112 protein-coding genes, 1 tRNA gene, 2 pseudogenes, 2 riboswitches and 3 other annotated features (2 of these 120 only partly in view) are annotated in these 115,343 nt (G+C 41.6%); of the genes and pseudogenes, 14 read left to right on the forward strand and 101 right to left on the reverse strand.

Going from position 1 to position 115,343, the window contains the following annotated elements; translation table 11 throughout:
• A protein-coding gene (locus MHB38_RS12880; protein WP_017358120.1) for a DUF421 domain-containing protein crosses the window boundary here: on the reverse strand, positions 1–139 show its 5' portion. 524 nt of this gene lie to the left of the window's left edge; the window shows 139 of its 663 coding nt (coding positions 1–139); the start codon lies at positions 137–139; the stop codon falls past the left edge of the window.
• 165 nt (positions 140–304) lie between these two features.
• On the opposite strand from MHB38_RS12880, the gene MHB38_RS12885 reads away from it, so the two are divergent.
• Positions 305–682 carry a TIGR04086 family membrane protein gene (locus MHB38_RS12885; RefSeq protein WP_007501492.1) on the forward strand — a complete coding sequence of 126 codons (378 nt, stop codon included), beginning with the start codon at positions 305–307 and terminating at the stop codon, positions 680–682.
• Positions 683–731: 49 nt separating this feature from the next.
• Here the strand turns inward: MHB38_RS12885 and yajC are convergent, their stop codons facing one another.
• The 7 genes from yajC to MHB38_RS12920 form a co-directional block, all read right to left on the reverse strand.
• On the reverse strand, positions 732–998 hold the full coding sequence (gene yajC, locus MHB38_RS12890) for a preprotein translocase subunit YajC (protein WP_003216659.1): 267 nt from the start codon (positions 996–998) through the stop codon (positions 732–734).
• Positions 999–1,045: 47 nt separating this feature from the next.
• Positions 1,046–2,191, reverse strand: a complete 1,146-nt coding sequence (gene tgt / locus MHB38_RS12895) for a tRNA guanosine(34) transglycosylase Tgt (RefSeq protein WP_008342748.1) — start codon at positions 2,189–2,191, stop codon at positions 1,046–1,048.
• A gap of 31 nt (positions 2,192–2,222) precedes the next feature.
• The gene (gene queA, locus MHB38_RS12900; RefSeq protein ID WP_007501498.1) at positions 2,223–3,251 is read right to left on the reverse strand and encodes a tRNA preQ1(34) S-adenosylmethionine ribosyltransferase-isomerase QueA; all 1,029 of its coding nucleotides are present in this window, start codon (positions 3,249–3,251) and stop codon (positions 2,223–2,225) included.
• Positions 3,252–3,285: 34 nt separating this feature from the next.
• The gene (locus MHB38_RS12905; RefSeq protein ID WP_008342752.1) at positions 3,286–3,486 is read right to left on the reverse strand and encodes a DUF2905 domain-containing protein; all 201 of its coding nucleotides are present in this window, start codon (positions 3,484–3,486) and stop codon (positions 3,286–3,288) included.
• Positions 3,479–4,483 (reverse strand): Holliday junction branch migration DNA helicase RuvB, encoded by a 1,005-nt coding sequence (ruvB, locus tag MHB38_RS12910; protein WP_007501501.1) that lies wholly within the window; start codon positions 4,481–4,483, stop codon positions 3,479–3,481. The genes MHB38_RS12905 and ruvB overlap by 8 nt, the downstream gene beginning before the upstream one ends.
• A gap of 11 nt (positions 4,484–4,494) precedes the next feature.
• Positions 4,495–5,100, reverse strand: coding sequence for a Holliday junction branch migration protein RuvA (gene ruvA / locus MHB38_RS12915; RefSeq protein ID WP_017358123.1), 606 nt, complete (start codon positions 5,098–5,100; stop codon positions 4,495–4,497).
• A 147-nt stretch (positions 5,101–5,247) separates the two neighbouring features.
• Positions 5,248–5,748, reverse strand: coding sequence for an intercompartmental signaling factor BofC (locus MHB38_RS12920; RefSeq protein WP_269430751.1), 501 nt, complete (start codon positions 5,746–5,748; stop codon positions 5,248–5,250).
• A 238-nt stretch (positions 5,749–5,986) separates the two neighbouring features.
• On the opposite strand from MHB38_RS12920, the gene MHB38_RS12925 reads away from it, so the two are divergent.
• Positions 5,987–6,631, forward strand: a complete 645-nt coding sequence (locus MHB38_RS12925) for a serine/threonine protein kinase (protein ID WP_048001811.1) — start codon at positions 5,987–5,989, stop codon at positions 6,629–6,631.
• 32 nt (positions 6,632–6,663) lie between these two features.
• Here MHB38_RS12925 and MHB38_RS12930 read toward each other — a convergent pair whose 3' ends face one another.
• Complete coding sequence (locus MHB38_RS12930) at positions 6,664–6,846, reverse strand: hypothetical protein (protein WP_008342761.1); 183 nt, start codon at positions 6,844–6,846, stop codon at positions 6,664–6,666.
• A gap of 192 nt (positions 6,847–7,038) precedes the next feature.
• On the opposite strand from MHB38_RS12930, the gene MHB38_RS12935 reads away from it, so the two are divergent.
• Positions 7,039–7,188, forward strand: a complete 150-nt coding sequence (locus tag MHB38_RS12935; RefSeq protein ID WP_164704278.1) for a hypothetical protein — start codon at positions 7,039–7,041, stop codon at positions 7,186–7,188.
• A 30-nt stretch (positions 7,189–7,218) separates the two neighbouring features.
• Here MHB38_RS12935 and thiC read toward each other — a convergent pair whose 3' ends face one another.
• Positions 7,219–8,979, reverse strand: coding sequence for a phosphomethylpyrimidine synthase ThiC (gene thiC, locus MHB38_RS12940; RefSeq protein ID WP_046527136.1), 1,761 nt, complete (start codon positions 8,977–8,979; stop codon positions 7,219–7,221).
• 126 nt (positions 8,980–9,105) lie between these two features.
• A riboswitch (TPP riboswitch) is annotated at positions 9,106–9,215 on the reverse strand.
• A 238-nt stretch (positions 9,216–9,453) separates the two neighbouring features.
• Here thiC and MHB38_RS12945 point away from each other — a divergent pair.
• Entirely contained in the window at positions 9,454–10,086 is a 633-nt protein-coding gene (locus MHB38_RS12945; protein WP_008342767.1) for a LysE family transporter, read from the forward strand.
• A gap of 46 nt (positions 10,087–10,132) precedes the next feature.
• On the opposite strand, the gene MHB38_RS12950 is transcribed toward MHB38_RS12945, so the two are convergent.
• From MHB38_RS12950 to nadB, 5 genes are all read right to left on the reverse strand, one after another.
• Complete coding sequence (locus MHB38_RS12950; RefSeq protein WP_008342769.1) at positions 10,133–10,753, reverse strand: YhcN/YlaJ family sporulation lipoprotein; 621 nt, start codon at positions 10,751–10,753, stop codon at positions 10,133–10,135.
• 133 nt (positions 10,754–10,886) lie between these two features.
• Positions 10,887–12,077 carry a SafA/ExsA family spore coat assembly protein gene (safA, locus tag MHB38_RS12955; protein ID WP_025207715.1) on the reverse strand — a complete coding sequence of 397 codons (1,191 nt, stop codon included), beginning with the start codon at positions 12,075–12,077 and terminating at the stop codon, positions 10,887–10,889.
• A 131-nt stretch (positions 12,078–12,208) separates the two neighbouring features.
• A complete protein-coding gene (gene nadA, locus MHB38_RS12960; protein ID WP_046527122.1) occupies positions 12,209–13,318 on the reverse strand; it encodes a quinolinate synthase NadA in 1,110 nt (369 codons plus the stop codon).
• Positions 13,305–14,168: a carboxylating nicotinate-nucleotide diphosphorylase gene (gene nadC, locus MHB38_RS12965; RefSeq protein ID WP_017358129.1), complete on the reverse strand. Its 864-nt coding sequence runs from the start codon at positions 14,166–14,168 to the stop codon at positions 13,305–13,307. Before nadC ends, nadA begins: the two co-directional genes overlap by 14 nt.
• Entirely contained in the window at positions 14,150–15,721 is a 1,572-nt protein-coding gene (gene nadB, locus MHB38_RS12970; protein WP_202734311.1) for an L-aspartate oxidase, read from the reverse strand. Before nadB ends, nadC begins: the two co-directional genes overlap by 19 nt.
• Before the next feature lie 92 nt (positions 15,722–15,813).
• Between nadB and MHB38_RS12975 the strand changes: the two genes are divergently transcribed.
• Both MHB38_RS12975 and MHB38_RS12980 read left to right on the forward strand, forming a co-directional pair.
• The gene (locus tag MHB38_RS12975; protein WP_273542934.1) at positions 15,814–16,962 is read left to right on the forward strand and encodes an IscS subfamily cysteine desulfurase; all 1,149 of its coding nucleotides are present in this window, start codon (positions 15,814–15,816) and stop codon (positions 16,960–16,962) included.
• A gap of 3 nt (positions 16,963–16,965) precedes the next feature.
• Positions 16,966–17,505: a transcription repressor NadR gene (locus tag MHB38_RS12980; protein WP_017358132.1), complete on the forward strand. Its 540-nt coding sequence runs from the start codon at positions 16,966–16,968 to the stop codon at positions 17,503–17,505.
• Between the two features lie 24 nt (positions 17,506–17,529).
• On the opposite strand, the gene pheA is transcribed toward MHB38_RS12980, so the two are convergent.
• The 20 genes from pheA to MHB38_RS13080 all read right to left on the reverse strand — a co-directional run bounded on the left by pheA (position 17,530) and on the right by MHB38_RS13080 (position 35,592).
• Positions 17,530–18,408 carry a prephenate dehydratase gene (pheA, locus tag MHB38_RS12985; RefSeq protein ID WP_081114275.1) on the reverse strand — a complete coding sequence of 293 codons (879 nt, stop codon included), beginning with the start codon at positions 18,406–18,408 and terminating at the stop codon, positions 17,530–17,532.
• A gap of 18 nt (positions 18,409–18,426) precedes the next feature.
• Positions 18,427–18,870: an ACT domain-containing protein gene (locus tag MHB38_RS12990; RefSeq protein ID WP_008342790.1), complete on the reverse strand. Its 444-nt coding sequence runs from the start codon at positions 18,868–18,870 to the stop codon at positions 18,427–18,429.
• Between the two features lie 55 nt (positions 18,871–18,925).
• On the reverse strand, positions 18,926–20,212 hold the full coding sequence (gene obgE / locus MHB38_RS12995; RefSeq protein WP_007501521.1) for a GTPase ObgE: 1,287 nt from the start codon (positions 20,210–20,212) through the stop codon (positions 18,926–18,928).
• Positions 20,213–20,233: 21 nt separating this feature from the next.
• On the reverse strand, positions 20,234–20,827 hold the full coding sequence (locus MHB38_RS13000; RefSeq protein ID WP_008342792.1) for a sporulation initiation phosphotransferase B: 594 nt from the start codon (positions 20,825–20,827) through the stop codon (positions 20,234–20,236).
• 256 nt (positions 20,828–21,083) lie between these two features.
• On the reverse strand, positions 21,084–21,368 hold the full coding sequence (rpmA, locus tag MHB38_RS13005; RefSeq protein WP_003216586.1) for a 50S ribosomal protein L27: 285 nt from the start codon (positions 21,366–21,368) through the stop codon (positions 21,084–21,086).
• A 12-nt stretch (positions 21,369–21,380) separates the two neighbouring features.
• On the reverse strand, positions 21,381–21,719 hold the full coding sequence (locus tag MHB38_RS13010; protein WP_007501524.1) for a ribosomal-processing cysteine protease Prp: 339 nt from the start codon (positions 21,717–21,719) through the stop codon (positions 21,381–21,383).
• Positions 21,720–21,733: 14 nt separating this feature from the next.
• Positions 21,734–22,042 (reverse strand): 50S ribosomal protein L21, encoded by a 309-nt coding sequence (gene rplU / locus MHB38_RS13015; RefSeq protein ID WP_003216781.1) that lies wholly within the window; start codon positions 22,040–22,042, stop codon positions 21,734–21,736.
• 12 nt (positions 22,043–22,054) lie between these two features.
• Positions 22,055–22,128: a sequence feature (ribosomal protein L21 leader region), on the reverse strand.
• A gap of 66 nt (positions 22,129–22,194) precedes the next feature.
• Positions 22,195–23,064 carry a M50 family metallopeptidase gene (locus MHB38_RS13020; protein WP_048001817.1) on the reverse strand — a complete coding sequence of 290 codons (870 nt, stop codon included), beginning with the start codon at positions 23,062–23,064 and terminating at the stop codon, positions 22,195–22,197.
• The gene (locus MHB38_RS13025; RefSeq protein ID WP_008342800.1) at positions 23,057–23,848 is read right to left on the reverse strand and encodes a M23 family metallopeptidase; all 792 of its coding nucleotides are present in this window, start codon (positions 23,846–23,848) and stop codon (positions 23,057–23,059) included. Before MHB38_RS13025 ends, MHB38_RS13020 begins: the two co-directional genes overlap by 8 nt.
• A gap of 109 nt (positions 23,849–23,957) precedes the next feature.
• Positions 23,958–24,761 carry a septum site-determining protein MinD gene (gene minD / locus MHB38_RS13030; RefSeq protein WP_017358134.1) on the reverse strand — a complete coding sequence of 268 codons (804 nt, stop codon included), beginning with the start codon at positions 24,759–24,761 and terminating at the stop codon, positions 23,958–23,960.
• 2 nt (positions 24,762–24,763) lie between these two features.
• Positions 24,764–25,447 (reverse strand): septum site-determining protein MinC, encoded by a 684-nt coding sequence (gene minC / locus MHB38_RS13035; protein ID WP_007501533.1) that lies wholly within the window; start codon positions 25,445–25,447, stop codon positions 24,764–24,766.
• A 54-nt stretch (positions 25,448–25,501) separates the two neighbouring features.
• Positions 25,502–26,020 (reverse strand): rod shape-determining protein MreD, encoded by a 519-nt coding sequence (gene mreD / locus MHB38_RS13040; RefSeq protein WP_048002775.1) that lies wholly within the window; start codon positions 26,018–26,020, stop codon positions 25,502–25,504.
• A complete protein-coding gene (gene mreC, locus MHB38_RS13045; RefSeq protein WP_007501536.1) occupies positions 26,017–26,916 on the reverse strand; it encodes a rod shape-determining protein MreC in 900 nt (299 codons plus the stop codon). Before mreC ends, mreD begins: the two co-directional genes overlap by 4 nt.
• A 27-nt stretch (positions 26,917–26,943) precedes the next feature.
• Positions 26,944–27,963 (reverse strand): rod shape-determining protein, encoded by a 1,020-nt coding sequence (locus MHB38_RS13050; RefSeq protein ID WP_007501538.1) that lies wholly within the window; start codon positions 27,961–27,963, stop codon positions 26,944–26,946.
• Between the two features lie 90 nt (positions 27,964–28,053).
• Complete coding sequence (gene radC / locus MHB38_RS13055) at positions 28,054–28,728, reverse strand: RadC family protein (RefSeq protein ID WP_026050121.1); 675 nt, start codon at positions 28,726–28,728, stop codon at positions 28,054–28,056.
• 48 nt (positions 28,729–28,776) lie between these two features.
• Positions 28,777–29,346 carry a Maf family protein gene (locus MHB38_RS13060; protein ID WP_007501543.1) on the reverse strand — a complete coding sequence of 190 codons (570 nt, stop codon included), beginning with the start codon at positions 29,344–29,346 and terminating at the stop codon, positions 28,777–28,779.
• Between the two features lie 177 nt (positions 29,347–29,523).
• Positions 29,524–30,717 (reverse strand): SPOR domain-containing protein, encoded by a 1,194-nt coding sequence (locus MHB38_RS13065; RefSeq protein WP_019743432.1) that lies wholly within the window; start codon positions 30,715–30,717, stop codon positions 29,524–29,526.
• A gap of 14 nt (positions 30,718–30,731) precedes the next feature.
• On the reverse strand, positions 30,732–31,475 hold the full coding sequence (locus tag MHB38_RS13070; RefSeq protein WP_341003605.1) for a prepilin peptidase: 744 nt from the start codon (positions 31,473–31,475) through the stop codon (positions 30,732–30,734).
• Between the two features lie 104 nt (positions 31,476–31,579).
• Positions 31,580–32,884: a bifunctional folylpolyglutamate synthase/dihydrofolate synthase gene (locus MHB38_RS13075; RefSeq protein WP_019743434.1), complete on the reverse strand. Its 1,305-nt coding sequence runs from the start codon at positions 32,882–32,884 to the stop codon at positions 31,580–31,582.
• A 65-nt stretch (positions 32,885–32,949) separates the two neighbouring features.
• Positions 32,950–35,592, reverse strand: a complete 2,643-nt coding sequence (locus tag MHB38_RS13080) for a valine--tRNA ligase (RefSeq protein WP_008342812.1) — start codon at positions 35,590–35,592, stop codon at positions 32,950–32,952.
• 58 nt (positions 35,593–35,650) lie between these two features.
• Positions 35,651–35,880, reverse strand: a binding site (T-box leader).
• Positions 35,881–36,049: 169 nt separating this feature from the next.
• On the opposite strand from MHB38_RS13080, the gene MHB38_RS13085 reads away from it, so the two are divergent.
• Entirely contained in the window at positions 36,050–36,238 is a 189-nt protein-coding gene (locus MHB38_RS13085; RefSeq protein ID WP_003216497.1) for a hypothetical protein, read from the forward strand.
• Between the two features lie 82 nt (positions 36,239–36,320).
• Here the strand turns inward: MHB38_RS13085 and ysxE are convergent, their stop codons facing one another.
• The 8 genes and pseudogenes from ysxE to hemA form a co-directional block, all read right to left on the reverse strand.
• Positions 36,321–37,352: a spore coat protein YsxE gene (ysxE, locus tag MHB38_RS13090; RefSeq protein WP_039964078.1), complete on the reverse strand. Its 1,032-nt coding sequence runs from the start codon at positions 37,350–37,352 to the stop codon at positions 36,321–36,323.
• An 802-nt stretch (positions 37,353–38,154) separates the two neighbouring features.
• Positions 38,155–38,634: pseudogene (locus MHB38_RS19570) on the reverse strand (LysM peptidoglycan-binding domain-containing protein); the annotation flags it as partial.
• Between the two features lie 331 nt (positions 38,635–38,965).
• Positions 38,966–40,258 carry a glutamate-1-semialdehyde 2,1-aminomutase gene (gene hemL / locus MHB38_RS13100; RefSeq protein WP_202734310.1) on the reverse strand — a complete coding sequence of 431 codons (1,293 nt, stop codon included), beginning with the start codon at positions 40,256–40,258 and terminating at the stop codon, positions 38,966–38,968.
• Between the two features lie 27 nt (positions 40,259–40,285).
• Positions 40,286–41,257, reverse strand: a complete 972-nt coding sequence (gene hemB, locus MHB38_RS13105) for a porphobilinogen synthase (RefSeq protein WP_202734309.1) — start codon at positions 41,255–41,257, stop codon at positions 40,286–40,288.
• Entirely contained in the window at positions 41,254–42,045 is a 792-nt protein-coding gene (locus MHB38_RS13110; protein ID WP_007501556.1) for a uroporphyrinogen-III synthase, read from the reverse strand. The genes hemB and MHB38_RS13110 overlap by 4 nt, the downstream gene beginning before the upstream one ends.
• Entirely contained in the window at positions 42,042–42,977 is a 936-nt protein-coding gene (hemC, locus tag MHB38_RS13115; protein ID WP_025207728.1) for a hydroxymethylbilane synthase, read from the reverse strand. The genes MHB38_RS13110 and hemC overlap by 4 nt, the downstream gene beginning before the upstream one ends.
• 37 nt (positions 42,978–43,014) lie before the next feature.
• A complete protein-coding gene (locus MHB38_RS13120) occupies positions 43,015–43,845 on the reverse strand; it encodes a cytochrome c biogenesis protein (RefSeq protein WP_008342830.1) in 831 nt (276 codons plus the stop codon).
• Between the two features lie 7 nt (positions 43,846–43,852).
• The gene (gene hemA / locus MHB38_RS13125; RefSeq protein WP_048003357.1) at positions 43,853–45,220 is read right to left on the reverse strand and encodes a glutamyl-tRNA reductase; all 1,368 of its coding nucleotides are present in this window, start codon (positions 45,218–45,220) and stop codon (positions 43,853–43,855) included.
• Positions 45,221–45,460: 240 nt separating this feature from the next.
• Here hemA and MHB38_RS13130 point away from each other — a divergent pair, with 240 nt between their 5' ends.
• Positions 45,461–45,946, forward strand: a complete 486-nt coding sequence (locus MHB38_RS13130; protein WP_341003614.1) for a hypothetical protein — start codon at positions 45,461–45,463, stop codon at positions 45,944–45,946.
• A 225-nt stretch (positions 45,947–46,171) separates the two neighbouring features.
• On the opposite strand, the gene MHB38_RS13135 is transcribed toward MHB38_RS13130, so the two are convergent.
• From MHB38_RS13135 to ilvE, 17 genes are all read right to left on the reverse strand, one after another.
• Positions 46,172–46,567 (reverse strand): hypothetical protein, encoded by a 396-nt coding sequence (locus tag MHB38_RS13135; RefSeq protein ID WP_041506780.1) that lies wholly within the window; start codon positions 46,565–46,567, stop codon positions 46,172–46,174.
• The gene (locus MHB38_RS13140; RefSeq protein ID WP_341003617.1) at positions 46,568–47,716 is read right to left on the reverse strand and encodes an MFS transporter; all 1,149 of its coding nucleotides are present in this window, start codon (positions 47,714–47,716) and stop codon (positions 46,568–46,570) included.
• A 70-nt stretch (positions 47,717–47,786) separates the two neighbouring features.
• Positions 47,787–47,927, reverse strand: a complete 141-nt coding sequence (locus MHB38_RS13145) for a hypothetical protein (protein ID WP_017367733.1) — start codon at positions 47,925–47,927, stop codon at positions 47,787–47,789.
• Between the two features lie 238 nt (positions 47,928–48,165).
• Entirely contained in the window at positions 48,166–48,753 is a 588-nt protein-coding gene (gene yihA, locus MHB38_RS13150; RefSeq protein ID WP_007501562.1) for a ribosome biogenesis GTP-binding protein YihA/YsxC, read from the reverse strand.
• Positions 48,750–51,074, reverse strand: a complete 2,325-nt coding sequence (gene lon, locus MHB38_RS13155) for an endopeptidase La (protein WP_007501564.1) — start codon at positions 51,072–51,074, stop codon at positions 48,750–48,752. Before lon ends, yihA begins: the two co-directional genes overlap by 4 nt.
• Positions 51,075–51,245: 171 nt before the next feature.
• Positions 51,246–52,907: an ATP-dependent protease LonB gene (gene lonB, locus MHB38_RS13160; RefSeq protein ID WP_056705882.1), complete on the reverse strand. Its 1,662-nt coding sequence runs from the start codon at positions 52,905–52,907 to the stop codon at positions 51,246–51,248.
• A 139-nt stretch (positions 52,908–53,046) separates the two neighbouring features.
• The gene (gene clpX / locus MHB38_RS13165; protein WP_017358145.1) at positions 53,047–54,312 is read right to left on the reverse strand and encodes an ATP-dependent protease ATP-binding subunit ClpX; all 1,266 of its coding nucleotides are present in this window, start codon (positions 54,310–54,312) and stop codon (positions 53,047–53,049) included.
• Between the two features lie 251 nt (positions 54,313–54,563).
• Positions 54,564–55,838: a trigger factor gene (gene tig / locus MHB38_RS13170; RefSeq protein ID WP_035701776.1), complete on the reverse strand. Its 1,275-nt coding sequence runs from the start codon at positions 55,836–55,838 to the stop codon at positions 54,564–54,566.
• Positions 55,839–56,078: 240 nt separating this feature from the next.
• Complete coding sequence (gene ddcA / locus MHB38_RS13175; protein ID WP_008342841.1) at positions 56,079–57,086, reverse strand: DNA damage checkpoint antagonist DdcA; 1,008 nt, start codon at positions 57,084–57,086, stop codon at positions 56,079–56,081.
• 123 nt (positions 57,087–57,209) lie between these two features.
• Positions 57,210–57,809, reverse strand: a complete 600-nt coding sequence (leuD, locus tag MHB38_RS13180) for a 3-isopropylmalate dehydratase small subunit (RefSeq protein WP_341003625.1) — start codon at positions 57,807–57,809, stop codon at positions 57,210–57,212.
• Positions 57,810–57,824: 15 nt separating this feature from the next.
• Entirely contained in the window at positions 57,825–59,240 is a 1,416-nt protein-coding gene (leuC, locus tag MHB38_RS13185) for a 3-isopropylmalate dehydratase large subunit (protein WP_041090960.1), read from the reverse strand.
• A gap of 42 nt (positions 59,241–59,282) precedes the next feature.
• Positions 59,283–60,380, reverse strand: coding sequence for a 3-isopropylmalate dehydrogenase (gene leuB / locus MHB38_RS13190; RefSeq protein ID WP_017358147.1), 1,098 nt, complete (start codon positions 60,378–60,380; stop codon positions 59,283–59,285).
• 18 nt (positions 60,381–60,398) lie between these two features.
• Positions 60,399–61,952 (reverse strand): 2-isopropylmalate synthase, encoded by a 1,554-nt coding sequence (locus MHB38_RS13195; RefSeq protein WP_008342850.1) that lies wholly within the window; start codon positions 61,950–61,952, stop codon positions 60,399–60,401.
• Positions 61,939–62,967: a ketol-acid reductoisomerase gene (ilvC, locus tag MHB38_RS13200; RefSeq protein ID WP_007501581.1), complete on the reverse strand. Its 1,029-nt coding sequence runs from the start codon at positions 62,965–62,967 to the stop codon at positions 61,939–61,941. Before ilvC ends, MHB38_RS13195 begins: the two co-directional genes overlap by 14 nt.
• An 18-nt stretch (positions 62,968–62,985) precedes the next feature.
• A complete protein-coding gene (gene ilvN / locus MHB38_RS13205; protein WP_007501584.1) occupies positions 62,986–63,504 on the reverse strand; it encodes an acetolactate synthase small subunit in 519 nt (172 codons plus the stop codon).
• Entirely contained in the window at positions 63,501–65,225 is a 1,725-nt protein-coding gene (gene ilvB / locus MHB38_RS13210; protein WP_008342854.1) for an acetolactate synthase large subunit, read from the reverse strand. The genes ilvN and ilvB overlap by 4 nt, the downstream gene beginning before the upstream one ends.
• Positions 65,226–65,347: 122 nt before the next feature.
• Positions 65,348–65,595, reverse strand: a binding site (T-box leader).
• A gap of 8 nt (positions 65,596–65,603) precedes the next feature.
• The gene (gene ilvE, locus MHB38_RS13215; protein ID WP_008342856.1) at positions 65,604–66,518 is read right to left on the reverse strand and encodes a branched-chain-amino-acid transaminase; all 915 of its coding nucleotides are present in this window, start codon (positions 66,516–66,518) and stop codon (positions 65,604–65,606) included.
• A 433-nt stretch (positions 66,519–66,951) separates the two neighbouring features.
• Here ilvE and MHB38_RS13220 point away from each other — a divergent pair, with 433 nt between their 5' ends.
• Positions 66,952–67,995, forward strand: coding sequence for a lactonase family protein (locus MHB38_RS13220; RefSeq protein ID WP_008342861.1), 1,044 nt, complete (start codon positions 66,952–66,954; stop codon positions 67,993–67,995).
• Positions 67,996–68,190: 195 nt separating this feature from the next.
• Here the strand turns inward: MHB38_RS13220 and MHB38_RS13225 are convergent, their stop codons facing one another.
• From MHB38_RS13225 to MHB38_RS13265, 9 genes and pseudogenes are all read right to left on the reverse strand, one after another.
• Positions 68,191–68,610 (reverse strand): YkvA family protein, encoded by a 420-nt coding sequence (locus tag MHB38_RS13225; RefSeq protein WP_008342863.1) that lies wholly within the window; start codon positions 68,608–68,610, stop codon positions 68,191–68,193.
• Positions 68,611–68,705: 95 nt separating this feature from the next.
• The gene (dltD, locus tag MHB38_RS13230) at positions 68,706–69,872 is read right to left on the reverse strand and encodes a D-alanyl-lipoteichoic acid biosynthesis protein DltD (RefSeq protein WP_017358151.1); all 1,167 of its coding nucleotides are present in this window, start codon (positions 69,870–69,872) and stop codon (positions 68,706–68,708) included.
• The gene (dltC, locus tag MHB38_RS13235; RefSeq protein WP_017367737.1) at positions 69,872–70,108 is read right to left on the reverse strand and encodes a D-alanine--poly(phosphoribitol) ligase subunit 2; all 237 of its coding nucleotides are present in this window, start codon (positions 70,106–70,108) and stop codon (positions 69,872–69,874) included. Before dltC ends, dltD begins: the two co-directional genes overlap by 1 nt.
• A 21-nt stretch (positions 70,109–70,129) precedes the next feature.
• Positions 70,130–71,314, reverse strand: a complete 1,185-nt coding sequence (gene dltB, locus MHB38_RS13240; protein ID WP_019744116.1) for a D-alanyl-lipoteichoic acid biosynthesis protein DltB — start codon at positions 71,312–71,314, stop codon at positions 70,130–70,132.
• Positions 71,311–72,816 carry a D-alanine--poly(phosphoribitol) ligase subunit DltA gene (gene dltA, locus MHB38_RS13245; protein ID WP_202734307.1) on the reverse strand — a complete coding sequence of 502 codons (1,506 nt, stop codon included), beginning with the start codon at positions 72,814–72,816 and terminating at the stop codon, positions 71,311–71,313. Before dltA ends, dltB begins: the two co-directional genes overlap by 4 nt.
• 14 nt (positions 72,817–72,830) lie before the next feature.
• Entirely contained in the window at positions 72,831–72,980 is a 150-nt protein-coding gene (locus MHB38_RS13250) for a teichoic acid D-Ala incorporation-associated protein DltX (RefSeq protein ID WP_024427820.1), read from the reverse strand.
• 254 nt (positions 72,981–73,234) lie between these two features.
• Positions 73,235–74,494, reverse strand: a complete 1,260-nt coding sequence (locus MHB38_RS13255) for a Kelch repeat-containing protein (RefSeq protein ID WP_116307241.1) — start codon at positions 74,492–74,494, stop codon at positions 73,235–73,237.
• 246 nt (positions 74,495–74,740) lie between these two features.
• Positions 74,741–75,199, reverse strand: a pseudogene (locus tag MHB38_RS13260) (DUF4241 domain-containing protein); the annotation flags it as partial.
• Positions 75,200–75,888: 689 nt separating this feature from the next.
• Entirely contained in the window at positions 75,889–76,893 is a 1,005-nt protein-coding gene (locus tag MHB38_RS13265) for a DNA cytosine methyltransferase (RefSeq protein WP_202734720.1), read from the reverse strand.
• Positions 76,894–77,080: 187 nt separating this feature from the next.
• Here MHB38_RS13265 and MHB38_RS13270 point away from each other — a divergent pair, with 187 nt between their 5' ends.
• Both MHB38_RS13270 and MHB38_RS13275 read left to right on the forward strand, forming a co-directional pair.
• Positions 77,081–77,296 (forward strand): helix-turn-helix domain-containing protein, encoded by a 216-nt coding sequence (locus MHB38_RS13270; protein ID WP_135226641.1) that lies wholly within the window; start codon positions 77,081–77,083, stop codon positions 77,294–77,296.
• A gap of 16 nt (positions 77,297–77,312) precedes the next feature.
• Complete coding sequence (locus tag MHB38_RS13275) at positions 77,313–78,551, forward strand: NgoFVII family restriction endonuclease (protein WP_135226640.1); 1,239 nt, start codon at positions 77,313–77,315, stop codon at positions 78,549–78,551.
• 737 nt (positions 78,552–79,288) lie between these two features.
• Here the strand turns inward: MHB38_RS13275 and MHB38_RS13280 are convergent.
• The 10 genes from MHB38_RS13280 to MHB38_RS13325 all read right to left on the reverse strand — a co-directional run bounded on the left by MHB38_RS13280 (position 79,289) and on the right by MHB38_RS13325 (position 86,857).
• Positions 79,289–79,362 (reverse strand) — tRNA-Arg (locus MHB38_RS13280).
• Positions 79,363–79,482: 120 nt separating this feature from the next.
• Entirely contained in the window at positions 79,483–80,007 is a 525-nt protein-coding gene (locus MHB38_RS13285) for a YfcE family phosphodiesterase (protein ID WP_008345914.1), read from the reverse strand.
• A 14-nt stretch (positions 80,008–80,021) separates the two neighbouring features.
• On the reverse strand, positions 80,022–80,624 hold the full coding sequence (locus tag MHB38_RS13290) for an XTP/dITP diphosphatase (RefSeq protein WP_202734306.1): 603 nt from the start codon (positions 80,622–80,624) through the stop codon (positions 80,022–80,024).
• 10 nt (positions 80,625–80,634) lie between these two features.
• Complete coding sequence (rph, locus tag MHB38_RS13295) at positions 80,635–81,363, reverse strand: ribonuclease PH (RefSeq protein ID WP_060781252.1); 729 nt, start codon at positions 81,361–81,363, stop codon at positions 80,635–80,637.
• A gap of 151 nt (positions 81,364–81,514) precedes the next feature.
• Positions 81,515–82,576, reverse strand: a complete 1,062-nt coding sequence (locus MHB38_RS13300; RefSeq protein ID WP_341003652.1) for a GerMN domain-containing protein — start codon at positions 82,574–82,576, stop codon at positions 81,515–81,517.
• Between the two features lie 101 nt (positions 82,577–82,677).
• Complete coding sequence (gene racE / locus MHB38_RS13305) at positions 82,678–83,496, reverse strand: glutamate racemase (RefSeq protein ID WP_273542933.1); 819 nt, start codon at positions 83,494–83,496, stop codon at positions 82,678–82,680.
• A gap of 7 nt (positions 83,497–83,503) precedes the next feature.
• Complete coding sequence (locus MHB38_RS13310) at positions 83,504–83,944, reverse strand: MarR family winged helix-turn-helix transcriptional regulator (protein ID WP_007501606.1); 441 nt, start codon at positions 83,942–83,944, stop codon at positions 83,504–83,506.
• A 149-nt stretch (positions 83,945–84,093) separates the two neighbouring features.
• Positions 84,094–84,318 carry a spore germination transcription factor GerE gene (gerE, locus tag MHB38_RS13315; protein WP_003184172.1) on the reverse strand — a complete coding sequence of 75 codons (225 nt, stop codon included), beginning with the start codon at positions 84,316–84,318 and terminating at the stop codon, positions 84,094–84,096.
• A gap of 206 nt (positions 84,319–84,524) precedes the next feature.
• A complete protein-coding gene (locus MHB38_RS13320) occupies positions 84,525–85,841 on the reverse strand; it encodes a CitMHS family transporter (protein ID WP_017358236.1) in 1,317 nt (438 codons plus the stop codon).
• Between the two features lie 155 nt (positions 85,842–85,996).
• Positions 85,997–86,857: a LysR family transcriptional regulator gene (locus MHB38_RS13325; protein WP_007501609.1), complete on the reverse strand. Its 861-nt coding sequence runs from the start codon at positions 86,855–86,857 to the stop codon at positions 85,997–85,999.
• Between the two features lie 135 nt (positions 86,858–86,992).
• Between MHB38_RS13325 and MHB38_RS13330 the strand changes: the two genes are divergently transcribed.
• Positions 86,993–88,123: a 2-methylaconitate cis-trans isomerase PrpF family protein gene (locus MHB38_RS13330; RefSeq protein ID WP_060832540.1), complete on the forward strand. Its 1,131-nt coding sequence runs from the start codon at positions 86,993–86,995 to the stop codon at positions 88,121–88,123.
• Between the two features lie 142 nt (positions 88,124–88,265).
• Here the strand turns inward: MHB38_RS13330 and MHB38_RS13335 are convergent, their stop codons facing one another.
• The 5 genes from MHB38_RS13335 to MHB38_RS13355 all read right to left on the reverse strand — a co-directional run bounded on the left by MHB38_RS13335 (position 88,266) and on the right by MHB38_RS13355 (position 92,808).
• Positions 88,266–88,982 (reverse strand): biotin--[acetyl-CoA-carboxylase] ligase, encoded by a 717-nt coding sequence (locus MHB38_RS13335; RefSeq protein WP_202734305.1) that lies wholly within the window; start codon positions 88,980–88,982, stop codon positions 88,266–88,268.
• Positions 88,983–89,053: 71 nt separating this feature from the next.
• The gene (locus MHB38_RS13340; RefSeq protein WP_007501614.1) at positions 89,054–89,512 is read right to left on the reverse strand and encodes an acyl-CoA thioesterase; all 459 of its coding nucleotides are present in this window, start codon (positions 89,510–89,512) and stop codon (positions 89,054–89,056) included.
• Positions 89,513–89,635: 123 nt separating this feature from the next.
• The gene (sdhB, locus tag MHB38_RS13345) at positions 89,636–90,400 is read right to left on the reverse strand and encodes a succinate dehydrogenase iron-sulfur subunit (RefSeq protein ID WP_017358239.1); all 765 of its coding nucleotides are present in this window, start codon (positions 90,398–90,400) and stop codon (positions 89,636–89,638) included.
• A gap of 1 nt (position 90,401) precedes the next feature.
• Positions 90,402–92,162: a succinate dehydrogenase flavoprotein subunit gene (sdhA, locus tag MHB38_RS13350; RefSeq protein ID WP_008345971.1), complete on the reverse strand. Its 1,761-nt coding sequence runs from the start codon at positions 92,160–92,162 to the stop codon at positions 90,402–90,404.
• Positions 92,163–92,199: 37 nt separating this feature from the next.
• Positions 92,200–92,808, reverse strand: a complete 609-nt coding sequence (locus MHB38_RS13355; protein WP_007501622.1) for a succinate dehydrogenase cytochrome b558 subunit — start codon at positions 92,806–92,808, stop codon at positions 92,200–92,202.
• 283 nt (positions 92,809–93,091) lie between these two features.
• Here MHB38_RS13355 and MHB38_RS13360 point away from each other — a divergent pair, with 283 nt between their 5' ends.
• Entirely contained in the window at positions 93,092–93,535 is a 444-nt protein-coding gene (locus MHB38_RS13360; protein WP_202734304.1) for a YslB family protein, read from the forward strand.
• Between the two features lie 168 nt (positions 93,536–93,703).
• Here the strand turns inward: MHB38_RS13360 and MHB38_RS13365 are convergent, their stop codons facing one another.
• The 15 genes from MHB38_RS13365 to zapA form a co-directional block, all read right to left on the reverse strand.
• The gene (locus MHB38_RS13365) at positions 93,704–94,939 is read right to left on the reverse strand and encodes an aspartate kinase (protein ID WP_202734303.1); all 1,236 of its coding nucleotides are present in this window, start codon (positions 94,937–94,939) and stop codon (positions 93,704–93,706) included.
• Between the two features lie 131 nt (positions 94,940–95,070).
• A riboswitch (Lysine riboswitch) is annotated at positions 95,071–95,248 on the reverse strand.
• 61 nt (positions 95,249–95,309) lie between these two features.
• Complete coding sequence (gene uvrC / locus MHB38_RS13370) at positions 95,310–97,082, reverse strand: excinuclease ABC subunit UvrC (RefSeq protein ID WP_202734302.1); 1,773 nt, start codon at positions 97,080–97,082, stop codon at positions 95,310–95,312.
• Positions 97,083–97,222: 140 nt separating this feature from the next.
• Positions 97,223–97,537, reverse strand: coding sequence for a thioredoxin (trxA, locus tag MHB38_RS13375; protein ID WP_007501629.1), 315 nt, complete (start codon positions 97,535–97,537; stop codon positions 97,223–97,225).
• Positions 97,538–97,783: 246 nt separating this feature from the next.
• The gene (locus tag MHB38_RS13380) at positions 97,784–99,262 is read right to left on the reverse strand and encodes an alpha-N-arabinofuranosidase (protein WP_341003662.1); all 1,479 of its coding nucleotides are present in this window, start codon (positions 99,260–99,262) and stop codon (positions 97,784–97,786) included.
• 75 nt (positions 99,263–99,337) lie between these two features.
• Positions 99,338–100,315 carry an electron transfer flavoprotein subunit alpha/FixB family protein gene (locus MHB38_RS13385; RefSeq protein ID WP_007501631.1) on the reverse strand — a complete coding sequence of 326 codons (978 nt, stop codon included), beginning with the start codon at positions 100,313–100,315 and terminating at the stop codon, positions 99,338–99,340.
• 44 nt (positions 100,316–100,359) lie between these two features.
• On the reverse strand, positions 100,360–101,133 hold the full coding sequence (locus MHB38_RS13390; protein ID WP_007501632.1) for an electron transfer flavoprotein subunit beta/FixA family protein: 774 nt from the start codon (positions 101,131–101,133) through the stop codon (positions 100,360–100,362).
• Between the two features lie 31 nt (positions 101,134–101,164).
• Positions 101,165–101,944, reverse strand: coding sequence for an enoyl-CoA hydratase (locus MHB38_RS13395; protein WP_008345984.1), 780 nt, complete (start codon positions 101,942–101,944; stop codon positions 101,165–101,167).
• Positions 101,945–101,969: 25 nt separating this feature from the next.
• Positions 101,970–102,554, reverse strand: a complete 585-nt coding sequence (locus tag MHB38_RS13400) for a TetR/AcrR family transcriptional regulator (protein WP_017358246.1) — start codon at positions 102,552–102,554, stop codon at positions 101,970–101,972.
• A gap of 174 nt (positions 102,555–102,728) precedes the next feature.
• Positions 102,729–104,438 carry an AMP-binding protein gene (locus MHB38_RS13405; RefSeq protein WP_144739826.1) on the reverse strand — a complete coding sequence of 570 codons (1,710 nt, stop codon included), beginning with the start codon at positions 104,436–104,438 and terminating at the stop codon, positions 102,729–102,731.
• A gap of 100 nt (positions 104,439–104,538) precedes the next feature.
• Positions 104,539–104,994 (reverse strand): Imm63 family immunity protein, encoded by a 456-nt coding sequence (locus MHB38_RS13410; RefSeq protein ID WP_017358248.1) that lies wholly within the window; start codon positions 104,992–104,994, stop codon positions 104,539–104,541.
• A 162-nt stretch (positions 104,995–105,156) separates the two neighbouring features.
• Entirely contained in the window at positions 105,157–105,561 is a 405-nt protein-coding gene (locus tag MHB38_RS13415) for a DUF350 domain-containing protein (protein WP_007501637.1), read from the reverse strand.
• A gap of 14 nt (positions 105,562–105,575) precedes the next feature.
• A complete protein-coding gene (locus tag MHB38_RS13420; protein ID WP_046527238.1) occupies positions 105,576–107,933 on the reverse strand; it encodes an endonuclease MutS2 in 2,358 nt (785 codons plus the stop codon).
• A gap of 21 nt (positions 107,934–107,954) precedes the next feature.
• The gene (gene polX / locus MHB38_RS13425; protein ID WP_046527236.1) at positions 107,955–109,667 is read right to left on the reverse strand and encodes a DNA polymerase/3'-5' exonuclease PolX; all 1,713 of its coding nucleotides are present in this window, start codon (positions 109,665–109,667) and stop codon (positions 107,955–107,957) included.
• Between the two features lie 114 nt (positions 109,668–109,781).
• Positions 109,782–110,315: a CvpA family protein gene (locus tag MHB38_RS13430; protein WP_008345997.1), complete on the reverse strand. Its 534-nt coding sequence runs from the start codon at positions 110,313–110,315 to the stop codon at positions 109,782–109,784.
• Positions 110,316–110,322: 7 nt separating this feature from the next.
• A complete protein-coding gene (gene zapA, locus MHB38_RS13435; RefSeq protein ID WP_008345998.1) occupies positions 110,323–110,580 on the reverse strand; it encodes a cell division protein ZapA in 258 nt (85 codons plus the stop codon).
• 134 nt (positions 110,581–110,714) lie between these two features.
• Here zapA and rnhC point away from each other — a divergent pair, with 134 nt between their 5' ends.
• On the forward strand, positions 110,715–111,638 hold the full coding sequence (gene rnhC / locus MHB38_RS13440) for a ribonuclease HIII (protein WP_202734296.1): 924 nt from the start codon (positions 110,715–110,717) through the stop codon (positions 111,636–111,638).
• Positions 111,639–111,883: 245 nt separating this feature from the next.
• Here rnhC and pheT read toward each other — a convergent pair whose 3' ends face one another.
• Both pheT and pheS read right to left on the reverse strand, forming a co-directional pair.
• Positions 111,884–114,298 carry a phenylalanine--tRNA ligase subunit beta gene (gene pheT, locus MHB38_RS13445; protein ID WP_046527307.1) on the reverse strand — a complete coding sequence of 805 codons (2,415 nt, stop codon included), beginning with the start codon at positions 114,296–114,298 and terminating at the stop codon, positions 111,884–111,886.
• A 15-nt stretch (positions 114,299–114,313) separates the two neighbouring features.
• Positions 114,314–115,343 carry the 3' portion of a phenylalanine--tRNA ligase subunit alpha gene (gene pheS / locus MHB38_RS13450; RefSeq protein ID WP_008346004.1) on the reverse strand. It continues 5 nt past the right edge of the window, so the window shows 1,030 of its 1,035 coding nt (coding positions 6–1,035); the start codon falls outside the window, past its right edge; it ends in the stop codon at positions 114,314–114,316.

Raw genomic sequence — 115,343 nt, forward strand, 5'->3', positions numbered from 1 at the left:
TTTCAGCGATCATCATAAAAATAACAAGATCTAAAATACTCAGTTCCCCAATCTCCCTTTTGCCCATTAAACGAAAGATAAACCAAATGAGAAAATATAAAATGATCGTTCTCATGGAGATAATTAAGATGTCCTGCATATGATGTAACCCCTCCTTCTCCACCATAGCTTGTGTCAAAACACTTTATTTATGTAGAAAAGAAAGCCTCGGTTTTTATCACGAGAAACATGTCTATTTTTTCTTCTCCGTGAATACATTTTAGTAAAAGACAAGCTTCGGTCAATTGGAGAGGAGACGAATCACATGCAGGAAACGAAACAAATAGGAAAAGGCATTTTATCTGGCTTAATTGCTATTTTTGTCGTGATGATTGTTACAAGCTTACTTGTATCACTGATGCTTACCTTCACAAGTATGCAGGAATCATCGTTTAAATGGATGATCATGATCTTGTCCTTTGCGGCACTTTTTCTAGGAGGAATGATTTCTGGAGGGAAAGCAAAGGAACGGGGCTGGCTCATTGGCGCCATGACCTCTTTTATCTTTTCACTCACTGTTTTTTTATTTCAATATTTAGGGTTTGGAGAAACCTTTTCACCAGAACAATTCATCTATCATGCAGCCTTTTTGGGAATTTGTATGCTAGGGGGAATGATTGGCGTTAATCTTCGGGGTAAATAAAAAAAGAGCGAATGATATCGCTCTTTTTTTATCGCTATGTATTGGAGGATTAACCTTTGTCAGCTAATTCTCTAATAGCACGTCGGTCGAAAGTTAAACGGTTGTTTTCGCTTGTTTTGATGACCACTTTTGATTCATCAATGTAGTCGATTTCACCGTGTAAACCACCGATTGTGACGATTTTATCGCCTTTTGATAAAGATTGCTGCATCTGACGCACAGCTTTTTGTTGCTTTTGCTGTGGACGGATTAACAAGAAGTAAAGCACAGCAAACATGACAACAATCATAATGATTGAACCCATACCACCATCCATTCTATCTCACCCCTTTCTAAAGCATTGTAAAGCCTTTCGTTTATGCGTTAAAAGTTTTTCGCATTCGGTTTGTTAAAACCATAACGCTCAAAAAACTCTTCTCTAAAATCACCTAAACGATCCTCACGGATAGCTTCTCTCACTTGCTCCATTAATTTTAACAGAAAATGAAGATTATGATAAGTTGTTAATCGAATTCCGAACGTCTCATTTGTACGGATTAAATGTCTAATATAAGCACGTGTGTAATTTTTACATGTGTAGCAGTCACAGTTTTCATCGATTGGTCTGAAATCACGCTCATATTTAGCATTTTTCACAACAAGACGTCCTTCGCTTGTCATGAGCGTACCGTTTCTGGCAATTCGCGTCGGCAGTACACAGTCAAACATATCGACACCGCGAATCGCGCCGTCAATTAATGAATCTGGTGAGCCAACACCCATTAAGTATCTTGGCTTGTCATCCGGTAAAAATGGCGTTGTGAACTCCAGCACACGGTTCATCACATCTTTAGGTTCACCAACAGATAAACCTCCAATGGCGTAGCCTGGGAAATCAAGTGAAACAAGATCTTTTGCACTTTGTTTACGAAGCTCTTCGTACTCTCCGCCCTGTACAATGCCAAACAGTCCTTGATCCTCTGGACGCTGGTGCGCTGTTAAGCAGCGCTCTGCCCATCTGCTTGTCCGCTCTACAGAACGTTTCATATAATCGTACTCTGCTGGATACGGAGGACATTCATCAAATGCCATCATAATATCTGAGCCGAGCGCATTTTGAATCTCCATCGCTTTTTCAGGAGAAAGGAACAACTTATCTCCATTTAAGTGATTACGGAAGTGAACGCCTTCTTCTTCAATTTTTCTAAATTCACTTAAAGAAAACACTTGGAAACCGCCTGAATCTGTTAGAATCGCTCGATCCCAGTTCATAAATTTGTGCAGGCCGCCTGCTTCTTTGACAATGTCATGCCCCGGGCGCAGCCATAAATGATACGTATTGCTTAAAATGATGCCTGCTTCCATTGCTTTTAACTCTTCAGGCGCCATTGTTTTGACTGTAGCCAGTGTACCAACTGGCATAAATACAGGTGTTTCAAAGGAGCCGTGCGGTGTATGAACGCGTCCAAGACGTGCACCTGTTTGTTTGCATGATTTAATGAACTCATAACGTATCGGTAATTGCGACAAAAATGAGCCCTCCTGTCTTTGTTGTATAATGTTATTGAATCAGCATGGCATCGCCAAAACTGAAGAATCGATATTCCTCTTTTACAGCCTCATTGTACGCTTTTAGGACGTGTTCTCGTCCAGCTAATGCACTGACAAGCATAATTAAAGACGATTTTGGCAGGTGGAAATTCGTGATCATGCCATCAATTGCCTTAAATGTATAGCCTGGATAAATAAAAATCGACGTCCATCCGCTTGACGCTTTGAATTCACCATCATAAGCACTTGCAATGGTTTCAAGCGTTCTTGTCGAAGTTGTTCCGACTGAAATAATTCGCCCGCCTTCTTTGCGCACTCGATTAAGCTCTTCTGCCGTTTCTTCATTCATTTCGTAAAACTCTGCGTGCATTTCATGTTCTTCAATGCGTTCAGCACTGACCGGTCGAAATGTACCAAGCCCAACATGGAGCGTAATAAATGCAATATGCACTCCTTTTGCTTTAAGAGCATCTAGCAGTTCATTTGTAAAGTGAAGACCGGCAGTAGGCGCAGCAGCGGAACCAACCTCTTTGGAATAGACGGTTTGATAACGCTCACGATCGTCAAGCTGCTCTTTAATGTACGGAGGCAGCGGCATTTCACCTAAGGATTCAAGTACTTCATAAAAAATGCCTGTATACTGAAACTCAACTTTTCTTCCGCCATGTTCCAGTTCTTCTGTACATACCGCTTTTAATCGTCCATCACCAAATGTAATGACTGTTCCGTTTTTCACACGTTTTGCTGGTTTCACGAGCGTTTCCCATTTGTCTCCTTCTTCTTGTTTCAAAAGAAGCAGCTCCACTTTAGCACCCGTATCCTCTTTCGTTCCAAACAGACGTGCAGGCAATACACGTGTATTGTTTAAAACGAGACAATCACCCTTTTGAAAGTAATCTGTGATTTGCGAGAATGTATCATGTGTGATGTCACCTGTTTGTTTATTTAAGACCATCAGTCTTGATGCATCTCGTTTTTCAAGCGGCACTTGTGCAATCAATCTTTCTGGTAAATCAAAATCAAATAGTTCTAACTTCATTTCCTTCACCTATTCTGTAGTTAACTAGTTAACGTTATTTCATCCGTCCGAAGACATTGAGTAAAATGGTTAGGACGATGCTAATGACAATGCATGTAATCACAGGAAAAAAGAACGTTACGTTCCCTTTTTTCACGAAAATATCGCCTGGAAGTTTCCCAACCAATTGAAACACTAAACCTGCGGCAAAAAGGACACCACCTAAAATCATCAACATTTTAGGGAATTCAGTCACGAATCGGAACCTCCATATGAAAATGTTCATACGCTTCTCTTGTGACGACCCGCCCTCTTGGTGTTCTTTGCAAAAAACCAATTTGCAGTAAATACGGTTCGTACACATCTTCAATCGTATGTGATTCTTCTCCAATTGTCGCTGAGATCGTATCAAGTCCAACAGGACCGCCTCTAAATTTTTCAATCATACTTAAAAGCAGTTTATGATCGATATGATCAAGTCCGAGTCTGTCAACTTGCAGACGCTCAAGAGCATCTTCTGCAATGTCTTGTGTGATCGCATGATTTCCAAGCACCTGCGCAAAATCTCTTACTCTTCTGAGCAGACGATTGGCGACCCTCGGTGTGCCTCTAGATCTTCTTGCAATCTCTTCAGCTGAACGAATGTCGATCCCAATCTCAAACAGCTCGGCTGTTCTTGCTACAATGTGAGCCAAATCTCTTTGCTCATAGTATTCCAATCTTGCATGAACCCCAAACCTATCACGAAGCGGCGCTGTTAAAAGCCCAACACGGGTTGTAGCACCTACAAGCGTAAATGGCGGTAAATCAAGCCGCACAGAGCGTGCTGTATCTCCTTTTCCAATCACGATATCTAGACAAAAGTCCTCCATCGCTGGATATAGCACTTCCTCTATTGAACGCTGCAAGCGATGAATTTCATCAATAAACAGAACATCGCCAGGTTCAAGAGATGTTAAGATCGCCGCCAAATCGCCAGGGCGTTCAATCGCTGGTCCAGACGTTGTACGCAGCTGAACATTCATTTCATTGGCAATGATCGACGCAAGCGTTGTTTTCCCAAGTCCCGGCGGCCCATATAAAAGAACGTGATCCAGCGTTTCCTGCCTCATTCGGGCAGCTTCAATAAATACGCTGAGATTATCCTTTACTTTCTGCTGGCCAATATATTGACTAAGCGTCTGTGGACGCAGACTTTGCTCAATGGCTGATTCATGGTTGTCTGCTTCAGTTGAGACGAGCCGTTCATCCATGAGACATCACCCTATTTCAACATTTTTTGTAAAGCTTTTTTCACATATTGATCGGTTGTAAGATTCTTCTCTTCTTTTAATAAAGGAAGAACCTTTTTGATTTCACGATCACCATACCCAAGGACACTTAAGGCTTCAACCGCTTCATCTAAAGCGCTTTGCTGCGTTTCAATCTGGATATGATCCTCGTGGTTAAATAAGTTTCCTATCATTTCAGGCACCACATCTGCGAGCTTCCCTTTCAGATCTAGAATGATCTGTCGTGCTGTTTTTTTGCCAACACCCGGGAATTTAATGAGAAAAGCTTCATCCTCTCGTTCGATCGCTGAAATGACAGCGCCAGGGTCACCGGAAGCAAGAATCGCAAGCGCACCCTTCGGTCCAATCCCTGTGACATTTAACAGTTTTGTGAACAACGCTTTTTCTTCTCGTGTTTGGAATCCATATAACGAAAAAGCGTCTTCCTTTATGTAATGATACGTATAAATCGTTTCTTGTTTTGTTACTCGATAGATAAACGGATTTGGGGTATAGACTTGATATCCCACTCCGCCGTTTTCAATGACAACATATTGCGGGCACACATAATCAATGGTCCCTTTTACAAACTCTATCACCGTTTTCACCTCTTTGACTGTTCTCCATTGTAACATAAATCGAAGAGAAAACCGTAATAAAAGTTAACATACGTTCGCTCAGCCTTTTTTCATCGTCAACCCATGAAAAAGAGCTTGCGGTCTTCACACCAGCAAGCTGTCATACGATTAAAACGATTGTTCATTTCGGTAAGGTTTCATGACTTCAAGCACATGCTCAAATTCATCTTTTGTTCGAAACGGAATGCCTTGTGCAAGCTGCTGCTCTACATGACTTTCCAAGCGGGACGTATCAATTTGAAAAAAGAGATGAATAGGCTCCGCCCACCCGTCAGGCCTTCCATGAAACGTAGAAATCACGCCGTCTTCTGATAATCCGATATATCCATTTGCTTTACTTAAAGGCGATATATCGTCAATTTGCTTTCTAAAAAGGGCAAAATCCTCTCGCTGTTCTACCAATGTCCAGCCCTTATACTGGGCCCAAAATGTGTCTTTGTCTTCTAATGATGCCCGCTGTCTTTCAATACTCACATCGCCGTCTAGATAGACCTTTTCAAGCTGAACGTTGATGGTTTTTGACTCTTTTTGCAAGTGTTCTGCTGCTTCCATATCAACAGCGAAAAAGAGTACACTTGTCATGATAAGTCCTGTAACGAAATATTTCATCTTCACTTTCACTATTTACACCTCTTTAGAACATAAGATCGATGCATGACATATGTAGTTTGACCCATTTTGCTAAACATTAACCAAATCGATGTCTTGACACATATTGAGCGTCTTTCGTTGTATCCTTCGTGCGTAAATGTTATGTTTTATACAATCCATTGCTCTACCGAATCACATGGTTTTTTCATCATTCGTTTTTCAGCCGCATAAACTGAAACCAAAGAAGGTGAAGTCAATGTCAGATGTCAAAAGATTAGCCGAATCGATTCAGTATCAAGAAGAAAAGCGTTTTAATAAGCTCGTCTTTAAACCGGCTGAGCTTGAGCTGTGCGGCAAAGGAAGAAGTGCCTATGTATTTTCATACAAAAAAGACGGCAAAAAAATGGCGTTAAAAGTCTTTTTTCCTTCTTATCGAAACATCGCCCGCAAAGAGGCTGCAATTTATGAAAAACTTTCCGGCTCCTCCTATTATCCTGAAATTTACGAGTCTGGAGATCAATATATTTTAATGGAATATATTAAAGGTTATACTTTCTATGAATGCCTGACAAAAGGAATTCCGATCAAAAAACAAATGATTGAACAAGTAGATGATGCGCTAGAAGAAGCACGCGCGAAAGGTTTAAATCCTTCTGATATTCATCTGCGAAATTTAATTTTAACAAAGGATGGCCGCGTCAGGGTCATTGACGTCGCCCGCTTCACGCAAACGAAAACATGTCATCAATGGGATGATTTAAAAGCTGCATACACCTATTATCAAAAACCTTTTTTCCCTAAAAAAGCGCCGCGTCTATGGCTTGAAGTGATTGCCTATTTGTATAAGAAAAACTGGCTGTCTCGAAGTCAGCTGAACAATCGAAATGATTTTACTGCATAATGAAAGCCGCTCTTTTCGAGCGGCTTTCTGTTTTATTCTGTTTCTACATGGATACTATTCACATTTAATAGGTTAATGATTTCATTATTCAGCTTAAACCAATGATTGGCTTCCTCAATTTTTTTATACACATCATAGGTAGCTGGACGTTTCAGCTCGAAATCGAGCACTTCCCCATTGTTCATATGAAATGTTACCTTAAATACTTTCATCATAAGATCACCTTCCACTCTGTCTTGTTCACTAACCGAATCGGTCAGCTCTTTTCATTCATTCTCTATTCAATCCGTTTCCCCTGCTTCTTTCCTTCTAAACACAAGAAGTTTAAATTTTGTTTAAATTCGCACAACATATCTATCTAGATACGCTTCAAAAGAAGTATATTGAATGAAAAGGAGGCTGTCTTTATGAAACAAAAGAAAAAACGAATATCTCCAGAGAGACAAACAGTTCTATTTCATTTAACAGATGCCTTCATCCCAAGTGTTGAAACGATGGCGATTGCAGTAAGAGCATTTTTGCACCTCGTAAGAAAAGCCATTTCAGCCGTTTTATAAAACCCCGCACTAGAGGAGTGCGAGGTTTTTTTAGGATTGATAGATTTGGCTGCCTTGATTGATAAACTCTTTTGCCTTCTTCTCCATCTCTCTTTTCACTTCTTCTGATTGGTTGCGGATGTCATGGGATATTTTCATACTGCAAAACTTTGGTCCACACATGGAACAAAAATGAGCAGTTTTAGCACCTTCAGCAGGCAATGTTTCATCATGGAATGCCAGCGCTCGTTCTGGGTCAAGTGACAGGTGAAATTGATCCCGCCATCTGAATTCAAATCTCGCTTTTGATAAGGCATCATCACGCTTTTGAGCAGCAGGATGTCCTTTTGCTACATCAGCTGCATGTGCAGCAATTTTATAAGCGATGACGCCTTCTCTTACATCTTCTTTGTTCGGCAGACCTAAATGCTCTTTTGGTGTCACATAGCACAGCATGGCTGTTCCGTACCAGCCGATCATCGCCGCACCGATCGCAGATGTAATATGATCATATCCCGGTGCAATATCTGTTGTTAGAGGACCTAACGTATAAAAAGGTGCCTCTTTGCATATCTCCATCTGCTTATCGACATTCTCTTTGATTTTATCCATTGGAACATGACCAGGTCCTTCAATCATGACCTGTACATCATGTTTCCAAGCGATCTCTGTCAATTCCCCTAACGTTTCCAGCTCTGCAAACTGCGCTTCGTCATTTGCGTCCGCAATGGATCCAGGTCTGAGCCCGTCCCCAAGCGAAAAGGCAATGTCATACGTTTTCATGATTTCACAAATTTCTTCAAAATGGGTATACAGAAAGTTCTCTTGATGATGAGCGAGACACCATCTTGCCATAATGGCTCCGCCTCTTGAAACAATTCCTGTGACACGGTCGACTGTGAGCGGAATATACCTTAACAGGACGCCCGCATGAATGGTGAAGTAGTCAACCCCTTGCTCTGCCTGTTCAATTAATGTGTCTCGGTATACTTCCCACGTCAAATTTTCTGCGATTCCATTCACTTTTTCAAGTGCCTGATAAATTGGGACCGTTCCTACTGGGACTGGGCAATTGCGGATAATCCATTCTCTCGTTGTATGAATGTCCTTTCCTGTAGACAGGTCCATCATCGTATCTGCCCCCCATCTAATTGCCCATGTCATCTTCTCCACCTCTTCTTCAATGGACGACGTCACAGCTGAATTGCCAATATTCGCATTAATTTTCACGTGAAAATTCTTTCCGATGATCATCGGCTCACTTTCAGGATGGTTGATATTCGCTGGAATGACCGCTCTTCCACTAGCCACTTCCTCTCTAACAAACTCAGGACTTAGCTGTTCTCTCAAAGCGATAAACTCCATTTCAGGCGTAATGATCCCCTTTTTTGCATAATGCATTTGCGTCACACAAGCACCTTGTTTCCCGCGGAGCGGTATATGATGAAAATCTGTCTGGGCAGCTTGAAAGGATTCTTTCCCGTTCAAGCGATATCCATTATCTTCTGGCTTTACTTGACGCCCTTCATAGCTTTCAGTATCTTCTCTTTCTTTAATCCATACTGATCTCAGGCGCTTTAATCCCTTTGTGACATCAATATGAGCCTCCTCATCTGTATACGGTCCACTTGTATCGTACACACGAATCGGTTCATTTTCGATATCACCTGCTTGTGTCACTGTATTTGTGAGCACGATTTCTCTTTTTGGCACCAAAATGTCAGGTCTCGAGCCTTGTTCATATACCTTTCGACTGCCTTCAAAGTTTGATAATAAAGATTGCGTTGATGGAACATTTGTCTTTTCATTCATTTGCTGTTCTCTCCTTCTTTTCGTGTGACCGGTCAGGATGGAATCAGCACCAGCAAAAAACCAGATTCTATGTAAAGAACCTGGTTTCGTCGTCAGAAAAAAACATGTATGCCATTCATATGGCACATGTATCATCTTCAACTTCCCCACGCTGGTACGAGCCAGATCAGGTCCAAAGGGTTAAGAAGCTTGTCTTCTCTCTCAGCCCGCATTTCCGGGCACCCCTAGTCACTTATATTGATTTCCACAACAGTGTAGCATAGCTGAGAAATGAAAAAAAGAAGTTTCAGGAAAATAGTTCCTTTCCCCTACAATGAATACACGATCTTCACGATATACATCTTTCTATACACGATCTATCTCTCTCATTTCGATTAAATCAGAAATAATCATTGATCCTTTTCTCCTAGTATGTATAATTAATCTAAACGGAGAATTTTTATACAAACATGAATCAAAGGAAGTTCTAGTCGATTGCAAACATTTCTTACATTTATCGTCGTTGGATTCTCAATTGCTCTACCTGTTGGAGCGATCACGGTTGAAATGACAAAGCAGGGATTAAAAAACGGATTCTTTCATGGATTAACTGTAGGCGCTGGTGGTATGACCATCGATATATTGCTCATCTTGGCTTTATATGCTGGATTTGCTCAATTTTTATCTTTGCCCTTTATCCAAATTCCGCTCTGGCTGATCGGTGCCATCTTTTTAATGATTCTTGCCTACGATTCGATTAAAAATGCGGATCAAGACATCCATTTAGCAGGAGAAAAAGTGAATAAATCATTCGCTAAAACATACCGAAATGGGCTGCTCGTCGCGGTATCACCTGGAAACCTTGTGTTCTGGGTATCTGTGTTTGGTGCTGTACTGGCAGATGCTTATACGAATACAAATTCATCTGAATTTATATTGGCTGCTGCGGGTATTTTGGCAGGGATTCTTCTTCATGACATCGGTCTTCTCACGATTGTTTCCCTAACAAGAAAAGTGATGAATCGAACAATGATTAAGTGGACTTCCATTATTGCCGGTATTTTATTACTTGGATTTGGCTGTTATTTCTTTTATGAATTTTATATCGGGATCAAAGTTTATTTTTAAAGAAAGGCTAAAGTTCGTTATGAACTTTAGCCTTTTTTATTCCAGCCTATCGGGTCATGCCTGTCTGACCTGTTTCAAATTGCGTTTTTCTCATATCTCTGAAGCGTGTAAATGCGCCTTCGTCTTTAATGACTTGGACAGCTCTTCCATCTGCATAACGAGTCGCTGCTTCTTCTACTTGTGATACACCCTCTGATGTCAAGCGCCCATCTGTTTTAAGAGCAATATACACATTTTCATCCGTCACCATGACTTGTGAGTCTGTCACATGGTTCATTTTGTTCACTCGGTTGGCAATTTTTCTTGAACGCTGGATGTTCTCTTGTTTATCGTAGCCAGAGAACGACATTTGGTTATGATAGTTCATATCTCCATGACTGTAGCGTCCATCTCCACCAGTAAGCGGCATTCTCACTTGATCCTGTGTAGGGCGTGAACGATCATCAACATTCGTTGTATTTCTTCCATTCATTCCCTCCATAAGCTCAGAAACCGGTCCTTGATGATCTTGATTGTTGTCTGTTGCCTGTTGATTGGAGTGGTATCCAACTGGCTGGCCAGATTGATTATGACGTGTATCTACACCCGCATTGTTATTTGTACCACATGCCGTTAATCCAATAGGTAGAAGCACTAAGGCGATTGTTTTTTGCCATTTTTGTCTCAAACGAAAAACCCCCTGTACAAATTGAATCTCATGAGCGCAAAACAGGCTCTGTATTAGCATGTACAGTTGAGGACAAAAACAAGCTGTCAGTTATAAACAAAAAAAGGAACGATTGAGATCGTCCCTTGTGTCATTAATCTTCTTCGTCTTCTTCTGGTCTTGCAAAGACAGATGGGTTTTGATAAGGCTGCTGCATATAAGGCTGAGCTGGATAAGCACCCATTTGACCATATGGAACAGGGTTTGGATAATGTCCAGGCCATGGTTGATGATGCTTCATACCATCATCGCATCCGCAGTCTTCCTTGCCATATGCTTCATTTGGAGCGTTTGGATAAAAGCCTTGATTGGCATTCGCATTCGCTCCTGCATTTGGATGCATATGGTGGTGCCAGTGATGCCCGTCGTTTGCATGATGCTCGTGATTTTCACCGTAATAAGCTGGTGCTTGATACGCAGGGTAATACGGCTGAGCCGCCGGATAAGGGTACGGCATCATGTGATGGTGATAATACGGCTGTACCGGATAACAAAGTCCTGATCCCGGCAAAATAGGAGAAGCGGGTACCATTTGCTGCGGATATGGATACATTGCTGGCATGTAATGACCATAACCATAATAAGGATCATATGATTCTTGATGATGGTGGTGATGCTCTTTATTTTCAGCCATGCCCCCTACTGCTGCCCCTCCAACATTCGGCATTTGCGGGAAATTAGGAAGGTTTGGGTAATTACTATGTTCCATATCTTTTCCCTCCTCTTTTTGATGTGGGATATGAATGAATGGATCATATCCCTTTGCCACTTCATCTTTGAAATGATCCTTATTTTCATGATGAAAATGGTCCTTGTGATCTTTATGATCCTTTTTCTCATGAACATGATCTTTCTTTTCATGAACGTGATCTTTTTTCTCATGATGTTCTTTTTTGGGAGGAGGCGTGAATGGCTGGTAGAGATTCGTCTGATAATAGTTTACATCAACTTGTGGAAAAACTGGCTGTTCAATCTTTGGTACTGGTGGCACATAAGGTACCGGTTCATTCGGCTTTTCCTTCGGCTTCGTATCTTGAACTTGCACGACATCCTTTGGCTTTTCTTTTACATACGGGTGTTCTTTTGCTTTTGGCATTTCTTTTGCTTTGTGATGATCGGTTTTTACAGGAACACCACTAGATGGAATTTTGATTTTCATTCCTGGCATAATCAAATCTGGATTACTGAGCTGCGAATTTAATTTTTTCAATTCTTGAAAGTCGACTCCGTACTTCTTTGAAATTTTCCAAAGGGAGTCTCCTTTTTGCACAATATGAATTTTCAACGTTTTCCCCTCCTATGCAAAACGTGAACGTAGCGGTTATGTCAGAAGTACAATATGTTTCAACATAAATTTATGCCTATTTACAAGCCAATATGATAAAAACTTGTTTTCTGATAGGAGGGGACACTTCATTATTTAATGGTGAGCATCTTATTTAAAGCGAGCAATGCCTCTTTTGTCGTCTCTTCATTCACTTGAATCAAACCGACCGGCTCCCCTTTTTCAATGCTTTCAAGTGACCATAGTAGATGAGGCAGATCAATACGGTTCATTGTCAAACATGGACACATATCTGGATTGAGGGATTCGATTTGTTTGTCAGGGTGCTGGTCAATGATGCGTTTCACTAAATTCATTTCTGTTCCAATGGCCCACTTACTTCCTGCTGGTGCCTGCTTGATCGTATCAATAATAAATTTCGTTGAACCAGCTAGATCAGAAGCCTTTACGACTTCATGCGTACACTCTGGATGAACAAGAATCTGTATGTCACGGTCACGTTTTCTCGTTTGTTCAATATTCTCAATGGTAAATTTCTCATGAACAGAGCAATGACCTTTCCATAAAATCATTTTGATTCGATGAAGCGGTTGGTCGGTGATGAGCTTTTCTTCTATTTGATCCCAGACAGCCATTTCCTCTAGCGGAATCCCTAAATCATAGGCCGTGTTACGCCCTAAATGCTGATCAGGTAGAAAAAGAATCCGCTCTTTTTGGGTCAGCGCCCACTCCAATACTTTTTTAGCGTTTGAAGATGTGACAGTCGATCCGCCATGCTTGCCGACAAATGCTTTAATATCAGCCGTTGAGTTTACATAAGTCAGCGGAAGGATCGTATCTCCAAACAGCTCAGTGAGCTGATCCCACGCCCTGTCTGTTTGTTTCATATTCGCCATATCTGCCATTGAACAACCTGCTCTCATATCTGGCAAAAAGACGTGCTGATTCTTTTTTGATAGCATATCGGCCGTTTCTGCCATAAAATGAACCCCGCAAAATACAATGTATTCTGCTTCGTGATTGTCAGCAGCAATTTGTGCAAGCTGCAATGAATCACCTGTCACATCAGCAAATTGGATGACTTCATCTTTTTGATAATGATGACCCGGTATAAAAAGCTTTGATCCAAAGGCGCGTTTAATCTCTAATACTTTCTCTTTCATTTCATCATAAGTGCGCTGTTTATATTCATCTGGCATCATGGCTGTATGCTGTGCTGCTAACACATCAAGCATGGACATGAGTCGTTCCCCCTTTATGGCTGAATTCCATATTCATACTAAAATCGAATGATGGAGCAGAATGTGTGAGGAATCCAAGTGAAATAAGGTCTACACCTGTCCCCCGGTAGTTAGCCACATTCTCTAACGTGATGCCGCCTGATGCCTCTGTCAATATGGTTTCAGGGGTCATTTGTTTAAAGCGCTTCACTTCGTCTGGAGAGCAGTTGTCAAACATGATGACATCTGCTTTGGCTTCAATGGCTTCCATCAGCTGTGCTTCTGATTCAATTTCCACTTCAATTTTCACCATATGACCGGCGTATGCTCTTGCTTTCTCCACAGCTTCCCTGATAGAACCACAAGCCGCAATATGATTATCTTTAATCATCACCCCATCGGATAAGCCGAAACGATGATTCTTTCCGCCTCCGACTTTTACTGCGTACTTCTCCAGCATGCGCAATCCGGGTGTCGTCTTTCTCGTATCACATATCGTAATAGATGGATCAGCTAATCGCTCTACTGCTTCATGCGTTAGTGTAGCAATCCCTGTCATTCTTTGCAGGATATTCAACACCACCCGCTCCCCTTTCAGCAAGTCGTTGACGGGGCCAGTTATTTGTGCCAGTACAGCCCCTTCATGAATCCAATCACCTTCCTGGAAAAACAGCTCAGTTTGAACTTGTTCATTCAGCAGTTTGTATCCCATATCAATGACTTGTGTCCCGGCCAATACGCCTGATTGTTTCGCCATGATGTAAGCTGTTCCTTTCTTGTCTCCAAAGATGGCATCAGCGGATACATCTCCAAACCCAATATCTTCTTTTAAAAAATGAGTGAGCATTTGCTTTAACTGTAAACGTTCCATTTGGCACCAATCCTTTCATTTTTTACGGTATAAATATGGCCCTGTTCATGTACAATCTGTTTTGCTCGCCACGAAGCATCGTGCCGATTTGGATAATCGACGCGATAATGACCGCCCCTGCTTTCTGTTCGGAGTAATGCGGATTTGACAAGGCATATGGCTAAAGCCCATTGATTCGTTATTTCGATCTGTTCATTTGTGATATTCTTCACATTGATTTGCTGAAAAGAGACTTGTTCTAAATGATCGAGCAAAGTCTGTAAGCCTTTCTCATCTCTCACAATTGCGGCATATGCTGTCATCCATTTTCTGAGCTGAGCCAGTGACACCGTTGGGACAGACCATACTTCTTGAATGGAAGGAGCAAGGTTTTTATCTTGCCGGGCTTGCAACCGCTCAATATACCGTGCTGCGTTGTTTCCTAAAACGAGACCTTCTAAGAGCGAATTACTTGCCAGTCGATTGGCGCCGTGTAAACCTGTACAAGCTGCTTCACCAATGGCAAAAAGTGATGGAACTGTTGTTTCTCCATGTTCATTCACCTTAATTCCACCCATTAAAAAGTGCATACCGGGTGAAACTGGCAGCCTTCCGCTTGCCATATCAACTCCCGCACGCTGACACATCGAAGCAATCGCAGGAAAACGTGCAGAAAAATGCGGAATGTCACGGATGTTCAGATAAATGGAATGACCGAGTTGCTGCTCATGGAAAATAGTCCTTGCCACCACATCTCTAGGCGCTAAATCGCTCTGCGGGTGGATTCCTTTCATGATCCGTCTGCCTGATTCATCTTCTAAATAGGCGCCCTCTCCCCTGACTGCCTCTGATACGAGACCGATCGCTTTACCTGAAGTGGTCAAAAGGGTCGGATGGAATTGCACAAATTCGAGATCTACTAGCTGTGCCCCTGCGCGATAGGCCATCATCAGACCATCTCCTGTCACAGACGGATCATTTGTGTTTGTTTCATATAAGGATCCACAGCCGCCAGTGGATAATACAACTGCATCCGCGGTCATTGTATGTACATGACCTTTCTCGTCTTTCCACACAACACCGGTACATATCCCTTCATGAACTAATAGATCCATGACATGATGGTTTTCGTATACATGAATGTGTGAGCCGAGCTTCCCTTTCAAAAACTGCACGAGGGTTTTTCCCGTTTGATCTCCTCCTGCATGCAGAATACGATGGGTCGTATGGGCTCCCTCTTTACCTAACTGCGGGATTCCCGTTTCATCTCGATCAAATGGGCAGCCCTCTTCTACGAGCTTCTTTACAAGATCTTTTCCATGACGGACGATCTCCTGTACAGTTTTGTCATCATTGTGACCACACCCCGCAGCTAAAGTGTCTTGCACATGCTGATCGACAGAATCATGTACGGAAAAGGCTGCAGCGATTCCCCCTTGTGCAAGCATGGAATTACTAGAGGAAAATTGTTTTTTTGTCATCATGATGACTTGGCAGTTCTCTGAGATCGTATTCACAAATGAAAGAGCCGCAATGCCCGACCCCACCACAATGACTTTTTTGATAGATGACACAATCGCCCCTCCTGTCATTTACACCTGTCTTGACACATATCATTACATAACACTACAATAAATACAAGAAAAAATTTTCACACAGGAGATGGATGGATTTGATTTATTTAGATTATGCAGCTTCTACACCTGTTTCTGAGGAATCACTGCATGTATTTCAGCAGTTGAGCAAAGAATGTTACGGAAATGCGAGCAGCCTGCATGATGCAGGAGGAAGAGCAAATGAAATCTTGGCTTACAGCAGACAATCACTTGCAGCGATTCTTGGAGGCGAACCTGATGGTATTTACTTTACAAGTGGCGGAACTGAATCCAATATCCTTGCGATTCAATCGATCATAAATGGGCTACCTCCACATAAACAGCATGTCATTACCACAACAGTAGAGCACCCTTCCGTTCATCATGCGGTCAATGCCTTGCAGCGTCTCGGTGTGAAGGTGACGTTCATAGAACCGAATCAAGAAGGAATCATCACAAAGGAGATTCTCAAACAGGCTCTATTGCCTGAAACCGGACTAGTATCCATCCAGCATGCCAACTCAGAAACTGGGATTATTCAGCCATTAGCTGAATTAGCAACGCTCTTAAAAGAAAGAGATATTCTTTTTCATACAGATGCAGTGCAGACATTCGGAAAAATGCATGTGTCGATTAAAGAACTTGGGGTTGATGCCCTCTCCATTTCGAGTCATAAAGTGTATGCACCTAAGGGCGCCGGTGCTGTCTATATGGGGGCACATGTCCCTTGGAAGCCTATATATCAAGATACTGTACAGGAAAATGGTCTACGCCCAGGGACAGTGAACGTTCCATGCATCGGTGCTTTTGTTGCCGCGAGCGAGCAAATCATGTTGAAAATAGATCAACAGCAGCAGCTGGATATTCAGCTTCGTGATTATTTTCTTCAGCAGCTAAAAAAACGGAAGCTGCCTGTCCGCATGCTGCAAGAAAGTGACCAGCGCCGCATGCTGTCTCATATTATTGGTTGTTTTTTTGAAGAGTTTGAAGGACAATATGTAATGTTAGCTTGTAACCGGCATGGGATTTGTATATCCACAGGAAGTGCGTGCGCTTCTGGTTATCACCACCCTTCCCCTGCTGTGAAGGCATTACATGTATCAGATCGTGATGCCCTTCAATTCATTCGACTATCATTTGGACGAGGATCATCAAAGGATGACATCGATCAGCTTTTGCATACATTTGAAAGCTTGCAAAAGGAGAAGAAAGGAGCATAAAACGTGGAACAAGAGAGAAAACTCATTGGCGAAGAAAGAAGAAACGCCATTTTAAAGTGGCTACAAGAGACTGATACACCACTCACCGGAAGTTTTTTAGCTAAAAAAGCCGCTGTCTCACGACAAGTCATTGTACAAGATATTTCATTACTAAAAGCAAAAAACGAACCCATTATTGCTACAAGCCAAGGCTATGTGTATATGGCACAGCATACACCGGAAACTGAAATTGAACAGATTATCGCTTGCAAGCACGATCCTCATCGTACAGAAGAGGAGCTGACACTGATTGTAGACTACGGTGTAACGGTGAAAGACGTGATCATTGAGCACCCTGTCTACGGGGAGCTGACGGCCTCTATTCGAGTGAGTACGCGCAAACAAGTGGCTGACTTCGTTCATCATATTTCTAATACGGGCGCCTCCTACTTATCAGAGCTGACAGACGGCGTACACTTACATACCCTTACTTCATACAGCCAAAAGCAGCTTGACCAAGCCATTCAAGCGCTTGATGACGCTGGATTTCTCATTAAAGACTAAAAAAATAGTGTCCCCAAGAGGACACTATTTTTCATTCGTTAATTCATATGTTTGATAGCTGCCGAGTAATTTCACTTCACAGCCAATCGCTTCTAATTCTTGAATGGCGCCAGGGACAAGTACATCATCCATCTCTTTTTCGATATCAATGATAAATAAATAGTGTCCAAGGCCTGTTTTTGTCGGACGCGATTCAATTTTGGACAAATTGAGATTCCGCCATGAAAAAGCTGATAACACGCGGTGCAATGCACCTGACTGATCATCCTTTGGCAGGCTGACAACAATGGTCGTTTTTGGCTTTGAAGAAAAACCTGAATTCATTGGGAACGATGCCTTCGCCTCTTTATGTAAAATGACAAAACGTGTATGATTGTGCGGATAATCATGAATGTCTTTTTTCGCAATCGTCAATCCGTACGTTTTTGCGGCGATTTCATTCGCAATCGCACCAACAGCTTCATCTGGATGCTCACTGATGTATTTCGCTGCATAGCCTGTTGATTCCACTGGCCGATGGAGGATATTAGGAAACTGTCTCTTCAAAAATTGATGACACTGCGCAATGGCGTGCGGATGTGACTGAATCACATCTAATGTCTCCCAGCTCTCCGCTCTCGATGGATGGACAAGCAGGTGCTGGCGAATTGGTGCTGTCATTTCGCCCACAATGGACAAAGCGTCCTCATGAATTAAATAATCAATCGTTAAGTTCACAGATCCTTCGAGTGCATTTTCAAGTGGAACGACCGCCAAATCTACTTCTCCCTTTGACACGGCATCCATACATTGCGGAATGGTTGCATAAGCCCGCTGCTCTGCATCTTTTGGAAAACAAGAACAGACAGCCAAATGAGTAAATGTGGCCTCTGGTCCAAAGTAACCTACCGTTAATTGCTTCATCTGCTATGATCTCTCCTTTTACGCCCCAGAACCTAGAATTTCAACTTTTTCGACAAATTCAAGTTTTCTTAATTGATTCATGACTGTATTAATATCATCTGCCATGCCGGCCGTACTGATCGACAGGGTAACATTCGCTCTTCCTTGCAGCGGAATCGTTTGGTGAATGGATAACACATTACAACCAGAGTCAGCCACAATTTGCAGTAGCCTAGACAGAGCCCCAGACCGATCCTCCAGGTGGAAAAACAATGTGATGATCTGCTCTTTGACCATCGTATAAAATGGAAAAACAGCATCTCGATATTTATAAAAAGCACTGCGGCTTAAATCCGCTTTTTGAACAGCATCGGCAACTGAATCCGCTTTTTTGCGATCGAGAAGCTTTTTGACTTCAAGCGTTTTTCGCATCGCATCCGGAAGTACATCCTCTCTTACTAAATAGAACGTTTCTTCTTTCACCTGTTTTCTCCCCTTTTAAAAACGGGAGAGCCCATGAACTGGACCCTCCTTTTGATCAATCGATAAATTCAAATTCAAATTCAAGCAGACGAATGATGTCTCCATCTTTTGCACCACGTTCACGCAGGGCATCATCAACGCCCATTCCGCGCAGCTGTCTAGAGAATCGTTTCACTGACTCGTCTCTTGAGAAATCTGTCATTTTAAACAGTCGCTCAAGTGCTTTACCAGTTAAGACAAACGTACCATCAGGATCTCTTGAGATCTCAAATGCTGCTTCTCCTTCATCAAACTTGTACATCACACGGTTATCAGAGAGCTCTTCTTCATTGTAGAGCGGGAATTCCGGTGTTGTTTCAAGCTGATTGGCGATTTCAAATAAGAGCTCACGAAGCCCTTCTCTTGTGATCGCACTAATTGGGAACACTTTATAGTCATCTGTTAATTTTTCTTTAAATGCCGCTAGATTGTCAGCTGCATCCGGCATGTCCATTTTGTTCGCTACAATGATTTGCGGACGCTCTGTCAATCTCATATTGTATTGCTCAAGCTCTTCGTTAATCGTCACGTAATCTTCGTATGGGTCACGTCCTTCAAGTCCAGACATATCAATGACATGGACAATGACACGTGTACGTTCAATGTGGCGTAAAAATTGATGACCTAAGCCAACACCTTCGTGCGCTCCTTCGATCAGTCCTGGCAGATCCGCCATGACAAAGCTTCGGTTATCGTCTGTTTCAACAACTCCGAGGTTTGGCACAAGCGTTGTAAAATGATAATCCGCAATTTTTGGTTTCGCAGAAGAGACAATCGAAAGCAGTGTTGACTTCCCGACACTTGGGAAACCAACAAGTCCAACATCTGCAAGTACTTTTAATTCTAAGATGACGTCACGTTCTTTACCTGGCTCACCGTTTTCAGACAGCTGTGGTGCAGGGTTTGCTGGTGTTGCGAAGCGTGAATTTCCACGTCCGCCACGTCCACCTTTGGCAATCACAGCCCGCTGTCCATGCTCTGTCAAGTCAGCTAGTACTTGTTCCGTCTCAGCATCTGTCACAACTGTACCCGGCGGAACTTTAACAATCATTTCTTCCGCATTTCGGCCATGCTGGTTTTTACTCATTCCATGCTCACCGCGGTCCGCCTTGAAATGACGCTTATAACGAAAGTCCATTAACGTTCTGAGTCCTTCGTCTACTTCAAATACTACATCTGCACCATTTCCGCCGTCGCCGCCTGCTGGCCCGCCTTTTGGCACATATTTTTCACGACGGAACGCCACCATACCGTTTCCGCCGTCACCGCCTTTAACATACACTTTAACCTGATCTACAAACATAACTTCCTCCGTTTCTCTGCATCACATATCTCGTTCTTGCCTCAAACAAAGCTCAATCATGGACTCATGATTCGTCACATGAAATTGCGTTATACTCATACATGGATAGTTTGCGTCATGAAACGCATTTAACGCATCCAAACTTGTTAATTTTCCTTTGAAATCAAAATATAAGATCACATCATTCTCTTCATGATCCGTTTGGAAAGTGACCGTTAAATGATTTTCAGTTTTTTGGCAAACTGATTGATCGAATATCGAAAACAACTCCCGTGATACCGTTAGCAGCTGCGATTCATATGCTGATAAGTCTCGGGTTTCACCAAGCACTTCATATTCTAGGGTGATAAAATGCGACTCCCAATTAAAGGTTAGAAAGTAATAGGCCAATTGGGGAATTTTTAAATTTGAGAGTTTGGATTCATGCTGTGCTTCAATGACCATTTCTTCTATTATTTCGAACACTCGGTCATATTTTTCTAATGTCAAGTTGCCTTTGATTAACTGCAATTTATTCATCCAGTCGTGTCTTGAACGACTAAGCAGATAGATCAATTCATTTGTTAATGCAACGTGAGTTAATTTTTCATTTTCTTTACTTGGTATCTCTTCCATTATCGCACTCCCAATCGTTTGGTCTCTCTTTTAGGAGTCTTATCATCAATATGTCTCCCTGAATTATAACAGAGAAGACAGCATAGAAAAACACTAGTTATGTGAGGAAAGGTTGTTTTTTCTGATCGTATAGGAGAAAATGAGGCAAAGTCAGCAAACGTTCTTTGATATTTATGGAGTGCATCTTCTTTTATCATCTTCGGTACTGCTTGTAAAAGTGAAAAAAACTCCAGTCAATGACCGGAGTTTTTAGCAATTATTGTGCCGCAGGATATACGCTCACTTTTTTACGGTCACGACCGAAACGTTCGAATTTAACTGTTCCGTCGATTTTAGCGAAAAGAGTGTCGTCGCCTCCGCGTCCAACGTTTTCACCTGGATAGATTTTCGTTCCACGTTGACGATAAAGGATAGAACCACCAGTTACGAATTGACCATCAGCACGTTTAGCGCCTAAACGTTTAGACTCAGAGTCACGTCCGTTCTTTGTAGAACCTACCCCTTTTTTAGATGCGAAAAATTGAAGATCTAATCTAAGCATGAAGTTCACCTCCTATTTTTTTGTAGATATTCTCACATAATCGTGATAATCTCGTTCAATTGTTTCTAAGGAAACGACCATGCCTTCTAAAAGCAACTGGGCTTTTTCAAAGGTGACTGGATCTGTATCAGCTGGCAGTTCAAAAGAGAAATACCCGCCTTCATCTCCAATATCAAGCAGTGGATCCATTCCTGTCAGTGCAATAATTGAATTGACTGACCCGAAAACAACAGCAGATACACCTGCACAAACGAGATCCTGACCTTTTTCAGCAAACTCGGCATGTCCAGTCATCTGAAAAGACGTAATGCTTTCATCTGCTGGCGACCGAGTAATGGTTGCTTTGATCATATCACTCACACGCCTTAAGCGTTGATTTTTTCGATAACAACTTTAGTGTAAGGTTGACGATGACCTTGTTTCTTGTGGTTGTTTTTCTTCGGTTTGTACTTGAACACAGTAATTTTCTTACCGCGACCTTGTTTTTCAACTTTAGCCGTTACTGTTGCTCCAGCAACTGAAGGGTTACCCACTTTGACAGTGTCTCCGCCGACAAACAATACGTTTTCGAAAGTAACTGTTTCACCTGCTTCAGCAGCTAGTTTTTCAACATAAACAGTTTGACCTTCTTCAACTTTTACTTGTTTACCACCAGTTTCGATAATTGCGTACATCTCTGCACCTCCTAATAAACTCAGACTCGCCGAATACAGGGGGCCAATAGGCACTTTACACCTGCTCCGCGCGGTTGTAGCACGGGTGCTACATATCCATAACATTAAAAAATATATCAAATTAGACGCTGAATGTCAATGTATTTTCACCATTAGTACGGCAAAAGAAGATCTTCCATGGAAGAGGTGGTTCTTCGATCTGAAAAATAAGCATGGAGCAATTCATTTTCATCGAGCTGGCTCATTTTCACACCATTCCGTTCGATAATAATGGGATGCTTACAGCCCCTTTGGAATCGCGCCATCACTTCATATATTTTCTCCTCAGCACTGGCTCTCAGCGGAATGAGTTTCTCTACCTTTTGCTCTTTTTTACCGTAATAACGTTCTAGTAAAAAACGTACCCTAATATAATGCCGCTGCCGGTGCTCCATCACAAGCGAGTAGGCTAAAAAAGTGAGCAGGATCCAGCCGTTGAATTGCAGCGGAGCAAAACAGAGTAACCCTGCTGTCAAAAGACCGAAAAAAATGAGAGATCCTTTTATTGCAAGGGCATGTGCCTGTTGGAAAGGGTAAAAAACAGATAAGAGCAAAAAGAATAATTTCCCGCCATCAAGCGGCCAAATGGGCAAAAGGTTCACTAGAAAAATTGCTACATTATAAAAAGTAAACATCGTAAAGACGTCATATGAGATAAGTGAGGCTTCCATGAGAAGCCAGGCGACGAGCTGGAGCGGGACATGCTGAAGCGGTCCGCATAAAATGACCGCCAGCTCTTCTTTTAGCGGACGGTTCCCGTGCTCTTCTACTTCTACCGCCCCGCCAAATGGCAGTAAAAAAATCCGCCGAATCCGCCAGTGATAATAACAAGCAGCCGCTGCATGTCCAAGCTCATGGACACAGACGATGATGAGCAGACAAAGCAGCGGCTTAATTTGACCTGATAGCAAGGCAAATGCCATGACTATCCAAAGGAGCGGGTGAACATGGACCTTTGTCAGCATGAGCAGCCATCTATTCAAAGGTCATCACCTGAATGGGATCAATAAACTGTTCATTTTGCTTAATGGCAAAGTAATATGTCCCCTTGCCTTGTTCATCAAGCGCAATTTGACCAATTTTTTCCCCTTTATCGACAAAATCGTATAAAGCCACATCAGCTTCTTTTAGTTGGCCGTACCAGCTGTAGCTGTTATCTGCATGCTGCACCACGACTGTGAGCCCCGTATCACTTTTCTTTTTCACTTCTACGACATAGCCTTCTTTCATACTATCAATGGCTTCAGCAGATGTTTCAACTTTCACTCCGGCACCATTTTGCGTAAAGGATTCCTGCACTTTTCCAGAGGCAGGGACAGCCAGCTCTTGATTGGCTTGTACGTCCTTTTGTCCTTCTTTTTTATCGGTTAAAAAGGCAAGTGGGTTTCCGACAGTTTTCTCAAACCACCGGTTGGCGGCAGCAAATTGAAAATCTTGTTCAAAGGTTTGACTGATCATCGGCTTCAGCTGCTGAAAAGGCCCCGCCTGCCCTTTAAATGAAATAGCGGCAATCAGTACAAGAGAGGCAGAAAGTAAACATTTAAGCACAAATGTATTTGAATGAAATAACGGATGGCGAAATTTTTTCGTTTGGTGAGACGTTGACTCGTAGGAAGCCGAGCCAGAATGCTTTTCTTCTTCTGTTAACATGACCCATGGCGGAATATCATCTTTCTTCTTGAAAGCTGCCTTCTTAGGGGCAGCAGCTGGCTGCTTCATTTTGCGGCGCTGCGCTATTTTCTTTCGATACTCGTCCACTCTTTTCATAAGATCACCCTTTACATACAAACAGTTTGTACATTTTATGTGGCGACCTCATATGATATGCAACAAAAAGACCGATTCTCATCGAATCGGTCTCATCTCACGTGAATCATTATGCTCTTACACCGAAAAATGCTTTCAGCTTTGCAAACATCCCTTTGTTTTCTTCTTCAAAGGATTGAAGAGGAACAGATTCACCTAGTACGCGGCGAGCAATATTGCGATACGCAATGGAAACTTTATTTTTAGCATCCATGACAATCGGTTCACCATTGTTTGAAGCCTTAATGACATCATCATCATCGGCTACAATGCCGAGAAGATCAATTGATAAATGATGAACAACTTCATCCACATCCATCGAATCGCCATTTTTCGCCATGTGTGTACGAATGCGGTTCACAATCAAACGAGGCGGTTCAATATCCTCTTGTTCCAGCAAGCCGATAATTCGGTCTGCATCTCTCACAGCTGAGATTTCAGGTGTCGTGACCACAATCGCTTTGTCAGCACCTGATACAGCATTTTTAAAGCCTTGCTCAATTCCAGCAGGGCAATCAATGACAACATAATCAAAGTCTTGTTTCAATGATTGAATTAATTCTTTGATCTGCTCCGGCTCTACCGCCGTTTTATCGCTTGTTTGAGCAGCAGGTAAAAGATACAACAGATCCTCGAACCGCTTATCCTTCACAAGCGCTTGGTGAATCTTGCATCTTCCTTCTACTACATCGACTAGATCATAAATAATGCGGTTTTCAAGCCCCATCACGACATCTAAATTCCGAAGGCCGATGTCGGTATCAACTAGACACACTTTTTTCCCTTGAATTGCTAGTGCTGTGCCTAAGTTTGCAGATGTTGTTGTTTTGCCAACGCCGCCTTTTCCTGAGGTAATCACAATAGCCTCGCCCAATTTCACATTCCTCCCTCAAGCCTTGTCAGATTAGGTCTTATATGAGCCAATTGCTGCAGGCGTTCAATGATCATATTGCCATCTATATCTAAATAAGCACATTCCATTTCATTTCCATCTTCTTTTTGATCCGGTGCACGGTTAAACACCTGTGCGATGCGAAGCTGGGTTGGAATCATATGAGATGCTGCAATCACAGCTTGCTTGTTTCCATTACATCCAGCATGCGCTACACCTTTTAACGCACCGAGCACAAAAATATTCCCCCCTGCACGAATGGTTCCGCCAGGGTTGACATCTCCTATTAATAAGAGATCCCCTTCGACATAAAGCACCTGTCCAGAGCGTACAATTTTTGCTACAGAAGTAATCTCAGCCTCTGCTTTTAAACGTCTCGCCTCTTCAGTTGACATGACGTCACTTTCAATAGAGTGAATGACAAGATGTTCATTTTCAGACACCGCTTCAGTTAAACGCGCCTCTTGATCCTCTGTTAAATATCGAAAACCAAGTTTAATATGCACATTGACTTTATGTCCTTCTCTTCCGTCTGTATATTGCTCAAGTAAAAGAACCTCTCGCAAGCCAGAAAGAAGGTCTTCAAACGAACAGTCATCATTTAACTGTAATGTTAATCCGTTTTTTGTACCTTTTATTGTCACATACTGCTGTTTTTGAGTTTTCAAGATGCTCACCTCAACAACATACTCATTTCGCCGTAATTGGACAAACTCCTGCTTTTATTCGTCGATCAGTCCTTGTTTCACATTGATGAAAAAGAGCCTAAGCGGCACAACAAGTATGAGAGACGCAGCAGTATTTAAAAGAATCGTTGGAATAAAGCGTTCGATGACATACGTATTAAAAGGCATAATATTTGGTTGAATCGTCGCTTGAACACCGTACACATAAAACTCCATCACTGCAACAGCAATCACCGACAGAAAGACAACGACTAACATATTCGTTTGGAGGACTTTGAAGGCTTTTGCTAACAAATAGCAGAGCGCACCAAAGCCAAACATATGAACACCAAGAATACCTGTATACGAAATATCATATAAAAGTCCAAAGACAAATCCATAAATCACACCATATTTTTGATTCACAAAAGCTGTCATAAATACAAGTGCGAGTAAGATGAAATGAGGTGCTAAAATTTGATTGTCTGAAACAAATGGGAGCTTCACTAAATCGACAAAAATACTGTCAAATACGAAAATAAACAACATGACGAAAGCAAGAAGGACACGTTTCACGAGCCTTCCTCCTTCGTTAATTGAGATGCATCTGCCGTACTTGTGCTGCGATTCACAACAATCACACGGTCTAAATTATTGAGTTCAGCAGCTGGTTCTACATAAATAATTTTTGTCAGTCCGTAATGGTCCGGCTCAATTTCACTTACCTTCCCAATCGTCAAGCCCTGCGGGAATACGCCCCCCGCTCCAGATGTTTCAACAAGATCTCCTTTTTTGACATCCCCATCAGCATCGGATTTTAAAATGTTCATTGTCAGCATTTTTTTCTTGCTGTCATAACCGTTAATAATTCCATTGAGTTCTTCTTTGCCCTTTTTCGCAAAAATTTTCGTTGAAATTCTATTATTTTGATCTGTAGAGCTTAGCAACCTTACAGTCGACGTAAAATTGTTGAGCTTATCACTTTCAATTTTCCCAATTAACGCACCGCTCTCATTGGTGACCGCCATATCTTTTTCAACGCCTTGTTTTTTTCCTTTATCAATCATGACAAAACTATCCCAAAGGGACGGGTTTCTCGCAATGACTGTTGAAAGAATGGGCGTGTAGTCACGAATAGAGTTCACATACCCGAGCTGCTTGCGAAGCTTTTTGTTCTCATCTTCTAGTTCTTGAAGTTTCGCCTCATATTGGGTTTGTCCATCAAGTTTTTTTCGAAGACGCTCGTTTTCATCATATGTGTTCTTTAAATCTTGTACGTTCCCATAAATACCGGCAATAAATTGTGATGGTTTATGAAAGACACCTTGAAAAAAGCCTGTCGTATCCCCCACTAATTTTTCCGGCCATGAAGCACCTCTGCCGCTTTTCACTGAAAAACCAATCATGGCCACCAGTACGATGACACAGACAAGGAGCAACATTAATCTTTTATTCATAAAAAACTGCGGCATGTCTTACACCTCTTTATTTACGCCCAATTATCGATTATCTTTAGATTTTCCTTTGAACAAGTGAATATGTTCTAGTGCTTTCCCTGTTCCGATCGCCACACAGTCAAGCGGATCTTCAGCAATAATGACCGGCATTTTTGTTTCATCACTAATGACTTTGTCAAGATTACGTAGCAATGCACCGCCGCCTGTTAATACAATTCCACGGTCCATAATATCTGCTGCCAGCTCAGGTGGCGTTTTTTCAAGTGTCATTTTGACCGCATCGACAATTGTTTCCACCGTATCGCGAAGCGCTTTTGCAATTTCTTCTGCCGTAATAGAGATCGTTTTTGGCAGACCTGTTAAAAGGTCACGGCCGCGAATGTCCATCTCATCATGTACGTCAGGCTGCGCAGAACCGATTTCCATTTTAATCGCTTCTGACGTGCGATCACCAATCATAAGATTATACGTTTTACGAATGTAGCTGCTGATCGCATCATCCATTTCGTCTCCTGCAACACGGATCGATTGAGATGTCACAATACCGCCAAGTGAAATAATGGCTACTTCTGTTGTACCGCCGCCAATATCTACAACCATGCTTCCAGTTGGCTCCCATACAGGAAGGTTAGCACCGATTGCCGCAGCAAATGGCTCTTCAATAGGGTATGCGTCACGAGCACCAGCTTGTCTTGTTGCATCAATGACTGCACGCTCTTCTACTGCTGTAATACCAGATGGTACACACACCATCACGTACGGTTTACGAGCAAAAAGCCCTTTACCTTTTAATGCTTGATTAATGTAATATTTCATCATTGTTGCTGTCGTCTCGTAGTCTGCAATGACTCCGTCTTTCATTGGGCGCAGTGCCACAACATTACCAGGTGTACGACCGATCATGTTTCTAGCGTCATTTCCAACCGCCACTATAGACTTCGTATCAGTTTCCAAAGCTACGACCGAAGGTTCTCTCACAACAATGCCTTTTCCTTTAATAAAAACAAGCGTATTCGCTGTTCCAAGATCTATTCCAAGGTCTTTTGTACCAATTCCAAACATATGTATGTATCTTCCTTTCTTAAACCAAAATTCCCTTTAGGGAAAAACTCATAAACTCTATTATATCGTAAAACATTGAAAAAAAAAGTGTTACAAATACCCTTTTTCCTTCAAACTCACAAATTTTTGATCACCGATCACTAGATGATCAAGCAGCTGTATTCCAATCAGCTTCCCACATTCAAAAAGTCGCTGTGTGACTTCAATATCTTCCCTGCTGGGCGTCGGATCTCCAGATGGATGGTTGTGCACACATATAAATGAAGCGGCCGAACGTTTAAAGGCCTCTTTAAAAATTTCGCGCGGGTGAACAATCGACGAATTTAGACTTCCGATAAACACAGTATGTTTATGAAGAACTTGATTTTTGGTATTGAGATAAAGACAAACGAAATTCTCCTGCGTCAAAAATCTCATATCTTCCATCACAAAATTCGCACCATCTTCCGGCGTGCGGATCACATAACGATTGTCCGTCGTTTGATGGTGTAATCTAGTGCCGAGTTCTAAAGCAGCTAAAAGAGAGATCGCCTTCGCTTTTCCAACTCCTCGAATCTTTGACAGTTCTTCAATCGAAGCTTCCTTCACAGAACGAAGACCACCAAATGTTTGTAAAAGTCTTGCGGACACTTGAAGAACTGATTCCTTTTTTGTGCCTGTTCTCAAAAGAATCGCGACAAGTTCATGGTTTGATAAGCTGCTTGGACCATATTTGACAAATCGTTCGCGCGGCTTTTCATCATGAGGAAAATGCTTCAGCAGCATAGGGAAATGATTCAAGATCTACACTCCTTTTTTGATTCCTTCCCGTCATCAAAAAGGGGTGATACCAAATGTTTCAAGCACTCTGACTGTTTTAGCAATAGGGAGTCCTACAACGGAAAAATAATCACCGTCTATTTTTTGTACAAACAGGGCACCTTTTCCTTGAATGCCGTAGCTTCCAGCTTTATCAAGAGGCTCACCTGTTTCAATATAGCGGTCTATTTCATCTTGTGTAAGCGGCCAAAATGTCACGTCTGTCTGTTCATAAAATGTTTCTTTTCTATTCTCTGATTGAATCGTGACACCAGTCAAGACTTGATGTGTCTTACCTGACAATAATTGAAGCATTGAGGCTGCATCTTCCTTGTCTTTTGGCTTTCCAAGACATTTGCCATCAATTGCAACAATTGTATCTGCACCAATGATCACAGCTTTGGGATGTATTTTTTGAATATCATTTGCTTTTTGTTCTGCCAACCATTGGACGTTCTCAGCAGGAGAAAGGTTTCGATTTATTTCTTCTTTTAAATCACTTGCTTGAATGTCATAAGAAAACCCTGCTAAATCAAGCAATTCTTTTCTTCTAGGTGATTGAGATGCGAGTATTAACTGGTTCATGTTTGTTCATCCTTTCAGGGTTTAGCCTAAGAAGTAAGATACCCATTCACCCTATCAAATGAATATCTTACCGACAATTGACGAAAATGCCATTTTCATGTTCCTACATCATTATGTTGGAAGCAAAAGAAAAAAACTAGTCATTTTTTGACTAGTTTGGCTGTTAAAAACATGATTTTACGTATTTAGTTGATCTAATAGCGCTTGCTGAGATTTCCAGCCATTTTCAGCAGATGGGTCATTTAAAAGCTGAACAGCTTTCAGCAAACTGCTTTTAGCTGGTGCGTCGGTTGTTTTGGCATTTTCGAGTTCAGAAATCAGCTGAGTGACTTCTTTTTGATCCACATCATCTCCTGCAATCATCTTAGAGGATAAGACAGATGCCTTCTCTATTAAACCTGTCAGCTCATCCGGCACTTGAAACGAGAGCTCTTTTCCTCCCCATGCTTCAAAGTGCTGATCGATCAATTTTTTCCCAACGGCACTTGTCATGCCTTGTTCTGTGGCAAGTCCGGCAATCACATAATATCCATCATCCATTGATACCTTTTTACCTGCATATCCTGCCTCTTTTAAACTGTCCACTAAGTCATCTGCTCCTTTTTCAGAAGAAAACTTTCCAGCCTGCACCACAAAGGTTGAAAAATGACCTGATGCACTTTTTTCACCTTCATTGTCCTTTGACGTATCTGCAAGATCAGCCGGTGGTGCATCTCCCCCAGCTTTCGCCGAAGGCCCGCTTCCAGATGCTGAGACGCTGATATGATCGCCTCCTGATGGATTGGCAGATCCATCTTTACTTAAACTTAGTGCAAATACACCGAGGCCTGTCCCTAGAACGACTGCAAACACAATCGTTGTCATCACTCGTTTGAAGGGACCGCGGTTTTTACTGAACTTCTGGTCAAAAGAACCTTTTTTCTTTTGATAAGGTGTGACGACCTTTGGATCCGAATGGTAAATGTGATCAGCTGCATCGTCCCATTGAAAATCTTCTTCTTTCGGTTTGGACGGTTCTTCCTCGGAAGCGGCTGTCTCCTGTTCCGACTGCCTCTTTTCCTCCCAGTTCGAAAACGTCACTTGATCCCCTTGCTGTTTTTGAGGTTGATGATCTTCTTCATGCAGCATTTCTTCCTTGCCATTAATATTGACCTTTAACCCTTGTTTTTTTGCCTGCCTTTTTTTCACTGTCATTCCCCGCTTTCTGACATTGTTTGTAAGAAAGACCTTTCTGTCCAATGAAATAGCGCGAATGTAACCCGTCCTTCTTTCTGTTTCACACTTTAACATAGCCAATAAAAAAAAGAACAAGACTTTTGTCGGCAGGTTCAAAAAGTGTTCGCCAATTTTCTCATCCAAAAAAATGACCAATTGGGCTTAACAAATCACCACAAAAAAAGATAAAGCCAGAAAGAACAAGCGATGGCAGGAACAAAAGGAAAGGGTTCATTTGCCTTGTAAGAAAACACCTTTGCGTAAACCATTCCCGTGACAGACGAAAGAAAAAGAATGATCAGAAATGGCTTAAATCCGAAGCAAAATGCAAGCACACCAAATAGTTTGACATCCGCTCCCCCCATACTATTTGGCTTGAATTGTTCTAAACTATAAAACAAAAGAAGACAAATAAGAAGAGATGCCACTCCTTCCCACCAAATAAAAAGCGGTTCTTGCGTGCGGTATATGACGAAAAGAGGAAAAAAGAAGAGAAAGAGCTCGTTGGGTACTCTCATATAAAAAAGATCGCTCACGACAGCAATCACGAATAAACTACATAGACTCACAAGAAAAAGGCCCTCAAAAGAGAAACCAGCATGTCTATAAACGAGTAAAAAAAGGCCGCCTGTCAACAGCTCAACCAGTGGATAAAGCAAAGAGAGCCTGGTTCCACAATGCTTACATGACCCTTTCAATACAGCATAAGAAACAAGCGGGAGCATGTCGTGAAAAGAAAGCGGCTCTTTACAAGCTCCGCAGTGTGAACGAGGAAAAAGAATAGACCGCTTCATTGGAAGCCTCTCACCAACTAGATGAAAAAATGATCCCATGACCATGCCTGTGAAAAACATAAAAAAATCGATCATATTAGGTGACTCCTTCCGGAAATAGAATAGACCGGATTGTACCATAGCGATTCACCTTTGATCACCTTGCGAAAACGTGATTTTCCCCCTCTCCTACATATCAAAAGAAAAAAGACGCACATTGCATAGAAGCAATTTGCGTCTTTTCCTTACTGTAAAATACGACTTCGTACATCTGAGATAAAATAAAGCGAACCTGTCACCAGAATCATTGCTGCAGGGTCAGCGCTTTTTTTCTGAATGAATTCAAGCACTGTACGAGGGTCTTCATCAAACGATTTTGCTTTTAAATGGCTGCAAGCATAAAGCTTTTCCGCTGATTCAGCTCTTGGAAAGTCAAAGGAAACAAAATGAATCGATGAACTAATCCTTTCAAGCTTTTCGATCATTTGTTTGTAAGGTTTATCTTTTAACGCACTAAAACAAACATGAACCTGTTTACTGGAAAAATGAGCTTGTACAGTTTCGATTAAACGGTCCATTCCTTCTTCGTTATGAGCACCATCTAAATAAACAAGAGGCTCATCTTGGATCTTTTCAAATCTTCCAGCCCACACCGCTTGCCGAATTCCTTCATACACTTGCTCATCTAGCACATGGATATATCCTTCTTGCTCCAGCCATTCGATCAGTAGAACGGCAAGGGAGGCGTTCTGCCTTTGATGCGTTCCGATTAACCCTGTCTCTAGCTGCGAGTACTCCCTTTTTGGGGTAGTGAATGTGAAGCGTTCACCTGTTTCAGTCGGCCGCTGGTCCTTAAAGGTACAAGTATCATGTAACGAGATAAACGGCGCATTTTTTTCTTCTGCTTTGTGTTGAATCACAGTAAGAGCTTCCGCTTGATGAACGGCCGTGATCATCGGAATCCCAGCTTTAATAATGCCCGCTTTTTCTGCTGCAATCTGATCAAGTGTGTCGCCTAAAATGGCCATATGATCGTGACCAATCGACGTAATTGCTGTTAAGATGGGCGCTGCCACATTTGTAGAATCAAGTCTTCCGCCAAGCCCTGTTTCCAAGAGGACAAAGTCTACTTGGTGCACATGGGCAAAATAAGCAAACGCACATGCTGTAATGATCTCAAACTCTGTTGCTGCACCAAGTTCTGTATCATCTAATTCATCAACTAAAGGCTTGATGTCGTTCACCAAACTCAGCCACTCTTCGTCCAAAATCGGCTCCCCATTTACACTAATTCGTTCATTGAACGTTAAAATAAATGGAGAGGTGAAGGTTCCAACTGAATAGCCCGCTGACTGTAAAATGGACCGAGTAAATGCAATCGTTGATCCTTTTCCATTTGTTCCAGCCACATGCACCGCTTTTATTTTTTGTTCAGGATGGTCTAGTCTGTCCATCAGCCATTTCATTCGTTCAAGTCCCGGTTTGACACCGAAAGCGAGTCTGCTATGAATCCATTCAATGGCTTCATGATAGGTTGTAAACAATGTCATCTCTCATTTCATACGGAATTTTCAAAAAAGACGACTCCATTCCGTTAGGAGCCGTCTTTTCAACATTATGCTTTCAGCTCTTCAATACGTTTTTGAACAGCTTCGCGTTTTGCGACATAATCACGTTCTTTCGCACGCTCTTCTTCTACGACGCTTTCAGGCGCTTTTTTCATAAAGCCTTCATTCCCAAGTTTTTTCTGTACGCGCTCAACTTCTTTTGTCAGCTTATCAAGCTCTTTTTGCAGACGGGCAATTTCTTCGTCTAAATTGATTAAACCTTCAAGCGGAAGAATGAGCTCTGCTCCAGAAATAACTGCTGTCATCGCTTTATCACTAGCAGGAACATCGGTGCCAATTTCAAGCACACTTGGATTCGTAAAGCGTTCAATATATGAACGGTTCTTCTCTAAACGTTCCTGTACATCAGATGTGGATGCTTTGATATATAGCTCGACTTGTTTGCTCATTGGTGTGTTGACTTCACTGCGAATGTTACGAACAGAACGAATCAGTTCAACAAGCAGTTTCATATCAGCAGAAGCTTGTTCGTTGGAAAGCTCCGGCTTCACTTCAGGCCATGCCGCTACAGTAATGGACTCACCTTCATGAGGTAGATGCTGCCAGATTTCTTCTGTTAAGAACGGCATAAACGGATGAAGAAGTCTCATCGTTTGATCTAATACATACGCAAGGATCGAACGAGTCGTTTTCTTCGCTGCTTCATCTTCTCCATAAAGCGGAAGTTTCGCCATTTCAATGTACCAATCACAGAAATCATCCCAAATGAAGTTGTATAAATGTCTGCCCACTTCACCGAATTCATACTTGTCAGCAAGCTGTGTGACACTTTCAATCGTTTCATTTAAGCGTGTTAAAATCCATTGATCAGCAACTGATTTTTCTCCTGTTAAATCAAGCTCATCGTACGTTAAACCATCCATATTCATGAGAGCAAAACGGGATGCGTTCCAAATTTTGTTCGCAAAGTTCCAAGTGGATTCAACCTTTTCAAAGCTAAAACGTAAATCTTGACCTGGAGAGCTTCCAGTCGCTAAGAAATATCTCAATGAATCCGCTCCGTACTTGTCGATGACCTCCATTGGATCAATTCCGTTGCCAAGTGACTTACTCATTTTACGCCCTTGTTCATCGCGAATAAGACCGTGAATGAGGACATCTTTAAATGGTTTTTCTCCTGTGAATTCAAGACCTTGGAAGATCATACGGGATACCCAGAAGAAGATGATGTCATAGCCTGTTACAAGCAGATTGGTTGGGTAGTAGCGCTTGAAGTCTTCACTTTCTGCATCTGGCCAGCCCATTGTAGAGAAAGGCCAAAGCGCTGAACTAAACCATGTATCAAGTACATCGTTATCTTGCTCCCAGTTTTCAATATCTTCTGGCGCATCAAGTCCCACGTATACTTCCTTCGTTTCTTTATGATACCAAGCCGGGATGCGGTGTCCCCACCATAGCTGACGAGAAATACACCAGTCACGGATATTTTCCATCCAGTGTAAATACGTCTTTTCAAATCGGTCTGGAACAAATTGAACTTGCTCATCACCTTTTTGCAGATTGATGGCTTCATCTGCGAGCGGCTGCATTTTCACAAACCATTGTGTTGATAAATATGGCTCCACTACAGCGCCACTGCGCTCACTGTGACCAACTGAATGCATGTGGTCCTCAATTTTGAACAAAATGCCTTCTTCTTGAAGATCTTTCACAAGCTGTTTACGACATTCGAAGCGGTCCATTCCTTTGTATTGAAGTGCGTTTCCATTCATTGTGCCATCTTCATTCATCACAAGAATGCGCTCTAGGTTATGACGGTTTCCAAGCTCGAAGTCATTCGGGTCATGAGCCGGCGTTATTTTTACAGCTCCTGATCCAAATTCCATATCGACATAGTCATCCCCGACGATTGGAATCTCTCGGCCTGTAATTGGTAAAACAACTGTTTTCCCAATCAAATGCTGATAGCGTTCATCTTCAGGATGTACAGCGACTGCCGTATCTCCCAGCATCGTTTCAGGTCTTGTTGTCGCAATTTCAATCGAACCGGATCCATCTGCAAGCGGATATCTCAAGTGATAAAACGCACCTTGCACATCCTTGTAGATGACTTCAATATCAGAAAGGGCCGTTTTTGTTGCTGGGTCCCAGTTAATGATGTATTCTCCGCGATAGATCAATCCTTTTTCATACAATTGAACAAACACTTGGCGGACTGCTTTATTCAAGCCTTCATCTAATGTGAAACGCTCACGCGAATAGTCTAGACCTAGACCCATTTTCGCCCACTGGCTGCGAATAAAATCGGCATACTCTTCTTTCCACTTCCACGTTTCTTCTACAAATTTTTCACGCCCGAGATCATAGCGGCTCACGCCTTCTTCGCGAAGCTTCGCCTCTACCTTGGCTTGTGTTGCAATACCCGCATGGTCCATTCCTGGCAGCCATAAAACATCATAGCCCTGCATCCGTTTCATACGAGTCACGATGTCTTGAAGGGTTGAATCCCAAGCATGCCCTAAGTGTAATTTTCCTGTCACGTTTGGTGGAGGAATGACGACTGTATATGGATCTTTCGTTTTGTCATTTTGTGCTTCGAAGAATTTCCCTTCAAGCCAGTACGTATAGCGGTCTTTTTCAATCGCATTTGGATCGTACTTTGTTGGCATTTCTTGATTATTTGTTTCCATTTGTGTTACCTCCACATTTTTTCGGCTGATGAAACATAAAAAAGCCTTCTCATCCTTATAAAAGGACGAAAAAGCTTTTTCGCGGTACCACCTTTTTTCACGAAACACTTAGACGTGTCCCGTACTCTCTAAAGGATAACGGGGATCTCCCGAATTTCTCTACTACATGTTTCAAGAAATTAAGCTCACAGGCGACCTTCCAAACAAGTGCATCCTAGAAAACCTTTCAGCTATTGGTTTCCCTCTCTTTAGGGTCTTGCTCGTACTCTTCCTGATCCACGCTTACGATATATCACGTTCATCAGCTTATACTCATCTTTTATTAATATTACTAAATGCCTTTTGTTTTCGTCAATCATCTTTTCCGCTTTTCTTCTTCTTTATACAAATTGGGCAGGCACCCTTTGCCTCTTTGCCCATATGATAATAACAAAATAAAGAAGGAGGGCGTTTTATTTTGAAAAAGATCAATCCTTACACACTCCCCCCATGGCTTAGACAAATTCGGGCAGTTGCCTCCCAAGTCGTTCTCCCGATTGCCATATTTCAAGGCTTTCGCACGATCATTTTTCCCACAACATTTGACGTCCTCATCTTAGGAATTCTTATATTTCTCGCCTGTGCCTTTCACCTTGATTGGTTTTAAGGGAGCTGAAAGCTGCAGGCTCACTCTTATGTATAGGTCATCCCTCGTTAGACATTTCATAGCGCAACAGCAAACAACCTCGTCACTCTTCTGATGACGAGGCATTTTGTTCTTCTTCAAGGCGTCTAGCCTGCTCAATTTCGTGTATTTTCATGACGGTCGGCTCAGAATTTTTCATTTGCCAATACGCCCTTAACAGCTCCTGACAACTTTCCATCTCATCCTGTCCGCCTGCTTCATAGGCTTTCACCGTATCAAACAAACCCTGCGGATAAGCGAGGTAGCTCAAGAACAAATGAATCTCTTCCTCACGAAGTTTATTTCCCTTTTGATACGTATAAAACAAAGATGTGCATTCAGGACAAGGAGTAGGGTAGGTTTTGAATGTGCGATAGTAAAAGGTCAAAAGGTCATATATGGGGGCAGCCTTTTTGGACCGCTCAAAATTGGTGAAATGTCCTGTACCTACATCATTGTACAAAAAGTGATGGATTGACAATTGCCCATGGTTTAACACAATACGTGTCGTCTCTTGGTCTTTCATTTCCTCATGCCAATCCTCTAAACGTTCAAGTGCAAATTCACTTGCAGACATCGCTTCTGAAAAATACATAGCAGCAGCCAGCTCAAATGGCGACATATACCATGTTTGTTCTGCCCGCTCGATAAATCGTTCATACATGTCTTTCTCTGTTTCCCATTTGCTTTTCATTTGGGTGTAGTGAGCCTCTATTTCCTGCTCAGTAATGTCCATCATGACTTCTGTTCGTTTATGAAGTCTTGCAATCTCTTGAAATAAATATTCATGTTTATCGTCCTGCTCTTCTCTCTTTTCATTGGTCAGCCATGGCATGAGGTAATACGTGTACTGGCTTTCTCGATGATTAGAGAAAAAGGAACCGCTCTTCGTGCGATAAATCGGCACAAAGGAGCGATAGCCTTTTGATTCTAGTTCAAGCATTTGCTCTGTAAATTGCATTTGTCGATGGGGTTTTACTCGCTTTAGTGCAAATACGCCCTGCTTTGTATACACTCTAACGACAGCTGGACTGACAGGTTCGATATATTCAGCCTCAAGCCCATATTCGTATAGGACAGATTGGATTTCATCCACGTTCTCTCACCACATTTTCTCGGTCCATCATCTCATACTATGCATTGCTTTTTTGATATTCAGGAATATAAAGAATCTGCCCTTCTTCAAGCTCTGCATCCACCGACAATGAATTCGTTCGAAGGAGCTGCTGCACATTCAACTGATATCGCTCACAAATACGATCGACCGTATCTTCTTGCTGAACTATACATATTTTCATGCGAGAAAAATCTTCCTCCTCCTGCTTAGCGAACAGCTTCGTTAAATAAAGAGAATTCTCACTGCCAGACGCTTCTCTCTGGTCATGTTCAAACTCCTCAGCTTCTTGAGCTGATTCATACACCTTTGGTGCTTCACGTTCATATAATCGTTCGAACTGATAGCTGTCATCCCGCTCTTCCTGCGTCTGTTCCATCTGATGAGCAGGTGATTCAAAGGCTGGATAAGCTGGCGGCTCTTCTTCTTCCTTGCTCTCTGCTTCAGGGTCTTTCCTCACTTCCACCTCAAAGAACGTATCATCCCGCTCCTCTTCTTCTAACAGTTTAGGCGGGTCAAAGAATGGCGGCTCTTGTACTTGAGCTTCTGGGAAGGAACGATACCCAAGCGCCACGGCTTCTTCTTCCTCATATTCCTCCTCTTCTTCTGCTTCTTCCACCATCACCGTCTCGATGTTTATTTCATCCTCTTCTTGTTCAGTTCGCGCTTCATGTTGCAAAACGGCCTGCTGTTCTGCATTTTCTTCATGCTCTTCACGTGGCAGCATTTCTTGCTCTTCATATTCAGACTGCGCCTGATATTCATAAGTGACATCGCCATATTCCTCTTCAGCACGATGGACAAATTCATATGGCTCTTCTACAAGCGGTTCAGGCGTTCCTTCATCTAACAGACCTTCAATGGCCAAATCAGCCTGAATCGTGAGCAAACGGCTTTCTGTCAGCTGGTAATCAAATGCATCAATAAACACAAATACATCATTTAAATGACTAATTTTGTTCTTGGGGATCGTGATATCCACCGGAAATTGATGCAGCAGCTCAGCCGTTCCGTCCTCTCTTACCTTCACCTCATCAGCCTGCCTGTATGATGCATAGGAACTGGATTCACCCATTAGCTCCTCTTGATTTATGTTGTATTCTCCTGTTAGCTCGAGTGAACCTCTAATGGAAACATAATCATTCACTTCTTGAACGAGAATGTCAGGATCGAGAGAAATTGACAGCAACTCACTGACTTCCTGTCCGTTTTTGAAATAAATGGACTCTTCTACCGAAAACTGTAATCGATTGTTTTGAGACAAGTCGGTGTCCTCCTTTCATCTAATCCTTCAAAATAAAATTAGATGTCAATACAGGTGTATGAAAGAGGCGGTGAAAATATGATTGGTTTTATGCAAAGCAAAAAGCCGATATGTCTCCATATCGGCTCAGCGTGTAGACAAACCCTCGCATTCGGTGTCAGTCCTGCGCGCTGGTGCTCACGAATGTCAAATTCGCTCCGCTCCGGTGCTCGTCCTTCCTAGACTGCAAAGGTTTTCTTTCACGCTGAAAAGAAGACAAAGGGCTAAAATAAAGTTCATTTTAACCCTTTGTCAACGATCTAAGCCGATATGTCTCCATATCGGCTTTTGGTTACTGAGCTAATTTTTGAAATACCTTTTCAACTGTCTCAATTGTATACTCGATGTCTTCATCCGTATGAGCAGTTGAGAGGAACAGCCCTTCGAATTGTGAAGGTGGAAGGAAGATGCCGTGATCAGCCATTTCCTTGTAGAATTCAGCGAATAAAGCGAGGTCAGCTGTTTTCGCTGTATCGTAATTGACGACTTGTTCGTTTGTAAAGAAGAATCCAATCATGGAACCTGCACGGTTAAATGTTAGTGGAATCCCATGTGCTTTCGCCGCTTTTGAAATGCCTTCTTCCAAACGATCTCCTTTGCGTCTAAACTCTTCATAAGACTCAGGTGTCAGCTGTTTTAATGTTTCAAGACCTGCTGTCATCGCAAGCGGGTTACCGGATAACGTTCCTGCTTGATATATCGGGCCGCTTGGCGCAATTTGTCTCATAATGTCCGCTCTACCGCCATAAGCACCAACTGGCAGGCCGCCTCCGATGACTTTACCAAGACATGTCAGATCAGGCGTAATGCCAAAATAGCCTTGGGCACAATGATAATCCACACGGAAGCCTGTCATGACCTCATCAAAAATGAGTAAAGAGCCATATTGCTCAGTGATGTCTCTCAATCCTTGCAAGAAACCTTCTTGCGGAGGGACAACCCCCATATTTCCTGCAACTGGTTCTACAATGACACCTGCAATGTCGTCTCCAAATTCTTCAAAAGCGACTTTGATGCTTTCTAAATCATTGTATGGAACGGTGATCGTATTGCTTGCTGTACCTTCAGGGACACCAGGGCTATCCGGAAGTCCAAGCGTTGCCACACCCGAACCAGCTTTAATGAGCAAAGAATCACCGTGGCCATGATAACAGCCTTCAAATTTCACAATTTTGTTTCTGCCTGTAAAACCACGTGCTAGACGAAGCGCACTCATCGTCGCCTCTGTTCCAGAGCTGACCATACGAATGACCTCAATAGAAGGAACTCGTTCTGATACAAGCTTAGCTAATTCATTTTCAACTAAAGTAGAAGCACCGAAGCTTGTACCATGTTCAGCTACTCGCTGAATGCTTTTAACCACACGGTCATTCGTATGCCCTAAAATAAGCGGTCCCCACGATAAGACATAATCAATATATTCATTTCCGTCAATATCGTATATTTTTGCGCCTTTGCCTCGTTCCATAAAAATCGGGTCTGTATTGACTGATTTAAATGCGCGCACAGGGCTGTTCACACCACCCGGCATTAACTGCTGCGCTTCTTTAAATGCTTGCTTTGACTTTTCATAGCTACGTCCCATTTCAATGTCCTCCTGTCTATCCGTTCTTTATTCTGAGAGCCATTTCGCTGCATCTTTTGCATGATACGTAATGATTAATTCTGCGCCTGCACGTTTCATGCTAGTCAGCATTTCAAGAACAAGCTCTTTTTCAGAAATCCAGCCATTTTGAGCTGCTGCTTTCACCATTGCATACTCTCCGCTCACATTGTACGCAACAACAGGAAGTGTAAATTCATTTTTCACATCACGCATGATATCTAAGTATGAAAGTGACGGCTTCACGATCAGAAAGTCAGCGCCTTCTTCTACATCAGACTGCGCTTCTCTCAGTGCTTCTAAGCGGTTTGCAGGGTCCATTTGATACGTTTTACGATCTCCAAACTGCGGTGTGCTATGCGCCGCATCACGAAACGGACCGTAAAAAGCACTTGCATATTTCACAGCATATGACATGACAGGCACATGAACAAAGCCGGCCTCATCAAGCGCATCACGAATTGCGATAACAAAGCCATCCATCATGTTTGATGGAGCAATGATATCTGCACCTGCACGAGCCTGACTGACAGCGGTTTTCGCTAAGAGCTGAAGAGATTCATCATTTAAAACTTCTCCATCTTCAACGATTCCACAATGTCCGTGATCTGTATATTGGCATAAGCAAGTATCAGCAATGACCACAAGCTCAGGGAAATGCTTTTTGATTTCAAGCGTTGCTCTTTGAACAATCCCATGATCGTGATAAGCTTCACTGCCTACATGGTCTTTATGGTCTGGTACCCCAAAAACAATGATAGATTTAATCCCAAGGTCAACAAGCTCTTGGACTTCTTCTTTCACAAGATCAACTGAAATGTGATAGACACCCGGCATTGAAGGGACTTCTTTCCGGACATTCTCTCCCTCTACAAAAAAGATGGGATAAATGAAATCAGAGGGTCTTAAAAATGTTTCTCTCACCAATTCTCTCATTCCTGCGCTTGTACGCAATCTGCGGTGTCTGTTAAATTTCATCATTGGTTCAACTTCCTTTCAGATAAACGGCACATCAAATCAAGCATCCCGTCTATCGTATAAGTATCTGGGGTTTCAGAAGAAATCCCGTATTGAAGCAGCGCCTCTTGTGTAAGAGGACCGATGCTCACAAAACATGTGTCTGATGCAGCTAATCTATCGATATCAGCCTCCATGGCGTGCATAAAAGAATGAACAGTGGAGGAGCTTGTAAATGTAATAAAATCAAATGATTGCTCCATCATTGCCGACTTGAGTGCGATAATTCCGTCCTCATCCTTCACTGTTTCATATATAATCCACTCTTTTACGTCAATGCCAAGCGGAACGAGGGTATTCTTCACCACATCTCGTGACAAGTGGCCTTTTGCTACAAAGACACATTCTTCTGGGTGTACATGATCAATTAAAGCATCTGCCAGTTCTTCTGCTATAAATCGCTCTGGAACCACATCCACTTTTAGGCCGTGCTGCATCAGATAGGCAGATGTTTTTTCACCTACAGCCGCCACTTTCAAGTGGGATAAGCTTTGATGTAATTGATGCTTCTCTATATAACTGAGAAAAAAAGACGCACCATTTACACTTGTAAACACAAGCCAATGGCTTGCTTCTAAATCTTCTAAAAATGCCTTCGCTTTTTCTTTTGTCAGCGTTGGTTCAAACCTGATAAGAGAGGTTAAAACAGCATGGCCGTTCAGCGCTTCAATTTTCTGCTGAAACGCACCCGCTTGACGTTCATTTCGAGTGACAAGCACCGTCTGTCCGTAAAGCGATTTGGCTATCGTCATTGGGAAGACAGATCCTTTTTCACCTTGTCGATCAAATCTTTTGCTCCCTTATCCGCCATTTGCTTCGCACATGCTGTTCCGATTGCCTCAGGGTCAGTACCTGTTACGGTTTCTCGAATAATCGTATGGCCGTCCGCAGATGCCACAAGACCTGTCAATTCAATTTCATCACGCTCATTCATCGTTGCGTAACCAGCGATCGGCACTTGACAGCTTCCATCCATTTGCTTAAGGAAGGCTCTTTCAGCAAGGACCGTTTTCTTTGTATACTCATTTGTGAATTGAGCTAACAGCTGCAAGAGCTCTTCGTCATCTCCCCGACATTCTATCGACAATGCGCCCTGCCCCACAGCAGGAAGGCAAGTATCAGGAGATAAAAATTCCGACACGACTTCTTGACTCCAGCCCATTCTAGACAATCCGGCAGCCGCTAGAATAATCGCATCATACTCTTCATTTTTCAGTTTTTCGAGTCTCGTATCAATGTTTCCACGGATCCATTTAATCTCAAGATCTGGTCTCTTCTGAAGAAGCTGGGCACTGCGCCGTAAGCTGCTCGTTCCCACAACCGCTCCCTTTGGTAGTTCATGAAGACGGAGATGATCCTTTGAAATCAACGCATCCCGCACATCTTCACGCTCAGGAATACAGCCGATGACTAAACCTTCTGGAAGAGAAGCCGGCATATCTTTCATGCTGTGTACTGCCATATCGATATCATGGTTCAGCATTGCCTGTTCAATCTCTTTAACAAACAGACCTTTTCCGCCAACCTTTGATAAGGTCACATCTAAAATTTGATCACCCTTTGTCACAATCTCTTTAATTTCAAAAGAATAAGAAGGGTTTAGTTCAGACAACTTTTGAATGACCCATTTTGTTTGTGTAATCGCAAGTTTGCTTCGTCTAGAACCTACTTTAATTGTACGCATTACGTCTTCCTCCCGACAATGCCCTTAAGACTCATCATTATTGAAACCAATGAAAGGTTGATAAGCTACCAAGCAGAAAATAATTGATCATCAGCACAAGAAATGAAGCGACATTCCATCGCGCCACGATTTTGCCCTGCATATTTCTCACCAGTCTAATGTATAAGTAAAAGCCGTATAAAAACAGCATAATAAACGAACCGAGCACCTTTGCATCTGTCCAGTACAACGTATCATACGAGATATATGCCCATATAATGCCAAGAATTAAACTAAGCAAGAGCATCGGCACGCCAATAATATTTAAGACATACGCCATGTGATCAAGCTTTGATAAGTCTTCAATTCTCAAAAGCCATTTTCCCCACTTTTTCTTTTTCAGCAAACGATATTGAAATAGATAGAGGAGTGAAAAAGCAAATGAAAGTGAAAAAGCGCCGTATGATAAAATGGCCATCGTAATATGAATGACGAGCAGCTCACTCGTCAGCTTTCCCGTCAGTTCGGCAGAATGAAGATCGGATGGTGTAAAGGTGTGAATCGCCATCATGGAAAAACCAATCACATTTGTAAAAAACACAATAAATTCAACACGTAATACTTTTGTCAAAACAAGTGACAATGTCACAAGCACCCACGTATAAAAATATAACCCCTCTGCTACATTCAACACAGGGAATCGGTCTGTTTCCATCATAATATAAAACATGTAGACTGTTTGCAGCAGCCAGACAATAGAAAGCAACCAGAAAGCCATTTTTCCAGCCTTCCGGTTGTGTTGAAGAAAATCTATGAAATAGAACAAGACACTGAGTGCATAGATCAAGATCGTCGCTTCGCCTAGTCTCGCTACAATGGATTCCATCATCGCCTAATCACTCACTGGCAACTGTAGCAAGGCCTTGTGCCATATTTGATTTGAACAGTTGAAATGCCCCTTGCTCCACCTGCATCGGCTCTGCCTTTTGCTCTTCATCTTCAACCTGTAAATCAAAGATTTCTTTAAAGAGTAAAAGCTTTTCCTCTGCATTCGGCTCCCCGGCAATTTCTTTGGCCTTTAAGATAGGATCTTTCAGCATTTGATTGATGATGCTTTTCGTATGTTTATTTAACAGCTTCATTTCACGATTTGTGAGGTTTGGAAGCTTTCGTTCGATGCTTTGCATCGTATCCGCTTGAATCGAGAGTGCTTTTTCTCTTAAAGCAGAAATCACAGGAACCACTCCGAGCGTATTAAGCCATTGTTTAAATTCCACAATTTCAGCTTCGATGAGAAGCTCCACCTCTTCAGCTACTGCACGGCGCTCTTTCAGGTTAGCTGCCACAATGCCCTCAAGGTCATCAATGTCATACAAAAAAGCACCTTCTACTTCAGAAATAGCTGGATCTAAATCACGCGGTACTGCAATATCCACCATGAATAGAGGTCTGCCTTTTCTATGTTTGTTCGCTTTTTCGACCATTTCTTTTGTAATCACAAATTGTTTAGCCCCAGTAGAGCTAATTAAAATATCCGCTTCAGATAATGTCTTTTCTAATTGATTCAAGCTCTTAGGCTCTCCTGAAAAACGGCCTGCCAGTTCTTTGGCCTTTTCGAACGTTCGATTGATGACTGTTACCTGGCCAATCCCTTGACCTTGAAGGTTTTGAGCCGCCAGCTCGCCCATTTTACCCGCACCAAGAATAAGGACATGCTTATCAGAAAGACGTCCAAAGATTTTTTTGGCAAGTTCCACTGCCGCATAGCTGACAGATACAGCATTAGACGCAATATCTGTTTCCGCATGAGAGCGCTTCGCAACTGTTACCGCCTGCTTAAATAAATAATTGAAAACGGTACCAATGGTCTTCTCCTCTTGAGCAACTTTAAAGCTTGAGCGCACTTGACCGAGTATTTGTGTTTCACCAATGACCATAGAATCAAGTCCACAGGCAACCCGGAATAAATGCTCAACCGCTCCATCATTTTCATAAAACTTCAAATATGGAGAGACATCTTCTTTTTCTAAACCGAACCAATCTGCTAAAAATCTTTTTATATAAAACCGACCAGTATGAAGCTGATCTACAACTGCGTAGATCTCTGTTCGATTACATGTTGAGATGACGATATTCTCTAGAATGCTTTTTTCTTCTTTAAGCTTGGACATCGCTGTTCCGAGCTCGCTCGGTTCAAAGCTCAGCTGTTCCCGTATCTCAACAGGGGCTGTTTTATAATCTAAACCCACAACAAGAATATGCATAACTTCAGCTTGCACCCCCAACGCCCTGTCTAATTTATAATAATTACAATATAGAATTTATTATTTATAATGATTATAACATATATTCATTTTTAACTGGATAAAAATTGTGAACAGATTTCAAAAATGTTGTGATATAGTAGAAAAATGTTCGACATCGAATGCCATATCATCACTTCAAGCAATTTACCAGATTTGGCGCGTGCGGACAAATGATCTGCTTATAAGAAGGTGACATCTTTGAAGAAGAAATCTATTTTGCTGCCGCTCACTTTGCTGGCTGTAGCGCTATATGCCATTCTCTCAGGAGATCAATTTGACATTTGGAAAGATCAGGAGAAATGGTATACACTTGTACTGCTTTTTGGCCTTGCTTTCTTATATCAAGGAAAGAAGGAACAGGAAACCTCTCATGTGTTTATCGGTATGCTCATGACAGGCCTTGCGCTACACTTTATCCTTCAGCCGAAATTAGAACACTGGCCAGATACATTTACGATGATTGTGTTCATCATCGGCCTCGCACTTTTGATGAAATCATCACAGAAAAAGGAATATCGAATAGAAAGTGTTGTTCTCATTGCACTCGGTCTATTCCTTTATTTCTTTCAACAAATTACGAAGCAACTTAGCACACTTGCGATCCCTACTTCCGGTTTTGAATTGTACTGGCCATATGTATTGATTGCTGTCAGTCTCCTCTTATTATTTTTAAAAAGGAAATAACTTATACAATATAATTGTTTGATAAGCCATCAATTGGATGTTTTATAATACACATCTTACGAGAAGAATAAGATCCAGTTTAACTGATATAGACGACAATAACCGCCTTATCTGCAGTTGCTTGTGTAGCAACATTTTGCGGGTAAGGCGGTTTTGTTTTTCTCCCCTTATGTCAAGTATCATTAAATTGATATCAGTGTCACTGTCAAGCAATTATTATCATTTTTATGGTTTCGTCTCAAGTTCATTTTCATCAGGTAATCTAAATCCAAATTCTTTTTCCCATAAATCATTTCCGCTATCAAACATTTCATTTAGTATATCCACTTCATCAGCTTGATTCCCAAATCCAGCATCATGAGCTAAAATAACGCCGAAATACGACATACAATCGTAATAATAGTTTTGTGGTAACAGCATATGTAAATGCCAAACCTCATCAATTTCAGTATTTGGGGCAAAAGAACAATCGGGATATTTTTTGATCAGGAACCAAAATTTTTTGTATTGATCTACTAATCGAGTGACATTTTCTTTATCCATTCCTTCAAAATAGTAACCAAACTTCAAACATGCTTCTACTAAGTCCACCGAAAAGTCAGGATAACTCACTTTATCCATTCATTGAATTCCCCTTTTTAAAATATTTTTTAGGATCAAAAATCGAATGATTCCTATACAAAGACATAATGGAATGATGTAAGCAATATTGAAAAATTTCGAACTTTCCAACATGAATGTAATCACTGTAATGATTAATATCGTTCCTAGCTGATTCAATGTATTCATACCTGCAAGTGCCATACTTCTATAGTGAGGATCAAAAAAAACTAAAAAAGATGCTTTGATTAAGCTCATAAACAACGGGTTAATGAGTGTCAAAATAAAAAAACCAATTAAAAACAGTGAACTATTGGGCGCTAAAATCATTAGAATTAACCCAAACGTGAGATATATCGTTATAAGATAGACTTTCGAATGTATTTTTTGTATATCCATTCTTCGGATCAATAAATTTCCTAGTAAAACCGATACTCCGCCAATTAGCCAAAATAATGATACAGTAAGATCACTTGCTGAAAACGTTTCTTTCAGAATAATAAACGAATAATTCATTACTACAGGTAAAAACATCCCATCAATAAACATGATGAACAAATAACTCTTTGGTATTTTTTTAAATATTTCAACATTCGTGAAAGATATACTTTCGATTTTCAACTGGGCAACAATTGGATACAAATACTCATAAACCAACAAACCAATAAAAAAGAGCAGAAAAACAAGATACATTTCTGATCCAAAGAATATAAACAAAATTGGCCCACTAAAGAAACCAATTGTTTTAGCTGAGAGTAAAAACATATTACGATATGCAATATCTTTATGGGGTTGATTGGATAAAAACATGTTAAATCCCGATTCTAAAATAAACGATAAGCCATTTATAAAAAATTGAAAAGCAAGCATTAAAAAAAACATTAGATTAAATAATTGATTGTTTAAAGCAAAAAACGAAGCAAGGGTTAGGATAGACAATGTGGTGACGAAAAATTTTGCCGTGTATCTAGATAAAACTTTAAATAAATAGTTGCTCACAATATTACTTAAAATAAACGAAAAGCCACCAATCAGATACATACTGCCTGCATAAAAATATGAACCAGTCATCTCAAAGAAATAAAGAGGCAATCCAGTCCAAACTAGTGCCCCTATGAAAACAATCATAGTATCCAAATAAACTAATGTACTCACTCTACTAATATTCATGTACACTATTCCTTATTTAAGTGTTAAGAAACAGAGATTCTAAAAAACCTCTGTTTCTCATCATACTCTCTTACTTTTTCTTTAATTCCTTTTGCATTTCTTTCATTTCATTTAGCGAGTAATTATAGCATGTTCTCGCTTTCAGTTTTGATTGTTTTTCCTTCATTTCATTTAGTGAGTAATTGTAACAAGTTCTTGCTTTTAATTTCATTATTACCACTCCTATCTGAAATATTTTCAATATCATATTACTGCACTTGATTTTATTTGTAAATATGGAATTTAATTATAATTTAGCATCTATTTAAATAAACTTTCGGCATTCAATAATTTCTAGAAACAGAACGAATTTAAACTTAATCGCTTTCCTTCAAGTTCTACGTTTTTCTCAGCATATGAAAAAAAGTTGTAAGAAAACAAACGTTTTCTTACAACTTTTTATTATCTTCTTAACTGTTAATCTTCGCAAGGATCGCATTCCAGGCTTCATCTTTTCCCTTTTTTGTTTCAGAAGAGAAAAGGATTAGTTCATCTGAAGGGTCAATGTCGAGTGTCTGTTTGACGACTTTCGCATGCTTTTCCCATTTGCCTTTTGGAATTTTATCGGCCTTTGTCGCAATAATGATCACAGGAACTCCATAATATTTAAGAAATTCATACATGTTCACATCATCTGCGGATGGCTTATGACGCAGATCCACAATTTGAACGACTGCTTTTAACTCTTCACGCATTGTAATATACGTTTCGATCATTCTCCCCCATGCTTCGCGCTCTGTTTTTGATACTTTCGCAAAGCCATAACCTGGGACGTCCACAAAATGGAGCATATCATTAATAATGTAAAAATTAAGCGTCTGGGTCTTTCCTGGTTTAGAAGACGTACGCGCTAAATTTTTCCGATTAATCAATGAGTTAATGAACGAGGACTTTCCAACATTTGATCGTCCAGCAAGTGCGATCTCAGGCAGTCCCCCGCTCGGGTACTGCTCTGGTTTCACCGCACTAATGACGATATCTGATTTTGTTACTTTCATCTTCCCTCTCCTACTAACGCTTTCTCAAGCACCTCATCTAAATGTGAAACCGGAATAAAAGTTAATCCTTCTCTCACACTTTCAGGAATATCATCAATATCCTTCTCATTGTCCTTTGGAAGAATAATCGTTTTCAGTCCTGCACGATGTGCGCCTAATGCTTTTTCTTTTAATCCGCCAATCGGAAGCACTCTTCCTCTTAACGTAATTTCTCCTGTCATGCCAACCTCTTTTGAAACAGGACGTCCTGTGAGTGCTGATACAAGAGCCGTCGCAATGGTAATACCAGCTGATGGCCCGTCCTTTGGAACCGCACCCTCTGGAACATGGATATGAATATCGTGCTTTTCATTAAATTGAGGATCAATGTTCAGTTCATCTGCTTTTGAACGGATATAACTGAATGCCGCCTGCGCAGATTCTCTCATGACATCACCGAGCTTACCTGTTAGCAAAAGCTTGCCTTTACCAGGCGAGAGTGAGACCTCGATGGACAAGGTGTCTCCGCCAACTGTGGTATATGCAAGGCCTGTGACAACGCCGACCTGATCGGTCGTTTCCGCCTGACCATAACGGTAAAGTCTTTTTCCGAGGAATTCAGATAAGTTCTTTTCCGTCACTGTGATGCGTTTGCGGTCTTCAGCCACAATTGCTCTTGCCGCTTTTCGGCAAATCGCCGCTAGCTGACGCTCTAACCCGCGGACTCCTGCTTCTCTCGTGTAATAGCGAATCATATCGTAAATCGCTGCTTCACGAAGCTGCAAGTTCCCTTTCTTTAATCCGTGCTCCTTTAGCTGCTTCGGCAGAAGGTGATCTTTCACAATTTCTGCTTTTTCAACTTCCGTATACCCTGCAATCGTGATAATCTCCATTCTATCACGAAGTGGACCCGGAATGGTTGCTAAATTGTTGGCAGTTGCGATAAATAAGACTTGAGACAAATCAAATGTCTCTTCAATATAATGATCGCTAAAATTATGATTTTGCTCTGGATCTAACACTTCAAGCATCGCAGAAGACGGATCTCCCCTAAAGTCAGAAGACATTTTATCAATTTCATCTAAAAGAAAGACCGGATTCATTGTGCCCGCCTTGCTCATCCCGCGAATGATACGGCCCGGCATCGCACCTACATAGGTTCTTCGATGACCACGGATCTCAGATTCATCACGTACACCGCCAAGAGAGATACGGATAAACTTTCGATCAAGTGATTTAGCAATGGATTTTGCAAGTGACGTCTTCCCTACCCCAGGAGGTCCTGCCAAGCAAAGAATCGGTCCCTTTAATGAATTTGTTAGTTTTTGAACAGCAAGATATTCGAGTACCCGCTCTTTTACTTTTTCAAGCCCGTGGTGCTCGTCATCTAAAATTTCGCTTGCAAGCTTTAAATCTAGACGATCTTCTGTATAAGTGCCCCACGGCAGATTGATCAGCCAATCAATATAATTGCGAATGACAGAACTCTCAGCAGAGCTTGAAGGGATTTTTTCATAACGGTTCAGTTCTTTTAAAGCCGTTTCACGAACGGAATCTGGCATGCCGGACTCTTCAATTTTAGCCATAAGCGTACTGACTTCGCCTGTTTTCCCCTCTTTGTCCCCAAGCTCTTTTTGAATAGCTTTCATTTGTTCGCGCAAATAATATTCTTTTTGCGTTCGCTCCATTGAACGTTTGACACGCTGGCCAATTTTCTTTTCAATCTCTAGCACTTCTTTTTCATTGTGAATGAGACTGATGACCCGATTCAACCGTTTTTTGACATCGACTGTTTCCAGCACTTCTTGCTTGTCTTTTAATTTCAAAGGAAGGTGGGAAGCGACGATATCCGCCATTCTTCCAGGTTCTTCAATATCCGTTACCGTTGCATATGTTTCAGCTGAGATTTTTTTTGAAATTTTTATGTACTGATCAAAGTGATCTAACAAAGTGCGCATGAGTGCTTCTGCTTCTGCGTCCTTTAATTCTTCTTCTGTCAACTCTTTAATATCGACTGACGTATAGTCTTCTAGCTCCATGTAGGATTCGATCTGCGCTCGATTTAAGCCTTCGACGAGCACACGGATCGTTCCATTTGGCAGCTTCAGCATTTGTTTAATTTTTGTGTAGGTGCCGACTTTGAAAATTTCCTCTTCACCTGGTTCATCTATTGAAATTTCCCGCTGTGTTGCTAGAAAAATCATATGATCGTTCATCATGGCCTGTTCTAATGCTTGAACAGACTTTTCGCGCCCAACGTCCAAATGCAAGACCATTGTTGGATAAACAAGCAAGCCTCGCAGTGGAAGGAGCGGAACATTCTTTTTGATTTCATCTGCCATGTTGATAGACACCTCCGTCACTAGTATGAATCATTATAATATACCTGTTTCAGTCTTGTACAATGTAAAAGACTTGAGAAATGATGATCTTACCGTAGTATACCCTTTCTTTTTATCTTGAAAAAGAAAAAAAGATCTATTTCACTAAAAAATCCCCATATGAGATGGGGATTAAACAGATTTCCTTTTCATTTCTTCTTCTAGTCCATCTTTCTTCTCATCTGGCGGATTGACCAAACACTGATCCAGCACTTCTTGGAAGTGCTTCACAGGCACAATTGTCACCCCTTCAATCTCTTTTAAGATCGACTGCTGATTGTCATAAGGGATGATCACTGTTTTGACACCCGCTTGTTTGGCTGCCTTGATTTTTGGTATGACACCGCCAATCGGCTTCACCTGACCTTGTAATCCAATCTCACCGGTCATCGCCGTTAAATGATTAATCGGGATTTGATGAATGGCTGAGAAAATGGCTGTGGCCATCGCAATTCCAGCAGATGGCCCATCAATCGGGGCACCAGCCGGAAAATTAATGTGGATATCATATTCATTTGTTCGTATGCCTAAGTTTCGAAGCACGGTTAAGACATTTTCAACTGAGCCCTTCGCCATACTTTTCCGTCTGATCGATTTAGACTGATTGCCGATGCTTTCTTCTTCCGCAATACCTGTAATATTGATACTGCCTTTTTCAAGCGCTTTACAAATGTTCACTTCAATTTCAAGCAGAGCCCCGCTGTTCGGTCCATACACGGCAAGACCATTTACTACTCCTACCTTTGGCTTTTCCGGTACTTTTTGTTCATATCTTGGTGTCAGCTGGCTTGAATGAATGACCCATTCTACATCGGCGATCGTAATATCTTTTCGGTTTTCAGTGACAGCCATACCTGCGGCGATCTGTACCATGTTGACCGCTTCACGTCCATTTTTCACATAAGATGTTAACAGGTTCAGTCCTTCGTCACTTAATTCCTTCTGTATTTTCTCGACTGCTTTAGCTGCAACAATTTTCAGCTCATGCTGATCCAAATCCTTGAAGAAAATCTCCAAACATCTTGATCGAATAGCCGGCGGAATTTCGTCCGGTGTTCTTGTTGTAGCGCCAATCAGTCGAAAATCAGCGGGCAACCCATTTTGAAAAATATCATGGATGTGATTCGGGATTTGCGTATTTTCTTCACTGTAATAAGCACTGTCTAAAAACACTTTTCGATCTTCTAGCACTTTGAGCATTTTGTTCATTTGAATCGGATGCAGTTCTCCAATTTCATCGATAAAGAGAACGCCCCCATGAGCATGTGTGACGGCTCCTTGTTTCGGCTGCGGAATGCCGGCCTGTCCCATGGCCCCTGCTCCTTGATAAATGGGATCATGTACAGAACCAATCAAGGGGTCTGCGATGCCTCGTTCATCAAATCTTGCCGTTGTGGCATCAAGCTCAACAAATACTGCATCTTTTTTAAATGGTGAATCAGCGTGACGCTTCGCCTCTTCCATCACTAGACGGGCAGCAGCTGTTTTTCCAACACCAGGCGGCCCGTAGACGATGACATGTTGCGGGTTCGGTCCACACAGGGCAGCTTTAAGTGCACGTATACCATCTTCCTGCCCTACAATATCTTGAAACCCCTTTGGCCGGACTCTCTCTGATAAAGGTTCACTCAGTTTAATGGATCGCATCTTTCTGAGTGCTTCCATTTCTTTTTTTGATTCTTTATCGATCGTCACCTTTTGTGTGCGCTGATTTTTCAGTAAGTTCCAAAAGTACAACCCGATGACGATACCAAAGAACAGTTGTATGAATAATACGATTCCTGTCCAGCTCAATCGGTGCTCCCTCCTTCATCTATCGTTATGTATTGGTTTCTGTCTGCTAGTATTTCCTAGAGCTGGACGGAATAAACACAACTTCCACGATAAATAAAAAACTCCTGAATCAAAAGATTCAGGAGTCATTCAAATGGGCTTATGCCGATGTTTTTGTATCTTTATTCACGACTGTACCGTCTTTTAAGACAAGACGTGGCGGCTCACCATCAGCAACCGTTTCACCAGTAATGACACATTTCTCAATATCATCACGAGATGGAAGATCAAACATCACATCAAGCATGATGCCTTCAATGATGGAGCGAAGACCACGTGCTCCTGTTTTACGCTCAATTGCTTTTTTCGCAATTTCGCTAAGAGCATCTTCTTCAAACTCAAGCTCAACATCATCAAGCTCAAGCATTTTTGTATATTGCTTAACGAGCGCATTTTTAGGCTTCGTCAAGATTTCTACAAGTGCTTTTTCATCTAACGGCTCTAGGCTTGCAATAACCGGAAGACGACCGATGAATTCTGGGATTAAACCGAAGCGAAGTAAGTCTTCTGGCAGAACTTTTGATAGAAGGACTTCTTTTTCAAGATCTTCAATTTTATTTTCCGCACCGAATCCAATCACTTTTTGACCTAGGCGGCGTTTGATAATTTGCTCAATGCCGTCAAAGGCTCCACCACAAATGAAGAGGATATTTGTTGTATCAATTTGAATGAATTCTTGATGAGGATGTTTACGTCCACCTTGAGGCGGTACACTAGCGACTGTTCCTTCAAGAATTTTCAAAAGGGCTTGCTGTACACCTTCCCCAGATACATCACGAGTGATAGAAGGGTTTTCTGATTTTCTTGCTACTTTATCGATCTCATCGATGTAGATAATGCCTTTTTCAGCTTTTTCTACATCATAATCTGCTGCTTGGATCAGCTTTAGTAAAATATTCTCTACGTCTTCCCCAACGTAACCTGCTTCTGTTAAAGACGTCGCATCTGCAATCGCAAATGGAACATTTAAAATACGTGCAAGCGTTTGAGCAAGTAATGTTTTACCGCTTCCTGTAGGTCCAATCATAGAAATGTTACTTTTCGAAAGCTCAACATCATCAATCTTACTGTTGGAATTAATCCGCTTGTAATGGTTATAAACCGCTACAGCTAAGGATTTCTTCGCATTCTCTTGTCCGATGACATATTCATCAAGAATTTCCCGGATTTCATGAGGTTTCGGAACATCCTTGAATTCAACTTCTTCCTCAGTACCGAGCTCTTCTTCAACTATTTCCGTGCAAAGCTCGATACATTCATCACATATATATACGCCAGGTCCTGCGACCAGTTTACGCACTTGATCTTGCGTTTTTCCGCAAAACGAGCATTTTAATTGACCTTTTTCCTCGTTGAATTTAAACATTCTTTCACCCCTTATTCTTCTTCACTTGCCTGTAGCTAACAGTCAGCTACCCTTCTGGGTCCAGTATGTATGCATTTTACCATACTTTCCTAAAAGACGGTAATGATGTGTTTGTAACACTGCACATTGAGATATGTATGACAGAAAGATGCGACTTACACTATCGTTTCCAAAAGAAGCGATGATAAGTCAAAAATTGTACAAAACAAGGCACGAGTCACTCGCGCCCTGTTTTATTATTATGCACCATATTAACGGTTTTCTACAAGAAAATCAATTGCTTTACGAACTTTTAAATCTTCTTTCATTGCTTCAGTAGAACCGATCGCTTGTTTGATATTTTCAACTGGCATGTTGTATGCTTCAGCCATTTTTGAAAGTTCTTCTTCCACTTCTTCATCAGACACTTGTAGGTCTTCTGCAGCAGCAATTGCTTCAAGAGTAAGATTAGATTTTACGCGTTTAGCAGCATCTTCTTTCATTTGCTCTTTTAGCGCCTCTTCATCTTGTCCAGAGAACTGGAAGTAAAGCTCAAGGTTCATCCCTTGCATTTGAAGACGTTGTTCGAATTCTTTCATCATGCGGTCTAGCTCAGTGTCAACCATCGCTTGAGGAACGTCAACTTCCGCATTTTCAGAAGCTTTTGCTACTAGCTCTTCACGAAGTTTGCCTTCTGCTTCGTTTTCTTTTGCTTCTTCAAGACGTTTCTTCGTTTTTTCAGTTAATTCAGCAATCGTTTCAACTTCTTCATCAACATCTTTAGCGAACTCATCGTCAAGTGCTGGAAGTTCTTTTGCTTTGATTTCATGAATTTTTACTTTGAATACAGCTGGTTTACCTGCAAGGTCTTCAGCATGATATTCTTCTGGGAATGTCACTTCAACGTCTTTTTCTGCACCTGCTTCAAGACCAACCAATTGCTCTTCGAAACCAGGGATGAATGAACCAGAACCTACTTCAAGAGAGTAGTTCTCAGCTTTTCCGCCTTCGAATGCTTCTCCATCAACGAATCCTTCGAAATCTAGAACAACTGTATCGCCGTTTTCGATTGCGCCTTCTTCTTTGACAACAAGCTCAGCTTGACGGTTTTGCATAGCTTTTAACTCTTCTTGGACATCTTCATCAGATACAGATGTGTCGTCTTTTTCTACGTTAAGACCTTTGTAGTCACCAAGTTTTACTTCTGGCTTCACTGTTACTTTTGCAGTGAAGATTAAGCTTTCGCCTTTTTCGATTTTCTCAACATCGATTTCAGGGCGGTCAACCGGCTCGATACCAGCTTCGTCGATTGCTTTCGGATATTCAACTGGAAGAAGAATATCTAGTGCATCTTGATAAAGAGATTCTACTCCAAAACGCTGCTCGAAAAGACCACGTGGTACTTTCCCTTTACGGAATCCAGGGATTGATACTTGCTTAACTACTTTCTTAAATGCATCATCAAGTGCTTTGTTAAATGTTTCAGCGTCAACTTCTACTGTTAAGACACCTTCGTTACCTTCTTGTTTTTCCCATTTTACTGACATGTGTGTTTCCCTCCAAAAATCTATTCAGATTGTGCGTTGTTACATTCTAAAGCATCATAAAGACTTCGTCCAATCAAAAACCACGCACTCCGCTAAAGAAGCGGTCTTATGTATACAACATTTGACTTGATTATACATAACGTCTTTCAACCGTTGGAATCTTACAACCGCACGATATATGCACAAATACAACCATTATATTATAACATAACAAGTCCGTCTTTCAACTAAATCGACAAATTACAAATAAGAAATTTCTTCAATATCTTTCAGCATTGTACAAGCTTCTCTCAGCTCTCGTTCGTTAAAATCATACAATAAATGCAATTCTTCGAGGTCAATCTCGATTCCATGCATTTCATAGCCGACTTTATGAAGTGCCGCAGCCCAAAGATTCGGATCCGTATATTTAGGAAGAAATGGATATAGCACAAATAAGTGCCGGCGCCATAACTCTTCAACCCCTTGGTAAAGGGTTGGGTTCTCATTGCCGAGTGTGTCATCAAGCTTTCGAAGGACTTGCTGAAGCAGTGGCATTTGCTCTGGCTTGACAGCCTCAGAAGGAACAAGCGTTAATGAATCACCGAACTTCGTCACATGAACCGGCTTTGCCACATCATGATCTGACAGAAGTTGCAGGATCAATGATTTGACCAAAGGGTTTCCATCAGGCTTTTGTAGGATCGTATTTAATAGACCCATATGCGGCGTGATGTTTCGGTCTTTCAGCGAATGGATGAACTGCACCTGCTCTTCTGGCCGCTCGAGCATTTCATCTATATTGATTTCTCCGCTGCCTTCCTCGTCTTCGTCTAAAATCTCTTCTGGTGATTCAATCATCTTTCTGCTAAATTCAAGCAGCTTATAAAAATGCTCCGCACTTTCTGCTGGAAGGTGATTTTCTTCAAGGACAGCCTCAATTGTTTGTTTGACTTCCTCGTACTCTTTCAGCTGAATTAAGATGGTCATATATACTTGAAGCACAGTGAAATAGTGTCCATATCCTTCATGTAGCATCTTTTCACAGACTCGCTTTGCATCCTGCAGCTCACCAAGCTCTAGAAAACAAATCGCCATACCGAGATGAATATCGGATTCTTCATCGTCATCATACGATTTCGCTTCTGAAAATAAGTGAAGCGCCTCTTGATACTGTTTATCTTTTAATGCTGCCATTCCTTTTTCAATCAGTCTTTCTTTCAGACCAGGAAACAAAATGACATTATCTTTCTTCTTGTCATGTTTCATGCTTACGTTCCTTTCGGGCGCATATTTTTTATCAGTTTACCAACGAAGGTTAGTAAACACAAGTAACGAGAGGTTTTCATGCAAAAAAGAAGCCGTCACACCACGGGGACGGCTTCTCGTTGTTTATGCATGCAGCCAGCTGCTACGTTTTTCTTCAAATGCTTGAATCTCATCTTCTAGTAACAATGTTAATGAAATCTCATCATAGCCATTCAGGAGCATTTCTCTCCAGTGTGGATCTACATCGAAAGGAGTAACATTCCCTTCATGGTCTTGAATCTGTTGTTTTTCCAGATCAACTGTCATTTCATATCCTTTGTTTTCATATGATGCAGCAAACGTTTTCCACACATCATAATCAAGGCGGATCGGAAGCATCCCGTTTTTAAAACAGTTTTGATGAAAAATATCGGCGAAAGATGGGGCAATGACAATTTTGAAGCCATAATCATCAAGTGCCCAAGGCGCATGTTCCCTTGATGATCCGCAGCCAAAGTTTTCGCCTGCGATCAAAATAGAGGCTCCTTCATAAATCGGCTGATTGAGTTCAAAATCTGGATTCGGACTGCCATCTGCTAAATATCGCCAGTCAAAAAAGGCAAATCGGCCATATCCTGTTCGTTCGATTCTTTTCAAAAACTGTTTCGGAATGATTTGATCTGTATCTACATTTATACGGTTAAGCACAGCGGCTTTTCCTTTATGAGTGACTAAAGGCTCCATCTATGACACAACTCCTTACACGACTGTTTTCTCTTGATTAAACTTCCTGACATCGACAAATCGGCCATGTATGGCAGCCATTGCAGCCATTGCCGGGCTGACAAGATGCGTTCTTGCACCCTTCCCTTGGCGTCCCTCAAAGTTACGGTTTGATGTAGATGCACAGCGTTCACCTTCTGGCACCACATCGTTATTCATGCTGAGGCACATACTACAGCCAGATTCTCTCCATTCAAATCCTGCTTCTAGGAAAATTTTATGAAGACCTTCTTCTTCTGCTTGCAGTTTGACACTTTGTGAGCCAGGAACCACAATCGCTCTGACATGATCAGCTACTTTTTGTCCTTCAATCATAGAAGCGGCTTGGCGTAAATCAGTCATTCTTGAGTTCGTACATGAGCCAATAAACACATGCTCAATCGTAATATCTTCAATACGCTGATGCGGGTGAACCCCCATGTATTCATAAGCACGTTTTGCTTCTTTTTGGTCATCTTCTTGTGCAAAGTCTTCAGGTCCTGGAATGGCTGCATCCACAGGTAGCACCATTCCTGGGTTAATTCCCCACGTGACCATTGGTGAAATATGATTTCCATCTAAAACAATGGTTTTATCATAGGTCGCACCCGGATCTGTTCTTAGTTCTTTCCATTCTTTGATCGCTGCTTCGAAATCTTCACCCTGCGGTGCGTATTTGCGTCCGCGGCAATATTCAAAAGTCACTTCATCAGGTGCGATCAATCCTGCTCTTGCGCCTGCTTCAATTGACATATTACAAACGGTCATCCGCTCATCCATTGACATGTTTCTGAATACTTCCCCAGTGTATTCAATGACATAACCTGAACCGAACTTCACGCCATGTGCGCCAATGACTGCTAAAATGACATCTTTGGCTGTTACCCCTTTTTGAAGCGTTCCGTCTACTCTAATTTCTAGTGTCTTCGGACGCTGCTGCCAAAGTGTTTGTGTGGAAAGCACATGCTCAACCTCACTTGTGCCAATCCCAAAGGCAAGTGCACCAAATGCACCATGAGTAGATGTATGACTATCTCCACACACGATTGTTTTCCCCGGAAGTGTTAAACCAAGCTCTGGTCCAACGACATGAACGATTCCTTGGTCTACACTGTGAAGGTCAGCTAGACGGACCCCAAATTCAGCACAGTTGCGCTCTAGAGCACTGACTTGCTTCTTCGCAATCTCATCTTTGATCACAAATCGATTCACAGTCGGAATGTTGTGATCCATCGTCGCAAATGTGTTTTGTGGTCTTCGCACCTTGCGCCCTTTTTGTCTTAATCCTTCAAATGCTTGAGGTGACGTCACCTCATGCACCAAGTGCAGATCAATATATAAAAGGTCTGGTTTTCCCTCGCCATTTTTGACAACATGCTGATCCCATATTTTTTCGATGATTGTTCGAGGCATAACCCTTTTTCCTCCCTCTACCTAATTCAACAAGATTTCTATTTATACAATGGTTTTCGCCCGTTGTTTGAGTGCATCTACAACGGCTTTCGTGATATCATCAGTCGTTTCATACGTTCCCTCTTTTGATGCTAGGTCCTTTGTTCGTTTGCCAGAGGCAAGGACGGCTTCCACAGCTGCTTCAATTGCAGCCGCTTCTTCTTCTAAAGCAAAGGATGTTCTAAGCAAGCTGGCTGCTGACAATATAGTAGCCAGAGGGTTTGCGACATTTTGCCCCGCAATATCGGGTGCTGAACCATGAATCGGCTCATATAAATGAAGGCCGGTGCTTGATAAACTAGCAGATGGCAGCATGCCGAGTGAGCCAGTAATCATAGATGCTTCGTCACTTAAAATGTCACCAAACATATTCTCTGTCACGATGACATCAAATTGAGCGGGCTTATAAATCAGCTGCATCGCGGCATTATCGACGAGCATGTGCTCATATGCGACATCTGGATATTGGGATGCAACTTCTTCTACCGCATCCCGCCATAGTTTACTCGAAGCGAGAACATTTGCTTTATCCACAGACGTTACTTTTTTCCGTCTCGTTAATGCCATGTCGAACGCTTCTTTTAATACACGAACAATCTCTTCCTTTGTATAAAGAAGTGTATCAACCGCAGCTTCTTTTCCTTCATCATCCATGTAGCGCTCACTTGGTTCGCCAAAGTAGAGGCCTCCAGTTAATTCACGAACGATGACGAAATCTACTCCGCTAATGTGATCTTGTTTTAACGGTGAAGCCTCACTCAAGCTATCAAATACTTTGACAGGGCGGATGTTCGCAAATAAGTCCAGCTGCTTGCGAATGGAGAGCAAGCCTTTTTCTGGGCGAAGTTCTGGCGGGTTTTGATCCCACTTTGGTCCGCCAACGGCTCCTAATAAAATCGCATCTGCGCTTTTGCACACTTCTACTGTTTCTTTAGGGAGCGGATTGTTTTTTTCATCTATCGCTATACCGCCAATGAGAGCTGTTTCGAATTCAAATTCGTGTTGAAATTGAGCCGCTGTCTCTTTCAGGACAGCGACAGCTGATGTGACGACTTCCGGTCCGATTCCATCGCCGGGCAAAAGTGCAATTTTCTTTTTCATGAGTCCCTTCCTCCTTTCTTATGAGATGGCGTGATGTTTCTCAATTTCTATTAGGTTTGATTTAAAGATTAAATGTCTATTCACTGCATTGACGTAAGCTTTAGCCGATGCTTCCAGCACATCTTGCGCTACACCGCGTCCTGCTGTTTCTTTTCCTTCTATTGAAACAGTGACATATACTTCCGCTAGTGCGTCTCTGCCTTTTCCATTGGATTGAATGCGATAGTCTAGCAAATGAATTCTTTCCTCCATACAGCGCTCAAGCGTGTTGTACACAGCTTCTACACTGCCTGCACCTGTAGCTGCTTCTTGAATGACTTCCTGCGTTTCTTGATTTTTAAGAGAGACTGTTGCTGTCGGCATTTGCTCTGTTCCATAGTGAACTTGAAGACTTTCAAATTCATAGCCGATTTTCCGGTCTGCTACTTTTTCTTCTAATATAATAGAGATCAAATCATCATCTGTGATTTCTTTCTTCTTCTCTGTTAAGTTCTTAAACGTTTCGAAGAACTTATTGATTTCTTCTTCAGTCAATTTAAAGCCGAGTGTTTTTAAGCGGTCTTTAAACGCGTGTCTTCCGGAGTGTTTACCAAGGACAAGCACATCTGTTGTGACGCCTACAAGCTCTGGAGAGATAATTTCATAGGTTGTTTTTTCTTTGAGGAATCCATCTTGGTGAATACCTGATTCATGAGCAAATGCATTGTTTCCAACGACTGCTTTATTACGCGGTACAATCATACCTGAGTATTTGCTCACTACATCACTTGTGCGCTTAATTTCATTCAACTGAATGGTTGATTCGACTTGGTAAAAGTCTTTGCGAATATGAAGGGCAACTGCAATTTCTTCTAAAGCAGCATTTCCTGCGCGCTCTCCAATACCGTTGACAGCTGTTTCAATTTGATCTGCTCCGTTTTCAATGGCAGCAAGTGAGTTCGCTACAGCCATTCCTAAATCATCATGACAGTGTGCTGACAAGATGACTTGATCGATATTTGGAACGTGTTCCTTCATATATTTAAAGATATTTCCGTACTCTTTTGGTGCTAGGTATCCAACAGTGTCAGGTAAGTTAATGACACTTGCGCCTGCGTCGATCACTTTTTCTACAATTTCTGCTAGGAAAGAAAGATCTGTCCGGCATGCATCTTCTGCTGACCACTGAACAACTGGGAAGCGCTCTTTCGCATATTTCACCATTGAAACAGCTTGTTCAACCACTTCTTCTCGTGTTTTCTTTAGTTTATGCTTGAGGTGAATGTCAGAAGTCGCAATAAAGACGTGTATTCTTGGTTGAGCTCCATCTTTTAATGCGTCCCATGCAGCATCAATGTCACCTTTCACACATCGTGCAAGTCCTGCAACTGAACAGTTCTTAATCGTTCTTGCAATTTCTTGTACGCCTAAGAAATCCCCTCGGGATGAAGCGGGAAAACCCGCTTCAATAATATTAACCCCAAGGCGCTCAAGCTGCTTAGCAATGATTAGCTTTTCTTGTGCATTTAAGTTCACTCCTGGTGATTGCTCTCCATCTCGAAGTGTTGTGTCAAAAAAATTAATTTTTCGCACCGACGCTCACCGCTTCCTTTTTCTTTCCTTGTTTAACGAAAGGCATCATTTCACGAAGCTTTCTTCCGACGATTTCAATTTGGTGCTCATTTTCATTTGCATTGATCGCATTGAAACGTGGACGATTCACTTGGTTTTCAACAATCCATTCTTTTGCGAATGTTCCGTTTTGGATGTCAGTCAAGACTGCTTTCATTGATTCTTTTACTTTTGCATCCACAACGCGTGGTCCTGATACGAAGTCACCCCACTGCGCTGTATCAGAGATTGAATATCTCATACCTTCTAATCCTTCTTCATACATAAGGTCAACGATCAATTTCAGTTCATGCAGACACTCGAAGTATGCAAGCTCTGGCTGATAACCAGCTTCTGTTAATGTTTCAAAACCTGCTTTTACTAATGAAGTAAGACCTCCACAAAGAACTGCCTGCTCACCGAATAGATCCGTTTCTGTTTCTTCTTTAAATGTTGTTTCAAGAACGCCTGCTCTTGCTCCGCCGATTGCTTTTGCATAAGCAAGTGCTTTGTCTTTCGCTTGACCTGATACATCTTGATAAATAGCAAATAGTGCAGGTACACCAGCGCCTTGCTCATATGTTCTTCTGACAAGATGTCCTGGACCTTTTGGAGCCACAAGATACACATCTACGTCACTTGGAGGAACAATTTGATGGAAGTGAACGTTGAATCCGTGTGCGAATACAAGAGAGTTGCCAGCTTCTAATTGATCTTTGATTTCTTCATCATATACTTTCTTTTGCTGTTCGTCAGGAAGTAATACCATGACGACATCTGCTTGTGCTGCTGCTTCTTTTACTGTGAATACTTGATGACCGTCTTCTTGTGCTTTTGTATAAGATCCGCCTTTTCTCACACCGACAATCACATCTACGCCGCTCTCTTTTAAGTTCAATGCATGTGCATGACCTTGTGATCCGTAACCAATGATAGCTACCTTTTGACCGTTTAATACGTTTTCTTGAATATCACCGTTATAATATACTTTTACCATTTGACTCTCTCCTTTTGTTTAGACAATTGAAATTGTTTTATTTGTTTGCGGCTTTTGCTGATTATCTCTCGCAAAGGCCGTGGTGCCAGTTCTGGCGACTTCTTTAATGCCGTATGGCTTAAGTAATTCAATGAGTGCTTCAATTTTTGAAGACTCACCTGTCACCTGAATGACGACACTCTCTCTGCTCACATCTACAATAGAAGCTCTAAAAGGTTCAATGACCCCCGTGATCTCCATTCTAGATGCTGGTGCAGATACGACTTTTATCAAAGCCAGCTCTCGCTGAACGATTGATTGGTTTGTAATGTCTGTTACTTTCAGAACATCGATTTGTTTGTTCAGCTGTTTTGTCAGCTGTTCGATGTCTTTCTCTTGGTCTACATGGACGACGAACGTGATGCGTGATACATCTTGAATCTCAGAATGGCCGACCGTAATGCTTTCAATGTTGTAGTGTCTTTTCGTAAAAAGGCCTGTGATTCTGTTCAGTACGCCTGATCGATTTAATACAGTCAACACAATAATTCTTTTCAAGGTTTCACCCCCACCATCTCATGAAGTCCTTTCCCCGGTGCTACCATCGGGAATACTTTTTCATCTCTCGCTACATTGACATCGATGAAAACAGGCTCTCTAGAGGTTAAGGCTTCTTCGAGTTTTTCTTGCGCCTCTTCGTCTGATGAGATTCTGATCCCTTTAATGCCATAAGCTTCAGATAATTTCACGAAGTCTGGCTGCTCTGAAAATTTAGAATGTGAGTAGCGTTCTTCGTAAAAAATTTCTTGCCATTGTCTTACCATTCCAAGACTGTGATTATTGAGAACAATCACTTTCACCGGAAGGTTCAGCTCACGGATAACGGCAAGTTCTTGCAGGGTCATTTGGAAACCTCCGTCTCCTAAAATCGCCACAACCGTTGCCTCTTGATCAGCTAGCTGCGCGCCAATCGCTGCCGGTAAACCAAATCCCATTGTGCCAAGCCCACCAGATGTCACCCATTTATCGGCATTTTCAAATGGATAGAACTGTGCAGCCCACATTTGGTGCTGCCCAACATCGGTTGCCACAATGGCTTCACCTTTTGTAAATTGATGAATGTATTCGATCAGCTTTTGAGGCTTAAAGCCTTCAGCTTCGTTTTCGACATACCAGAGTGGATATTCTTCCTTCCACTGATTTAGCTGGCTCTTCCACTCGTCTGATTCACCTTGTTTCCCGTCCTGTTTGATCAGTTCTTGAAGCACTAGCTTACTATCACCAACAACCGGGATATGAGTGTGAATGTTTTTACCAATTTCCGCTGGGTCGATGTCAATATGAGCCACCTTCGCATGCTTTGCAAAATGATTGAGGTTGCCGGTTACCCTGTCATCAAATCTAGCGCCGATTGAAATGAGTAAGTCACATTGATGAAGTGCCATGTTCGCTGCATATGTGCCGTGCATACCCGCCATTCCTAGGAAAAGAGGATGCTTTGCCGGGAATCCGCCAAGTCCAAGCAATGTATGAGCGACAGGGATTTGCTGCTGCTCTACATATTGCCTTAATTCTTCCGACGCTTTGCCATGAAGAACGCCAGCTCCTGCTAGAATAACTGGTTTCTTTGCTCTGCTTACAGCTTCTACTAACTTGCGAATTTGCAAATAATTCGGCTCAATTTTCGGCTGATAACCAGGCAAATCGATTGGCTGATCGTATTCAAATGTCCCTTCGATGCCAGCGACATCTTTTGGAATATCAATCAAGACTGGACCAGGTCTGCCGGTTGTTGCGATGTGAAATGCTTCTTTAATGACACCTGGTAACTCTTCTGGACGTCTCACTTGATAGCTGTGTTTTGTGATTGGCATTGTGATACCAAGTACATCTGCTTCTTGGAAAGCATCTGATCCAATGACTGAGGTTGCCACCTGTCCAGTAAAGATAACCATAGGTAGTGAATCAATCATCGCATCTGCAATTCCTGTGACTAGATTTGTTGCCCCCGGTCCTGATGTGGCAATGACAACGCCTGGTTTACCAGATACTCTCGCGTATCCCTCCGCTGCGTGAATCGCTCCTTGCTCATGTCTTGGCAGGACATGAAATAAACCAGAATCGTAAATTTTATCGTAGATCGGTAAAACGGCTCCGCCAGGATAACCAAAAATGACTTCTACTTTTTCTCTTTTGAGTGCTTCAATTAACATGAGTGCACCGTTCATCGTTTGTGGTGCATTTGATTTTTCCGTCTCCATTTGTACATTTGTCCCCATTTGATTTCCTCCTCTTTGTCTTGCTTCAGTCAAGTTCTTTCACCCTTTTCCATTCAAGATAGAGATATGAGACCATATAAAAAAGCCTTCTCACCCCACAATGACACTACTTTTCACTAGGTCAAAGGGGCGAAAAAGCTTTGTTTTTCGCGGTACCACCCTTGTTCACGGCAAATCATGCTGCCGTCTCATGGACATCTTTCATCCATTTTGGTAACGAGTGATGCAATGTCACTCGGTCTGCCCTACTATCATTTCAAGCAGACACTCAGAGGTGAGTTCACTTTAGAAAGTAACACCGGTTTCCAGCTAGCACCGGCTCTCTGTAGATACTGACTCTAAAGCTACTAGTCCTCTTCAACGTTTATCGATATCTATTTAGCTTGCGTGAATGTTTTCATCGGTAAAGACTACTTTTTCTCCTTCTTCAACGACTCGCTTGCGGAATTGTTCAAGAAGTTTATTTGTGTGGAACCCCGGTTTTCCTTCGCCAATGATACGGCCGTCAACTTTTACAACAGCGATGACTTCGGCAGCGGTTCCTGTCAGGAAGACTTCTTCAGCTGTATACACATCATGCCTTGTGAAAGGTTCTTCTTTCACTTCGTAGCCTAAGTCTTCTGCGATTTCCATGATGGCATTTCTTGTGATGCCTTCAAGTGCGCCGATATAACCTGGCGGTGTATAAAGCTTGCCTTTTTTATAAATAAACACGTTGTCCGCTGAACCTTCAGCCACATACCCTTGATCGTTCAGCATGAGCGCTTCACTGACACCGGCCATATGGGCTTCAATTCGGACAAGAATGTTATTCAAATAGTTTAATGATTTCACTTTCGGACTCAATACGTCAGGACGATTTCGTCTCGTTGGTACTGTCACAATATCAATACCTGTTTCATATAGGTGCTTTGGAAAGATGGCCAGCGGCTCTACAATGATCACTGTGTTGGCTCTCCCGCAGTTGTTTGGATCTAAGCCAAGATCACCGGCTCCTCTTGAGACAACAAGGCGGATATAGGCATCTTTTAGGCCGTTCCTTTCAACTGTATGAATCATTTTTTCAGTGAGCTCCTCAAGTGAATATGGAATGTTCAGCATAATGGATCTAGCGGAATCATACAGGCGATCTAAGTGTTCTTTCATTCGAAAGATATTTCCGTTATATACACGTATTCCTTCGAACACACCGTCACCATATAAGAAGCCATGATCATAAACTGAAATTTTCGCATCCTCTTTTTTCACGAGTTCATCGTTTAAAAAGATCCACTGTTCCTTTTGGTCTTCCATCTTCAGTGAGCACCCTCTCTTTCAAACAAAAAGTAGTTGAATTTTCAGACACTTTATTTTGAAGTGTCTCACGCTTGCTCTTTCGTGTTTGTTTGCTTTTGTTGAACCCATCTTACGCCCCTTTCCATACAGTGTCAACAGCATTTTTAAAATTATTAGACAATTTAGACTAATCAAAATAAAATGTATACGCTTACACCTTTGCTAGACAAGGAATGAAAAAACCTAAAATTTTTTGTATTTTTTCTTCAATTTATTTACTCTACATGAACGGTTTTCTTTTGAACAAGCTTTTGTGATATTTTTTCACACGGTTTTTGAAGAATATTGTGAGATTTCATTGCGTTTGTTTTTTCCTTCAGCATGCCTTTCTAAAGCGTTTTCCTATGAATTTGTGATAGAATGAGAGCATCTAATAGAAGGAGGGCAATACATGGCTAACATCAGAGGTTATATCGGAACGTATACAAAGGGAGACAGCAAAGGAATCTATTCTTTTACTTTAAATACGGACAAGCAGCAGATTGAACAAGTAGAAGTGGCTGCAGAACTTGAAAATCCTACATATTTAACTGTCTCAGATTCTCAAAAGTTTGTGTATGCTGTTGTGAAAGAAGGAGCACAGGGCGGTCTTGCTGCGTATCAAATTGATGCCGACACCGGCGCACTTCGTTTCATCAACCAAGAGCTTGCCGATGGGGCTTCTCCTTGTCACGTCAGCGTGGACAGCCAAACGAAAACGGCGTTTACAGCAAACTATCATAAAGGAACAGCAGAGATGTATGAAATTGATGCTGAAAACGGCTCAGTGATCCGCACACTGTCACAGGCGCAGCATGAAGGCACTGGACCAAACGAAGACCGTCAAGAAAAACCGCACACCCACTTTATGGGTTTGACGCCTGATGAACAATTTGCGGTGGCTGTTGACCTTGGCACAGACGGTATTTATACGTATAAGAAAGAAAACGGCAAACTTGAGCTTGCCCATACATTTGAAACAAAACCAGGCAGCGGCCCTCGTCATATCACATTCCACCCAACGAAACCTGTGGCATATGTCATGACAGAGCTCAGCTCAGAGGTCATTGTACTTCGTTACTTTGAAGATGGTCATTTCGAAGAGATCCAAACGATCGCAACCATTCCTAATGACTTCACAGAGAATAATCAAGGCAGCGCCATTCATGTGTCTTCTGACGGTCAATTTGTGTATGCAGGAAATCGTGGACATGACAGCATTGCCATTTTCAAAGCAGATCATGACGGCAAACTAAGCCTCGTTGAAATTGCTTCATCTGAAGGAAATTGGCCTAGAGACTTTGTCCTTGATCCAACAGAAGAATTTCTCGTTGGTTCAAACCAAGAATCTAGCAACCTTGTGTTATACAAACGTGACAAAGAAACCGGTCGACTCACTGTCTTACAATCAGACATCACCGTTCCGCATCCGGTTTGCGTGAAATTTTTAGGGTAATGAAAAAAGCCTCCGTTTAGGAGGCATTAGATTGTTGACAAAGGGCTAAAATGAACTTTATTTTAGCCCTTTGTCTTTTTTTCAGCGTAGTTGAAAACCCTTGAAGTCTAGGAAGAACGAGCACCGAAGCGCAGGACTGACAAAGAATACGAGGGTTTGTCTACACGCTGAAGCCTCCGTTTAAGAGGCTTTTCTTTAAGCAGACGGCATACCTCCATCTTCAAGCTTTTGATCAATGAAAGACGTATCGCTTTTTTCACCGAACCATTTTCCCAGCCTGTCTTTCGCTTTTCCTTTGACATCGTCATCAATGTACATTGCCACTTGAAGCAGAGCAAATGTGATGGCGCCTAGATCATCTGTGTAGCCGATCCCCACCAATGTATCAGGGATCAGATCAATCGGAAGGATAAAGTACCCTAGCGCCCCAATGATGAGGGTTTTCGCTTTAACCGGTACTTCGGGTTTTTGCAATGTATAATAAAGTAATAACACAGCATAGACAAGAGAAACTCCAGCTTTTTGTGCCGTCTTTTTTAACTTTTCCCAAAAGGCATGATCATTAAAATGCTTTTTTGAACGCTTTAATAGTTCTTTTTTCTCAGAACGATTCATCGTATCGCCTCCATATTCAGCATAGCCCTTCCACCTTATTTATACAAGAAATCCACTCATTCGACAAACAAAAAGCAGCAGAAAGCTGCTGCAATCTACTGCTCTTTGTAAAACTTTTCGATCGCCTTATCGATGTATACCCATCCTTTATACGACACATGAATCGTATCCTTAAAGAAATATGGGTCATACTCATGCGAAGTCAAATCTGCGACTTCATACCCGTTATCTCGAATTTGACGATTGATTTTTTGATAATAATCTGTACGTCCCTCTTTCGGAAAACCAGTGTAATCATACCATTTTCCGTTGACGGGAATCGTCACAAATAAAGGCTTCGCCCCTGCCTGTTTTAAAATATCCAGCATGATCTGGAAATCTTTATATTCAGGTGATTCTGCATAAGAATTGTCGCGACGAGAATCCTTCATCTTTTTCATGATCGGCTTCAGCTTGCGGTCAAACAGTCTCTGATCAATATAAAACGGGTTGTCCCCTGCTTTTTCAGATCCTAAGACGCTCGCTTCTTTTTCAAGCTCAGTCCATGTTTTCCCTTTCACTGAAGGAGACGGACGAAGCTTGCGCTCATGCCCAGACCCGATCGTATAGTACATGTCTTTCTTTTGAAGCATGCCATAATACATTTTTGCAATAGGAGAAATCGCGCCATAGGCGAATTTGTTCCCAGAAAGCTCTGCTTTAAAAAGCTCTGTGATGACCATGTCGTTCTTTACTGCCTTAAACTTCATGATTCTTTTGATGAGCTCTTTTTTAACAGCTGGATCAATTTCTTTATTATAAGCGAGATCAAGCGCCTGAAGCGCTGAATAGTTAGGAGCAAAGTGATTCTCGTCTGATCCCCATTTGACAAACCACTGCGGGGACACGATAAACACAAGCTTTTTCCCTTTTAATTCATCCATATGCGCTGCAAAGTTCATGGCATGAATTAATGATTGCGATCCACCTTTTCCAACAAGATAAGGTGTAAACCCTTGAGGATTTTCATGAAAGAAATTCGAAGGGTGATATGGATCAAAACGTGATAGTTCAGAAGATCCATAGATCGGCAAATAAGTTGGATCTTTTAGCATTTCATCTTGTAAATAAAGCCCTTGGAACATCCCTGGATCTAATTCTGTGGCTGACTTTTGTAATTTGTCTTTTGGGATCAGATGTGAGAGCCATGCATTTGGTACAAGAAGAACACCAATGAATAGAACAGCCGCTAAAATAAGCGGCCCAAAAAAACGCTTTTTCATTACTTCATCTCTGCCAGCTGCTCAGCAATGTGATTCGGTGTATCCCACACATCACGATCAAATTCTGTAATTGGAACCATAATTCCTAGCTGACTTTCAATTGCCATGAGCAATTCAACTGTACCAAATGAATCAAGAAGACCTTCTTCAAAAATCGCAATCTCTGGATTTTCTTTCACAACGTCATCCTGACAAACCTCTGCAATAATACCGTATACTTGATTTTTAAATTCCATAATTTTCTACTCCCTTATCCATTAATGATGAAATGGTTTTCCTGAAAAAATATAAAAACCGAAACAAATGACGTGGAATGTAATAATGATCGATACAACCATTGTGACCTTATTATCCGGCCACCACTTGTGCTTTTTATTCCACTTCTCAAATAAATTGTAACCGGACATCACAACTGCATGGTATAGTCCGTAAATAATATATTGAAGGGCGAGACCATGCCAAGCACCCATCAATAGAAAGAGGACAAAGTACCCAATATTTGATACAGCCATCCGGTTCTTGATCCACTTCTTCTTTGTCATAAAGAACACAAATCTCATAAACACATAATCTCTGAACCAGAAGGATAGCGACATGTGCCAGCGATTCCAGAAGTCTTTAATATTACGGCTGATAAACGGTTTATTAAAGTTTTCTGGTGATTTAATACCCATGATATAACTCACACCTACAGCAAATGCTGTATATCCAGCAAAGTCAAAGAACAAATACATACTGTACGCATACATATACGTTAACTGTTGAACAAAGTGACTGCTGCTAATGTGGTGAATATTCATCAGAATATATGTGTGAATGAGATAACCAATAATGAACTTATATAAGAACCCAATAAAAATTTTATGAATCCCTGCATATAAAAGATCACTGTACACTTCTTTTTCAGGCGGTGTATCCATATCCTTTTCAAACCGGCGGTAACGGTCAATTGGACCTGACGAAATCGTCGGGAAAAAGACGATGAAATAGACCAAACGGTGAATCGGGATTTTCTTTTTAATCAAGCCGTCTCTCGTCTCGATAATCAACTGAACACCTTTAAATGTTAAGTACGAGATCCCTAAAAAGCTCAGCCAGTTCATTGGTGGCGGTTGATGCGGCTGATGAGTTAAAAAGAACGGTAAAACCTTTGATAGTACAAGCGGCAAAATAGATGCCACCACTGCCATATAGAAGACAGACGCCCTGTTCGCCTTCAACCGGTACGCAAGATATAGGCGGATAATCAAGACTTGCCACACTGTAAACAAGAACAGCAACAAAGCGCCATGTGCATCCTTTGAGAAAATAAGCGCGAGTGCCACAACCGTTGCAAACATGTTGTAGCCCTGCATTCTTTTGCCGCGAAGACCAAGAATCATCGTCGGCAGAAGAAGAATACCAATTAAAATGAAGAAAAAGAATGAACTAAACGGAATCATAGAAGAACCTCTTTCGCGATTCTTTTACGGTCAACCTTCCCGTTTGGCGTCATGTACAGCTGCTCAAGATAGACAAACTTTCTTGGAATCATGTACGCAGGCAGTGAATCCGCCATTTCTTTCTTAATCGCACTTGTCAGCTGATATTCTTTTTCAAAGGAATGTTCTGTTGGGACAATGGCTGCAATTAAGTACTCCACATGCCCGTTTGGCTGGAATGGCACAATCACACAAGCATTGACATACGTTGTCTCGCTCACATGATATTCAATTTCTTCAAGCTCCATCCGGTATCCATGTAGCTTAATTTGATAGTCCAGACGACCGTGGCACGTAATCATACCATCCTGCGCCACACCTGCGTCACCTGTGCGGTAAGCAGGGCGTCCTTCGTATTCAAAGAACACTTTATCCGTTAAGGCTTGTTCACCTAAGTAGCCTCTCGTGACGCTTGGCCCCACGATGACAATTTCCCCTTTTTCCCCATCAGGGAGTGTCTTGCCTTCTTCATCTAAAATGACGATATCTGTATCCGGTTTGGCATAACCGACTGGTAAAGAATCGTGCTGATCAAGAATCTCCTGCGTGACTTCAATCGATGTAATCGCAACAGTTGCTTCAGTTGGACCATACGTATTAAAGACCTGCGCCTTAGGAAAACGCTCAAGAAGTGCACTTGCTACAGAGACAGGAAGTGCCTCACCGCAGAACAAGAAAACTTTCAACTCTAGTAAAAGCTCTCCTGTAAAGGAAGGGTCCATTAAGCACATTTGCACAAAGGATGGTGTTGATGTCCACACTTCAACGTCAGATTGACCAAGTGCTGCAAACATATCCTTTGGCTTATTGACAAGATCTTTTACTAAACAGTAAAGCGTGCCGCCTGATTGAAGCGCTGGATAGAGATCCATCACTGATAAGTCAAAAGAAAATGGTGCTTGATTTAAGAATGTGCGTCCCTCACCAATTGGGAAGTCGCGGCACATCCACTCTGTAAAGCTTTCTAAATTATTGGCTGTTACCTGAACGCCTTTCGGTTTTCCGGTACTGCCAGACGTATAAATAATGTAGAAAACATCATCTTGTTGAACCCACTGCGTGGATGGCGGTGCTTCTTTTTCAAGTGCTAAAAGCGATGCCGCACTCTTCACTTCAATGTGTTCTTCTACATCTGGTATAGCCTGCTCATTTGCACAAATCAATAGACTGGCTTTTGAGCTTTCAATGATTGAGACGATGCGCTCGACAGGTATTGAGATATCGACCGGAATATAGGGTCTGCCTGATTTCACAGTACCTAAGAAAGAAATCAGCATCTCTGGCTCCATATGACCGTAGACAATGACAGGTTCACTGCCAGCTGCGACTGCATCGATCGCACCAGCCATTTGGTCTGATAGACGCCAAAGCTCATCATATGTGATCGAAGCATGTTGAGAAACAAATGCTGGCTGTGTCGGTTTCGTTTGTTGGTATTCATGAATCGTGTGTAATAGTTTCATAGTTTAATCTCCAATTAAAAATCGTTGTAAATGAATGATCCCGTATTTGCTGTATGGAATCCGTAAATAAAGAACAATAATAGCAAAATAAGTAAGTAAAAGCTTGTATATCCTATCCATTTTACAGACTTATTTTCTGATAGCTTTTTGAATAGCATATTGATAACCTCTTTTCTTTTGACACTTATAAAGACGCATGGATCATCAAAAGAGTTTCATATCAAAACATAAAAATTTTAAGAATTGATGAAAAAAAGATGTCCAAAGTATGAACGTGTCTTCAGGCAAAGCTGTCTTATTGTAACAAAGATTTAATGTAATTGAAATGAAATAGAAGCTTAAATTTGCCTTAAAATTGGTGAAAGCTGTCGAACAAACGCAAAAGCCACCTAGTTAGACTAGATGGCTTTGATGTTATTTACTTTTTATATTTATTCACTTCGAACATGAGAATGTTGTTGAATACCACATAGTCCTTTTTACTTTCAAAAGGACCTTTGTTGTTGTCATGCTCGTCAATTTCATAAAACCCAGGACCTTCGCCGGCATCACGTTTTTTGTACCAGGATAGAAAGGCGTTGACTTCTTTCATTGAAAGGTCATACTCTTTTTGCAAACCATTGACCATTGTGATGATGAGAAGAGCATCGCCGTCTTCATCTGTTTTATCGTCTTTTGGTGGTGTGGTTGGTTCTGGGTCTTTGTCGCCTGGGGTTTCTGTGTTGTTTTCTTGAGGTAATGCGTCTTTTAGAGAAAGTGATATGACAGATTTAAATTTTTCTCTTGCGCGAGGCATATCACCATTTGTGTTTTCTTCTCCCCCAATGATATAAAGATTATCATTGACAATAGCAGCGGAGTGTCCCTTTCTATAAAAGGTTTTAGGTGTTTGAACGCTATACCTTGTTCCTAAAATTACATCATGTACCGATAATCTAGCAGTTCCACCTGTAAGTAAAACTTTATTATTGTAAACAGCTGTCGCATAATACCCCGCTGACCAACCACCTTGCTTTTTCATCCACGTATCTGTGTCAGGATCGTATTCACCGATCATTTTATTTAAAGCCTCTGTCCCTCCAGATAAATATAACTTACCATCTATCTCATTTAACGTTCCGGCAGTCACAATATAATCTAAAGAACTTTTCTTTTCCCATTTTTTCGTGTCTAGGTCATAGCTGTATGTTTTCATTTGATAGTTACCCTCTTTTGCGACAACTAAAATTTTCCCTTTTACACTGCTCGCATATATTCTATATGGTGAGACTTTTGTTTCCAACGGAATATCTTCAAGCTTTTCCCACGAATCATTTTTAGTATTATAAACTTCTACTGTCTTTACTACTCCATCTGTAGACATTCCACCTATGACATATATTTGGTCATTTAAAATTGCCGTAGCAGCCCCATATCTAGGAGTTGGCATTGATGTTTTACTTGACCATTCATTTTTCTCAGGATCATAAACAAAAGTTTGATCTGCACCTTGTCGTTGAGTTGGCCCCTGACCTCCTATGATATATATCTTGCCGTCAACTACGCCACTACTAGCACCAACACGTGCCTCTGGCAAATCTGCTTGTTCTTTCCATTCTACTGTGTCTGCTTTTACTGAATGTAACGGATAAATTAATGACGAGATTAATAGGAAGAATATTAATCCTAATCTTTTCAAGAAAATCACTCCTTAAAATTGTGTACTCAACATTTATCGGTTTTTTCATGACTTTCTTCATACTTTTGTTATATTTTTAATAATTTAACACTTTATTATCTAATACCGATTCACTAATCGTTGTATGTTTATCTATTTTTCTTCCGTTCAACTTTTATTTATTTCAACTTTATCTCCTTCACGATTTCTATAAAGACACGATATTCAGAAACAAATAAAAAAACCCATAGTTTCATGGGTTTCTCATCAGTCCACTATAAGAAAATCCGTCACAAGACAAGCAGGATCCCCGTTTTCATCCAGCCCCCAAAAGCTTGAATACATCCCATCATCGAAGCCTGTTGTAAACATGGCAATGTCCACCTTGTCATGAAAACGGGTGACAAGCCAGTCCCAAGTGTGCTTGTAGTTTTGCTCAAGCGCTTCTGCAAATTCCTCATAAAAATAAAAATCACTGTCCTCTTTATAGCGCTTATCCTCATAAGCTTATAAATATAATGCAGCCTCAGCATCCATGAAACAGCCCATACCCGTTATTCCTCGAAGAACTCGTCTTTTTAGTTCCTGTACTGCTCTAGTGGCAAGCTCCCACTCTATTGCTTGCTGGTTTGTGTAATTGATAATCGCATAGGCGACACGTTCGTCACCGTTTTTCAACTGCTTCATAATAAGAAGAATAGGATATTTCCCTAGAGCAATTTTCTTGGTAAAAGATTGATCCCCTCTGAAACAAAAGAATCACAGGCAACGACTTGCCTCTTTGTGATCTCGATATACCCTACTTAGCAAGTAATTGCTCGCCTTCTGATTGCTTTTTGTCTCTCCATATTAATAATAGTAGGTTTGTTGGATTAATGTTGTACAAGTGATCATTCATTGAAACGTTTTCGCATACTTTTTACTTCGTGAATTGGAATAATTCACATTTTATTACATAGCCACCGGTAATAAGGAGTAATAAAATTTAAATCCTGAATTTTTTATAGTAAGTTGTCTTGCAAAAAAAGAACCTCGTACGAAATAAATAGAACAAATGAAGAAGATTGACCAGTTAATGATCTTTTCTTCATTTCTTCTCCTAAATACCCCTAGAATTTTTTTCCAAAAAAATATCCAATTTCAGTTTTTATTTGTTTATAATTTGGCTTTGAATCATAGAGACATTTAACGCGAACACTCGTCTGTCGTTTAATAATATTTAACAAGATTATTAAAAGTAAAAATCAATCATTTATTTAACATTAGATCATTTTCAATGTATTAGTTCCATTTGTTTTTTTTCATCTTGACGTTTTCTCTAACATATTCAACACGGGATTGGTCAATTATTAAACAAAAAAACTTGTAGACAAAGTCTACAAGTTGAAATAACTCTTTAAAAAGACTGTATTCTTTTAAAAATCTATGTTGTTCATAACTTTCTCTTTATCTAGAACTTTAATAATGTTAGTTGCAACTCTTTTTATGACAGGAACTGTTACAGAATTACCCGCTTGCTTGTATTTAGGTCCGTTAGCCATCTTTGCAGGAAATGTAAAATCTTTAGGAAATCCTTGCAAAAGCAAACACTCTTCTGGAGTCAATTTTCTAATATTATTTTGATAATCAAGTATCAGTGGTACATTGTGACCCCCAGTTCCCATATTAGCAGTGAGGGTCGGTGCAACATTACGTCTATTTTCCCGAACATAGACGCGTCTTAACTGATATGTTGTTTCTGTATTATGCATAGCTTCTTGTAACATTGGATAATACTGCGAAGCATCAGTATAATAATATTTATCTTCTAATTTATTATTTCTATCGATTATATTATTAAGATGGTTAGTTAAAGGTATTTTATCAGGAAATTCAAAACGTTCTGCTTGTCCAGCATCTTGAAACCCGACAATGAAAATTCGCTCTCTATTCTGAGGGACATTCCCGTGTTCCATAGAATTCAAAATTTCAGATTTTACTGTATAACCAAATGCCTCTAAGGCTTCTTTTATAATTTTATAAGTATTGCCTTTATCATGAGATTTTAAGTTTTTAACGTTTTCTAGCATTATTGCTTTTGGTAATTCTCCATGGACCTTTTCTTGGGCTTTTAACACTTCAATAATCTGAAAAAAAACATTTCCCCTTTCATCTTCAAAACCTTTTCGATATCCTGCTATTGAAAAGGCTTGGCAAGGAAATCCACCAATTAATATATCAAGCTTTGGAATAGCGGTCTTATCAACCTCTAATATGTTTCCTTCTTTCAAATAATCCTCACCGAAATTTTCCCTATATGTTATACAAGCATTTTTATCCATTTCATTTGCCCAAACAATATCAGCACCGGCTTGCTTAAAACCTAAACAAGTTCCACCAATACCAGCAAACATACTCCCTACTTTATAAGTCAATAAAATAACCTCCTACGAACACTAGTTTCACTAATGTAATCACATTTTATCACATCATAAAAAAGAATTAAATAAGATCTCATATTTAAGTGCCAAGTTTACTAAAAGAAAATAAAAAATTCACTTTAAGCAAACTTGTGATCATTTATCATATTCAAGGTGATACTATATACCAGCAAGGAGGTGGGAAGTTTTGGTCATATTTTTAGGAGACCGTATACAGAATGCAAGAGAATTAAAAGGATTGAACTCAAAACAGGCTTCTAAGTTATGCAACGTTGCACCTAGCACTTGGTCCCTCTATGAAAGTAACAAAAGAATACCCTCTGCGGAGGTTTTAAAACACATCGCAGAAAAACTAGAAGTGTCAGCGGACTATCTTTTAGGGTTAAAAGATGATTTAAAATAACGGAGGTAGAGAAATTATGTTATTTAACACGCAATCAGCCGAAAAGCAGAAGTTGTATATAAACATGTTAATGTCTGCTGGTGCACTGTCTAATCTTTTTTCGGATAATACTTCTCCCTATATTGTATCAAGAAATGTCGAGAACGCCTATTGTGAAGCTTTCGGTGCCGATAATTTAGGTAGATCTGATTGTTCTGCTGATGCTTCATTAGAGGGCATCGGTGTTGGCATAAAAACTTTTATTCATGGGAATGGCCGAACACTTCAAAAAGTTGCAGAGTTCAATAAAGATGCAGAACTTTATCGAAATAAAATGCCAAAAGAGTTGATAAATACTGTAGCTTTGCTACGTAATGAACGTATTGATTTTACAATGCGTACTTATGAGTTAAGCTCTATGATTTATCACTGCGTAACGAGAAAGCCAGGAAAAATCTTAGTATTTGAATTCACTATGGATAAAATTAATATTGATCATATTCGAAATGTTAGCTTAAGTAACAAGAACACTATTACGTTCGAGGACGGAATTAACGAGTACAGCTTCAACATTACTAAAAGTACTTTATATAAACGTTTTAACACGGTACAGCCTTTGGTAGAAATTGATGTTGATATCCTTGAAAATCCATACACTATCTTATCCAAATTAGTCAATGTCGTTTCATCAAAAGCTGGAGCCTACGAACCTACATCGTTAATCGGTAATAATACAGTAGAAGTGGAACTATTAGGTTTAGTGAAAGAAGACCTTGATTATCAGGACAAAAAAGAAATCTCTAAACCTGATTTTATAAGCTATGTAATTTTGCCACTATTCTCAGACCGTGGTAACAAACGTCACGTACCTGAGAAAAGTGGTCTAAATCAGTGGAATGCTAGCGGTAGGTCCCGTCATTATGATGAGGTATACATTCCGATTCCGAAGTGGATTCATGACGCGTTCCCCACTTTTTTCCCTAAGAGAGATGACCCCTTTAATTTAAGATTGCCAGATAAATCTCTGCTATCCGCAAAGGTTTGTCAGGATAATAGCAAAGCATTAATGTCAAATCCGAACAAAGATTTAGGTGAGTGGATGCTTCGCAAAGTATTAAATTTAAAGCCGGGAGAGCTATTAAATTTTGAATATCTGCAAGTTCTCGGTATTGATTCTGTTATTGTCTATAAACATTCTAAGAAACACTTCTCAATAGAATTTTGTGACATCGGGAGTTACGATGATTTTCAAAGCGAATGGAAAAAACATAAGTGAAAAGACTACTAATTAGACTAACTCTTGTTAAGTAAACAAATATGAAATGGAAGATGCCAGTGAAGTTATTTCTTCGAGAATGAGTGCTATAATGTTTTTTGATATAATTGTGTTTATTGTAATCCTGATCAGAAAGAAAAATTGCTCCTTTAACGATCATTTAGGATATCAAACTGTCTCAGTGCAGATACAGTTTTAAATAATAATCTGTCTCTTCTTAAACACACTTTTAAGAATGGACTCAGGAGTTTTCAAGGTTTAGACATGCATACTTTCACACTAGGTTTAAAAACCGTTTTTTCTAATAAGCGCACTTCGCTGTATGATAGTTTTTATTTCTTCCAATTATTGAACAAATAAAAACTATCTTGCTCCAATTGATCACAATCTTCAAAGAAACAAAAAGATGCTTTTAAAATTCTTAAAAAAATGTAATTTTTGTTTAATAACTAATATCAATTTTCCAAAAAATATATCAAATATTTTTTTTATTGTTGTGTAATAAAAATAAAGCCTTTTAGATAATAATTTTGCCACTTTATCTTCCGTTTTTGTATGCTTAGGAGTGAACTAATCAATTATGAAAATAGGATTTTTTGTCAACAAAAAACGCCTCCTACATCGTTAATGAAATCGGTTCAAAATTGCGTCGATTTTTAAAATTGACCGATACATTGACCGTTTCATTTAACGAGTAGAAAGCGTGTTATGACGGGCTTTGACGCCCATTTACGATACGTCCCAGGAGAGATTCGAACTCCCGACCGACGGCTTAGAAGGCCGTTGCTCTATCCTGCTGAGCTACTGGGACATGTTGTTATGTAGTGTGCTTTGGCGTATTACCTCAGCGACAAGATTTATTATATTACTATTGTTCTTTAAAGTCAACGGTTTTTCGAAAGTTTTTTCATAAGGGGCAAATGCTGCACCCTTATGAAATACCTTCCAATGTGACAGTGTTTTCGAGGTCTTGTATGACGTGACCTTCGTCCGTGAAAAACTGTACGTTTGCTTCGCTTCCATCTAGTGTCAGTATAGCATAGCTGCGCTCTTTGCGCACTCTTGGCAGGTGCACGCTGCCTGGGTTAATGAGGAGTTTTCCTCTTAGCAGTTCACTGCCAGGGATGTGCGAGTGGCCAAAGCAGATAATGTCTGCGCCTAGCTCTTCTGCACGGTAGTAGACTTGGAGCAAGGATTGTTTGATGCCATGCAGATGTCCGTGGGTGAGAAATAGTTTTCCGCCTCCATCCAGTGGGAGCAGGAGTTCTTCTTCAAAATCGCCCATAAAGTCACAATTTCCTTTGACGACTTTGTATCCTTCGAGTGCTGGGTGGTTCGTTTCGAGTTCTGAATCTCCGCAGTGAATCATCATGTCCACTTCAGCCGCATGCCGTTTAGCAATGGTTTGAAGTTCGTCTGTGAGTCCATGACTGTCACTAATGATGAGTATCTTCATGGCTTCATTCCCCCTTATTCATTTGCGTCTAGCAGTGATGAAAGCTTTTGAAGCGCGACCGCTCGATGGCTGATCTTGTTTTTTTCCTCTGGTGATAACTCGGCCATCGTCTGGTCTTTGTCTTTGACGATGAAAATCGGGTCGTATCCGAAGCCGTTTTCGCCGATCGGTTCTTCTGCGATAAAGCCTTCTACTGATCCTTCTACCGTTTGAGTCTCTTTGCCCGGTATACTGACAGCCAGGGCACATCTAAATCTAGCAGTGCGGTCTTCTTTTTCAATGCCTTGCAGCTCATTTAGCACCTTTTCCACGTTCTCAGCATCGTCTTTATGCTCGCCCGCATACCTCGCTGAATAGACTCCAGGCTTTCCGCCAAGGTAATCAATCGACAGACCCGAGTCGTCTGCAATCACCATTTCACCTGCTTTGGCTTGAATGGCCTCGGCTTTGATGATCGCATTTTCTTCAAAGGTATGTCCTGTTTCTTCAATCTCTTCCGTAAATCCGATGTCCGCTAGTGTTTTGACCGTGAATCCTTTTGGCTCAAGAATGGCTTTGAATTCTCTCGCTTTGCCCGCATTGTGCGTTGCGATGATGGCAGTTTTCATCCTGATCAAACCCTTCTCTTTATTCGGTAACTTCTCCTGTCACTGCTTTTTGCTTTTCAATTAATTCTTTGATGCCTTTTTCGGCTAAATCAAGCAGTCCGTTTAGTTGTTCTCTTGAGAATGTCGCTTCTTCGCCGGTGCCTTGAAGTTCAACAAAGCGTCCAGCACCTGTCATGATGACATTCATATCCACTTCAGCTGAAGAATCTTCTTCATAATTTAAATCTAACAGAAGTCCCTGTTTAGAATCAATTCCGACGGATATCGCGGCTAAATAATCAGTGATCGGATTTTCTTTCAAAACGCCTTCTGATTGAAGCTTTTGAATCGCTAGTGTCATGGCCACAAATGCACCTGTAATAGATGCTGTGCGTGTGCCGCCGTCTGCTTGAATGACATCACAATCAATCCAAATGGTGCGTTCACCAAGCTTTTCTAAGTCAACGACTGCGCGCAGAGCTCGTCCAATTAAACGCTGGATTTCCATTGTACGTCCTGTGACTTTTCCTTTAGATGATTCTCTTATCGTTCTTTGAGCCGTTGCTCTTGGAAGCATGCTATATTCTGCTGTAATCCAGCCTTTTCCTTCTCCTCTTAAAAAAGGAGGTACGCGGTCCTCGATAGATGCGTTACAAATCACCTTCGTATTTCCCGCTGAGATTAAGACAGAGCCTTCTGGATGCGTAATGTAGCCTGCCTGTATTTCAATTTTTCTTAATTCGTCGTATTGTCTTTCATCTAATCTCATGTTTTACCTCCGTTACAATATACATTCCGCGCGGGTGTCAGCGTGGTTCTCCTATTAACTTTGACAACCTCGATCCGTTCTAATCGCTTGGAATAAAAAAGAGGCAGCGAATGTGCATGCCTCTTTTTCTCCATTATATCAATGTGTGACGTTAAAAACTACCTGTATTCACTTGTTCTGGTCTTGAAACTGGCTTTGTGAGTTCTGTTCCTTTTTCGTTCACAAGCTCTGCCTTTCCGTTTACCTTCACTGACACGCTTTTCACATCTGGCAGCTCTGTTAATGTCAGCACAATGCTATCAAGAACTTTTTGTGAAATGACCTTTTTCTTTTCATCTGCACTGCCAAAAATGGATTCATTGAAATCTAGTGTCACATGACCGTCTTTTACTTTCGGGACATCATTCAGCTTCACATCTTGATCAAAGTCTGTCAGCAATTGGCTTGTTTTGCTTGGCCCAGAGACGAGCCCCTCAATGGCTGCTGTAATTGGATCATCATCCTCTTTTGGTGCTCTTTTGGTCACCGGGACATAGTACGTCTGTTCATCAGATTCAGCTAAATAGTAGACGGTCACAGGCTTTGTTGATGTCATATCAGCCGCAGCCTCGTGCTGAATATTAATGCCGTCCTCTCTGCTTAAATCATCTGAAATCGGCGTCCCATTCACAGGCATCTCTTTTAATTCATGGCCATTCATCTTTAATTTGACTTTCGCTACTGAATCAAACTGCGTTAATGTCCAAGTGACCGATTGCAAAATGCGCTGTTCGTCTTCTTTTTTATAGTTTTTGAATTCATTTGAGAAATCCACAACCGCGGTGCCATCTTTAATATCGACAGATACGCTCGTGTCCGCCGGCAGCACGGCTCTGAATCCATTTGGCATCAGGTTAGAAATCGGTCCCCCGTCTACGAGGTATTCAAGTGTTTGTTTCGCACTTCCTTCGTTTTTCGGCAGCGGAATGGATTGAGACACAACATACCCATTTTTATCAATTAAATATAATTCTCTCATGACGGTATCTGCTTGCTTCTCTTCTTTTCCTTCTTTCGCTGTTTGTTTCTCTTCTTTATTTTCTTTCACAAACGTGACATTTTGTGGTGGATCAATCTCTGTTTTCGCTTGGTCTGTTTGAAACAATCCGCATCCTGATAAAAGCATGGCTGACGCAATACACGTAACAGCTGCTGTAGTTCCTTTTTTCAGCATACTTCACCCTCCTCTAGTGGTTTGTACTAGTATGTATACGAGCTCCCTCAGAGGATTAGACCCTTTTCATAAAAAAATAACCCACTTCCATGAGAAGTAGGTTATTGCTGATATACGTGTTCAAGCGAAACCGTTTCGACCTTCCCTGGCAGGTAGCCGAACCAGTCTTGAGCGATATTTTGAAAGTTTTGCTGCTCCCCTGTTGTATAAAAAGTATGAACAGGCTCTTCCTGCGAATCATTTAACAGCCCTTTATATGAAAGAATTGTGCTCGCTTCTCTCGCTGTTTCGTCTCCTGAAGAAATGATGTTGACGCCACTGCCCATAAAGCGCTGAATCGGTTCTTTTAAAATCGGGTAGTGCGTGCAACCAAGAATGAGCGTATCAATGCCTTTTTCTTTCATCGGTTCAAGAGAAGCTTTTACGACTTCATCTGCTGTATGATCCAAAAACGTACCGCTTTCCACAAACGGCACCAGCATTGGACATGCCAGACTTTGAACAGTTAGTCCTGCTTTTAAAGAAAGCAGTGCTTCTTTATAGGCCTCACTTTTGATCGTATTGGCTGTGCCGATGACACCAATATGCTGATTGTTTGTGACCTTGATCGCTGTGCGGGCTCCGGGCTGGATCACGCCAATGACCGGGATATCAAGTGTTGCTTTAATTTCATCAAGTGCTATCGCCGTCGCAGTGTTACACGCAATGACTAGCATTTTAATATGGTGATGTCTTAATAGGTAGTGCGCCATTTCCCATGTATATTGAAGAACCTCTTCTTCTGCTCGAGGGCCGTATGGACATCGTTTTGTGTCGCCTACATAAATAATCTTTTCTTTTGGCAGTTGTCTCATGATTTCCTTCGCAACGGTTAAACCGCCTACGCCGGAATCAATCACGCCGATTGGTTGATCCAACAAAATCGCCTCATTTTCTTTTCATTTGCTGCTGTAGTTTCGTTAAAGATTGGTTGAAAACGATGGCTTCTTCTTCTGAGAAAGCCCCTAGAAGTTCACTGACGTATTCTTGGCGTTTGACAATCACTTCTTGAATGATCCGCTCACCTTCAGGCAATAAATGAATGCGAACCACGCGGCGGTCAGACGGATCTTTCACCCGTTCAACAAGTTCACTTTTTTCCATTCGATCAATTAAATCGGTTGTCGTGCTGCAAGCCAAATACATCTTTTGTGATAGCTCACCTATTGTCATATCTCCGAATTCATAAAGCCACTGAAGCCCTACAAATTGAGGAGGTGTAATCGTATATTGATTCAGGATTTCTCTGCCTTTTTGCTTAATGATTGCAGCAATATGGCGCAATGATTTTTCAATTTCTGCAACATGGCCTGACTCATTCGTTTCCATTTCATTGATACCTCACTATAGCATCTCACTTTGATTAAAACGTACATTCCTATTTTCCTCGTTTTTCAATGAAATTGCAAGAAGAGACTCATGGAAACCATATAGAAATAACCGGCTCCTCCCTGGTGCGGAAGGAAAACCGGCTGACGTTAGAGCTCTAGCTCACCCATACGCAGAAGCTCGACTACGGCCTGTGAACGACCTTTGACTCCTAGCTTTTGCATGGCATTCGAAATATGATTTCGAACAGTCTTTTCGCTAATAAAAAGCTCGCTTGCAATTTCTTTTGTTGTTTTATCTTGGACGAGCAATTCGAATACTTCTCTTTCTCTTTTGGTTAATAGCGGCTTGGATTGAAACTCTTTCTCCTTCAAGTATTGTAACCCTCCTTGCTAAGGTGAGAGCTCTAGTCTCTATAGAATGGGATTCTGTATAGTCGAGATATCATATGCCGGGTACTTGAGGTAGGTGACGTTAAAATCGAGAATTCCCGCAGATGAGCGTCCAATTTCCTCCCCTTCAAACCGCACAAAAAAGGACGAGTCCCCTATAGAGACATCGTCCTTGATCAAACAAGCTTTTAAAATATCGAAATGGCTCCTGTTAAAAGAGCAATAAGTGTTGTAAACAGGGCTGTGAGTACGGTCCATAACAGTGCGTACTTTTGCAAATCACCTATATCTTTATTCAGCATACTCACAAGTAGTAATGTGGAAGCCACAAGCGGACTCAGTAAATGGACAGGCTGTCCGATTATAGAGGCGCGCGCAATTTCTACTGGATCAATTCCGTAAGCTGCGCCGGCTTCAGCTAAGATTGGCAGCACCCCGAAATAATACGCATCATTTGAAAGAACAAATGTAAATGGCATACTCGTCAAAGCGACAATGAGCGGAAAAAATGAGCTGTATGAATCTGGAATCATGTAAATGACCAAGTTAGCAATGGACTCCACCATTTTTGTTCCCGAAAAAATGCCTGTGAAAATTCCTGCTGCAAACACAAGGGTAATGACCGTTAAGGCATTTCCTGCATGCGATAAAATCCGCTCGCGCTGATCTTCCACTTTTGGATAGTTGATCATAAGCGCAATGACAAAGCCAATGAGAAAGAGTACAGGAATCGGTACGATATCCAATACAAGTGTGACCATGACAGCAATCGTCAGGAAGAAGTTGACCCAAATCAGGTTTGGTCTCTTCATATCTGCAACGCCATCTTCAATTGATGCCGCCAATTCAGGAGAGATCGAGACCTCTTCTTTATACTGAATCTCGGCAACCCCAATGCGCTTCCGTTCTTTTTTTCCAAGAACATACGCTGTAAAAAGGATAAAAAGACCGCCCCCTATCATCGTCGGGAGTAATGGAATGAAGAATTCCGCTGCATCTAAACCAAGTGCAGCAATCGCACGAGTAGCTGGACCGCCCCAAGGCGTCATTCCACTCATAATGCCTAGTGATAATAATGAAATCGTCCCTAAAATCAGTGGGTTCATCCCAATTCTTAAGAAAAGTGGCAACATAGCTGATACGGTAATCATGTACGTTGTCGTTCCATCACCATCTAATGCAACAAGCATAGACAAAATCGCTACCCCAAAAGCAATTTTGACCGGATCACCTTTCACAAGACGTAAAATCAGTTTGATCAATGGGTCAAACAATCCAGCATCCAGCATGACACCGAAGAATAAGATGGCAAATAACAATAAAGCAGCAGATGGTGCAACGGTCTTGAGTCCATCAAGCATCATGTCCCCTAATCCGCTGTAAAATCCACCGATTAATGCAAAGATGATTGGCACAACGGTTAGAGCCACCACCGGATGCATACGTTTTGTCATAATAAGAAATGTAAAAGTCACGACCATCAAGATCCCTAAAATAGCTAGCACTTCATATCCCTCCATCCTCTTCTGTACACGATCCACAAGCGCCCCTTTTGCACTTGCGGCCCGAAATGTTAGCGCTTTCTATTTCAAGGATATAATAGCTTTTTTTATAATGAAAATATCGATTTTTTCGTCTATTCAATAAATTTTTTTTATAATTAGCCTTGCTGACTTCTTAAAAACTCAATGAATGCTTTCACAACAGACAAATGAAGCGAATCCGGCTGGTACATGAGCCATGTATCTCTTAAAACAGGCTGTCCATCTTTATACGAAAGACCTTTTACAAATAGCTCATCACTTGGTCTGAGGCAAATTTCCGGGACAATGGCATAACCTAAACCATGCTTCACCATCTCTTTTGATGTATCTTGCCTGTCTGTCTCCATTGTCACAAGCGGAGGCATCGTGAATGTCTCCTGCCACCATCTGTTAATCAATCGTTTTAATGAACTATCCGTGTGATAGTCAATGAGCGGCAGCTTCGGTAGGTCCTTTAGCTGTATTTCTGATTTTGAAATGATACAAAGGCGTTCTTTATCAAGCAAAAATCGCTCTCCATTCCAGTCGTAATCTCCTCTTAAAATGCCTAAATGTACACTTGATGTCCCTAATAAATCCATGACTTTTGTGCTCCATCCTGTGTTCACCATAAATTGAACATGTGGATACTGCTTAGAAAACTCTCTTAAAATTTCCGGCAGTTTATATTGAGCAAAGTTACTCGACACCCCTAGCCTGATCGTTCCTTTGACCTTTTTTTGCATATTGAGCATGCCATCTTTCGTTTGCTGGAGCTGCTTGAGCATGTCATTTGCGTATTTAGCCAAGTATTCGCCCTCTGATGTAAATTCAATGCCTCGTTTTCTTTTAAAGAAAAGCTTCATGTCAAATTCCTCTTCAAGCTGTTTCAATCGATAACTTAAGGCAGGCTGCGAGACAAATAATTTTTCTGCCGCTTTTGTGATGTTCTTCTCTTCATATAGCACCTTTAAAAACCGCCAGTCTTTCTCATCCATTGTGTGCCCTCCTTTTGACCTTGTTATAAAAATATTTTATTAGTTTCTCTTAAAATAATGTATTTAACTTATTTCTTATTATACTTTACCATTTTGATTAGATAAATAGTAACTAAACAATTGAGGGTGAGAGCAATGAGAAAAGTTCCAATCACAATCATGCGAGGCGGTACAAGCAAAGGGGTCTTCATTCAAGCCAATGATGCACCTTACGAACACGATGAACTCGAAGCATTTCTATTAGACATTATGGGCAGCCCTGACCGGCTGCAAGTTGATGGAATCGGGGGCGGTAATTCTTTAACAAGTAAGGTGGCCATTATCGATAAAGCCACTCGTCCAGATGTGGATGTGAACTATACGTTTGCACAAGTCAGCATCAATGAAAGATTTGTCGACTTTAAAGGAAACTGTGGGAATATCTCATCAGCAGTTGGACCGTATGCCATCATTAAAGGACTTGTCCAAGCAGTTGAGCCTGTCACAACAGTACGTATTCTGAATACCAACACGAATAAAATCATTGTGGCAGAGGTAGAAGTCGAGAACGGAGAAGTAAAATTTGAAGGACAGGCAGAAATTCCAGGAGTGAAAGGAACAGGATCTCCCATTTATTTATCCTTTGAGAAACCTGAAGGCGCTGTCACAGGTAAAACCTTTCCGACTGGAAACAAAATGGATACGATCCAGACAAAGTTTGGAGAGATTCCGATCTCAATCGTTGACATTGCAAATCCAATCGCCTTTGTCCGTGCCAAAGATATTCAATTAAAAGGAACTGAATTGCCTGAGGAGTTTACAGACGAATTGCTGGATGATTTAGAAGAGATTCGTTCCATCGCTGCTGAAATGTGCCACTTTGCACCAAAAGAACTGGCCACATTACAGTCTCCAGCTGTTCCTAAGCTTGCAATTATTAGCGAGCCTGCTGATTATGTAGATACAAATGGAATATTGAGAAGAGCAGCAGATATGGACATCATCGTTCGGATGCTATCGATGCAAAGACCGCACCAAGCACTTGCCATTACCGGATCTGTCTGTGTGTCAGCCAGCTGTTTCATGGATCAAACGCTTCCAGCTCAGCTGTTTCAAGGAAAAGATGACACCCTCCGTATTGGGCATCCTGCTGGTATTATGCAAACTGAAATTGATATCTCACAAAATAGAGTGAAAGTCATTCGAACCGCAAGAGAAATTCTAGATGGAGTGGTCTTTACAAAACAAGACTACATGGTTCAACCTCAAATAAAAAGAGAAGCATAAATGAGACGTCATCTTGTCGACAAAGAGCTAAAATGAACTGATTTTAGCTCTTTGTCTTTTTTTCAGTGTGAAGATCTTAAAGCAATCCGTTCTAACATCGAATGCAACGGTTTGTCTACACACTCATCGAACGAGAAATTGTCTACTTGGGCGGTGCATCAATATCTCCTGCTGAATGGGCTTTTATATGTCCTTGATCATCTTTTAACTGAATATGACCATATCGGTTCACACCACAGCAAATCCCTTCCTGCCATGTTTGCTTTTCACGATCTAATGAAATACGAAGCGGTTGATTTAGCCGATATAATCGTTTGTTATAAAGGGCAGTGAGGGCTTCAAATCCTTCCATTTGCCAGCGTGCATGGTATTTTTCAAAGGCCGCTTCCAAATCTTTCACTAGCTGGTCGGCTTTCACCTCAGTGAGTTCTGATAGGCAAACGGTTTTATACGGAACGTGCTCCGGTTTTGTCTCTACATTGATGCCCACACCGATGTAAATGGCGCTGCGGTCTGCTTCAATTAATGTGCCAGATACTTTCGCTTCATTAATCAATAGATCATTTGGCCATTTGATTGCCAGCTGATCCTCTGCTCTCATGAGTGGTTTGAGTACATCATAAATCGCAAGTGCCGTCAGCGGGGCAATCGTTGATTGGGTGGAGATATCTACTGGCGGTTTTACTGTCATCGTGACAGCTACATTCCCTGTAGGCGTTTCCCATGGTCTGCCAAGCCTGCCTCTACCTGCTGTCTGCTGCCGGGCATATACGGCAAAAGAAGGGGTTTCTCCTTGCTGAATAAGCCTTTTCGCTTCATTATTTGTACTATCAATGGTGTCGTATTGAAAGATCTTCATGTGCTCTCCTTTGTTTCTTCTTCATTATGATTCTTTTATTATAACAAAATGAAACATGTGACCGTGATTCTTTAATGTCGCTGGGCCTGAAAAGTCTCTTTTTCCTCTTCTGTAAACGGTACAGGGGCACCGGTGTCTTTACTTATTTGCACCATAGTGACTGAGCCTGTAAAACACGGTTCTTGCTGTTCATTTTCTCCTAAATAATGAAGGATAAGAGAGCTTGATCCAACCTTTTCTGGCTTTACATACACACGCAGCCTCTCACCGATTTCCACTTGCTTGATGTAATCACATTGAAGGTTTGCCACGACCGTAATCGTCTCTCTCGCTCGCTTCATTCGCTTATCTACAATTCCCGTTTTTTGAAAGAAGGCAATCCGCGCCTCTTCAAAATACACAAACGGGGTGACATTGTTCATGTGACCAAACATATCCGTTTCTGAAAAACGGACGGTTGTTTCCACATAAAATCGAAACGATGCCCTCCACTCTTCAAACGGTTCTTCAATATATGACGGCAGCCTCATTTGATCCACTCCTTATTCGCAAACAAAACGCCTCTCCCGTATTGGAAGAGGCGTTTGTTATGTTTTTGCATCCAGCCTCTTGTAAACACTCATCATGATTGGCAAGGAGGACTGAATGTAATGTTATTCTGCGTGATCGCTTCCGAAGAAGTTACGGAAAGCTTGTAATGTTGTATCTCGGTTAAGTGCTGCAATTGATGTTGTGAGCGGGATTCCTTTCGGACAAGCCTGCACACAGTTTTGAGAGTTCCCGCAGTTTGCGAGACCGCCATCACCCATAATTTCTTCTAAACGGTCAGACTTATTCATTGCACCTGTCGGATGTGCGTTAAATAGACGAACTTGTGAAAGCGGTGCAGGGCCCATAAAGGAAGACTTATCATTCACGTTTGGACAAGCTTCAAGGCAGACACCACATGTCATACACTTCGAAAGCTCATACGCCCATTGACGCTTTTTCTCAGGCATTCTTGGTCCAGGTCCAAGATCATATGTGCCATCGATCGGCACCCATGCTTTGACTTTTTTCAATGAATTGAACATACGGCTTCTATCAACCTGCAAGTCTCTCACAACCGGGAACGTTTTCATCGGCTGAAGACGGATCGGCTGATCTAACTGATCGATCAGTGCTGTACAAGACTGGCGAGGCTTTCCATTAATGACCATGGAACAAGCGCCACATACTTCTTCAAGACAGTTCATGTCCCAGTTGATCGCCGTTGTTTTTTCACCTTTTTTATTGACCGGATTACGTCTGATTTCCATGAGTGCAGAAATGACGTTCATATTCGGACGGTAAGGGATTTCGAATTCCTCATCATAAGGCTTGCCATCTGCTGTATCTTGACGTGTGATAATAAATTGAATCGTGTTTTTTTCACTCATCTTATTTCTCCACCTTTTTCTTCGAGTAATCTCGTTTACGAGGTGCAATTAACGATACATCGACGTCCTCATAGTGGAATGCAGGTTTTTGGTTTTTCCCTTTGAACGTAGCCATCGTTGTTTTTAGGAATTCTTCATCATTTCTTTCTGGGAATTCCGGTTTATAGTGTGCGCCTCGGCTTTCATTCCGGTTGTAAGCCCCAATCGTAATGACGCGTGCCAGCTGAAGCATGTTGTCAAGCTGACGCGTGAAGGCAGCGCCTTGGTTGCTCCATGAAGCTGTATCGTTGATGTTAATATGCTTATAGCGCTCCATCAGTTCTTCAATCTTCTGATCTGTTTTTAAGAGCTTCTCGTTGTAACGAACCACTGTAACGTTGTCCGTCATCCATTCTCCAAGCTCTTTATGAAGCACATATGCATTTTCTGTGCCATCCATGCTAAGGATGTTGTCCCATTTCTCCTGCTCTTTCTTCACGGCACTGTCGAATGTTGCAGATGATAAATCTTCTGCAGACTTTTCAAGACCGCTAATGTATTTCACAGCATTTGGTCCAGCAACCATTCCACCGTAAATCGCAGAAAGCAATGAGTTTGCACCAAGTCTGTTTCCGCCGTGCATAGAGTAATCACATTCTCCTGCAGCAAACAAGCCTTTGATATTCGTCATTTGATCATAATCAACCCATAAGCCGCCCATTGAATAATGAACAGCCGGGAAAATTTTCATCGGAAGCTTACGCGGGTCATCACCCATGAATTTTTCATAGATTTCAATGATTCCACCAAGCTTAATATCAAGCTCTTTTGGATCTTTGTGAGAAAGGTCTAGATACACCATGTTCTCTCCGTTGATGCCAAGCTTTTGCTCCACACATACGTCGAAAATTTCACGCGTTGCAATGTCACGCGGTACAAGGTTTCCGTATGCTGGGTACTTTTCTTCTAGGAAGTACCAAGGTTTTCCGTCTTTATATGTCCAAACACGTCCACCTTCACCACGAGCTGATTCACTCATGAGACGCAGCTTGTCATCTCCTGGGATCGCTGTTGGGTGAATTTGAATGAATTCTCCATTAGCATAATGAGCACCTTGCTGATAAACGATCGATGCAGCTGATCCGGTATTAATCATGGAGTTCGTTGATTTACCGAATACGATACCAGGGCCTCCTGTTGCCATGATGACAGCATCTGAACGGAAGGATTCGATTTCCATTGTCGTCAAGTTCTGTGCGACAATGCCTCGGCATACTTCCTCGTCATCTAAGACAGCGCCAAGGAATTCCCAGCCTTCATATTTCGTCACAAGCCCCGCTACTTCATAACGGCGAACCTGCTCATCTAGTGCATATAATAACTGCTGACCTGTTGTCGCACCAGCAAATGCTGTACGGTGGTGCTGTGTTCCCCCGAAACGGCGGAAGTCCAGTAATCCTTCTGGTGTTCTGTTAAACATTACACCCATACGATCAAGTAAGTGGATAATGGACGGCGCTGCTTCACACATTGCCTTTACTGGCGGCTGGTTAGCTAAAAAGTCTCCGCCATATACCGTGTCATCAAAATGCTCATAAGGTGAATCTCCTTCACCTTTTGTATTGACCGCTCCGTTAATTCCGCCCTGTGCACAAACAGAATGCGAACGTTTCACAGGTACGATTGAAAATAGTTTAACAGCTGTTCCCGCTTCTGCTGCTTTGATAGTTGCCATGAGACCAGCTAAGCCGCCTCCGACAACGATGATGCTAGAATTACTCATTGTAGCCCCTCTCCCTCTTCTACTAATCTATTTCCTCTTAAACAAAAGCGAAAATTGCTCTTAGCCCTACATATGAAAGCGCTATAAATATACCTAATGTCACATATGTGGAGATTCTTTGTGAGCGTGGTGAAACTGTAATTCCCCAGCTGACAGCAAATGACCACAAGCCATTAGCAAAGTGGAAAATAGTAGATAAAACGCCGACAATATAGAAACCTAGCATAAATGGAGAGCTTAAAATATTCGCCATCATGTCATAGTTTACTTCAGCTCCAAGCTGCGCTTGAATGCGTGTTTCCCATACGTGCCAAGTGACAAAAATCAATGTGATGATACCTGTAATCCGTTGCAGTCTGAACAACCAGTTTCTTAAGTAACTGAAGCGAGACGTGTTGTTTTGTGCCGTAAAGGCTATGTACACCCCATAAACAGCATGATAGATCAGTGGTAAGAAAATCACGAACAGCTCAAGTGCATATCTGAATGGAAGCTGTTCCATAAAGTGTGCAGCTTTGTTAAACGCCTCTGGTCCATTCGTCGCAAAGTGGTTAATCACTAAGTGCTGTACTAAAAATAGACCGACCGGAATGACGCCAAGCAAAGAATGCAATCTCCGATAAAAAAATTCTTTGTTCCCCGACATTACTTTACCCCCTAGTAAAAAAAGTGCAATTGCTTGAAAATTGTCTTACCCCCGCTTCTTTCAATTGTAAGCACTTTATTCAAATTTATTGACAATTTCATTTTACTCCTATGTCAAAAAAGCGTCAAGAAACCGCGTACATAAATTAAAATTTTCCGAAATTTAAAAGTTTTAAATCAAAATTCGTTTTACTACAATAAGAATTTCTTAGACTTCAGGGAAAACTCTGTCATCATATGCCCACATAAGCTATAATAAATTGTTGAAAGAGGGGAGCCATACAATGAATAAATTCGAATCTAACTTAGAACAGCTAAAAGAAATTGAAGTCAATGGATTTGCCTACGAGCTGATACGCGAAGTTCTGCTGCCTGACATTCTTGGTCAGGATCATTCATCTATGATGTATTTTGCGGGTAAGCTGCTTGCTCGTAAATTTCCTCAAGAGTCATGGGAGAAGATCCCCGAATTTTTCCATGATGCCGGATGGGGAACTCTCACGATGGTCCATTCGAAAAAACAGGAAATTGAGTTTGAGCTCGAAGGTTCACTTGTATCGAATCGACTCAGCTATCAAAAGGAGCCATGCTTTCAAATGGAAGCAGGTTTTATCGCTGAACAGATTCAGCTGCTCAATGAGCACGTGGCTGAATCCTATGAACAAGTAAAAAAGCGTGCTGATAAAGTCATTTTGACCGTTAAATGGGATTTAAGAGACCCTAGCTAACACTGCTTCTGAAAGGCGAGGACTTCGTGTCACGCCTTTTTTATATGCCCTTCTATCATAGCACAGTTGGCGTACCGGTTTACGCATGTTTTTCTTTCTTCATATGCTGATGATTTCCAATATAAAAAAGAGGTGTATCTTTTCATGGGATACACCTCTTTTGAAGATTTAAGAATGAGCAGCGGCGCTCACCTTTGATAATTCAAACGCATCATGAAGGGCTTCTACAGCTTTCACCATATCTTCACGATCAACGACTGTTGAGACTTTGATCTCAGACGTACTGACCATTTTCACTTGAATGTCTTTTTGAGCTAACACAGCGAACATTTCAGCCGCAACGCCTGGGTTTGAAACCATACCAGATCCCACGATGGATACTTTCGCTAATTTGCTTTCTGTCTCAATCTGCTCGTAGCCAAGCGCCCCTTTATATTCTTCTAATACTTCAACTGTTTTGGACAAATCATCCGTTTTGACAGAGAAAGAGATCGACGTTTGATTGGTGCTTGTGACAGACTGAATGATGATATCAACATTGATATTTTGCTTTGCAAGTGTCGTAAAAATCGTCGATAGCGTTGTTAAACCGCTTGAAAGGCCACATACCGTCACGCGTGTCATCTGATCTTCAAATGCAATGCCTCTTACAACTAAATTTTGTTCCATGGATGATTCCTCCTCAATTAACGTACCCGATTCATTTTCAATACTAGAACGGACTTCTAGTGGGATTTGATAATTTTTCGCAAATTCGACCGCTCTCGGATGCAGCACACCTGCTCCTAAATTGGCTAACTCAAGCATTTCATCATATGAAATTCCTGCAAGTTTTCGCGCAGACGGCACATAACGAGGATCTGTTGTAAACACACCTGGTACGTCCGTATAAATATCACATTTGTCCGCTTTGAGTGCCGCAGCTAGTGCCACTGCTGTCGTATCTGATCCACCACGCCCAAGTGTTGTAATATGTAGATCATCCGCAATTCCTTGGAAACCTGCTACAACGACGACTTTTCCCGCACTCAGTTCTTCTTGGATTCTTGCTTCATCGATGTCCACGATTCTTGCATTTCCGTGTACCTTCTCTGTTTTCATCCCAGCTTGCCAGCCTGTAAAGGAAATGGCATCATAGCCTTTTGCTTGGAGCGCCATCGCTAATAATGAAATGGTCACCTGCTCACCAGTTGTCAGTAGCATATCCATTTCTCTTTTGCTTGGATCATTTGTGAGTTCTTTCGCTAGGTCTACTAGAACATCCGTTGATTTGCCCATCGCAGACACAACCACGACCACATCATTTCCTGCTTCGCGTTCAGCGATGACTCTCTCTGCGACATTGCGAATTTTTTCTGTCGATCCAACAGATGTTCCACCAAATTTTTGTACAATTAGTCCCATGTCTACCACCCTTTTTCAAAAGATCACGTGTGAGAGAAGAGGCTGCGGAGATTGCTCTCTGCACTGCAAATAAAAAAGCAATGAGAGAACAAATCTCCCATTGCTTTAAAATCATCATCAAACGATGCAAACAATGAGATAGCCCTCCAAGAAATACATTCTTGACAGCCCTACATTTCTTCAATGTACAGCCAGCGAATAAAATGAGTGGATTTTATTCACTTCGGCGACGCTCCCCTTTCAGCCCTCTTCCTAGATCCCCTCGATCTCTGAAGGCTTACTCTTGAAGTTCGCACCTCTATCTTCAACAAACAACACGTTCATTTATTAAATTAGTCACATCTTAACAGACTTTTGGAAAAAGTACAATCTATTTTTTTAATGCCTCCATTAAAAGTTCAGCCGTTTGTTTCGGAATACCAGCGTCCTGAAAATCCTGGATAGAGGCTTCTTTCATCTTTTTCACAGAGCCAAAATGTTTAAGCAACTGCTTTTTACGCTTTTCTCCGATACCTGGGACATCGTCTAGAATAGACTGAAAAGCATTCTTCCCGCGCAGCTGCCGGTGAAAACTAATCGCAAATCGGTGCACTTCATCTTGAATACGCTGCAATAAATAAAAGGCCTGACTATTCCGTTCCAGCGCAACAATTTCAAGCGTATCACCCATCATAAGATTCGATGTCCTGTGTTTTTCATCTTTCACAAGACCTGCCACAGGAACAGACAGATTTAATTCATTTTCGAGCACATCTATGGCTGCGTTGATTTGTCCTTTTCCTCCATCGATTAAAATCAAGTCAGGAAGCGGCAGTTCATCTTTTAACACACGGGTATACCGCCTTCTAATGACTTCACGCATGGAAGCATAATCATCAGGCCCCTCAACGGTTTTAATTTTATATTTTCGGTATTCCTTTTTATACGGCTTCCCGTCTTGGAAGACAACCATAGCGGATACGGGGTCTGCTCCTTGGATATTGGAGTTATCAAAAGCCTCAATCCGGTATGGCATATAAATATTGAGTGCATCACCAAGCTGCTTCACTGCACCAATTGTCCGTTCTTCATCGCGCTCTATGAGCGAGAATTTTTCTTTGAGAGCAATTTTGGCATTTTGGTGGGCAAGTAAAAGCAAATCCTTCTTCTTTCCTTTTTTCGGCTGATGAACATTCGTTTCAAGCAATTGCTCAATCATCTCTTGATCGACGCTGTCTGGCACCAAAATTTCCTTCGGCAGAAAATGGTTGTTCTTTTCATAAAATTGCCCCATAAACGTAAGGAACTCTTCCTCAGGGTCCTGATACATAGGGAACAGGCTGACATCACGTTCAATCAATTTCCCCTGTCTGATAAAGAAAACTTGGACACACATCCAGCCTTTATCATAGGCATAGGCAAAGACATCTCGATCTGATAAATCACTCATCGTCATTTTCTGTTTTTCCATCGTTGAATCGATATAAGCGATTTGATCTCTCAGTTCTTTTGCCCGCTCAAACTCTAAATTCTCAGCAGCTTCCTGCATCTTTTCGGTGAGTTCTTTTTTGATTTGCTGATGACCTCCGTTTAGAAATCTTGTGATTTCATCGACGAGCTGCTTATTCGTTTCTTCAGAAATGTCATACACACACGGAGCAAGACATTGTCCAAGATGATAATAAAGACAGACTCGGTCAGGGAGTGTCGCACATTTTCTAAGTGGATATAAACGGTCGAGCAGCTTTTTCGTTTCTCTTGCTGCTTGTACGTTCGGATATGGACCGAAGTATTTCCCTTTATCCTTTTTCACATTGCGAGTGACAATCAGCTTAGGGTGACGTTCATTCGTAATTTTAATAAAAGGGTACGTTTTGTCATCCTTGAGCATGACATTGTATTTCGGGTCATATTTTTTGATTAAATTCAGCTCTAAAATAAGTGCCTCAATATTTGAAGAGGTGACAATGTATTCAAAGTCTTCAATTTCACTGACAAGCCGCTGCGTTTTGGCATCATGAGATCCTGTAAAATAAGAGCGGACCCTATTTTTTAATACTTTTGCCTTTCCCACATAAATGATCGTATTTTGTCTATCTTTCATTAAGTAACAGCCTGGTTGATCAGGTAAGACTGACAGCTTTTCTTTGATCAATTTGTTCATATTTTCATCCGTCCTTGTTTTCCGCTTTCACTCCTTCTAGTGTATCACGAACATTTGTTTTATACCACGATGAAAGAAAAGCGGCTCTCGACTATACGAGAACCGCTTTTTGAGATCATGCCACGCGGGCATAGATCGGTTTATAGATGTTTGTTTACAAGCTCAGCTAGTGCTTCTTTTGGTTTGAAACCAACAGACGTTTCGACGACTTCACCGTCTTTTAAAACAAGAAGTGTTGGGATACTCATAACGCCGTATTTACCAGCAGTTTCTTGGTTATCATCCACATCAATTTTAACAATTTTCATTTTATCGCCCATTTCTTGATCAAGTTCTTCAAGAACTGGAGCAATCATTTTACAAGGTCCACACCAAGGTGCCCAAAAGTCTGCAAGAACAACACCTTCTGCAGTTTCTTGTGAAAATGTTGCGTCAGTAGCTTTTACGATTGCCATTATTCATTCCTCCAATGTAAATTATGCTTTTTAGTATAGCATCTACCAATGTGACTTGCGAATGAAATGCTTACGAATCATTTTTTATGAAATGAATTAAAAAACAAACCGTATAATCGCACCAATAACAACAATCGCACCAATGATCATCAGAATGGTTCTAAGCATATGACATGACTCCCTTTCCGCTTCATTTACAATGTATGATGCCCCAACATTCTTCTCATCAAACATTGAAATATGCGATCAAGCCAGATCGACAGTCAACATGACAACCGACATAGGCGGCAGATCAATAGTCAGCTCGCCGTGCTTAACAGCAAATTGCCGAAAGTCCGCAGGCTGAACGGAATGAGGATCATCGAACGTATTGTGTGCATTCATCCGATCAGCAGTCAGTACACGGCCAATGACCTTCGTTTTTGCATCGATTCCCTCTATCGCAAGAGATACGTCTGCTTTTTCATGGGGATTCACATGACATAAACTAATATGCATCTTGTCAGTTGAGCGCGAGGCTGACATACTGACTTGAGGGATTTTTTCACCCCGGCGTTCATACGAAGGCGCATTCAATTCTACTTCAAGCGCTTCTTCTTCTTGATGCACTTGAAACATGTGAAATACATGATAGGTTGACGTAAGGAGCATCTTTTCGTCCTGCGTTAACACCATCGCTTGAAGCACATTGACGGTCTGGGCAATATTCGCCATATGAATCCGCTGGCAATAGCGATGAAAAATATGAAAATGTAAGGCACAGACTAGAGCATCTCTTAATGTGTTTTGCTGATACAAAAACCCTGGATTTGTCCCCGGTTCTGGATCATACCATGTCCCCCATTCATCAATAATCATCCCGATTCGCTTGTTTGGATCATAACGATCCATGATTTTTCCGTGTTCCACGACAAGCCGCTCCATTTCATACGCCTTTTTCAGCGTTGTAAACCACTCATCCTCATCAAAATCAGTCGCTGACCCTTTTTTCTCCCATGTTCCTGGGACCGTATAGTAATGCAAACTGAGCCCATCCATCCAAGGCGCTGCACGCTCCATTAATACTTTTGTCCAATTCACATCATTTGAATTCGCACCGCATGCAATTTTGTAAATGCGCTGACCAGCAAATTCTCTCACATACGTTTGGTAGCGTTTATATAAGTCTGCATAATACTCTGGCGTCATATTTCCACCGCATCCCCAGCTTTCATTGCCTACACCAACATACGTCAGCTTCCACGGTTCTTGTTTTCCATTTTGAATGCGCCAATCCGACATAGGTGTCCCCTTAGGAAATGTGATATATTCAATCCATTCTGCTAATTCTTGAACAGAGCCGCTTCCAACGTTTCCACAAATATAAGGCTCACATTCAAGTAATTCACACAGTCTCATAAATTCATGTGTACCAAACGCATTTGATTCAACGGTGCCACCCCAATGAGTATTCACCATCGGCTTTCGTTCACTCAGATCACCTACACCATTTGCCCAGTGATACTCGTCTGCAAAACAGCCACCCGGCCACCTAAGCACCGGGATATGTAATGCTTGAAGGGCCTTTAGCACATCAGTACGAATCCCTTCAACATGATCAATCTCTGAATCTCTCCCTACCCAAATTCCGTCATAAATTCCTCTTCCTAAATGCTCTTGAAAGTGTCCATAGATGTGTTTAGAAATGCGTCCAATCACTTCATTGACTTTTACTGTCCCATTCACTTGTAAACCGCTCCTTTGTTTCGTGATGACATACAAAAAAACCCAGAATACCTAGGCATTCTGAGTGTATGAGCGTTAAGAATGGATATTCATGTTTTTTAACTCTTCATTTAAAAGCGGAACGACTTCGAATAAGTCACCAACTATTCCGTAATCAGCGATTTTGAAGATTTCAGCTTCTGGGTCTTTGTTGATCGCAACAATAACTTTACTGTTAGACATACCTGCTAAATGCTGAATGGCTCCTGAAATTCCGCAGGCAATATAAAGGTCAGGTGTAACGACTTTACCGGTTTGACCAATTTGCAAGGCATAATCGCAGTAGTCAGCGTCACATGCACCACGCGAGGCACCGACTGCTGCGCCGAGTGTTTGGGCAAGTTCTTTCAGCGGTTCAAAGCCTTCTTTGCTTTTAACTCCTCGTCCTCCCGCGACAATGACCTTCGCTTCAGATAAATCTACACCTTCTGATGTTTTTTTAATGACTTCCTTCACGATTGTTCTTAGGTTTTGAATATCGACAGAAACTGGCGTCACTTCTCCGCTGCGTGACGCATCACGCTCCAGCGGTGCCACGTTGTTTGGGCGGATAGTTGCCAAAAGCAGACGATCTGTTGAAATGACTTTTTCAAAGGCTTTTCCTGAATAAATCGGTCTAGTGAAAACAAGGTGTTCACCGGTAACGCTTACATCTATTGCATCTGAAATTAAGCCTGTTTGCAGGCGGGCAGCTATTTTGGGTGACAAGTCTTTTCCGATCGATGTATGACCGAAGAGCACTGCATCAGGATTGACTTGATCTAATATTGCTTGAAGCGCCTGCGCAAAACCATCAGACGTATAATAAGAAAGATGCGGGTGCTCGACGATCATCACATGATCTGCTCCATAATAAAGCAGTTCATCCGCTTGGTCTTTGACGTGATCCCCTATTAAAACGCCAATTACTTCACCGCCATCAGCCACCTCGTGAGCGGCAGCAATCGCTTCAAATGTCACATTTCTTAATTTACCGTCACGACTTTCTCCAAGTACAACAACTTTTTTACTCATCCTATAAGCTCCCCCTTGTTCTCGTGATATCGTAAAGTGGATGTTTAGATGACTTTTGCTTCATTTCTTAGCAGGTCTGTCAGTTCCTTGACCTGATCCTGAAGCTCGCCGCTCAACACCTTGCCACCCTCTTTTTTCTCCGGTAAGAAACGTTCGATTGTTTTGATTTTAAATGGCACATCGTCTTCATCTAGATCTAAATCGTCTAATTCTAATTCTTCTAAAGGCTTTTTCTTTGCCTTCATGATTCCTGGTAACGATGGATAACGAGGCTCATTGAGACCTTGCTGCGCGGTGACCACTAGCGGGAGCTCGGCAGAAATCACTTCCACATCACCCTCTGCATCTCGTTCAATTGAAGCTGAGCCGCCGTCGATTTGAATACTTGTAATGGTTGTGACATATGGAAAGCCGAGTAATTCAGCAAGACGCGGGGCCACCTGTCCAGACCCGCCGTCAATCGCTACATTCCCTGCTAAGATCAAGGAAGCTTCTTTATCCTTGAAATAGTGATATAGAATCGTAGAAGCGGAAAATTGATCCCACTCCTCCAAATCATCTTCAACATTTAATAAAACGGCTTGATCGCAGCCCATTGCAAGTGCTGTTCTAAGCTGTTTCTCCGCATCTTCATTGCCCACTGTCACGACCGTTACTTCTCCCCCGTGCTCATCCCGAAGCTGAATCGCTTCTTCAATTGCGTACTCATCATAAGGATTAATAATGAACTCTGCCCCATCTTCTTGAATAGCACCAGACTGAATAGAGATTTTCTCTTCCGTGTCAAACGTACGCTTCATTAAAACAAAAATATTCATTCATTTCTCCCCCTTGTGTCGTACTAATCCCTTATTCCCCTTTAAAATTCGGTTTACGCTTTTCGATAAAAGCTTGGATGCCTTCTTTGGCATCATTCGACTGGAACACCTCACCAAACTTTTTGGCTTCCAGCTTCATTCCACCATCATATGAGTACACTTTTGTCGCATTCAATAACTCAAGCACATACTCAAGCGTTTTAGGGCTTTTCGCTGCAAATTTCGCCGCCAATGTTTTCGCTGTTTCCAGCGCTTCTTCCTCTGTTTCCGCAAGTTTTGAAACAAGTCCGCAGGCAAATGCTTCTTCTCCTGTAATCGGCTCAGCTGTTCCCATCATTTCAAGTGCTTTAGCTGATCCAACGTAGCGAGGCAGGCGCTGCGTTCCGCCGAATCCTGGGATAATACCGAGATTTAATTCCGGCAGTCCCAGCTTTGCATCTTTTGTTGCGATTCGAATATCACACGACATCGCCAGCTCAAGCCCGCCGCCTAATGCTGCCCCGTGAATGGAAGCAATCACCGGTTTTGGACATTGTTCAATTCGTTCAAACACTTGCTGTCCTCTGTCTGCAAGGCTGGCATAATCAGACTCTTCCTGCAAGGTCGTAAATTCTTTAATATCAGCACCTGCTGAGAAAAATCTACCTTCTCCATGAATGACAATAGCTCTCACTTCACTGTTTTGTTCAAGCTGATCAAACATGTCGTTGAGTTCAGTGAGAAGCTGAGAGGATAAGGCATTTGCAGGCGGGTGTTGAATCGTGATGAGTGCTGTCTGTTCGTCTTGGTGTAAGCTAAGTATTTTTTCCATGTCAATCATCCTTTTTCAATTGTCTTTAAGATTGATGTATTCCGTTTAAGAGAAGATCATGTACACTTTCTGCGAGTGCTGGCAGGTCATACTTTTGATCATTCATGACCCATGTTGTAGCGGTTTCATCAATCGTCCCAAATACCATTTGTCTCGCTAAGCGGACATCTAGATTTTGTCTAAATTCTCCTGTCTTCTTTCCCTCGGTTAAAATGGAGTCTAGCATATTTAAATACCCTTTCAGCACCTCATTGATTTTTTGGCGCAGTTCAAGGTTTGACTGCCTGAGTTCAAGCTGTGTCACAAGGGCCAAATGATGGTCTTGCGATAGCAGGCGAAAGTGTTCTCGAATGAGGAGAAGAAGCTTTTCTTTCGCAGACGGTTTCTTTTGAATATCTGTTTCCATCCGTTCGATGAATTGTCCCATTTTTTCTTTAAACAACGAGATCAGAATATCCTCTTTGTTTTTGAAATAGAGATAAATGGTTCCGTCTGCTACTCCTGCTTGTTTGGCAATCTTTGAAACTTGTGATTGATGGTAGCCGTTCTCTGCAATCACCACAACGGCTGCATCAATAATTTGCATGTACTTCGGTCTTTTCTGCTTCAATGTGCTTCGTCCCTTTCTAAATTGAATGAGCATTCATTCATAACTTTATGTTAAAAAGAAACGAGTGATTTGTCAAGTGATGTTCTTCTTTCTTTTCAACCTTTAGCATACCAGAGCAGACACGTACAATTCAAATCATCCGGCCGCTTGACCGGATGATGCTGGTTCATTCTCTCATTGATCGACTGGTTCTTCTGTTGAAGATGATTGCTTTCTTTTTTCTTCTTCAATTAACACTCTGCGCAAGATTTTCCCTACAGCCGTTTTAGGCAGTGATTCCTTAAATTCGTAGACACGCGGCACTTTAAATGAGGCAATTCTTGTTCTAACAAAACGATCCAGTTCATCCTCTGTTACATAGGCATCCTTTTTCGGGACAACAAAGGCTTTTACTGTTTCCCCTCTATACGGATCAGGAATACCCGCCACAACCACTTCTTGTACAAGCTCATGCTCATAAAGGGCTTCTTCAACCTCTCTTGGGTAAATATTATAGCCGCTCGCGATGATGACATCTTTTTTCCGGTCTACGATATAGAAAAAACCATCCTCATCCATATACCCAATGTCTCCTGTGAAAAACCAGCCGTCTCTTAACACTGCCGCTGTCTCATCCGGCTGATTCCAGTACCCTTTCATGATTTGAGGACCTTTGACGATAATCTCTCCGTGCTCATATGGCGCTTTGAGTCCACCCGTTTCTTCACAATAAATACCGGCATCTGTATTCGGCCAAGGGCACCCGATACTTCCTATTTTGTTCGCTCCCCATAAGAAATTGGCATGAGTGACAGGAGAAGTTTCTGAAAGTCCATATCCCTCCACCAGCCTTCCTCCTGTTAGTTTTTCAAAACTCTGTTTGACTTCAACAGGAAGAGCGGCCGATCCGCTTAAGCATGCGGTGATGGATGATAGGTCATACTTTTCAATATTCGGATGATGAAGCAGGGCAATATACATCGTTGGTGCTCCTGGGAACAGCGTCGGTTTCTGTTTTTCAATGGTCTTCAAGGCATCCGCTGCATCAAAACGCGGAAGAAGAATCATTTGATGACCTTCTTTGACTGCAAGGTTTAGCACGGTCGTCATGCCGTATACATGAAAGAACGGAATGATTCCAAGAATCCGCTCTTTTCCGCGGTTCGTTTTATACATCCAGGATGTACACATTTCTGTATTGGCTACTATATTTTCGTGTGTGAGCATAACCCCTTTTGGTAAACCGGTCGTTCCGCCTGTATATTGCAAAACTGCGACATCCTCTTTCGGTTGAAAGGATATTTGCGGAATCTGTTCTCCTGACGACTCTTTCATGATCTGTGAGAAATGATGAATGGAATCACTCTTCTCCACTTGGATGACCATGTTGTTTTTCCTTCGCTGGACAATCGGAAACAATATGTTTTTCGGAAATGGCAAGTAATCTTGTAATTTTGTGATGATCAAATGTTCCATACTTGTCAGCGCTTTCATTTTATAGGCCTTTGGATACAGTAGATCGAGAGTGATCAGCACCTTAGAGCCGCTGTCCTCCATTTGATATTCCAGTTCTTTCTCCGTATAAAGCGGATTGGTTTGAACGACAATGCCGCCTGCTATTAAAACCGCATAATAAGAAATCACCGATTGCGGGCAGTTTGGCAGCATAATCGCTACTCTGTCGCCTTTTTTGACACCGATGTCAATCAAGTGACTGGCTAATTTCAGTGCATCTTCTTGTAACTGCTGGTAGGTGATGTTTTTTCCTAAAAAATGAATGGCTGTATGCTCAGGTGCTGCCTCTGCGGAGCTGAATAAGTAAGATTGCAACGTTTCATTTGGGATGGTGAGTTCGTGGGGAATTTGATTCGGGTAATGCAGAAGCCAACGTTTATCTGACTGCATAAAAACCCTCCTTCCTGAACTTTCGTACTATTTTATTATAGCAAACTTTTCCTTATGGCTGTTTGCTTTTTTCAAATCGAGCTCGTTCCATGACACATCTTCATTTTTTCGCCGGTGTTTCTATAGAGGCTCTTTTCCCTTCATGATGCCACTTTTCGTATAATCCACCGATCGCACGAAATGACTCATGGACTCTCTCCACGATCTGTTTATGGATACTAGGGTCATTAGGTAAATGTGTGTGGATGTTGTCCACTTGATATTGTCTCATCATGTCTAGATACACAGTTAGAAAGATGGTGTCTTCTAAAATCCAATAAATGACTTCATCCGCCTCTTTTGTTCTTTTATGAAGCACTTTAATCCCTCGTTCATATTGAATAAGAAAATAGCCGGCTGGATCAATTTCAATATAGGGGCTCAAATCATCAAAAAAACCAGTCGTTTGAAAAGGACGTGCAATATACGGTTCATATATGTCTTGGGGAAGAGATGTCTTTTTGAGACAACTGTCAATGCGCTTTATGAGTTCGTCTTTTTGCAAGATTTGATTCATTCTGATTCGCCGCCTTTGATGAGTGAAAAGCTGTCAAGGTTTTCCCTGACAGCTTTCTAGAATGTATTCTTCATTTTACAGGAACATGTAAACGGCACCAATAACCGCAAAAGTGCAGGCAACTACAATTAATACTTTGGCTAGTTTTTCCATGTCGTCTCCTTAAATGCCGGCTGCTACTACATAAGACAGCCCAACAGAAATAATGAGTGAAATAAACCCGACCGCTCTATTATCATTCTCAATCTCTTTGTCTACTTTAAATCGTGGTGTTAAAAATTCAAAAATGAAATAGCTGACAAGCAGCATCACAAAGCCGTATACGCCCCATCCGACCATTTGAAGAAGCGAGTTGTGCTGGGCGATGGAATGCTGAAAGACATTGGCAATCCCAAAAATCTTCCCGCCGGTTGCCATAGCAACAGCTAAGTTCCCCCGCTGAATCTCTTCCCAGTTTTTATAGGAGGTCACGAGTTCAAATATGGTCAGAAATAAGACAAGACATAGGACGGCCACGCTGTAATAGGCGGCAATTTCCACAAGTTCATTTTCCCAAAAGGCTTTCATGCGTTTTCTCCTTTTTACTTTAATTCGACGATGGTGACGCCTGATCCTCCCTCGCCTTGTTCTCCAAAACGAGCATTTTTTACACTACGGTGCTGTTTTAATAATTCCTGGACCCCTTTTCTCAAGGCGCCAGTGCCTTTACCGTGAATGATCGACACACGCGGATAGCCAGCTAAGACGGCATCATCTAAGTATTTCTCGACTCTGCTTAAGGCATTCTCATAGCGCTCTCCTCTTAAATCAAGCTCAAGTGATACATGATAGTCTTTTCCTTTGACCGCCGTGATGGCTTTCTCTTGCTTAAATTCCGGTGCTGATTTGATAAATTCCATATCTTTTTCTTTTACTTTCATTTTTAGAATGCCCATTTGGACACTCCATTCTTTGTTACCCGTTTGTTCGATGAGCGTTCCTTTTTGGCCAAACGTCAGCACTTTGACTTCATCGCCTGGCTTTAGCTGTCTTGCTGCTTTTTTCACTGGCTCTGGTTTTTTCTTACGGTCAAACTCAGGGACAGCTTCTTCAAGACGCTTTCTCGCATCAATGAGTTCATGTTCTTTGAATGAACGATGCTCACTTTTAATGGACCGAAGCTCTTGAATAATCTCTTCTGCTTCTTTTGTTGCTTGTTCAATTTTTTCTGCCGCTTTTTGTTCAGCTTCTTCCAGCAGTTTGTCCTTTTGTTCATTCCATTCAAGGATTTGTTTTTGCAATTCTTTATGGAGCTTCTCTGCTTCTTTTCTATAGAATTCCGTCTCATGCAGTTCTTCTTCTGCTTGTTTTTTGCTGTCTTCTAATGAAGCAATCATCTGATCGACTTCATTATGTTCTGCGTGCATATCTGCTTTTGCACGATCAATTAAATGATGAGGCAGTCCTAGACGCTTGGAAATTTCAAATGCATTACTTCGTCCCGGCACCCCGATGAGCAAGCGATATGTGGGGGATAAGGTTTCAATATCAAACTCTACACTCGCATTTGTGACGCCTTCTCGGTTATATCCGTATGCCTTCAGCTCAGGATAGTGAGTCGTTGCGATGACGCGCGCATTTGTTTGATGAACTTCATCTAAGATGCTCATCGCAAGTGCTGCACCTTCAGCAGGATCTGTCCCCGCACCTAATTCATCAAATAACACGAGTGAATTAGACGTCAAATGCTTTAAGATATCCACAATATTGACCATATGAGATGAGAATGTACTCAAGCTCTGTTCAATAGACTGCTCGTCTCCAATATCAGCAAAGACTTGATCGAATACAGCCACTTCTGATCCTTCTTCGACTGGAATATGAAGACCTGCCTGCGTCATCAGCGTAAGAAGTCCAAGTGTTTTTAAAGTGACGGTCTTACCGCCTGTATTTGGACCTGTGATGACGATCGTAGAAAAATCTTTGCCTAGCTCAATATCATTTGCCACAACCTGATCTCGTGGCAATAGGGGATGTCTTGCCCGTTTTAAATAAATCTCCCCTTGGTTATTCACAGTAGGTTTTGTGGCTTTTTCTGCTTTTGCATATTTGGCTTTGGCGAAAATAAAATCTAATGTCTGAAGTTCATTCACATTATGAAGCAATTCATCAATGTGCTCTGACACACTCGCTGTTAGCATTTGCAAAATCTTTTCAATCTCTTGCTTTTCTTTTAGGCGAGTTTGCTGCAAGGTGTTATTTAAATCCACGACCACCTGCGGCTCAATAAAAAGAGTTGCGCCTGAAGAAGATTGATCGTGAACAATCCCTCCATAATTCGAGCGGTACTCTTGTTTTACGGGAATGACAAACCGATCATTACGAATGGTCACAATGGTGTCTGACAGCATTTTCGTGGCAGATTGTGAACGAATCATTGATTCTAATTTATCTCGCACTTTTGATTCTAGTGATCGTAACTGCGTTCGTATGGTGCGGAGGGCTGGCGTTGCGTGATCAAGCACTTCTCCATTGTCACCAATACAGCTTTCGATTTCTTTTCTCACGTCTGGCAGTAAAATCAGCGATTCTGCATATGTATGAAGACGGGGTATCTCTACTCCGTCCTCATACATAGAGGCGAGAAAGTGCTTCATGTTTTTTGTGGTATATAACAGCGCCGCAATTTCCATCAGCTCAGAAGGGCTTAATATACTGCCTATTTCTGCTCGTTTGACGCCTCGTCTAATATCCGTTAACCCGCCAAATGGCGCAGATCCTTTTAAACGAATCACATCTTGCGCTTCTGCTACCTCTTCTAGCAGATGCTGAATGCTCTCGATATCTGTGAGTGGTATTAAGTCCTGCGCTTTTTCTTTCCCTAAAGTCGAAGCAGTATAGGACATGACTTTTTCTTTTACTTTATGAAATTCTAATGATGCTAACACTTTTTGTTGCAGCATGGTCCAGCCTCCTAACGACTACCTGTCACGCGTTAAAAACTTTTTCATCTCATCGAGAGAAAATGTATTCACGACATTTGCTTTTGGTGTCCAGCCCTTTCTTGCAGCTGTGACACCGACTTCCATATGATCGAGCATGGCGATGTTGTGCGCATCTGTGTTGATCATGATGTTCACACCCGCTTCGTTTGCTTTCATTAAATGCTCTGTTTTTAAATCAAGTCTTGACGGGTTGCTGTTTAGTTCCAGTGCAGTGCCCGTTTTTTTCGCAAGCTCTATGAGCTGATCAATATTTAAGGCATAGCCATCTCGTCTACCAATCAAACGGCCTGTTGGATGGGCAATTAAATCCACATGCTGATTATTCAAGGCATTTTCTAGGCGCTCCATAATGACTTCCTCCGGCTGAGAGAAGCTAGAATGAATAGACGCAATGACAAAATCCATGTCTGCTAGAAAGTCATCATCATAATCTAACGATCCGTCCGGCAGAATATCCATTTCGACCCCTTTGAAAATGTAAAAATGCTCGAATTCTTGATTCAGCTTGTCAATTTCTTTTGCTTGCAAACGCAAACGTTCTTTTGTTAAACCGTTTGCTACTTTTAAATATTGTGAGTGGTCTGTAATGGCCATGTATTCATAGCCTTTTGCGATACATGCCTCTGCCATTTCGCGAATAGAAAAAGCGCCATCACTCCATGTCGAGTGCATATGAAGATCGCCTTTGATATCTTTTCGTTCTACAAATTGCATACTTTCTTTATACGTATCAATCTCTGCTCCGGTTTCACGAATTTCTGGCGGAATGAGCGGAAGTTGGAAATGTGCATAAAAAGCGCTTTCGTCTTCAAATGTTTTCACATCCCCAGTTTCGATCGTTTCAACCCCATATTCACTAATACGCTCACCGCGCTCCTTCGCAAGCTGTCGCATACGAATGTTATGATCTTTTGAGCCAGTGAAATGGTGCAGCGTTGTTGCAAATTGGTCTGTTGTCACAAGCCGGAAATCTACACTGATTTCAAAATCAAGTGCAAGAATGACCGATACCTTCGTATCACCGCTCGCAATGACATCTTTGACATCATCAAGAGCAACAAGCTGCTTCCTCACTTGTTCAGGGTTGTCAGTCGCAATGATGTAATCTAAATCTTTAACCGTTTCACGCGCACGTCTTAAACTACCCGCTCTTGAAAAACGGATGATTCCCTCCATCTGTTCCAGCGCATCATCAATTCGCTCTGCCACATCTAATGCAAAGCCAATTGGTAGTCGTTCTGGCTGCTTCCCTGCCTCCTCAAGAGCGGCAAGAATCTTTTCTTCTGTTTTTTTGCCAAACCCAGCAAGCGTTTGTACTTTTTCCGCTTCACATGCTTCTTTTAAAGACTGTGCATCGTGAACACCAAGCTCTTGGTAGAGCTTAGCAATCTTCTTCCCGCCGAGTCCTTGCAATTTTAAGAGCGGGACAAGTCCTTCAGGCACTTCTTTTTTTAATTGTTCGAGTGTTTCAGACTGTCCTTTTTCGATATACTCTGTGATCACAGCAAAGGTTCCTTTTCCAATGCCGGGTAATGCTAATAGGTCATCTATTTGAGAAAGACTGCGGTCATCTTGTTCCAGTGCCGCAGCTGCTTTACGAAAGGCAGAAATTTTAAAAGGATTATCTCCTTTTAGCTCCATATAAACTGCAATTGTTTCAAGAAGTTTGATAATATCTTTTTTATTCATCTCTCATCCTCCAGCCGCTTTGGCATCTTCCTATATAAATATACAAACTTTCCCTTCATCCGACAACTTTCTGTCATGGAATGAGAAAAAACTTCTCCAAGAAAGGAGAAGTTCTTAAACTCCATACGTCGACCAGAGGTCTTTGACAAGACCGGACAGGTAAGGGGTGCTATTTACGATCACATCTGCTAACATTGATTTGCTCATCATGGTTTGAAGCGCATCGACTGGAAGTAATGCAGCCACAAACAATAGAATAAACACAAATAGATAGGTTTCAAGAAATCCTAAAACAGCGCCAAGCAGTTTGTTGACCTGTTTAATCACAGGGATACTTGCAATGGTTGTGAGCAATCCGCCGATGATAGCGAGCAGGATTTTGGTCAAGATAAACAGAATGATAAACGCAATGGTATTATAATAAGCTGTTTCTAGATTCCCACTAAAGAAAGCGAGCTGCGCTTGACCGCCGCTAAAATTAGGTGCTGGAATCCACGTAAGCTGTGGTGCAAGTGACTGATAAAACATAGAAGCCACTAAAATAGAAACAACAAAGCTAATCAATTTAATAAATTGAAGAATAAACCCGCGTTTTAGACCGACAAGCGTTCCCATAAGAAGCAAAAACAAAATGATGATATCGATCACGGTAATTTCATTCCTTTTCTTTTAGATGAAGCTCTAGTTTTTCGTATTGCTCTTTTAATTTCAAGTAGTCGTGGACGACATTGACTGCTGTCAGTACAGCTAATTTGTTTATATCAAGATATGGATTTTTTTCATTGATTTCTCTCATTTTATCATCAACAATTGAAGCAACATGTCGCATATGCATCTTCGTTTCTTGACCGATGATCGTATAGGACTGTCCGTAAATCTCAACTGTTGTTTTCGTTTTACCGCCGTCAGACAACGTTTCTCCTCCATTCCACGAGAATCCTAGTCTCTATCATAACATGTTTAGACATTGAATGGAAAGACGAGCCCTTCCCTGTTATGGTACACTTTAGAAATCAATGATATCAAGGTAAAAAGGAGTTATCCACTGTGCCCCAATCCGTCTTAAAAGCAACATCAGAAGACATGAAAAAAATGAAGAGCGTGTACGCTCAGCATTTAACTGACACTTTGCCGCCAGGCGCTCTTTTTCAAGCAAAGGTTCCCGGCTGTACGATTACAGCCTACAAATCTGGAAAAGTGCTGTTCCAAGGGCAAAAGGCAGAAGCTGAAGCAAGTCAGTTCAACCATTTACAAGCAGCTGAAACAAAAAGCAAAAAAACACCATCTATCACACAGTACAGCCCACCACCTGGCATTGCTTCCATGTCGGTTATTGGCTCAGATGAGGTCGGTACTGGCGATTATTTTGGACCCATTACGGTCTGTGCGGCTTATGTTGATTCCAGTCAGCTTGCTCTCATGAAAGAGCTCGGGGTGAAAGACTCTAAAGGACTAAAAGATCCGCAGATTATCAACATTGCCAAAGACTTGATCAAAACCATCCCGTTCAGCCTTCTCGTGCTTCGGAATGAAAAATACAATGCGATGCAGGAAAAGGGCATGAGCCAAGGGAAAATGAAGGCACTGCTTCATAACCAAGTCATCACCTCCGTGCTAGAAAAACTGGATGGCAAGAAACCAGCAGCCATTCTCATCGACCAATTTGCCGAACCAGGCATTTATTTCAGGCACCTTGCGGGGAAAAAGATCATTCGGGAGCGTACATATTTTAGTACGAAAGCAGAAGGCATCCACTTATCGGTTGCTGCAGCTTCTATTATTGCAAGGTATGCTTTTTTAATTGAAATGGATAAATTATCAAAAGCAGCGGGCTTTGACATTCCAAAAGGGGCCGGTCCGCATGTTGACAAAGCGGCAGCAAAGCTGATGAAACAGCACGGCGAAGAGGCTTTACGCCAATTTACAAAACTTCATTTTGCCAACACCCAAAAAGCGAAAAAATGGTTATAATTAAAAAAGAGCTATCGCCCATAAAGCGATAGCTCTCAGATTGTTGACAAAGGGCTAAAATGAACTTGATTTTAGCCCTTTGTCTTCTTTTCAGCGTGATAGAAAACCTTTGCAGTCTAGGAAGGACGAGCACTAGCACAGAGCGAATTTGACATTCGTGAGTACCAGCGCGCAGGACTGACAAAGAATGCGAGGGTTTGTCTACACGCTAAGAGCTATCGCCCATAAGGCGATAGCTCTTTTGATTATCCGCGCAAGACAGCTTGATACGTATCTTCTAATGCTTTCAATACGTTTGTATGAACAGCCGTGACTTCTTCCTCAGTCAACGTTTGTTCTGGGTTTAAATATTGCAGAGAGAATGCAACAGACTTTTTACCTTCTTCCATATGCTCACCCTCATACACATCAAAGACGGAAAGGTCTGTGAGCAATTGTCCGCCAGCTTCATAAATGACTTGCTCCAGCTGTCCGCTTGAAATATGCTGATCGACGACAAGTGCGATGTCTCTTGTCACTGCTGGGAATCTCGGAATTGCCGTATATTTCATATCCTCTGTTTCAGACGTCATTACATCTGTTAAATCAAATTCAAATACATACGTTTCTTTTAAATCTAATTCCTTTTCCACTACTGGATGAAGTGCAGCTACAAAGCCAATCACTTTTCCATTTAAATGAACATCGGCTGTACGTCCTGGGTGAAGGCCCTCACGCTCTGCTTGAACATACGTGATCTCTTCTGATACACCAAGCTTTTCAAAGAGCCCTTCTGCAATACCCTTCGCAACATAAAAATCGACAGCTTTTTTCTCGCCCTGCCAAAGATTTTTATGCCAAAGACCTGTTAACGCACCTGCCACATGCTCTTTCTCTACTGGTTTTGCCCCTTCCGTTTCCGCTAAGAACACAGAACCCGTTTCGTAAAAGGCAAAAGAATCAGCTTGTCTTGCTAAGTTATATGCAACAGAATCAAGTAAGTTTGGCAGAAGGCTTTGTCTCAGCACACTGCGTTCCTCACTCATCGGCAAGGAAAGTCTTGTTTGATAAGCTGGATTTAAAGCAAAGGCTGTGGACTTATGCTGATTCGTTAATGAATACGTAATCGCTTGAGAAAGCCCTGCGCCCTCTAAGAAACGTCTCACCTTTCTGCGCTTCACTTGGTATGGCGTGAGACCGCCAACGGTACCAGCTGTCGCAGGAAGTGTAGATGGAATATTGTCGTAGCCGTATAATCTCGCGACTTCTTCAATGAGGTCCTCTTCAATCGTAATATCCATTCTACGGGAAGGAACCGTTACAACAAGCACATCATTTGATTCGCCCACAGTAAAGCCTAGTTTGTTGAAAATCTGAATCATATCTTCTTTTGAAATGCTCATACCAAGCACCTTGTTCACACGCTCAGTTGATACGTGGATGACATTCATACTTGTTTCAAGGTGGTTTTCCTCAACTGTACCACTTAGCACTTCACCGCCTGCATAGGTGCTGATCAATTGCGCTGCTCTTTCGGCTGCTGATTTCGTCCGCTGCGGATCGAGCCCTTTTTCAAATCGTGTGCTTGATTCACTGCGAAGCCCTAAGTCTCTAGATGCTTGACGGACGGTTTGACCGTTGAAATATGCCGCTTCTAAAAGAATCGTTGTCGTCTCATCACGCACCTCTGATTCAAAACCGCCCATGACGCCTGCAACAGCATGCGCTTTTGTGCCATTTGTAATGACAAGATGCTTCGAAGACAATGTACGTTCTTGTTCATCCAGAGTTTGAATCATTTCATTTTCAGCCGCTTTACGTACGACCACCTGCTTTGAACCAAACCGGTCATAATCAAAGGCATGAAGAGGTTGACCGTATTCAAGTAAGACAAAATTCGTAATATCCACGACGTTGTTAATTGGGCGGATACCTGCATTCATCAATCTTGTTTGTATCCAAAGTGGTGCTGGCCCAATCTTTACATTTTTAATGATCTTCGCTGCATAAAGTGGATTCGCTTCTTGATCCTCAATTTTAACAGAAATATAGTCTGCTGCTTTTTCAGAAGAAGTGTCATGCGCTGTATCAGGAAGCTTGATGTCTCTCCCTAAAATGGCGGCAACCTCATAAGCGACACCTAGCAAATTAAGGGCATCGGCACGGTTTGGTGTTAAGCCAAGTTCAAGTACCGCGTCATCTAATTGAAGCGCTTGAAGGGCATCATCTCCTGGTTTCACGTCATTCGGGAAAACAAAGATACCTTCTGCATATTCTTTTGGTACGAGCTTGCTCTCTACGCCTAATTCTTGCAGAGAACAAATCATGCCATGAGACTCTTCACCGCGCAGTTTGGCTTTTTTAATTTTAAAGTTTCCAGGAAGGACTGCACCAACCGTTGCGACAGCCACATGCTGTCCTTTATCCACATTTGGAGCCCCGCATATAATTTGCACCGGTGCGTCTTCGCCGATATCAACAAGACATTTGTTTAATTTATCCGCATTCGGATGCTGTTCACGTTCAATGACGTGTCCAACGACAACGCCTTTGATGCCTTCGCCTTTATACTCAACGGCTTCCACTTCAATTCCGCTTCTTGTGATTTTCTCTGCTAATTCATCCGGCTGAATGCCTTCTAAATCGACATAGTCCTCTAACCATTTATATGAAACAAACATGTTGATTTCCTCCTCTTAGTCCTGCTTAAATTGCTTCGTGAATCTAATATCATTTGTGTAGAAATGACGAATGTCATCTATGCCGTATTTCAGCATGGCAATACGTTCAACACCCATTCCAAAAGCAAAGCCTTGATAAGTATCTGGATCAAATCCGCTCATTTTTAATACATTCGGGTGAACCATTCCTGCACCTAAGATTTCAATCCAGCCTGTTCCTTTACATACAGAACAGCCTTTCCCGCCGCATTTAAAGCATGACACATCAACTTCAACGGAAGGTTCTGTGAATGGGAAAAAGCTTGGGCGCAGTCTAATTTCACGATCCTCACCAAACATTTTTCTTGCGACTGTCTCAAGCGTTCCTTTGAGGTCACTCATGCTAATATTGTGATCGACCACAAGTCCTTCAATTTGCATGAATTGATGGGAGTGAGTGGCATCATCACTGTCACGTCTATATACCTTACCAGGGCAGATGATTTTCACAGGGCCTTGGCCTTTATATTTCTCAAGTGTACGTGCTTGAACGGGTGATGTTTGCGTTCTCATGAGTGTGTCTTCAGTAATATAGAAGCTGTCCTGCATATCACGTGCCGGATGTTCTTTTGGAAGATTGAGCGCTTCAAAGTTATAGTAATCTGTTTCCACCTCTGGGCCCTCTTCAACGGTATAGCCCATGCCGATAAATAAATCTTCAATATCTTCTACGACAATCGTTAATGGATGTCTTGCCCCGATTTTGATCGGACTTGCTGGTAATGTGACATCAATGGTTTGAGAAGCCAGTTTCTTTTTCACTTCTTCTGCTTCTAGCTGCTCATTTTTTTCAGCAATGGCACCAGCAATCTGCTCTCTCACTTCATTTGCAAGTGCGCCCATTTTTGGTCTTTCTTCAGCGGAAAGCTTGCCCATTCCGCGCAGCACTTCTGTAATCGGACCTTTTTTCCCTAAATATTGAACACGAATATCATTGACTTCTTTGAGCGAGCTGGCTGCTTCTACCTTCGCTATCGCTTCTGTTTCAAGCTGTTTTAACGTTTCT

This window comes from Bacillus sp. FSL K6-3176, from assembly GCF_038003325.1.
In the GTDB taxonomy this organism is placed as follows: domain Bacteria; phylum Bacillota; class Bacilli; order Bacillales; family Bacillaceae; genus Bacillus; species Bacillus altitudinis.

Coding starts and splice junctions, on each gene's coding strand:
- MHB38_RS13225 (WP_008342863.1), bottom strand. CDS start 68,610: ATGAATCGTTCTGAGAAAAAAGAACTATTAAAGCGTTCAAAAAAGCAT.
- mreC (WP_007501536.1), bottom strand. CDS start 26,916: ATGCCGCAGTTTTTTATGAATAAAAGATTAATGTTGCTCCTTGTCTGT.
- lon (WP_007501564.1), bottom strand. CDS start 51,074: ATGGCAGATGAAATCAAAAAGAATGTTCCGCTCCTTCCACTGCGAGGC.
- MHB38_RS13120 (WP_008342830.1), bottom strand. CDS start 43,845: ATGATGGAATCCATTGTAGCGAGACTAGGCGAAGCGACGATCTTGATC.
- dltC (WP_017367737.1), bottom strand. CDS start 70,108: ATGGAATTTAAAAATCAAGTATACGGTATTATTGCAGAGGTTTGTCAG.
- MHB38_RS13330 (WP_060832540.1), top strand. CDS start 86,993: ATGAGAAAAGTTCCAATCACAATCATGCGAGGCGGTACAAGCAAAGGG.
- hemL (WP_202734310.1), bottom strand. CDS start 40,258: ATGGGACGTAGCTATGAAAAGTCAAAGCAAGCATTTAAAGAAGCGCAG.
- MHB38_RS13140 (WP_341003617.1), bottom strand. CDS start 47,716: ATGAATATTAGTAGAGTGAGTACATTAGTTTATTTGGATACTATGATT.
- sdhB (WP_017358239.1), bottom strand. CDS start 90,400: ATGAGTGAAAAAAACACGATTCAATTTATTATCACACGTCAAGATACA.
- nadC (WP_017358129.1), bottom strand. CDS start 14,168: ATGGAACGTTTACAGTTAAAGCAAATGCTCACTCATTTTTTAAAAGAA.
- ruvB (WP_007501501.1), bottom strand. CDS start 4,483: ATGGATGAACGGCTCGTCTCAACTGAAGCAGACAACCATGAATCAGCC.
- MHB38_RS13075 (WP_019743434.1), bottom strand. CDS start 32,884: ATGACATTGTTTACAACCTATCATGAAGCCATTGAATGGATTCATAGC.
- MHB38_RS13275 (WP_135226640.1), top strand. CDS start 77,313: ATGTTATTTAACACGCAATCAGCCGAAAAGCAGAAGTTGTATATAAAC.
- MHB38_RS13025 (WP_008342800.1), bottom strand. CDS start 23,848: ATGAAAAGAGTGGACGAGTATCGAAAGAAAATAGCGCAGCGCCGCAAA.
- MHB38_RS13080 (WP_008342812.1), bottom strand. CDS start 35,592: ATGGAAACAAATAATCAAGAAATGCCAACAAAGTACGATCCAAATGCG.
- MHB38_RS12885 (WP_007501492.1), top strand. CDS start 305: ATGCAGGAAACGAAACAAATAGGAAAAGGCATTTTATCTGGCTTAATT.
- MHB38_RS13335 (WP_202734305.1), bottom strand. CDS start 88,982: ATGAAGATCTTTCAATACGACACCATTGATAGTACAAATAATGAAGCG.
- MHB38_RS13070 (WP_341003605.1), bottom strand. CDS start 31,475: ATGGTACAATCCGGTCTATTCTATTTCCGGAAGGAGTCACCTAATATG.
- uvrC (WP_202734302.1), bottom strand. CDS start 97,082: ATGAACAAATTGATCAAAGAAAAGCTGTCAGTCTTACCTGATCAACCA.
- hemC (WP_025207728.1), bottom strand. CDS start 42,977: ATGCGTACAATTAAAGTAGGTTCTAGACGAAGCAAACTTGCGATTACA.
- MHB38_RS13145 (WP_017367733.1), bottom strand. CDS start 47,927: ATGAAATTAAAAGCAAGAACTTGTTACAATTACTCACTAAATGAAATG.
- MHB38_RS12925 (WP_048001811.1), top strand. CDS start 5,987: ATGTCAGATGTCAAAAGATTAGCCGAATCGATTCAGTATCAAGAAGAA.
- thiC (WP_046527136.1), bottom strand. CDS start 8,979: ATGAATGAAAAGACAAATGTTCCATCAACGCAATCTTTATTATCAAAC.
- MHB38_RS13310 (WP_007501606.1), bottom strand. CDS start 83,944: ATGGAAACGAATGAGTCAGGCCATGTTGCAGAAATTGAAAAATCATTG.
- pheA (WP_081114275.1), bottom strand. CDS start 18,408: ATGAAGCAATTAACGGTAGGTTACTTTGGACCAGAGGCCACATTTACT.
- MHB38_RS13050 (WP_007501538.1), bottom strand. CDS start 27,963: ATGTTTGGAATTGGTACAAAAGACCTTGGAATAGATCTTGGAACAGCG.
- yihA (WP_007501562.1), bottom strand. CDS start 48,753: ATGAAAGTAACAAAATCAGATATCGTCATTAGTGCGGTGAAACCAGAG.
- MHB38_RS13365 (WP_202734303.1), bottom strand. CDS start 94,939: ATGGGACTAATTGTACAAAAATTTGGTGGAACATCTGTTGGATCGACA.
- MHB38_RS13300 (WP_341003652.1), bottom strand. CDS start 82,576: ATGCTGAAAAAAGGAACTACAGCAGCTGTTACGTGTATTGCGTCAGCC.
- leuB (WP_017358147.1), bottom strand. CDS start 60,380: ATGAAAAAGAAAATTGCACTTTTGCCCGGCGATGGAATCGGACCGGAA.
- pheT (WP_046527307.1), bottom strand. CDS start 114,298: ATGTTTGTTTCATATAAATGGTTAGAGGACTATGTCGATTTAGAAGGC.
- MHB38_RS12935 (WP_164704278.1), top strand. CDS start 7,039: ATGAAACAAAAGAAAAAACGAATATCTCCAGAGAGACAAACAGTTCTA.
- dltA (WP_202734307.1), bottom strand. CDS start 72,816: ATGAAACTATTACACACGATTCATGAATACCAACAAACGAAACCGACA.
- tig (WP_035701776.1), bottom strand. CDS start 55,838: ATGTCAGTAAAATGGGAAAAACAAGAAGGTAACGAAGGTGTCTTAACA.
- polX (WP_046527236.1), bottom strand. CDS start 109,667: ATGAATAAAAAAGATATTATCAAACTTCTTGAAACAATTGCAGTTTAT.
- MHB38_RS13405 (WP_144739826.1), bottom strand. CDS start 104,438: ATGCAGTCAGATAAACGTTGGCTTCTGCATTACCCGAATCAAATTCCC.
- dltD (WP_017358151.1), bottom strand. CDS start 69,872: ATGAAAAAGCGTTTTTTTGGGCCGCTTATTTTAGCGGCTGTTCTATTC.
- MHB38_RS13340 (WP_007501614.1), bottom strand. CDS start 89,512: ATGAGGCTGCCGTCATATATTGAAGAACCGTTTGAAGAGTGGAGGGCA.
- rpmA (WP_003216586.1), bottom strand. CDS start 21,368: ATGCTTAGATTAGATCTTCAATTTTTCGCATCTAAAAAAGGGGTAGGT.
- ddcA (WP_008342841.1), bottom strand. CDS start 57,086: ATGAAACATGACAAGAAGAAAGATAATGTCATTTTGTTTCCTGGTCTG.
- obgE (WP_007501521.1), bottom strand. CDS start 20,212: ATGTTTGTAGATCAGGTTAAAGTGTATGTTAAAGGCGGTGACGGCGGA.
- MHB38_RS13355 (WP_007501622.1), bottom strand. CDS start 92,808: ATGTCGGGGAACAAAGAATTTTTTTATCGGAGATTGCATTCTTTGCTT.
- MHB38_RS13325 (WP_007501609.1), bottom strand. CDS start 86,857: ATGGATGAGAAAGACTGGCGGTTTTTAAAGGTGCTATATGAAGAGAAG.
- sdhA (WP_008345971.1), bottom strand. CDS start 92,162: ATGAGTAATTCTAGCATCATCGTTGTCGGAGGCGGCTTAGCTGGTCTC.
- MHB38_RS12975 (WP_273542934.1), top strand. CDS start 15,814: ATGGATTTGATTTATTTAGATTATGCAGCTTCTACACCTGTTTCTGAG.
- rplU (WP_003216781.1), bottom strand. CDS start 22,042: ATGTACGCAATTATCGAAACTGGTGGTAAACAAGTAAAAGTTGAAGAA.
- queA (WP_007501498.1), bottom strand. CDS start 3,251: ATGAAGTTAGAACTATTTGATTTTGATTTACCAGAAAGATTGATTGCA.
- MHB38_RS13135 (WP_041506780.1), bottom strand. CDS start 46,567: ATGGATAAAGTGAGTTATCCTGACTTTTCGGTGGACTTAGTAGAAGCA.
- MHB38_RS13060 (WP_007501543.1), bottom strand. CDS start 29,346: ATGAACCAGTTAATACTCGCATCTCAATCACCTAGAAGAAAAGAATTG.
- MHB38_RS13385 (WP_007501631.1), bottom strand. CDS start 100,315: ATGAGTAAAAAAGTTGTTGTACTTGGAGAAAGTCGTGACGGTAAATTA.
- MHB38_RS13285 (WP_008345914.1), bottom strand. CDS start 80,007: ATGAAGATACTCATCATTAGTGACAGTCATGGACTCACAGACGAACTT.
- MHB38_RS13395 (WP_008345984.1), bottom strand. CDS start 101,944: ATGGAAAAAATACTTAGCTTACACCAAGACGAACAGACAGCACTCATC.
- MHB38_RS13410 (WP_017358248.1), bottom strand. CDS start 104,994: ATGAATCAAATCTTGCAAAAAGACGAACTCATAAAGCGCATTGACAGT.
- ilvB (WP_008342854.1), bottom strand. CDS start 65,225: ATGGGGACAAATGTACAAATGGAGACGGAAAAATCAAATGCACCACAA.
- leuC (WP_041090960.1), bottom strand. CDS start 59,240: ATGCCTCGAACAATCATCGAAAAAATATGGGATCAGCATGTTGTCAAA.
- MHB38_RS13220 (WP_008342861.1), top strand. CDS start 66,952: ATGGCTAACATCAGAGGTTATATCGGAACGTATACAAAGGGAGACAGC.
- MHB38_RS13360 (WP_202734304.1), top strand. CDS start 93,092: ATGAATAAATTCGAATCTAACTTAGAACAGCTAAAAGAAATTGAAGTC.
- hemB (WP_202734309.1), bottom strand. CDS start 41,257: ATGATGAAATTTAACAGACACCGCAGATTGCGTACAAGCGCAGGAATG.
- ilvC (WP_007501581.1), bottom strand. CDS start 62,967: ATGGTAAAAGTATATTATAACGGTGATATTCAAGAAAACGTATTAAAC.
- hemA (WP_048003357.1), bottom strand. CDS start 45,220: ATGCATATTCTTGTTGTGGGTTTAGATTATAAAACAGCCCCTGTTGAG.
- MHB38_RS13390 (WP_007501632.1), bottom strand. CDS start 101,133: ATGAATATTTTTGTTTTAATGAAGCGTACGTTTGACACGGAAGAGAAA.
- rph (WP_060781252.1), bottom strand. CDS start 81,363: ATGAGATTAGATGAAAGACAATACGACGAATTAAGAAAAATTGAAATA.
- radC (WP_026050121.1), bottom strand. CDS start 28,728: ATGCTGCTGAAGCATTTTCCTCATGATGAAAAGCCGCGCGAACGATTT.
- MHB38_RS13000 (WP_008342792.1), bottom strand. CDS start 20,827: ATGGAAGAGATACCAAGTAAAGAAAATGAAAAATTAACTCACGTTGCA.
- clpX (WP_017358145.1), bottom strand. CDS start 54,312: ATGTTTAAATTCAACGAGGAAAAAGGTCAATTAAAATGCTCGTTTTGC.
- nadA (WP_046527122.1), bottom strand. CDS start 13,318: ATGTCCATGCTTGATGTGTTAGCAGCACAGCATACAGCCATGATGCCA.
- ilvE (WP_008342856.1), bottom strand. CDS start 66,518: ATGGAAGACCAAAAGGAACAGTGGATCTTTTTAAACGATGAACTCGTG.
- yajC (WP_003216659.1), bottom strand. CDS start 998: ATGGATGGTGGTATGGGTTCAATCATTATGATTGTTGTCATGTTTGCT.
- MHB38_RS13010 (WP_007501524.1), bottom strand. CDS start 21,719: ATGATCAAAGCAACCATTACTCGGTCGCCAGCAGATGAAAGCATTACG.
- MHB38_RS12930 (WP_008342761.1), bottom strand. CDS start 6,846: ATGATGAAAGTATTTAAGGTAACATTTCATATGAACAATGGGGAAGTG.
- dltB (WP_019744116.1), bottom strand. CDS start 71,314: ATGATTCCGTTTAGTTCATTCTTTTTCTTCATTTTAATTGGTATTCTT.
- MHB38_RS13415 (WP_007501637.1), bottom strand. CDS start 105,561: ATGAAAGCCTTTTGGGAAAATGAACTTGTGGAAATTGCCGCCTATTAC.
- trxA (WP_007501629.1), bottom strand. CDS start 97,537: ATGGCAATCGTAAAAGCTACTGACGCAACATTTTCACAAGAAACTGCA.
- MHB38_RS12920 (WP_269430751.1), bottom strand. CDS start 5,748: ATGAAATATTTCGTTACAGGACTTATCATGACAAGTGTACTCTTTTTC.
- leuD (WP_341003625.1), bottom strand. CDS start 57,809: ATGGAGCCTTTAGTCACTCATAAAGGAAAAGCCGCTGTGCTTAACCGT.
- MHB38_RS13110 (WP_007501556.1), bottom strand. CDS start 42,045: ATGACGATAGCCAAATCGCTTTACGGACAGACGGTGCTTGTCACTCGA.